Annotated in this window: 96 protein-coding genes and 1 pseudogene (2 of these 97 running past the window's edge); 35 read left to right on the forward strand and 62 right to left on the reverse strand. The window is 57.7% G+C overall.

All coding sequences use genetic code 11. From position 1 onward, the window contains the following. Positions 1–3,813 carry the 3' portion of a CheR family methyltransferase gene (locus tag AC4LF3_RS17205; protein ID WP_491835993.1) on the forward strand. 330 nt of this gene lie to the left of the window's left edge, so the window shows 3,813 of its 4,143 coding nt (coding positions 331–4,143); its start codon lies off the left edge, out of view; the stop codon is at positions 3,811–3,813. Between the two features lie 82 nt (positions 3,814–3,895). Here the strand turns inward: AC4LF3_RS17205 and AC4LF3_RS17210 are convergent, their stop codons facing one another. The 14 genes from AC4LF3_RS17210 to AC4LF3_RS17275 form a co-directional block, all read right to left on the reverse strand. After that, positions 3,896–4,111 carry a TOBE domain-containing protein gene (locus tag AC4LF3_RS17210; RefSeq protein ID WP_010795839.1) on the reverse strand — a complete coding sequence of 72 codons (216 nt, stop codon included), beginning with the start codon at positions 4,109–4,111 and terminating at the stop codon, positions 3,896–3,898. Positions 4,112–4,130: 19 nt separating this feature from the next. Beyond that, a complete protein-coding gene (ssuB, locus tag AC4LF3_RS17215; protein ID WP_491835996.1) occupies positions 4,131–4,934 on the reverse strand; it encodes an aliphatic sulfonates ABC transporter ATP-binding protein in 804 nt (267 codons plus the stop codon). After that, on the reverse strand, positions 4,931–5,722 hold the full coding sequence (ssuC, locus tag AC4LF3_RS17220; RefSeq protein WP_312510068.1) for an aliphatic sulfonate ABC transporter permease SsuC: 792 nt from the start codon (positions 5,720–5,722) through the stop codon (positions 4,931–4,933). The genes ssuB and ssuC overlap by 4 nt, the downstream gene beginning before the upstream one ends. A 9-nt stretch (positions 5,723–5,731) precedes the next feature. Further along, positions 5,732–6,874: an FMNH2-dependent alkanesulfonate monooxygenase gene (ssuD, locus tag AC4LF3_RS17225; protein ID WP_491835998.1), complete on the reverse strand. Its 1,143-nt coding sequence runs from the start codon at positions 6,872–6,874 to the stop codon at positions 5,732–5,734. Positions 6,875–6,942: 68 nt separating this feature from the next. After that, positions 6,943–7,083 carry a hypothetical protein gene (locus AC4LF3_RS17230; RefSeq protein ID WP_010795843.1) on the reverse strand — a complete coding sequence of 47 codons (141 nt, stop codon included), beginning with the start codon at positions 7,081–7,083 and terminating at the stop codon, positions 6,943–6,945. Next, a complete protein-coding gene (locus AC4LF3_RS17235; RefSeq protein ID WP_491836000.1) occupies positions 7,080–8,069 on the reverse strand; it encodes an aliphatic sulfonate ABC transporter substrate-binding protein in 990 nt (329 codons plus the stop codon). Before AC4LF3_RS17235 ends, AC4LF3_RS17230 begins: the two co-directional genes overlap by 4 nt. Further along, positions 8,066–9,040, reverse strand: a complete 975-nt coding sequence (locus AC4LF3_RS17240) for a sulfonate ABC transporter substrate-binding protein (protein WP_491836002.1) — start codon at positions 9,038–9,040, stop codon at positions 8,066–8,068. The genes AC4LF3_RS17235 and AC4LF3_RS17240 overlap by 4 nt, the downstream gene beginning before the upstream one ends. A gap of 95 nt (positions 9,041–9,135) precedes the next feature. Further along, positions 9,136–9,720: an NADPH-dependent FMN reductase gene (gene ssuE / locus AC4LF3_RS17245; protein ID WP_010795847.1), complete on the reverse strand. Its 585-nt coding sequence runs from the start codon at positions 9,718–9,720 to the stop codon at positions 9,136–9,138. A 229-nt stretch (positions 9,721–9,949) separates the two neighbouring features. Beyond that, the gene (locus AC4LF3_RS17250; protein WP_197872560.1) at positions 9,950–10,966 is read right to left on the reverse strand and encodes a TRAP transporter substrate-binding protein; all 1,017 of its coding nucleotides are present in this window, start codon (positions 10,964–10,966) and stop codon (positions 9,950–9,952) included. Positions 10,967–11,029: 63 nt separating this feature from the next. After that, positions 11,030–12,307: a TRAP transporter large permease gene (locus tag AC4LF3_RS17255; RefSeq protein ID WP_074821974.1), complete on the reverse strand. Its 1,278-nt coding sequence runs from the start codon at positions 12,305–12,307 to the stop codon at positions 11,030–11,032. A 65-nt stretch (positions 12,308–12,372) separates the two neighbouring features. Beyond that, entirely contained in the window at positions 12,373–13,509 is a 1,137-nt protein-coding gene (locus AC4LF3_RS17260; RefSeq protein WP_407362368.1) for a gluconokinase, GntK/IdnK-type, read from the reverse strand. Positions 13,510–13,681: 172 nt separating this feature from the next. Beyond that, positions 13,682–14,110: a VOC family protein gene (locus AC4LF3_RS17265; protein WP_010795851.1), complete on the reverse strand. Its 429-nt coding sequence runs from the start codon at positions 14,108–14,110 to the stop codon at positions 13,682–13,684. Beyond that, positions 14,110–14,493 (reverse strand): DUF3140 domain-containing protein, encoded by a 384-nt coding sequence (locus AC4LF3_RS17270; protein WP_010795852.1) that lies wholly within the window; start codon positions 14,491–14,493, stop codon positions 14,110–14,112. Before AC4LF3_RS17270 ends, AC4LF3_RS17265 begins: the two co-directional genes overlap by 1 nt. After that, on the reverse strand, positions 14,493–15,008 hold the full coding sequence (locus AC4LF3_RS17275) for a Rho termination factor N-terminal domain-containing protein (protein WP_491836006.1): 516 nt from the start codon (positions 15,006–15,008) through the stop codon (positions 14,493–14,495). The genes AC4LF3_RS17270 and AC4LF3_RS17275 overlap by 1 nt, the downstream gene beginning before the upstream one ends. A 118-nt stretch (positions 15,009–15,126) precedes the next feature. On the opposite strand from AC4LF3_RS17275, the gene AC4LF3_RS17280 reads away from it, so the two are divergent. From AC4LF3_RS17280 to AC4LF3_RS17290, 3 genes are all read left to right on the forward strand, one after another. Further along, positions 15,127–15,657, forward strand: coding sequence for a GNAT family N-acetyltransferase (locus AC4LF3_RS17280; RefSeq protein ID WP_491836325.1), 531 nt, complete (start codon positions 15,127–15,129; stop codon positions 15,655–15,657). 476 nt (positions 15,658–16,133) lie between these two features. Further along, entirely contained in the window at positions 16,134–17,033 is a 900-nt protein-coding gene (locus tag AC4LF3_RS17285) for an alpha/beta hydrolase (protein WP_491836008.1), read from the forward strand. A 154-nt stretch (positions 17,034–17,187) separates the two neighbouring features. Then, complete coding sequence (locus AC4LF3_RS17290) at positions 17,188–17,703, forward strand: hypothetical protein (protein ID WP_491836010.1); 516 nt, start codon at positions 17,188–17,190, stop codon at positions 17,701–17,703. Between the two features lie 85 nt (positions 17,704–17,788). Here AC4LF3_RS17290 and AC4LF3_RS17295 read toward each other — a convergent pair whose 3' ends face one another. Beyond that, positions 17,789–19,096 carry an MFS transporter gene (locus AC4LF3_RS17295; protein ID WP_010795859.1) on the reverse strand — a complete coding sequence of 436 codons (1,308 nt, stop codon included), beginning with the start codon at positions 19,094–19,096 and terminating at the stop codon, positions 17,789–17,791. A gap of 222 nt (positions 19,097–19,318) precedes the next feature. Here AC4LF3_RS17295 and AC4LF3_RS17300 point away from each other — a divergent pair, with 222 nt between their 5' ends. The 5 genes from AC4LF3_RS17300 (at position 19,319) to AC4LF3_RS17320 (ending at position 22,426) form a co-directional block, all read left to right on the forward strand. Further along, on the forward strand, positions 19,319–20,011 hold the full coding sequence (locus AC4LF3_RS17300; RefSeq protein WP_074821955.1) for a TetR family transcriptional regulator: 693 nt from the start codon (positions 19,319–19,321) through the stop codon (positions 20,009–20,011). 95 nt (positions 20,012–20,106) lie between these two features. Continuing rightward, a complete protein-coding gene (ureE, locus tag AC4LF3_RS17305; protein ID WP_219651013.1) occupies positions 20,107–20,607 on the forward strand; it encodes an urease accessory protein UreE in 501 nt (166 codons plus the stop codon). Further along, complete coding sequence (locus AC4LF3_RS17310; protein WP_491836012.1) at positions 20,604–21,275, forward strand: urease accessory protein UreF; 672 nt, start codon at positions 20,604–20,606, stop codon at positions 21,273–21,275. The genes ureE and AC4LF3_RS17310 overlap by 4 nt, the downstream gene beginning before the upstream one ends. A 13-nt stretch (positions 21,276–21,288) precedes the next feature. Further along, positions 21,289–21,903 carry an urease accessory protein UreG gene (ureG, locus tag AC4LF3_RS17315; RefSeq protein WP_491836014.1) on the forward strand — a complete coding sequence of 205 codons (615 nt, stop codon included), beginning with the start codon at positions 21,289–21,291 and terminating at the stop codon, positions 21,901–21,903. Positions 21,904–21,952: 49 nt separating this feature from the next. Further along, positions 21,953–22,426, forward strand: a complete 474-nt coding sequence (locus AC4LF3_RS17320) for a hypothetical protein (RefSeq protein WP_491836016.1) — start codon at positions 21,953–21,955, stop codon at positions 22,424–22,426. Here the strand turns inward: AC4LF3_RS17320 and AC4LF3_RS17325 are convergent. From AC4LF3_RS17325 to AC4LF3_RS17350, 6 genes are all read right to left on the reverse strand, one after another. Continuing rightward, positions 22,398–23,021: a phosphatase PAP2 family protein gene (locus AC4LF3_RS17325; RefSeq protein WP_491836018.1), complete on the reverse strand. Its 624-nt coding sequence runs from the start codon at positions 23,019–23,021 to the stop codon at positions 22,398–22,400. The two genes, AC4LF3_RS17320 and AC4LF3_RS17325, sit on opposite strands and share 29 nt — an antisense overlap. Positions 23,022–23,079: 58 nt before the next feature. Continuing rightward, a complete protein-coding gene (locus AC4LF3_RS17330) occupies positions 23,080–24,324 on the reverse strand; it encodes a phospholipase D-like domain-containing protein (protein ID WP_491836020.1) in 1,245 nt (414 codons plus the stop codon). 61 nt (positions 24,325–24,385) lie between these two features. Beyond that, positions 24,386–25,036 carry a MotA/TolQ/ExbB proton channel family protein gene (locus tag AC4LF3_RS17335; RefSeq protein WP_239383354.1) on the reverse strand — a complete coding sequence of 217 codons (651 nt, stop codon included), beginning with the start codon at positions 25,034–25,036 and terminating at the stop codon, positions 24,386–24,388. A gap of 33 nt (positions 25,037–25,069) precedes the next feature. Next, complete coding sequence (locus AC4LF3_RS17340; protein WP_491836022.1) at positions 25,070–27,352, reverse strand: TonB-dependent receptor; 2,283 nt, start codon at positions 27,350–27,352, stop codon at positions 25,070–25,072. Between the two features lie 22 nt (positions 27,353–27,374). After that, entirely contained in the window at positions 27,375–28,157 is a 783-nt protein-coding gene (locus tag AC4LF3_RS17345; protein WP_491836024.1) for an energy transducer TonB family protein, read from the reverse strand. 3 nt (positions 28,158–28,160) lie between these two features. After that, positions 28,161–28,568 carry an ExbD/TolR family protein gene (locus AC4LF3_RS17350; protein WP_491836026.1) on the reverse strand — a complete coding sequence of 136 codons (408 nt, stop codon included), beginning with the start codon at positions 28,566–28,568 and terminating at the stop codon, positions 28,161–28,163. A gap of 209 nt (positions 28,569–28,777) precedes the next feature. Between AC4LF3_RS17350 and AC4LF3_RS17355 the strand changes: the two genes are divergently transcribed. Beyond that, positions 28,778–29,482 (forward strand): aspartate/glutamate racemase family protein, encoded by a 705-nt coding sequence (locus AC4LF3_RS17355; protein ID WP_491836028.1) that lies wholly within the window; start codon positions 28,778–28,780, stop codon positions 29,480–29,482. A gap of 21 nt (positions 29,483–29,503) precedes the next feature. On the opposite strand, the gene AC4LF3_RS17360 is transcribed toward AC4LF3_RS17355, so the two are convergent. From AC4LF3_RS17360 to AC4LF3_RS17375, 4 genes are all read right to left on the reverse strand, one after another. Beyond that, on the reverse strand, positions 29,504–30,853 hold the full coding sequence (locus tag AC4LF3_RS17360; protein ID WP_491836030.1) for a hypothetical protein: 1,350 nt from the start codon (positions 30,851–30,853) through the stop codon (positions 29,504–29,506). Positions 30,854–31,010: 157 nt separating this feature from the next. Beyond that, the gene (locus tag AC4LF3_RS17365) at positions 31,011–32,384 is read right to left on the reverse strand and encodes a hypothetical protein (protein ID WP_491836032.1); all 1,374 of its coding nucleotides are present in this window, start codon (positions 32,382–32,384) and stop codon (positions 31,011–31,013) included. Between the two features lie 100 nt (positions 32,385–32,484). Further along, positions 32,485–33,540, reverse strand: a complete 1,056-nt coding sequence (locus AC4LF3_RS17370) for a hypothetical protein (RefSeq protein WP_434135012.1) — start codon at positions 33,538–33,540, stop codon at positions 32,485–32,487. A gap of 135 nt (positions 33,541–33,675) precedes the next feature. After that, the gene (locus tag AC4LF3_RS17375) at positions 33,676–34,740 is read right to left on the reverse strand and encodes a hypothetical protein (protein ID WP_491836034.1); all 1,065 of its coding nucleotides are present in this window, start codon (positions 34,738–34,740) and stop codon (positions 33,676–33,678) included. A 396-nt stretch (positions 34,741–35,136) separates the two neighbouring features. Between AC4LF3_RS17375 and AC4LF3_RS17380 the strand changes: the two genes are divergently transcribed. Then, positions 35,137–35,430, forward strand: coding sequence for a YciI family protein (locus tag AC4LF3_RS17380; RefSeq protein WP_010795876.1), 294 nt, complete (start codon positions 35,137–35,139; stop codon positions 35,428–35,430). 33 nt (positions 35,431–35,463) lie between these two features. Here the strand turns inward: AC4LF3_RS17380 and nhaA are convergent, their stop codons facing one another. Both nhaA and AC4LF3_RS17390 read right to left on the reverse strand, forming a co-directional pair. Then, positions 35,464–36,639, reverse strand: coding sequence for a Na+/H+ antiporter NhaA (nhaA, locus tag AC4LF3_RS17385; protein WP_010795877.1), 1,176 nt, complete (start codon positions 36,637–36,639; stop codon positions 35,464–35,466). Between the two features lie 36 nt (positions 36,640–36,675). After that, positions 36,676–37,763, reverse strand: a pseudogene (locus AC4LF3_RS17390) (AI-2E family transporter). 465 nt (positions 37,764–38,228) lie between these two features. Here AC4LF3_RS17390 and ahpC point away from each other — a divergent pair. After that, a complete protein-coding gene (ahpC, locus tag AC4LF3_RS17395; protein WP_122041560.1) occupies positions 38,229–38,792 on the forward strand; it encodes an alkyl hydroperoxide reductase subunit C in 564 nt (187 codons plus the stop codon). A 121-nt stretch (positions 38,793–38,913) separates the two neighbouring features. Beyond that, positions 38,914–40,470, forward strand: coding sequence for an alkyl hydroperoxide reductase subunit F (gene ahpF, locus AC4LF3_RS17400; RefSeq protein WP_491836037.1), 1,557 nt, complete (start codon positions 38,914–38,916; stop codon positions 40,468–40,470). An 86-nt stretch (positions 40,471–40,556) separates the two neighbouring features. Here the strand turns inward: ahpF and AC4LF3_RS17405 are convergent, their stop codons facing one another. The 4 genes from AC4LF3_RS17405 to AC4LF3_RS17420 all read right to left on the reverse strand — a co-directional run bounded on the left by AC4LF3_RS17405 (position 40,557) and on the right by AC4LF3_RS17420 (position 44,788). Continuing rightward, positions 40,557–40,910, reverse strand: a complete 354-nt coding sequence (locus tag AC4LF3_RS17405; RefSeq protein WP_239383362.1) for a rhodanese-like domain-containing protein — start codon at positions 40,908–40,910, stop codon at positions 40,557–40,559. 36 nt (positions 40,911–40,946) lie between these two features. Then, positions 40,947–42,296, reverse strand: a complete 1,350-nt coding sequence (chrA, locus tag AC4LF3_RS17410; protein ID WP_491836039.1) for a chromate efflux transporter — start codon at positions 42,294–42,296, stop codon at positions 40,947–40,949. Between the two features lie 59 nt (positions 42,297–42,355). Continuing rightward, a complete protein-coding gene (dmeF, locus tag AC4LF3_RS17415) occupies positions 42,356–43,312 on the reverse strand; it encodes a CDF family Co(II)/Ni(II) efflux transporter DmeF (RefSeq protein ID WP_491836041.1) in 957 nt (318 codons plus the stop codon). A 132-nt stretch (positions 43,313–43,444) separates the two neighbouring features. Next, positions 43,445–44,788 (reverse strand): alanine/glycine:cation symporter family protein, encoded by a 1,344-nt coding sequence (locus tag AC4LF3_RS17420; protein ID WP_491836043.1) that lies wholly within the window; start codon positions 44,786–44,788, stop codon positions 43,445–43,447. A gap of 277 nt (positions 44,789–45,065) precedes the next feature. Here AC4LF3_RS17420 and AC4LF3_RS17425 point away from each other — a divergent pair, with 277 nt between their 5' ends. Next, positions 45,066–45,689 (forward strand): hypothetical protein, encoded by a 624-nt coding sequence (locus AC4LF3_RS17425; RefSeq protein ID WP_491836045.1) that lies wholly within the window; start codon positions 45,066–45,068, stop codon positions 45,687–45,689. Between the two features lie 57 nt (positions 45,690–45,746). Here AC4LF3_RS17425 and AC4LF3_RS17430 read toward each other — a convergent pair whose 3' ends face one another. The 11 genes from AC4LF3_RS17430 to amaB form a co-directional block, all read right to left on the reverse strand. Then, positions 45,747–46,679, reverse strand: coding sequence for a glycoside hydrolase family 5 protein (locus AC4LF3_RS17430; protein WP_010795886.1), 933 nt, complete (start codon positions 46,677–46,679; stop codon positions 45,747–45,749). Between the two features lie 1,034 nt (positions 46,680–47,713). Beyond that, on the reverse strand, positions 47,714–49,459 hold the full coding sequence (locus AC4LF3_RS17435) for a glycoside hydrolase family 5 protein (protein WP_491836046.1): 1,746 nt from the start codon (positions 49,457–49,459) through the stop codon (positions 47,714–47,716). 811 nt (positions 49,460–50,270) lie between these two features. After that, positions 50,271–51,032 (reverse strand): SDR family oxidoreductase, encoded by a 762-nt coding sequence (locus tag AC4LF3_RS17440; protein WP_122041551.1) that lies wholly within the window; start codon positions 51,030–51,032, stop codon positions 50,271–50,273. Between the two features lie 734 nt (positions 51,033–51,766). Further along, positions 51,767–52,699, reverse strand: coding sequence for a bifunctional Delta(1)-pyrroline-2-carboxylate/Delta(1)-piperideine-2-carboxylate reductase (lhpI, locus tag AC4LF3_RS17445; RefSeq protein ID WP_181123619.1), 933 nt, complete (start codon positions 52,697–52,699; stop codon positions 51,767–51,769). 90 nt (positions 52,700–52,789) lie between these two features. Beyond that, on the reverse strand, positions 52,790–53,506 hold the full coding sequence (locus AC4LF3_RS17450) for an ABC transporter ATP-binding protein (protein ID WP_491836047.1): 717 nt from the start codon (positions 53,504–53,506) through the stop codon (positions 52,790–52,792). Next, a complete protein-coding gene (locus AC4LF3_RS17455) occupies positions 53,503–54,378 on the reverse strand; it encodes an ATP-binding cassette domain-containing protein (protein WP_150346541.1) in 876 nt (291 codons plus the stop codon). The genes AC4LF3_RS17450 and AC4LF3_RS17455 overlap by 4 nt, the downstream gene beginning before the upstream one ends. Beyond that, positions 54,375–55,652 carry a high-affinity branched-chain amino acid ABC transporter permease LivM gene (gene livM / locus AC4LF3_RS17460; RefSeq protein ID WP_491836048.1) on the reverse strand — a complete coding sequence of 426 codons (1,278 nt, stop codon included), beginning with the start codon at positions 55,650–55,652 and terminating at the stop codon, positions 54,375–54,377. The genes AC4LF3_RS17455 and livM overlap by 4 nt, the downstream gene beginning before the upstream one ends. 4 nt (positions 55,653–55,656) lie before the next feature. Next, positions 55,657–56,571: an ABC transporter permease subunit gene (locus AC4LF3_RS17465; RefSeq protein WP_010795894.1), complete on the reverse strand. Its 915-nt coding sequence runs from the start codon at positions 56,569–56,571 to the stop codon at positions 55,657–55,659. A 99-nt stretch (positions 56,572–56,670) separates the two neighbouring features. Beyond that, the gene (locus AC4LF3_RS17470; RefSeq protein ID WP_010795895.1) at positions 56,671–57,792 is read right to left on the reverse strand and encodes a branched-chain amino acid ABC transporter substrate-binding protein; all 1,122 of its coding nucleotides are present in this window, start codon (positions 57,790–57,792) and stop codon (positions 56,671–56,673) included. A gap of 279 nt (positions 57,793–58,071) precedes the next feature. Beyond that, positions 58,072–59,352 carry an L-pipecolate oxidase gene (amaA, locus tag AC4LF3_RS17475; protein WP_491836049.1) on the reverse strand — a complete coding sequence of 427 codons (1,281 nt, stop codon included), beginning with the start codon at positions 59,350–59,352 and terminating at the stop codon, positions 58,072–58,074. 179 nt (positions 59,353–59,531) lie between these two features. After that, positions 59,532–61,022 (reverse strand): L-piperidine-6-carboxylate dehydrogenase, encoded by a 1,491-nt coding sequence (amaB, locus tag AC4LF3_RS17480; RefSeq protein WP_491836050.1) that lies wholly within the window; start codon positions 61,020–61,022, stop codon positions 59,532–59,534. A 147-nt stretch (positions 61,023–61,169) separates the two neighbouring features. Here amaB and AC4LF3_RS17485 point away from each other — a divergent pair, with 147 nt between their 5' ends. After that, positions 61,170–62,069 (forward strand): LysR substrate-binding domain-containing protein, encoded by a 900-nt coding sequence (locus AC4LF3_RS17485; protein WP_491836051.1) that lies wholly within the window; start codon positions 61,170–61,172, stop codon positions 62,067–62,069. Between the two features lie 16 nt (positions 62,070–62,085). Here the strand turns inward: AC4LF3_RS17485 and AC4LF3_RS17490 are convergent, their stop codons facing one another. Beyond that, the gene (locus tag AC4LF3_RS17490) at positions 62,086–62,445 is read right to left on the reverse strand and encodes a DUF5064 family protein (protein WP_289927115.1); all 360 of its coding nucleotides are present in this window, start codon (positions 62,443–62,445) and stop codon (positions 62,086–62,088) included. Positions 62,446–62,704: 259 nt separating this feature from the next. Here AC4LF3_RS17490 and arcD point away from each other — a divergent pair, with 259 nt between their 5' ends. The 4 genes from arcD to arcC are packed head-to-tail and all read left to right on the forward strand — an operon-like array spanning position 62,705 to position 67,389. Beyond that, a complete protein-coding gene (gene arcD / locus AC4LF3_RS17495; protein WP_312271769.1) occupies positions 62,705–64,129 on the forward strand; it encodes an arginine-ornithine antiporter in 1,425 nt (474 codons plus the stop codon). A gap of 14 nt (positions 64,130–64,143) precedes the next feature. Continuing rightward, on the forward strand, positions 64,144–65,400 hold the full coding sequence (gene arcA / locus AC4LF3_RS17500; protein ID WP_312271768.1) for an arginine deiminase: 1,257 nt from the start codon (positions 64,144–64,146) through the stop codon (positions 65,398–65,400). A 37-nt stretch (positions 65,401–65,437) separates the two neighbouring features. Beyond that, positions 65,438–66,448: an ornithine carbamoyltransferase gene (locus tag AC4LF3_RS17505; protein WP_312271767.1), complete on the forward strand. Its 1,011-nt coding sequence runs from the start codon at positions 65,438–65,440 to the stop codon at positions 66,446–66,448. Between the two features lie 11 nt (positions 66,449–66,459). Beyond that, positions 66,460–67,389 carry a carbamate kinase gene (gene arcC, locus AC4LF3_RS17510; RefSeq protein ID WP_312271766.1) on the forward strand — a complete coding sequence of 310 codons (930 nt, stop codon included), beginning with the start codon at positions 66,460–66,462 and terminating at the stop codon, positions 67,387–67,389. A gap of 55 nt (positions 67,390–67,444) precedes the next feature. Here arcC and putA read toward each other — a convergent pair whose 3' ends face one another. Next, a complete protein-coding gene (gene putA, locus AC4LF3_RS17515) occupies positions 67,445–71,422 on the reverse strand; it encodes a trifunctional transcriptional regulator/proline dehydrogenase/L-glutamate gamma-semialdehyde dehydrogenase (RefSeq protein WP_491836052.1) in 3,978 nt (1,325 codons plus the stop codon). A 438-nt stretch (positions 71,423–71,860) separates the two neighbouring features. On the opposite strand from putA, the gene AC4LF3_RS17520 reads away from it, so the two are divergent. Next, a complete protein-coding gene (locus AC4LF3_RS17520; RefSeq protein ID WP_230382266.1) occupies positions 71,861–72,298 on the forward strand; it encodes a MarR family winged helix-turn-helix transcriptional regulator in 438 nt (145 codons plus the stop codon). A gap of 15 nt (positions 72,299–72,313) precedes the next feature. Here AC4LF3_RS17520 and AC4LF3_RS17525 read toward each other — a convergent pair whose 3' ends face one another. The 13 genes from AC4LF3_RS17525 to AC4LF3_RS17585 all read right to left on the reverse strand — a co-directional run bounded on the left by AC4LF3_RS17525 (position 72,314) and on the right by AC4LF3_RS17585 (position 89,736). Next, positions 72,314–73,732: a sugar porter family MFS transporter gene (locus AC4LF3_RS17525; RefSeq protein ID WP_010795907.1), complete on the reverse strand. Its 1,419-nt coding sequence runs from the start codon at positions 73,730–73,732 to the stop codon at positions 72,314–72,316. 266 nt (positions 73,733–73,998) lie between these two features. After that, positions 73,999–75,735 (reverse strand): acyl-CoA dehydrogenase family protein, encoded by a 1,737-nt coding sequence (locus AC4LF3_RS17530; protein ID WP_491836053.1) that lies wholly within the window; start codon positions 75,733–75,735, stop codon positions 73,999–74,001. 9 nt (positions 75,736–75,744) lie between these two features. Beyond that, complete coding sequence (locus AC4LF3_RS17535) at positions 75,745–76,992, reverse strand: thiolase family protein (RefSeq protein WP_010795909.1); 1,248 nt, start codon at positions 76,990–76,992, stop codon at positions 75,745–75,747. Positions 76,993–77,001: 9 nt separating this feature from the next. Beyond that, the gene (locus tag AC4LF3_RS17540) at positions 77,002–77,523 is read right to left on the reverse strand and encodes a DUF3237 domain-containing protein (protein ID WP_010795910.1); all 522 of its coding nucleotides are present in this window, start codon (positions 77,521–77,523) and stop codon (positions 77,002–77,004) included. Next, positions 77,520–79,418 carry a feruloyl-CoA synthase gene (locus tag AC4LF3_RS17545; protein ID WP_491836054.1) on the reverse strand — a complete coding sequence of 633 codons (1,899 nt, stop codon included), beginning with the start codon at positions 79,416–79,418 and terminating at the stop codon, positions 77,520–77,522. The genes AC4LF3_RS17540 and AC4LF3_RS17545 overlap by 4 nt, the downstream gene beginning before the upstream one ends. A gap of 123 nt (positions 79,419–79,541) precedes the next feature. After that, complete coding sequence (locus AC4LF3_RS17550) at positions 79,542–80,993, reverse strand: aldehyde dehydrogenase (RefSeq protein ID WP_491836055.1); 1,452 nt, start codon at positions 80,991–80,993, stop codon at positions 79,542–79,544. 107 nt (positions 80,994–81,100) lie between these two features. Continuing rightward, positions 81,101–81,931: a p-hydroxycinnamoyl CoA hydratase/lyase gene (locus tag AC4LF3_RS17555; RefSeq protein WP_122041531.1), complete on the reverse strand. Its 831-nt coding sequence runs from the start codon at positions 81,929–81,931 to the stop codon at positions 81,101–81,103. Between the two features lie 172 nt (positions 81,932–82,103). Next, positions 82,104–82,667, reverse strand: coding sequence for a DUF3237 domain-containing protein (locus tag AC4LF3_RS17560; RefSeq protein ID WP_491836056.1), 564 nt, complete (start codon positions 82,665–82,667; stop codon positions 82,104–82,106). Positions 82,668–82,676: 9 nt separating this feature from the next. Next, positions 82,677–83,924 (reverse strand): 3-(3-hydroxy-phenyl)propionate transporter MhpT, encoded by a 1,248-nt coding sequence (gene mhpT, locus AC4LF3_RS17565; RefSeq protein WP_416614914.1) that lies wholly within the window; start codon positions 83,922–83,924, stop codon positions 82,677–82,679. Between the two features lie 28 nt (positions 83,925–83,952). Next, entirely contained in the window at positions 83,953–85,410 is a 1,458-nt protein-coding gene (locus AC4LF3_RS17570) for an alginate export family protein (RefSeq protein WP_491836057.1), read from the reverse strand. Positions 85,411–85,862: 452 nt separating this feature from the next. After that, a complete protein-coding gene (locus AC4LF3_RS17575) occupies positions 85,863–87,005 on the reverse strand; it encodes a pectate lyase family protein (RefSeq protein ID WP_019366398.1) in 1,143 nt (380 codons plus the stop codon). 260 nt (positions 87,006–87,265) lie between these two features. Further along, positions 87,266–88,405 carry a pectate lyase family protein gene (locus tag AC4LF3_RS17580; RefSeq protein WP_491836058.1) on the reverse strand — a complete coding sequence of 380 codons (1,140 nt, stop codon included), beginning with the start codon at positions 88,403–88,405 and terminating at the stop codon, positions 87,266–87,268. A 185-nt stretch (positions 88,406–88,590) separates the two neighbouring features. Further along, on the reverse strand, positions 88,591–89,736 hold the full coding sequence (locus tag AC4LF3_RS17585; RefSeq protein WP_491836059.1) for a pectate lyase family protein: 1,146 nt from the start codon (positions 89,734–89,736) through the stop codon (positions 88,591–88,593). Positions 89,737–90,208: 472 nt separating this feature from the next. On the opposite strand from AC4LF3_RS17585, the gene AC4LF3_RS17590 reads away from it, so the two are divergent. Together AC4LF3_RS17590 and rtcA are read left to right on the forward strand one after the other, a co-directional pair. Then, positions 90,209–91,429, forward strand: coding sequence for an RtcB family protein (locus AC4LF3_RS17590; protein ID WP_491836060.1), 1,221 nt, complete (start codon positions 90,209–90,211; stop codon positions 91,427–91,429). A 58-nt stretch (positions 91,430–91,487) separates the two neighbouring features. Continuing rightward, the gene (gene rtcA / locus AC4LF3_RS17595) at positions 91,488–92,504 is read left to right on the forward strand and encodes an RNA 3'-terminal phosphate cyclase (RefSeq protein ID WP_491836061.1); all 1,017 of its coding nucleotides are present in this window, start codon (positions 91,488–91,490) and stop codon (positions 92,502–92,504) included. Positions 92,505–92,556: 52 nt separating this feature from the next. On the opposite strand, the gene AC4LF3_RS17600 is transcribed toward rtcA, so the two are convergent. Both AC4LF3_RS17600 and AC4LF3_RS17605 read right to left on the reverse strand, forming a co-directional pair. Then, positions 92,557–93,090, reverse strand: coding sequence for an ankyrin repeat domain-containing protein (locus AC4LF3_RS17600; RefSeq protein WP_010795922.1), 534 nt, complete (start codon positions 93,088–93,090; stop codon positions 92,557–92,559). A 197-nt stretch (positions 93,091–93,287) separates the two neighbouring features. After that, complete coding sequence (locus tag AC4LF3_RS17605) at positions 93,288–94,175, reverse strand: manganese catalase family protein (RefSeq protein WP_010795923.1); 888 nt, start codon at positions 94,173–94,175, stop codon at positions 93,288–93,290. A gap of 719 nt (positions 94,176–94,894) precedes the next feature. Here AC4LF3_RS17605 and AC4LF3_RS17610 point away from each other — a divergent pair. The 3 genes from AC4LF3_RS17610 (at position 94,895) to AC4LF3_RS17620 (ending at position 97,531) form a co-directional block, all read left to right on the forward strand. Continuing rightward, positions 94,895–95,260 (forward strand): HdeA/HdeB family chaperone, encoded by a 366-nt coding sequence (locus AC4LF3_RS17610; RefSeq protein ID WP_010795924.1) that lies wholly within the window; start codon positions 94,895–94,897, stop codon positions 95,258–95,260. A gap of 106 nt (positions 95,261–95,366) precedes the next feature. After that, the gene (locus AC4LF3_RS17615) at positions 95,367–96,842 is read left to right on the forward strand and encodes an aminoacyl-histidine dipeptidase (protein ID WP_010795925.1); all 1,476 of its coding nucleotides are present in this window, start codon (positions 95,367–95,369) and stop codon (positions 96,840–96,842) included. A 245-nt stretch (positions 96,843–97,087) separates the two neighbouring features. Further along, entirely contained in the window at positions 97,088–97,531 is a 444-nt protein-coding gene (locus AC4LF3_RS17620; RefSeq protein WP_010795926.1) for a globin domain-containing protein, read from the forward strand. A 44-nt stretch (positions 97,532–97,575) separates the two neighbouring features. Here AC4LF3_RS17620 and hhe read toward each other — a convergent pair whose 3' ends face one another. Further along, positions 97,576–102,894, reverse strand: coding sequence for a DUF4011 domain-containing anti-phage protein Hhe (hhe, locus tag AC4LF3_RS17625; protein WP_491836062.1), 5,319 nt, complete (start codon positions 102,892–102,894; stop codon positions 97,576–97,578). Positions 102,895–103,266: 372 nt separating this feature from the next. Between hhe and pqqF the strand changes: the two genes are divergently transcribed. The 9 genes from pqqF to AC4LF3_RS17670 all read left to right on the forward strand — a co-directional run bounded on the left by pqqF (position 103,267) and on the right by AC4LF3_RS17670 (position 111,963). Beyond that, complete coding sequence (pqqF, locus tag AC4LF3_RS17630) at positions 103,267–105,729, forward strand: pyrroloquinoline quinone biosynthesis protein PqqF (RefSeq protein ID WP_491836063.1); 2,463 nt, start codon at positions 103,267–103,269, stop codon at positions 105,727–105,729. Between the two features lie 130 nt (positions 105,730–105,859). Next, the gene (pqqA, locus tag AC4LF3_RS17635; protein WP_003243383.1) at positions 105,860–105,931 is read left to right on the forward strand and encodes a pyrroloquinoline quinone precursor peptide PqqA; all 72 of its coding nucleotides are present in this window, start codon (positions 105,860–105,862) and stop codon (positions 105,929–105,931) included. A 175-nt stretch (positions 105,932–106,106) separates the two neighbouring features. Continuing rightward, positions 106,107–107,018 carry a pyrroloquinoline quinone biosynthesis protein PqqB gene (gene pqqB / locus AC4LF3_RS17640; protein ID WP_491836064.1) on the forward strand — a complete coding sequence of 304 codons (912 nt, stop codon included), beginning with the start codon at positions 106,107–106,109 and terminating at the stop codon, positions 107,016–107,018. A 42-nt stretch (positions 107,019–107,060) separates the two neighbouring features. Continuing rightward, on the forward strand, positions 107,061–107,810 hold the full coding sequence (gene pqqC / locus AC4LF3_RS17645) for a pyrroloquinoline-quinone synthase PqqC (RefSeq protein WP_197872514.1): 750 nt from the start codon (positions 107,061–107,063) through the stop codon (positions 107,808–107,810). Then, the gene (gene pqqD, locus AC4LF3_RS17650) at positions 107,807–108,082 is read left to right on the forward strand and encodes a pyrroloquinoline quinone biosynthesis peptide chaperone PqqD (RefSeq protein ID WP_074821790.1); all 276 of its coding nucleotides are present in this window, start codon (positions 107,807–107,809) and stop codon (positions 108,080–108,082) included. The genes pqqC and pqqD overlap by 4 nt, the downstream gene beginning before the upstream one ends. Continuing rightward, positions 108,054–109,214 (forward strand): pyrroloquinoline quinone biosynthesis protein PqqE, encoded by a 1,161-nt coding sequence (pqqE, locus tag AC4LF3_RS17655; protein ID WP_491836065.1) that lies wholly within the window; start codon positions 108,054–108,056, stop codon positions 109,212–109,214. The genes pqqD and pqqE overlap by 29 nt, the downstream gene beginning before the upstream one ends. A 26-nt stretch (positions 109,215–109,240) precedes the next feature. Continuing rightward, positions 109,241–111,085 (forward strand): S9 family peptidase, encoded by a 1,845-nt coding sequence (locus AC4LF3_RS17660; RefSeq protein WP_491836066.1) that lies wholly within the window; start codon positions 109,241–109,243, stop codon positions 111,083–111,085. A 186-nt stretch (positions 111,086–111,271) separates the two neighbouring features. Continuing rightward, positions 111,272–111,574, forward strand: coding sequence for a hypothetical protein (locus AC4LF3_RS17665; RefSeq protein ID WP_010795934.1), 303 nt, complete (start codon positions 111,272–111,274; stop codon positions 111,572–111,574). A gap of 146 nt (positions 111,575–111,720) precedes the next feature. Then, the gene (locus tag AC4LF3_RS17670; protein WP_010795935.1) at positions 111,721–111,963 is read left to right on the forward strand and encodes a hypothetical protein; all 243 of its coding nucleotides are present in this window, start codon (positions 111,721–111,723) and stop codon (positions 111,961–111,963) included. 50 nt (positions 111,964–112,013) lie between these two features. Here the strand turns inward: AC4LF3_RS17670 and AC4LF3_RS17675 are convergent, their stop codons facing one another. Then, complete coding sequence (locus tag AC4LF3_RS17675) at positions 112,014–113,339, reverse strand: APC family permease (protein WP_491836067.1); 1,326 nt, start codon at positions 113,337–113,339, stop codon at positions 112,014–112,016. 291 nt (positions 113,340–113,630) lie between these two features. On the opposite strand from AC4LF3_RS17675, the gene AC4LF3_RS17680 reads away from it, so the two are divergent. Then, entirely contained in the window at positions 113,631–114,677 is a 1,047-nt protein-coding gene (locus AC4LF3_RS17680; protein ID WP_491836068.1) for an SDR family oxidoreductase, read from the forward strand. 46 nt (positions 114,678–114,723) lie between these two features. Here the strand turns inward: AC4LF3_RS17680 and AC4LF3_RS17685 are convergent, their stop codons facing one another. Next, on the reverse strand, positions 114,724–115,343 hold the 3' portion of the coding sequence (locus AC4LF3_RS17685; RefSeq protein ID WP_010795938.1) for an SGNH/GDSL hydrolase family protein. The gene runs 160 nt beyond the window's last position; only the last 620 of its 780 coding nucleotides appear in the window; its start codon lies off the right edge, out of view; the stop codon is at positions 114,724–114,726.

Consider the following 115,343-nt stretch of genomic DNA (forward strand, 5'->3'; position numbering starts at 1 on the left):
CTGGGAGAACCACAGCGTACCCGCGGGGATCACGTAGCAATCGATTTGTTCTTTCGGACACTGGCCGATGTTCATCGGAGCAGGGCCATTGGCATCGTGCTATCGGGTGCCGGAGCCGATGGCTCGGTGGGGCTTGCACGGGTAAAGGAGCAAGGCGGTATTACCCTTGCCCAGTCCCCGCAGGATGCTGAATATGACTCGATGCCCAACAGCGCCATTTCTACCGGTGTGGTGGATATCGTCCTGCCTGTGGTTGAGATGCCACAAAAGCTGCTGGAAGTCGCTGCCAATCTGGTAAATATCCAGATACCGATCAACGACCCCCGTGAAGAGAACGAGCCGCAGATCGATCCTCAGATCAGAAATCGAACGAATCAGCTGGCCCTTCGGGATATCCTGACGCTGCTGCTAACGCGCACCGGTCATAACTTCAAGCAATACAAGACCGCCACCATATTGCGCCGTATCGAACGGCGCATGCAGGTCAACTCCATTCCAGACATGAACAGTTATGCAACCTTTCTGCATGACCATGTCGAGGAAACGCCGGCGCTGCTTAAAGACATGCTGATAGGCGTGACCAATTTCTTTCGGGATCGCGAAGCCTTCGAGGCGCTTGAACGAGACATTATTCCCGACCTGTTCGAGCAGTTCGCTGCGGCAGAGAGCGAAGACGGTGAAATGCGGATATGGTCTGCTGCCTGTTCGACAGGTGAAGAAGCCTATTCCCTGGCCATGCTGTTCACCGAACAGGCTGAGCTAAGAGGCTCGCCTGCCAAAATCCAGGTGTTTGCAAGCGATATCGACAATCAGGCACTGGCCACAGGGCGTGCAGGCCTATACCCACAAGCCATTGTCACGGACGTTCCTCCGCCCCGTCTGCGCCAGCATTTTACGAAAGAGCAGATCCATTACCGGATCAAGAAAGAGCTTCGCGAGCGGGTGTTGTTTGCGGCGCATAACCTGCTGAGCGACCCCCCTTTTTCCCGGCTGGACCTGATCTGCTGCCGCAACCTGCTGATTTATCTGGACCGTGAAGTGCAGAGTGAAATCCTGCAAACGTTTCACTTTGCGTTGAAGCCAGGGGGCTATCTTTTTCTAGGCAGCTCCGAATCAGCCGACATGTGCAGCAACCTGTTTACGCCAGTCGATAAAAAGAACCGTATCTATCAGGCCAAAAACACGGCCGGGATCCTTCGGTCCCGCCCGGTACTGCAACTCAGCACAGGCTATCCAGCGGTACAATTGCCCCAACATCAGGGGAGCCGCAGCAAGAAGGTTTCTTTTGCCGAAGTGCATCGCCGGGTACTGGAGCAGTATGCGCCACCCAGCGTAATCGTCGATCACGAATCGAACATTGTGCACATGTCGGACCGTGCCGGGCGGTTCCTGCGCTATGTGGGCGGCGAGCCGTCTCACAACTTGCCAACCCTGGTACTACCCGAACTGCGCGTTGAATTGCGGACTGCGCTCTTCCAGGCGATACAGTCCAATAAGAGCGTCGAGGCACGGCGGGTGCGAATCACCCGTGACGATCGGACGTATTACATCAACATGGTCGTGCGCCCCTTCCGCGACGATGAGGCCAACAGCGATTTCATGCTGGTGATCTTCGATGAAGTCGAGGATGTGATGAGCATGGAGTCCAGCACACCGCATACCGAAGCCAAGGACAGCGTACTCACCCAGCTCGAAGCGGAGCTGCACCGCACCAAGGAGCAATTGCAGCTCACCATCGAACACTCCGAAACCTCCACTGAAGAACTCAAGGCATCCAACGAGGAGCTTCAGGCCATCAATGAAGAGTTGCGGTCGGCCACCGAGGAGCTGGAGACCAGCAAGGAAGAGTTGCAGTCAATCAACGAAGAGTTGATTACCGTCAACGCTGAGCTCAAGAGCAAGATTGAGGAAACCGGCAAGATCAATGACGATCTCCAGAACCTGATCACCTCGACGGATATCGCCACGGTATTCGTGGACCGTCGCATGCGTATCAAATGGTTTACGCCCCGGGCAACCGAGTTGTTCAACATCATTGCCAACGATGCCGGGCGTTCATTACTCGATATCACGCATCGGCTGGACTATGACGAACTGGCTGAGGACGCGACCCGGGTCTTCGAATCCCTGCATTTGATCGAGCGCGAAATCCGCGCCTCGAATGGGCATTGGTATCTGGCCAGAATGCTGCCCTACCGCACGGCGGATGATCGAATAGAAGGCGCGGTACTCACCTTTATCGATGTAACCGGGCGACGCGAAGCCGAAGAGCAGGTACGCGCCAGCGAAAACCACATGAAGTTGGTGGCACAAAGCGTCAGTGACTACGCCATCATCACCATGGATCAGAACGGACTCATCACCACCTGGAACCATGGCGCCGAACTCATGTTCGGGTATTCCGAGGCGGAGGTGGCCGGGCACTGCATCGAGACCATCTTCACGCCTGAAGAGCGAGCCAAGGGCATACACCTTGAGGAGCTTAGAATTGCCCGGGAGAAAGGCCATTCCCTTGATAAACGCTGGCATCAGCGCAAGGATGGCAGCCGCTTGTATTGCAGTGGTGTCACCTACCCTATGCGAGATACCGAGCTACGCGGCTATGCCAAGATCGCCCAGGACACCACAGAAGAGTATCAGCGTGCCTGCGAGAGGGACAATCAACTAGTCCGCTCGGAAACCAGCAGCCAGCTTAAGGACGAATTTTTTGCCGTCATGTCCCATGAGCTGAAGCATCCGTTGAATTTGATTCAGCTGAACGTTGAGTTGATTGCTCGCGCGCCCTCGGTTCGTGCCTCTGCCGCCACGCTGCGCGCCGCCGAAACGATCCAGCGTTCGGTACGCAGTCAGGCCCAGATCATCGATGATCTGCTCGATTTCTCGCGTGTGCGAACCGGTAAGCTCAAGCTCGATCGTACTATAGTGGATGTTGTCAGCCTGCTGCAGGAAATTGCCAATGTCCTGCGGCCCACGGCAGTTGCCGAGTCTATCCGCCTGGAGGGTCCCAATGTGTCCGAGCAGCCCTTGCTGATCGAGGCGGACCGCACCCGGATGGAACAGATCGTATGGAATCTGCTTAACAACGCAGTGAAGTTCACGCCTGCTGGCGGCACCGTTACGCTCCGCCTGAGCGAAGACGGCGACAGCGTCCGGCTGGATGTCATCGATACCGGACAAGGCATCGCGCCTGAGTTTCTACCCAAGGTATTCGACATGTTTGGCCAGGCCGAAATGCACAATACGGCGCGCGCTCGGCATGGCTTGGGCATTGGTCTGGCCCTGGTAAAGCAGTTGGTCGAGGCCCATAACGGCCGGATAGAAGCCGAATCGGCCGGCTTGGGCCAAGGCTCACGCTTTACGGTCTGGATACCGAAATGCAGCCACAACGAGGCAACTGGCGAGTGTATCGACACCTGCTCGGAGGCGGGACAACTGCAGGGGCTCAAGCTGCTGCTGGTGGATGATTCCGAAGATATTGTCGAAACCATGCAAATGCTGCTGGAAAGCGAAGGGGCCGAGGTTACACCGGCCTGTAGCGGTGAGCAGGGACTGGCACTTGCCAAAGAGCAGATCTTTAATCTGATCCTGTCCGATATTGGCATGCCGGGCATGGATGGACACGAGCTGATGATTGCGTTGCGTCAGGACAGTCTCAATCAGCAGACGCCAGCGATAGCCTTGACGGGTTATGGCAGCAAGACAGACATCGACAAGGCCATGCAGGCGGGCTTCGACGCTCATTTAAGCAAGCCCATCCAGTTCGATACGCTTATCCAGCACACGCTTGAAACGGTCAATCGGCGTCGGTCTTAAAAAGAGCCCGCCTCGCGGCGGGCTAAAGGTGCCTTATAGGGGAATAACTACAGGCAGCGTGACGTGGGTGACCGCGTGGCAATCAGAGTTTGGCGATCGAGACCTCCGTGGATTTCACGAAGGCGATCACCTCGCTGCCGACCACCAGTTCCAGCTCCTTGACCGAGCGCGTGGTGATAACGGAGGTAACGATCCCGGCAGCGGTTTGTACGTCGATTTCGGAAAGCACCGACCCTTCGATGATTTCCTTGATGGTGCCTTTGAACTGGTTACGAACGTTGATGGCTTTAATGGTCATGGTTGTGCTCCTCAAGTGATCAAAGTGCCCAGCGCAGTTGCGTGGGGCGGTAGTCGGTGTCGTGATGGTCGGGCAGTGAAGGTTGGGCCAGTACGCGGGCCAGCACCTCGGCCTCCAGAGCGGCAAGCCCGGCCGAGCCGCGGTTGCGCGGACGCGGCAGATTGATGTCGAGGTCCAGGCCGACCCGGCCCTCCTCTATCAGCAGCACGCGATCCGCCATGGCTACGGCCTCGCCCACGTCGTGCGTGACCAGCAGGACGGTGAATCCATGCTGCTGCCAGAGACGCTCGATCAACTGCTGCATCTCGATACGGGTCAGGGCGTCCAGCGCACCCAAGGGCTCATCCAACAGTAACAGGCGCGGCTCGTGGATCAGAGCCCGCGCCAGGGCCACACGCTGCTTCTGTCCACCCGACAACGCAGCCGGCCACTCGTGGGCCCGCTCAGCCAGCCCCACGGCGTCCAGCGCCTCTAGCGCCTTCTGCCGCCAGTTGCCTTTGAGGCCCAGGCCGACGTTATCGATGATGCGTTTCCAGGGCAGCAGACGGGCATCCTGAAACATAAGACGGGTCGCGTCCTGATGCCGGGCAAGCGGCTCCTTTCCCGTCAGCAGCTGCCCGCTAGTCGGCTTATCCAGCCCGGCCACCAGCCGCAGCAAGGTGCTCTTGCCGCAACCGCTGCGCCCCACCACGGCCACGAACTGACCGGAGGGAATCGTCAGGTCGATGCCCTGAAGAACGTCGCGCTCACCGAACCGCTTGCCGACTCCTTCCAGGGTCAGGGCTGTTCCCCGCTTGTAAGGGAGACTGTGCAAGGCCGTCATGCTGCACCTCCTGTTTTCTGATAGGCCGGATGCCAGCGCAGCCATGCGTGCTCAAGGCCGCGGGCCGCAAGATCCGCCAGCTTGCCGAGGACGGCATACAGCACGATCGCCAGAACCACGATGTCGGTTTGCAGGAATTCACGGGCGTTCATGGCGAGATAACCGATGCCGGAACTGGCCGAGATGGTCTCCGCCACGATCAGGGTCAGCCACATCAACCCAAGCGCAAAGCGCACGCCCACCAGGATCGACGGCAGCGCCCCAGGCAGCACGACCTGCGTGAACAGTCGATAGCCAGAGAGCCCGTAACTGCGCGCCATTTCCACGAGGGCCGGATCGACGTTGCGAATGCCGTGATAGGTATTGAGGTAGATCGGGAAAAACGTACCCAGGGCGACCAGGAAGATCTTGGCCGACTCGTCGATCCCGAACCACAGGATGACCAGCGGGATCAGCGCCAGGTGCGGTACGTTGCGGACCATCTGCACGGAGCTGTCGAGCAAACGCTCGCCCCAGGTCGAAAGCCCTGTGATAAAGCCCAGAAGCAGGCCGATACCACCTCCGATAGCAAAGCCGATACTGGCGCGCCAGCTGCTGATGGCGAGGTGTTGCCAGAGCTCGCCACTGCGCACCAGGCTCCAGCCTGCCTCCAACACTGCACTGGGTGCCGGCAGGATACGGCTGGACAAGAGGCCGGTTTCCACAGCCACCTGCCACCCGGTCAGGAGCAGCACGGGGAGCACCCAGGGCGCTACGCGTTGCAGGGAGGTGTTGATCGTATGATTCATACCGCCTCCTCAGCTCTGCGCGGCATACTTCGTGGTTGAGGATGGCACGATGTCGTTGGCCACGATCTCGCCGAAGGGGCTGATGTTATTGGCACCCGCCGGCTGCTCGGGTCGGCTAAGCGGCAGGTGCGGGAACAGGAGTTCGGCCACACGGTAGGACTCTTCCAGGTGCGGATAGCCGGACAGGATGAAGGTATCGATGCCCAGTTCGGCATATTCCTTCATGCGCTGGGCCACGGTGGGGCCGTCACCGACCAGAGCAGTCCCCGCCCCGCCGCGCACAATACCCACGCCTGCCCAAAGGTTGGGCGCGATTTCTAGCTTGTCGCGTCGTCCGCCGTGCAGCGCAGCCATGCGCTGCTGACCAACCGAATCGAACCGCGCAAACGAAGCCTGGGCTTTGGCGATGGTGGCATCATCCAGATTGGCGATGAGCCGGTCGGCCGCCTTCCAGGCCTCTTCGTTCGTCTCACGGACAATGACGTGCAGGCGAATCCCAAAGCGAACGGTACGGCCATAGCGAGCGGCCTTTTCACGTACGGACTCGATCTTCTCACGTACCGCCTCAAGCGGTTCACCCCAGGTCAGGTACAGCTCGACCTGCTCGGCAGCCAGCTCCTGGGCAGGCTCGGAGGAGCCTCCAAAGTACAGCGGCGGATAGAGCAGCTTGGCGCCCTTGACCTTGATGTGCTTGCCATCGAAGTCCACCGTCTCGCCTTCCAGCACACGGCGCCAGATATGAGTGAATTCTTCCGAGGCCTCGTAACGCTCCTCATGGCTCAGGAACAATCCGTCCCCGGCCAGCTCTTCCGGGTCGCCGCCGGTCACGAGGTTGAACAGCGCCCGCCCGCCGGATAGGCGATCGAGCGTAGCGGCCTGACGGGCGGCCACGGTGGGTGAAATGATGCCAGGGCGCAGCGCTACCAGAAATTTGAGTCGCTGGGTCACAGGGATCAGCGAGGCCGCTACCAGCCAGGAGTCCTCGCAGCTGCGGCCGGTAGGAATCAGTACGCCGCCAAACCCGAGCCGATCCGCCGCCTGGGCGATCTGTTGCAGGTAGCCGTGGTCAACGGCGCGGGCGCCCTCTGCCGTGCCGAGGTAATGGCCGTCGCCGTGGGTTGGTAGAAACCAGAAAACGTTGAGATTGCTCATGAACAGGGCTCCGTCAGATGGAAATCTGGGTCAATTCGAATGTGGGCTTCAGGGTGCTTTCAGCGGCATCAGCCGTGGGCACCAGGGGCAAGGGCTGCACATGGGCGTCGACAAAGGCACACCATGACGCGTGCCATCGCCTGATCCATCCCATTCAGGTAGCGCTCGACCAGACGGCTGGCGATCGTAGGCAGGGGCTTGGTATTCATGGCGTCACCTCGGTGTTGGTTTGGCGTTGCGCAGTAACCGGTACGGCGGGCGTCGCAACGTCGGCCACGCGTATCGGCTTGGGAATCAGGCGGTTCTGGTAGAACAGGTCAGCGGTTTGCTGCTGGTTTTCGATGTCCCTGGCGGTAATCGAGCTGATGGGCGAATCCGGACGGTGGCTGAAATAGGAGGCCACCACAGCCCGCGGCAGTCCCAGCTGGCGCGTCATGATCTCGATGCTGCCTTCGGGATTGGCCCGCGTGAGCGCCTCGGCCTGGTTCAGCGCATTGAAGATCTGCGGGATAAGGTCCGGATTGCGCTCGGCAAACGGACGGGCTGCCAAGTAGAAGGAGCCTGAGTTGGAAAGCCCGTTACGACCATCGGTCAGCACACGCACCTGACCGGTTAATAGCGCCGCCGAATAGAAGGGATCCCAGATGGCCCAGGCGTCCACGTTGCCCTGATCGAAGGCTGCACGGGCATCGGCAGGCGGCAGGTAGACCGGCTGGATATCGGTGTAGTTGAGGCCTGCCTGATTAAGCGCTCGAAGCAGCAGCGCATGGGAGCTGGAGCCTTTCTGGAAGGCTACCTTTTTCCCCTTGAGATCCGCCAGGGTGTGGATCGGGCTGTCCTTGCTCACCAGAATGACTTCGGCCAACGGCTTGGCGGGCTCGGTGCCAACATAGAGCAGATCGGCTCCGGCAGCCTGGGCAAAGATCGGCGGGATATCACCTGTCGCACCCAAATCGATGCTGCCTGCGTTCAGGGCTTCGAGCAGCTGCGGCCCGGCCGGAAACTCCACATAACGAACCTGCGTGTTCGGGAAGCGCGTCTCCAGGAAGCGCTTCTCCCGCGCCACCACCAGATTCACGGCACTCTTCTGATAACCGATGCGCAACTCGGCGGGATCGGCCGAGGCGGTCTGGAACGCGAACGCTGCCAGCGTGCCGAGCAGGATCAGGCTGCGGGTTAGGAAAGCAGGCTTCATGGTTTTACCTCCGCGCGCTGGGCAAGGTTGGCAGGCGGTGTCCAGATCACGTCACGAACCGCCAGCGTTTTAGGAATCAGACGAATCTGCGTAAAGGCATCGGCAATCTTCTGCTGCGCAGTTACCACCTCGGGAGTGATGAACTGGGCCCCGTAGCCCTGCCGCGCTACGACCGTACGGGCAATGTCTTCCGGCAAGCCGAGCAGCGGCGCGACCTGCTTGGCGACCTCATCAGGATTGGCCTCTGCCCACTCCCCTACCGAACGAACCTCGTCGACCAGCGTGGCAATGACTTGCGGGTGCTGTTGGGCGTAAGGGCGGGTCGAGAGGTAGAACTGGTGGTTGTCGACCAGCCCGGTACCGTCGGTAAGCGTGCGCGCCTGAAGCTGCTTTTCCGCAGCCGCCTGATACGGGTCCCAAATAACCCAGGCATCGGCGCTGCCGCGCTCAAAAGCGGCGCGGGCATCTGCCGAAGGCAGGTAGATCGGTTGGATGTCGCTGTATTTCAGGCCTGCCTTTTCCAGCGCGCGAACCAGCAGGTAATGAACATTGGAGCCCTTGTTCAGGACGATCCTCTTGCCCTTGAGATCGGCCAGCGTCTGGATGGAAGAATCCTTAGGCACCAGGATCGCTTCGCTGGTCGGCGCTGGCGGCTCATGGGCGACATATACGAGGTCAGCACCCGCCGCCTGAGCGAAAACGGGTGGGGTTTCACCAGTAACCCCAAAGTCGATACTGCCAACATTCAGCCCTTCCAGTAATTGGGGGCCGCCGGGAAATTCAGTCCATTGCACGGTAACGCCCTGCTCGGCCAGGCGCTTTTCCAGCGTGCTACGGGCCTTGAGCAGCACCAGCGTGCCGTATTTCTGATAGCCGACCCGTAAGGTTTCGGCGGCTTGAACGGTGGCATCGAGCGACAGGGCCAGCAGCAGCGCGGCAACCCATCCTCGATGCAAGGGTTTGACGCGCATCGCGTGCTCCTTGGCTTCGAGTGGTGTCCTGCCTGCTGCCCCGTTGTCGGGTCAGTAAGGTCAGTAATCTATTCTCCCGTGTGGGAGTGGTTACATCAGATGCTCCAGCGTGCCTGTGTCAGCTGCGCTGTCAAAACATGTGGCTCGACCGGCTTCGGTCGGCGGGCCAGTGCGGCCAGAAAAAGCTCCAGTGACTCGTCCAAACGCTCCGCCAGTGCAGATGAGAGCGGTGTTTCGCTTTCATAGCTGACCTGGCTGTCATCGGCGAACACGCCGGGCAGGATCTCCTGCGCCTTGAGCGCAGCCAGCACCGGCTTGAGTGCGTAGTCCACCGCCAACATATGTGCAATCGAGCCGCCGGTTGCCAACGGCAGCACCACCTTATGGTTGAGTGCCCGCTCCGGTAACAGGTCAAGTACCGTCTTGAGCACCCCGGAAAATGAGGCCTTGTAGATCGGTGTGGACACCACAAGGCCGTCCGCATTGTGCACGTGCTCGACAAAGGCCTTGACCTGAGGGCTCTCGAACCGCGCCTGGATCAAATCTTCGGGCGGGAAATCCTGGATGCGCCAGGAGGCTACCTCGACCCCATGTGCGTTCAGCCATTGCCGGGCCTCGCCGAGCAGTACGCTCGATCGGGATCTGGCCCCCGGGCTGCCCGCCAGCGAAACCACTAGCATGCCGTTCCCCTTCAACTGTCCTGTCAGGGTCGGTATGCCCTTCAGGTATGTAGCGAACCATAGCAAGCCTTAGCTTATACCTAAAAATCATTTTTATTAATTTGCTTATAACTTTTTGTATAAATGAAAAACCCCAGCGCGCAGGCTGGGGTTTTCTGGTGTTGCAAGGCTTGCAAGCAGAATGCGGAAGATTGGTACTGCACCCTCGATTTACAGGGTGAAGTGCCCCTTACTGCGGCGCTTTCTGGATTTCAGCCTGCACCTGATCGAACAGTGGCTTGCCCACGGTATCGATAACCGACTGGATGGCCGGCTGCGCCTTTTCACGCATGCGCTGGGTTTCCTCTGCGCTTACCTGGTTAATCTGCATTCCGTGGGCCTTCAGCTCTTCCAGGGCTTTTTCGCCTTCGGCGCGTGTGTCCAGCCGCTCAGCATCACGTGCCTTCCTGGCTGCCTCCATCAGGATGTCCTGTTCGGTCTTGGACAGCCCATCCCACCAGCGCTTGGAGGCCATCATGATCCAGGGGCTATAGACGTGGTTGGTCACGGTCAGGTACTTCTGCACCTCATAAAACTTGGACGACAGAATCGTGTTGAACGGGTTTTCCTGCCCATCCACGGCCTTGGTCTCCAGACCGGTAAAGAGTTCGGAGAACGGCAGCGGCACGGCATTGGCACCCAGTTGCTTGAAGGTATCCATGAAGACCGGGCTCTGCATCACCCGCACCTTGATGCCGGAGAAGTCTTCCAGCTTGTTGATCGGGCGAACGTTGTTGGTCATGTTGCGAAAGCCGTTCTCCCAGTAGACAAGGCCGACGAGGCCCTTTTCCTGGAGCTTGTCCATAACCTGCTGGCCTACTGGTCCGTCGAGTACATAATCCGCCTGTTTTGCATTGGAAAACAAAAAGGGCGTATCCCAGATCGCCATCTCCTTGGTGATGCCGACCAGTGTCGCGGTAGAACCCACCATCATTTCCTGCGCCCCGCCAATCAACGCATTCTGCATCTGGGCATCCGGGCCCAGGCTACCGGCGCCAAAGGTGCGCACCTTGAGCTTGCCACCTGAGGCCTTGGCCACCTCCTCTGCAAATACCTTGGCGCCGCGTCCCTGGTTGCTGTCTTCGTTGAGGCCATAGCCGAAGCGGATCATGCGGGGGCGAATGTCATCGGCGGCCTGGGTTGTGAGGGTGGCTAGCGGGCCGCAGAGCACAGCCGTGGCCAGGGTTGCGAAGAGAAAGCGTTTCATGGGCGTTCCTTTTATTGTTGTTGATAAAGCCTGATGCCTGGGCGCTACAAGGGCCCAGGCCGTTCAATGCAACCACTTCAGAGGTACGGTAATGATCTCGGGAAAGATCACCAGCAGGACAACAATGGCGATATAGGTAAAGAAGAAGGGCAAAACCCCTTGCACCAGCTTTTCCATGCGGATACGCCCGATCCCTCCGACCACGTTCAATACGGTGCCCACCGGCGGCGTAATCAGGCCGATCGAGCCGATCAGCACAAACATCACGCCAAAATAAACCGGGTTGACGCCCGCCTTGGCTGCAATGGGTGCCAGGACAGGTCCCAGGATCAGGATGGTGGGCGTAAGGTCCAGCACCATGCCGATGGCCACCATCAAGAGCATGATGGCGGCTACCAGCAGCTTGGGATTGTCGGCAATCGGACCCAGCATGGCAGCGATTTCATCGGGGAGCTGGGCCAGTGTGACCATGTAGGCCGAAACGGTCGCGGCCGCACACAGGAACATCACCGAGGCCGTGGTGCGGCTGGCCCGGGTCAGCACCTCAACCAGTGCGTTCCAGCTCAGTTCCCGGTACAGCAGCGTGGACACCAGTAGCGCATATACCGCCGCGACCACGGCTGCCTCGGTGGGCGTGAAGATACCGCCCCGCAGACCGCCCACAATAATCACCGGTAGCATCAGGGCGGCAATGCCATCCACGATGGCATGACGGCGTTCCGCCCAGGAAGCCTTGGGTTGCGGCGGCTCGTGAATGCTTCGGGCGATCAATGTCCAGGCGATGATCAGCCCGGCCCCCATGATGAGCCCAGGAACCAGACCCGCCAGGAATAACTGGCTGATCGAGGTATTGGTTACAACGCCGTAAATCACAAAGGGCATCGACGGCGGAATGATCGGCGCAATAATGCCGCCCGCCGACACCAGTCCACAGGAAGAGCTGAGCGGATAGCCGCGCTGACGCATCATGGGCAGTAGCAGGGTCGCCAACGCCGCGGTATCGGCCAGGGCCGAACCCGACATGCTGGCCAGCAGCACCGAGGCGGCAATGGCAACGTAACCCAACCCGCCCTTCTTGTGGCCGACAAAGGCTTGGGCCATGGTGATGATGCGTCGGGAAATGCCGCCTGCGTTCATCAGCTCGCCAGCCAGAATAAAGAATGGCACAGCCAGGAGCGGAAAGCTGTCGGCACCGGCCTGTAGATTCTGGGCCAGCAGTTGCACATCCCAGAAGTCCAGGTACCACATCAGCACCGCGCCGGTCAGCAGGAGTGCAAACGCAATCGGCATCCCGAACGCCATGAAGCCCAACAGGGAGGAAAGAAAGACAGCAACGGTCATGATCAGCCCTTAAGGGAGGCAGCGCCTCGTAGTCTTGTTATTGGAATCGACTGATTACACCGGGCTCAGTCTGCCGTGACATTTGCCAGGGCTGGCGGTACCTCCCGCTCGGTACGCCAGGCATTGAGCAGTTGCACCAGTGCCAGCACCGCGAGTGCGATCATGCTTACCAACACCGGTAACATGGCGATAGCCAACGGGTAGCCCACCACGGGGCTCGCGTTCTGCCAGCCAAACTGCATCTGATACCACGCGCCCCAGGCAGACAGGCCGCTGCCTGTGGCAATCAGCAAGGCGCTGACCGAATCGACAAGCCGCCGGGCAATGCGCGGAAACTTGTCACGGATCAGGGTAAAACTCATCAGCTCGCCGCGACGCATACTGGACGCAACGCCAACAAAGATCAGCCAGACGAAGGCCAGCCGGGACAGCTCCTCGGCCCCGGCCCATCCGGAGCCGAACGCATAACGCAGCACCACATTGACAAAGACAGCGCCCACCATGAAGGCCATCAGAATGGCCATCAAGCTGTCGGTGAGCTTATCGAAGCGCTGGGCCGTGCGGTTGTTATAGATCGGCTCGCTGGTCAGGGGCGGCTCGTTCCGCGGAGAAGGTGCATCGGGCATCTTTGAGGCCAGGCTGATCAAGGCAGCCATTTCGCTACTTGGAATTGGCGCATGCATCCAGGCGCTTACCTCCTGAACAACCGCATCGCTGGCCTTGGATGCATCGACATACAGCACCCCTGGCTCTCCTCTGGGAGATTCGAGGGTGTCGAACTGGCTCTTGACGAGTGACGTAGGCATGTAATGGCCAGAACGCTCTCCGACGCGCTGGAGCGCCGTTTCGTAATCGACCGACAGATACGCGAAACGCAGGCCGGGTACAGCATCACGCAGACGGTCCCGGTAGCTGCGACGCAGTGCCGAGCAGGACAGGACGAATCCCGTGCCATCCTGAACGGCCTTTTGCATCTCAAGCCGCAGGCGATCGAGCCACTCGATACGGTCGGCATCGGTCAATGGCGTACCGGCCTGCATGCGGGCCACGTTTTCAGCGGAATGGAAATGGTCGGCTTCGATATGACGAAAACCAAGACAGCGGGCAACGCCCAGGCTCGTCTCGGTCTTCCCTGAACCGCTAACGCCCATGATGACAAGGGCCTGAGCGGGTGTAGCGGAGGTACTGACGGGTGAAGTCATGGCGCTCTCCAGAGCGCCTTTCGGTGCGCTCATTCTTATTTTTGTTTGATGTTAGCGCTAACATTACAATTGGGCAATGAGACTGAAAGGCCACCAGTCGAACGTGTCCCGCATAGACGTAACAAGATATTTCATGAACCGAGTAGGATGCCCTGCTAGAGCAATGGGCAGATCAGTAGTTTTCCCACAGCCCCGGCGTTGCCAGCTCAACCAAATGCCCGTCAGGATCACGAAAGTACAGGCTTACTCCGCCCTTCGGCCATCGCACTTCACCTTCGATCACAATCCCGTGAGTCGCCAGATGATCACGCCACGGCTGTAGATATTCAGGAGCAATGGAAAAGGCGTAATGAAGTCTGCCTGAACCGTCATGGGGTGGAATGGTGCCGCCGGGAAGCTGAGCAGGCGTATCGGTCGTGCCCTGCTGGAAAAGCAGTAAAACGCTACCCGGTGCGGCGTCATAGGCCGCGACACGCTCATCATGAAACATGACGCTCAGGCCCAGCAGTTCCTCATAGAAACGGCGAGCCTTTTCCAGGTCAGCTACATAAAGACCGGTTTCCAGTACTGGACCAAGGGGCGGAGCGATTGGGGATGTCATCAGCCGGCCTTTTGCTTCATGGGATCATGCCCCCAGTTCATCAGGGACTTGCGCCAGCGCGTATCACCTACCTCACCATCCGGGCGCTGCTTGATGTGCCGATGCACATAGCCGATGACCTTACGCATGGCCAGGTAGTCATCTTCGCTCAGCTCACCCTGCCGCTTGCGTTTAATCTCGAGGATACGCTCGCCCATCTCATGGCCAACCGCCTCGCCGTCAGCCTTTGCCTTGACCTTTTGGCCTTTGGCCGTCATGCCTACAGACTGGCTCTCCTCGCCCTGCAACCACTTGCGCAGCCGGGCAGGCGGCATGTTGACCACCTGTTTGAATTCACTGCGCAGTTCTTTCTTGTCCGCATCGGTAAGCGCTTTTGCTGTCATTATTCACCTGCCTGCTTGAGTGCATGAATCAGCTCGTCCTTTTTCATCCGCGAGCGCCCACGGACCTGATGGTGTGCTGCACGCGCCATCAGCTCGGTCTTGGTCATATCGGATAGAGCGGTCTTACGGGCAGACGCCGTCTTGCGGGCAACATCCTCCGGCTGTTTGGAGTGCTGCTTGCCTCGACGGGTATCCCGCCGCTTATTGGCAGTGCTGCGGGCATATTCGCTGTCGCTGATCTGCTCTCGTGCCTTCTTAGGCAGATAGCGCTCACCCGTCTCGGTAGACTTCTCGCCGGACTTTGTCCCCCAGTCCTGCTCGGTCCATTGCTGGAGATGGTTATCGGGACCCTTGCCGCCCTCATAACCTCCACCCCGCTTCTGGTATTCCTGGCTCGCCAATTGCGCTTTTCGTGCCGACCACTGGCCGGCACGACCACCCTTCGAGCCACGCGTCACATCCTCTTTAACACTGTTCCACAATTCCGGATCGGTCTTCCTGGCGGTAGCAGACATCTGTCTTTCTCCTCAGTAGAGTTTCGGACCCCTCGGAAATGGGGACCACCTATCGAGACGCTTGTTCTAGCCAGGCGACGGGGTGTATCAAGAAGGACGCTTCAAGAAGGACATGGTCATGCCGCTACCCTCGCTTCAAATCCGTGATGCCACCGAGTCGGATATTCCTGCTATCCAGGCCATTTATGCTCATCATGTTTTGCATGGAACGGCCACCTTCGAAGAAATCCCACCCGATGAAGCCGGCATGAAACGACGCCTGCGGACCCTTCAGGAAGCTTCCTTGCCGTTTCTGGTCGCCGAGCTGGATGGCATGGTACGAGGCTACTGCTATGCCAACTTCTATCACACGCGATCGGCCTATCGTTACACCCTGGAAGACACGGTTTATCTGGAGGAAGGCTGGCGTGGCCGCGGCCTGGGTAAAGCCCTGTTGAGTGCATTGCTTGAGCGCTGCAAAGCGGGAGGTTGGCGGCAGATGGTGGCGCTTATCGGCGACAGCAGCAATGCAGGCTCCATCGGGCTCCATCGCAGCCTGGGCTTTCGTCAGATAGGTATTCTGGAAAAGGTCGGCCTCAAGTTCGGCCAGTGGCATGACGTGGTGGTGATGCAGAAAAATCTGGGTAAAGGCAGCAGCGATACACCGTAAGTCGGCTGTACAGAACTTCGGCTATTTCGGCTCCTCACAACAGGTACACCCACTCAGAGGAGACCTAGCATGGCCGATAAATCGCCAGTAGCACCAGAGCGCCAGGAAGCGGAACTGTCCCCGGATGACTTTGAAGAAATGCCTGAGGACGAAGAAGAGTAACGCATGCGCCCATAAAAAAGCCCACCGCATGCTCAGGTGGGCTTTTCATGAGCCTCGCATCAGAAGATCAACTTGATGATGCCGATAACCACGATCAGGCCGATGATGAAAATAACGCCGGCGGTGCCCCCAATAAACTTCAACATACCCATGCTCCTTGATTAAGTGCGTTCACTTATTAAGACGCCAGTTGTTCGCAGACGTTCGCTGAAATATTCATTAAAGGCTTCTGCCGAACGGCCAGGCAGGTTTTCCAGTCTCTTTTAGGTAACGCGCCTCCAACGGTCTATCTGCATTTCGCAAGAGCCCTGTTCATGTCTACCACATTGATTCGCCGCCGCTGGCGCCCCTTGGCCTTTCTTGCCTTGTTGCTGGGTGTGGGTCTGCCGTTTGGCTGTTCTGAACTCGCCCACAAAGAGCGTGAGTTGGTGTTCAACATCGAACCCGGCACTGCCAGTTGGTTCTCGGGCGTGCCCACCGGTGTCCAGCAGTTCAACATCCCGGTCACGACTGGGCTCAGCAAGACGCAATATGTCCATGCCTGGTGGTGGCCTGCCGCAAAGAAAGATGCCCCTGCCGCCCTGTACCTGCATGGAACACGCTGGAATCTGACCGCCCAGGTGCGTCGCATCACTGCCCTGCGCAGCCTGGGCTATTCCGTCCTGGCCATCGACTACCGGGGCTTTGGTGAAAGCCCTGGCGATCTGCCCTCGGAAAGCACAGTGTATGAGGATGCTCGGGTGGCCTGGAAGCGCCTCGTTGAGCTGCAGCCCGACCCTGAAAAACGCTACATCTACGGACACTCGCTGGGCGGTGCAATAGCCGTCAACCTGGCTCAGCAGATTTCAAAACAGAAAGACCCGGAGGGCGACCCCGCCGCCGCAGCCGGCCTGATCATCGAGTCGACCTTTACCAGCCTGGCGGATGCAGCAGCTGCCGTGGTCGACACCTCGTTGCCGATCCGCTGGATCATGTCGGAGAAATTCAATTCCATCGACAAGATCGACCAGGTTGATATGCCGGTACTGATCGTCCATGGAACAGGTGACCAGTACGTACCCTCCCGCTTCAGCGAGGAGTTATTTAGAAAAGCTCAGGATCCGAAGCGGTTATTGCTCATTGAGGGAGGCAACCACACCAACAGCATGTCCATCGGAAGCCAGGAATACGCTCGGGCAGTACGGGATCTCTTCGGGCTGAAAGGCGCGTACTAGAGATCAGCGCGCCCTGCACTATCAACGAGAACATATGCCACCTCGATTGGGCATCATTTCCGGTGATGTTTGGTATGCCTACGATCCATTTTTTAATGGATCAACTCGAGCCGATACTGAATCTGTCGAAACGATCCCATCGAGGAAACAGATCATGAAACGCACTATCGCATTCGGTATCGGCCTCACCGCCCTGGCATTCAACACTCTGGTTGCTGCTCAATCCCTGCCCCAAGCCGCTCAGCTGTACGCTGAAGATGGCAGCCAGCACACCGTGGACAAGATGATCAACCGTCAGACCAAGAGCATTGAAGAACGTCTGCTGACCGAGAACGGCTCCGACCAGACCTTGGGCCGCCTGATCGAGCGCCAGCAAAACCGCCTGAATACTCCTGCCCAACTGGCCGAAGACGGTACTGAGCAGACCATCGACAAGATGATTCATCGTCAGCAACATCAGATCCAGTTAGCTGAAGATGGTACCGAGCAGACCATCGATAAGATGATCCATCGCCAGCAGCACCAGCTTCAGGTAGCCGAAGACGGTACCGAGCAGACCATTGACCGGATGATCCAGCGTCAGCAGGAGCACATTCAGCCGCAGCTGGCTGCCGATGATTCACAGCAAACCATCGACCGCTCGCATCACCGCATGCACCGGATTGTCTGATGCTGGCCCCATAAAAAAGCCCGACCAGTTGATCGGGCTTTTTTATTTATAGCGACTGCTTCACGCGACTATTTCATGCGACCTGTCAGGCGACCGGCTTTTCATCCGGGAGGCCATCGGAGCGGCCAATGTTAGGCGGCGTATCCACCATCAGCTCCTCGGGCACTTCCTCCACGCGGGGGTCGAGCGTAGCGGCCATCGGGCTAACTGTATCCGGCATCGCCACGTGATGCAGTGGTGCTTCATCCACGAGATGCTCATTTGTTACGAAGCGAGGCTGAACCCAGATGATCAAAATGACGGCATAGATCGACACCAGAATGTAGAACATGCCGGGACCAAACTGATTCATCAGCGCACCGGCCAATAGCGGTCCGATACAAGCGCCTACACCATAGGTGGTCAGCAGCATGGCAGAGAGCTCCACGCGGCGCGAAGGCTCCACATGGTCGTTGGCATAGGCCACTGACAACGGATACAACGTGAACAACAGCATGCCGGTCAAAAAGCCGGTGCCGAGCAGTCCGGCATAGGGCAAGGTGATATATCCCCACATAGGAATTGCCGCCAGGCAGAGCAGCACGGCGTTGGCGCGGATCAACTTGCAGCGGTCGACCCGATCGGACAACCAGCCTAGCGGCCACTGTGCACAAAAACCTGCCACGATGCATATACCCACAAACATACTCGACTGCGCCGTATCGAGCCCATTGCGGTTGGCATATACCGGCGCCAGACCATAGAAGGCACCGACCATCAGGCCAGCGGCAAAGATCGTGACCAGTGACTGCGGTACGCGCTGCCAGAAGAACTTGATCTCAAGGGGCGCGGCGACCAGCTTGGCCGGGTGTACGCGACGCGTCATGGCGATGGGAATCAGGCAGGACGCAAAGCAGATTGCCACCAGCAGCAGCGGCTTGTAATCCAGTGCCGGGTGTACGGCCAGCAAGGCCTGTCCGACCACCAGTCCCAGATCCACCGCCACCATGTAGCCGGCAAACACCTTGCCCCGCTGGTGGTTTTCGGCCTGCTCGTTGAGCCAGCTCTCAATCACCATGTACTGGTTCATCATCAGGACACCCATGATGAAGCGCAGCACCAGCCAGACGCCCAGATGATCGGTCAGGGCGTGAATGAGTACCGTCACCGTCGCGCCGCCGGCGCAGGCGACGTATGAGCGGATATGCCCTACGTTGGCGATCAGCCGGTGGCCGAGTTTGCCACCGCAGACCAGCCCGAAATAATACGCCGCCATCAGACAGCCGACCCACAGATCGCCCGCCCCCTGTTCCGTCAGGCGAAGGCCGATGTAAGTGGTGAAGAGGCCGGAACCGGCCAGCATCAGGAGCGTAGCAATATAGAGCGCGGGAAATGTGACAAGCGGGCTGAACATGAGTCGTCTGATTTGAGCTGAGCCAATCCTGGCGGGAAGAGAGCGATCGAAGGCACGGCTATCGGCCGTGGGTGCTTCATCTTTAAGCGCATCGATTATCACCTGGATGATGCGCCATATGCAGACAGACTACCGGCGCCCGGATTTTGTCACACGACAAGTGTCTCAACCGGACGTGCGGGTATTTGATAGAGTACCCCCTTGCCTGATTGGAAAACCGCCATGTCCTCCCGCGCCGAGCAAAAACTGCAAACCCGCCATGCCCTGCTGGATGCTGCACGTATGCTCATGAGCAGTGGCCGCGGCTTCGGCAGTTTGAGTCTCAGGGAAGTGACCCGCAGCGCCGGTATCGTTCCGGCGGGGTTCTACCGGCACTTTCCCGATATGGATGCCTTTGGACTTGCGCTGGTTGCCGAAGTGGGCGAGACCTTTCGCGAAACCCTGCGCCGGGTACGTCATAACGAAATCGAGCTGCGTGGTGTGATTGATGCCTCGGTCGGCATCTTTATCGAAGCCGTCGCCGAACACCGTAGCCAATTCATCTTTCTTGCCCGGGAGCAGTACGGCGGTTCGCTGTCGATTCGTCAGGCCATCAGTGAACTGCGCCAGCACATCACTGATGACCTTGCATTAGACCTGTCCCAACTCAACCGGCTGCCCCACCTTACGTGTCAGGACATCGATGTTCTGGCGGATCTGGTGGTCAAGACCGTATTCGCCACTCTGCCCGAGCTGATTGATGTGCCTGATGAGGGACTGGAGCCGCACAAGACGCCCCAGGCCAAGATCATTCATCAGCTACGCTTCATCATGATCGGTGCCAAGCACTGGCGCGGCCTTAACATGCTGTTCGCACCAAATCAGGGCGAACCCCTGCCCTCCGACCCGCTGTTGCACCGAAATCAGGCAAACTGAGCGCACGATTCCCTGTGCAACGCCGGTGAAACGAGCCGTTGCGTTCTGGCAGGCCGCTTGCTGTAGTCTTCATAAAGCACAGCGGATACTGCCTTATGTTGGTCATTCACACCCGTCTGCCCTCCCCCGATACCTGGCACGAAGAAATTCACCTTGGCTTCGAGGCGCGCAGCAAGAGCCGGCTGCGAACCGTGACGGTCAGTGGCGAAGATGTCGGGCTGTTTCTCGAACGCGGCCAGCCGCCCCTGTTTGACGGTGAAGGGCTGCGTGCCCAGGACGGCCGTATCGTACGCGTCTGCGCCCGCCCCGAGGCTCTTTTGCACATCACCTGCGCCAATGCCCATGAGCTGACCCGCGCTGCCTACCACCTGGGCAACCGTCATGTGGCGCTGCAAGTAGGCGACGGCTGGCTACGCATTCTGGATGATCATGTACTCAAGGCCATGCTGGATCAACTGGGCGCTACGTGTGAATCGATCCAGGCGCCTTTCCAACCTGAGCATGGCGCTTATGGTGGTGGGCATCACCACTCGCACCACGGTGAGGCTGATTTCAATTACGGCCCTCGGCTGCACCATTTCGGGGTGCGGATATGAGCCCGGCCTGGGCATTGATGCGTCTGGCCAGCCCGCAATTACCCATCGGCGGTTATAGCTACTCCCAAGGGTTAGAGGCGGCCATCGAGACCGGCCTCGTAACCGACTCAAGCTCGGCTCGCGTCTGGCTCGAAGATCAGCTGGAGCTTAACCTTGCCCGTTTCGAAGCACCGCTGCTGCTGGCTCACTGCCAAGCGGCTGCCTCAGGCGACTGGCTTCGGCTAACTGAATTAGCAGGCCGCCACTCAGCCAGCCGAGAAACCCGAGAGCTGCGCCTGGAGAGCCGCCAGACCGGTTTTTCCCTGACGCAACTGCTCAAGGACTTGCCCGAACTGGACCCCGAAGCACGCGAGCACCTTTTGGCCAGCGAGCCAACGTTTGCCCTGGGTTGGGCGGTTGCCGCGCGTGCCTGGGCCATTGCCCCAGCAGAGGCCGCCTCGGCCTGGCTTTGGGGGTGGCTGGAAAACCAGCTGGCCGTTCTGATGAAAACCCTGCCACTCGGCCAGCAGGCAGCACAGCGACTGACCTCTGAACTCCTGCCAGCCCTGGACGCAGCCCTCGCAACTGCCCGCGCGTTGCCGGAAACCCTCTGGGGCAGCGCACCGTTTGGCCTGGCGCTCGCCAGCATGGCCCACGAACAACAATACAGCCGTCTTTTCAGATCCTAGGAGAACAAGCGTGATGAACACTCACCCCCTGCGCATCGGTATTGGCGGCCCGGTCGGTTCCGGCAAGACGGCCCTCACCCTCGCCCTCTGCCGCGCCCTGCGTGATCGTTACAACCTGGCGGTTGTCACCAACGATATCTATACCCGTGAAGATGCCGATTTTCTCGTGCGCAACGAGGCGTTGGCCCCTGAGCGTATCATCGGCGTGGAAACCGGTGGCTGCCCGCACACAGCCATCCGTGAGGATGCTTCCATCAACCTGGAAGCGGTAGACCAGCTCAACCGCCGCTTTCCTGGTCTTGATCTGATCTTGGTCGAATCCGGCGGCGATAATCTTTCCGCCACGTTCAGCCCGGAGCTGTCCGACCTGACTATCTACGTGATTGACGTGTCTGCGGGCGACAAACTCCCCCGCAAGGGCGGCCCAGGCATTTGCAAGTCTGACCTGCTGGTTATCAACAAGGTGGATCTTGCCCCAATGGTCGGTGCCTCACTTGAAGTGATGGACCGTGACGCCCGCAAGATGCGGGGCGAGAAGCCGTTCGTGTTCAGCAACCAGAAAGTGGGCCAGGGCCTGGAGGATATCATCGCCTTTATCGAAAAGCAGGGCATGCTGACGGCTGCGTAGCGCCTCTATATTGCAAGGCAGATACGCAGTAGAGCCAAAAGGGGTTCCCATGAGTCACGCTGCTGCCTTGCACTGGATCATCGATCTGCTGAACGAGCGACACATCCCCTTTCTTTTATGTGGCGGTCTGGCGGCCCATGTTTATGGCGCCAGACGCCCGCTGAACGATATTGATCTCCTGGTTCCAGCAGACCGTTTGCAAGAAATAGCCGCTGCCGGCGCTGCTGTCACGACCAAGCCCCTCGAACGCCGCTGCGAGGAAGGCTGGGATGTGGAGTACGTGCAGTTCAAAGTTGAAGGCGTGAAGATCGAGATAGGCGGCACGCCCGGTGCCCGGATTTTCGATAAGGGCCACTCAACCTGGAGAGACCTTGAGGCAAACCTGGCCAAAGCCCGCCCCGCCACGCTGCTGGGCGTAGCCCTTCAGGTAATGGACCGTGATGAGCTGGCCGCCTACAAAGCTATGCTCGGACGCGAAGTGGATACAGAAGACCTTATCGCCCTTTCGACGCCACACCCATGACCTTGGTGACGAGTACCGCTACGCTGGCGCCAAGCAAGCCACCGGCGACCACATCGGAAAAGAAGTGGTAGTTACACAGCAAAAGCCCCACCGGTACCACCGCGGCTATTACTACCGCAAGTCCTCTCAGGCGGGGCCAGCACAGGGCAATCGCCACGGCGGCAGCGTAGGCAACTGTGGTATGTCCAGAAGGAAAGGACGCGTACCAGTCTCCGCCGTGAAACCAGTTGAAGCCATAAGCCTGATTATGGATCAGCGAGGGATTGCCATGGGTCCAGGTCTCCGGCCAATAACGACCGAAGACAGGCTTGAGCGAATCCTTCACGCCCTTGGCGACCAGGACGCTGAAGGCCAGCACGAAGCAGCGGTGACGATGCACAGGCAACAATCGCTGACCGATGCCCAGGACAATGATCAGCAGTACCGCCAGCACCGTCAGCCAGTCCGCCACATGGGTCATCAGGTTGGGCCACGCCAGACGGCGCAGGTCGCCTGCATGGGCCCAATAGGCAATGGGCCGGTCGATCACGCCATATCCCAGCAGGATCAGCACAAGGCCACCTGCCCAAGCGATCAGCAGCGGTTTACGTGTCACGGTACAGACTCCTTTCCAGGGTGAGCGGCATTCAGCCCGATACCCGTCCCGTTGGCAATCACGGCGTACCGGGGTGTGGCTCCGGGTAAGTACGCGTCACGCTGATCATGTCGGCATAGGGGCTGTTCCACAACTGCTCATGGAGCTGGCGAATGCGCTCGGCCATGGCGTGATCCTGCATCACCACCTCTAGGTTGCGGGAGTTATCCAGATAACCGCCGAGCCAATTGCTGGTGCCTACCCAGGCCAGGCGTCCATCGATTTCCATCGTCTTGCTGTGAATCACCCGCGCAAAAGGAATGAAACCGCCCGGATCGGCCGGCAGCGTGACGATCTTGACTTGTACATTTGGCAGCACGGCCAGGCTTTTCAGGTAGTCGATCTCCGGTGCGCCCGTGCTCCAGTGGGACACCATCAGCTTGATGGATACCCCTCGGGCGGCCGCCGCGCGCAAGGCATTGTCGATTACCGGGTAATACGGGCGGGTATTGTCCGGCCCATAGGAAAGCGGCGCATAGTCAAGCAACTGCACCCGCACCTCATGTCGGGCCTGAGCAAGCAAACGCGGTAACTCTATCTGGGAGTCACGCACGCCGGGCGGGTTGTAGCGCGCAGGGCTGGCGACCAAGTAATTGCCGGTGGGCGCTGGCTCCCTGCTGGAGTCCTGTCGCGGCTGCGGAATCGGTTTGCCCTCCGCCAAAGCCTGCTGTGCCTGCCAGTCCTGGTTGAAAATAGCCTGTATTTGACCCGCTACCGTGCGGTCGCTGACCCGCACACCTGTTTCATGGATATGCGTCAGAGAGCGCCAATCAAAATTCTGGCTACCCACAAATGCCTCGCGGCCATCTACGACCAGATATTTGGCGTGAATGATCCCCCCGGTCAGCTGGCCATACGGCAATACATGCAAGGTCAGATTAGGAATGCTGCGTAAGCGGTCCAGCGTGGCAGGGTCCGACATCCGCAGCCCCTTCTCTTCCAGCAGGAAGCGAATCGTCACGCCGCGCTGCCCGGCCGCCTGCAAATGCTCGATCACAGTATCCAATTGTGAACCCGGCTGACCGGACGCATAGAATTGGCCAATGTCGATACGGTGCTGGGCCCGGTCGAACATTTCGCTCCAGACCTCGACCGGGTTACGCAGGTCATTCGTTGCCAGATCGGTCGCCACCGGCACGGTATGCACCAGCTCGAACCCTGGAATCTTGAAATCGGCCCAACTGAGCGTACTGGCGCTGAGTAAGAAAAACCCAAAACACAGGCGTCGAGCGCCACGGATCGGCAAACAGGACAATACAGGCATGGAGGTCTCAAACAAGAAGGAAAAGACTGGGCGAGGACCGACTGGCCCTCGCCGCAACCGATCAGGCGGTACGGTACTGCGCCATCGGCTCTGCAGATTGAACGTGGGCTTCATCCACAGGCTGAGCACCCATGCTGGCGCGAATCAGCAGGATCTTGAGCTGATCGTTGATGCGCTCCAGGCGATCCTGGAAGAAGTTATGAAAGACCACGCAGCCCAGCGCGATGGCAATACCCAAACCGGTCGCAAACAGCGCCGTTCCGATGCCTGCCGAAATTTGGCCTGGATCAGAGACACCTGCTGAGGCCAGCGCCTTGAAGGTATCAATAATGCCCAGAATGGTACCCAACAGACCCAGCAGCGGCGCCGCGGTCGTAATGGTTTCGATGATCCATAGACTACGGGCCAGCGGTGCGCGGGTTGCGAGGTACTGCGCCTCGATCGTCTCGTCCAGTTCCTTGCGAGTGCCGCGCTGCGCCTTTTGCGCCAGTACCGGCCGCACCATGGTAAGCGGCAAGCTTTCGCGGCGGGTAAAGGACTCCGGCAGATCACGGTCGCTACGCACCTTAGCCGTCAGTAATGACTCCAGTTGACGCGCCTGCCTGCGGGTATAGGCAAAGTACAGGCTCCGCTCGATGATGACGAACAGGGCAATGGCAATAGCGCCGTACATGACATAAAACGTGATGTCATGGAGCAGGTCGGTATTCATATTCAGCACACCTCGTTAAAGAAGGTTCGAAGGTCAGAAGCTGGCTTCCAGGGACACCGTTACGGTCCGCTCGACGCCGACGATGTAAGCCGGGTCGCCGTCGCGGTAGCCGCTGTAGCTCGCTGCGTTGGTCTTGTAGGTGTACACACCGTCCAGATACTTCTTGTCGAACAGGTTGTCGACGTTCAGACGCAGGGTGGCGTCCTTGACGATGTGCTTGTCTACCGGCAGGTATATGCCAGCCCCAAGGTTGAAGATCGTCCGGCCCGGAATGCTCTCGTCATTGGTCAGGTCACCGTAGAGCTTGCTCGTGTACTTGGCACCGAAAGTGCCGTAATAACGGCCGTCGTCATAACCGATATTGGCTGCCAGCATGTTCTTGGGCACGTTGGCAAACTGCTTGCCGCTGGTAGGCAGCTCCACCGCAACGCCATTGTTGTAGGCAGTGACGTCGTCCTTCTGCTTGGCACGGGTGTACGTGTAGGAGGTGTAGTAATTGAAGTTGTGCGGCAGCAGGCCGCTCCACTCCAGCTCAAGCCCCATGTTGTCTACGTCACCCGCATTGATATCGGCGTAGTCACCGTTCTCGTCACGCGAGGAAACCTGGCGATCCTTGAACTTCAGGTAGAACAGGGTAGCCGACAGGGCCATGTCTTCCTGGGTGTAGCGCCAGCCCAGTTCGTTGCTCCAGCTGGTTTCAGGATTGAGATTGATCGAGCCCTCACCCTGATCGTACAGCACGTAGTTATACGGTATGCGCATGTTACGGGTCAGGTTATAGAAGAACTGGTTCTGCTCGTCGAAGCGGTAGCCGATACCAAAGGTCGGCAGCACCTTGCTGTAGTTCTGGTGACGCTTCTCCGGCAGCTCGGTCAGGCTGCCATGGTTGGTCCCCTTGCGATCGACATCCATGTAGGCCACGCCGGCGTTGAGCGTCCAGTCCGGGTTCATGTACCAGGTATCCTGTACCCAGACCTTATGGGCTGGCGTAACGGTGTAACGGTCGCGTCCCTGGATGATGTTGCCGTTAGCGTCGCGGGTCTCGTCCGAGTCCGACCAGACACTCTCAGGCTTGCCACTGGACTTGAGTGCAATGAACGGCTGGGTCTGCCGCTGACGGGCGCGTTCGTACCAATAACCGAACTGCAGGCTGTGATCGCCCAGGTCCCAATTCAGCTTGGTCGTGATGCCGGGGCGCCAGGTCTGGGTACGAGACGGCCGATAATAAACACCGGTATAGGAAAGCCCATCATTGGCGTAGCTGCTGGCCGTAGGCAGATTGCCCAGGTCGTAAACACCATTGCTGCTGGTTCCGCGGTTGAGCGAATACGCGGTGCTGCCTACGCCGCTGCCGTCCCCCCAGTAGTAATAAGGGATGACCGACAGGGACATGTCATCGCGCAGGCGGAATTGGGTGTTGAGCACGCCGGTAAAGGTCTTGAAAGGATTCTGTGCCAGCTCGTAGTACTTGGAAATCTTGCCGTTGGAGCCCAGCGCAGGCGGATTGGGGTTAGGATCGTATTTGCGCCCGTACTGGGTGAATTCACTCTTGGTGAGCTGGCTATAGCTGTTGTTGTCCTGCTCATGGTACTTGAGGATCAGGTTGGCCGTATTGCCATCCCCGGCGTCGAAAAAGCTGTTCCATTCCACCTTGTCGGCCCGAACGGCACCGTGGCCGCGCCACATCTGACCTTCGGTATGCGAGGCAGACAGCCAGTTGGACAGGCCATTCCACTCGCCTGTATTCAGACGGGCAAAGGTCTTGTAAGTACCGTTGCTGCCTGCAGTCTGTTTAACAAATGCGCCGGTCTCTTTGGTTGGCCGGATAGTTGTCAGGGTAATGTTGCCGCCACTGGAGCCGATGTGCGGACCGTCGGCATCCGAGGCGCCCTGTACTACGGAGATCTGGTCGATGTTTTCCGGATCGCCCAGTAGGTTGGAATACAGCGCATAGTTGCCCGAGTCGTTGATAGGCATCCCGTCGACGGACATGCCGACCTGATCGGAGTTAAGCCCCCGCAGGGTGAAGCGAAAGCCCGACAGGCCCGTGGCGTCTTCGCTGGAGATGTTCAGTCCCGGTGTGTACTTGAGACGGTCGACGGCATTGGCGGTTGCCGTCTGCTTGTTCATGGCTTCGCGAGTAAGGGTGGAGCGCGACTTGGGGCTCTCCTCAGGCGTCATGTACCCGCTGCCCAGCGTGGTCTTTCCTTCGACACCGATGGTGCCGACATCACGCTCACCGGTTTCCTGTGCCATGGCCACGCCATGACACAACCCGGAAGCAACCAGGGCCAGGTAAATCCTTGTGTACTTCATTGAAGTTCCTCGAGTCGGGTAATCACTGCATGCTGTAACTGAAGGTGGCGGTAAAGCGGAGCTGGTCCTTGCCGGCAAAGGCCTCGGACGGGAACGGCTTGACGCTCTTGATACGGTTCAGGCTGTTGGCGGCCGCACGATTGAGCAGCATGCTGCCAGCCTTGTCCTGTATGCCGGAGTCCAGTACGCGCCCGGCGCGGTCGACCAGCAGCCAGATCACGACATCACCGTGTGGCCGCTCAAGCGATGCCTGGCGTCCGGTGGGGTACTGCTTGTAACGATCCAGCTCGGCACGCAACCCCTGTACGTAGCCGCCTTCCAGTGCCTGGGCATTGACGGTCGGTTTGGGGGGTGTGGCTGGCGCAACCGGGGCGGGTTTGGCCGCGGCCGGCGCAGGTGCCGAAGCAGGCGTCGGCTTGGCTACCGGTTGCTCGACCTTGGCCACTGGCTTTGGCTGTGGTTTCGGCTGAGGCTTGGGTTGCGGCTTCGGCACTGGCTTGGGCTCAGGTTTGGGTTCCGGCTTGGGCTGCGGCTTGGGAAGTGGTGGCAAGGCTGCCTCCTCTTCCTCAACAACAGGCTCCGGCGGAGGCGCATCAACCGGTTCGGCTACAGGCTCCGGCGGTGTAACGACCGGTTCGGGTTCCTGAACAGGGTCCGGTTCAACCAAAGCCAATTCCACGGCCGACTCGTCGTATACCGGCTGAACTTTCAGCGGCGTACGCTGGGCATACAGGGCAATCAGTACCAGCGCAGCAAGCGCAGGTAGCCAGCCCAACACATGGCGGGAGCGATAGAACGTATACATGGATCAGGACTTGCGCGTAGCGACGGAGACGGAGGTAAAGCCGCCCAGACGAAGGGTGTCCATCACCTCGACCAACCGGGCCACTTCCACGCCCTTGTCGCTGTTGACGATGATGGTGGTCTTGCTGTCTGGTTTCTCCTGCGCCTTGAGCGCCACGACCAGGGCATCGACCTGAATGTCCTGACCATCCAGCTGCAGCTCACCGTTAGCGCCCAGCGTCAGGATGGCCTTGTTCTGCGGTTTGAGCTGTTGCGCGCTGCTGGCGCTAGGGAGCTGGGTTTTCATTCCCAATGCCGGGATTACGTTCAGACTGACCAGTACAAAGAAGACCAACAGGAACATCATCACGTCGATCATCGGGATAAGCTCGATATGAGCCTTGCGCTTCTTGGGTTCTTCCCAGGTTCTCATGATGACTGCCCTCCAAAATGATGGGGGCACGCTAACAATCGAAAATGACAGCGGGGTTAAGTATTTTTGACTATTTAAAGCTCTAGATCGGGCTTTTTATTGAACAATCGATACAGCTGTTAACTATTGGATCGGTACAGTGGCCTCTTGCCTTGCTGCATTGGACTGGCCTATGAGACGGTTCCACTCCCTCATCAAGGAGCAGAATCATGCGAACGCTAGGACTTCTTGCCGGCATGAGCTGGGAAAGCTCGGTCACGTACTATCGCCTTCTCAATCAAATCGCCCGACAGCGCCTTGGTGGTCTGCACTCGGCACCACTGCTTATGTGGTCGGTCGATTTTGCAAAGGTTGCCGAGCTGCAACATCACGGCGATTGGGATGGTTGCGCCAGACTGCTGATAGATGCAGCACGCCGCCTGGAAACGGCAGGCGCCGAAGGTCTGCTCATCTGCACCAACACCATGCACAAGCTGGCCGAACCTATCCAGGCGGCAATTAATATTCCGTTGATCCACATCGCTGACGCGACCGCAAAAGCGTTAACGAAAGCTGGTATGCAACGCCCCGCCCTGCTCGCCACACGCTTTACCATGGAGCAGGATTTCTATGTCGGCCAATTGCGCGCCCACGGTCTGGACCCACGTATCCCGGACGCCCCAGGTCGCGAGCGGGTTCACCAGATCATTTATGAAGAGCTGTGCCAGGGCGTGGTTCGGGACGAATCCAGACAGACCTATGTGGCAGAAATCGGAAAGCTGGCCGACCAGGGTGCCGACAGCGTGATCCTAGGCTGTACGGAAATCGGATTACTGCTCAGCCAGAAGGATCTCGCCCTTCCTGTCTTCGATACGACCGAAATTCACGCCGAAGCCGCAATGGATTTTGCTCTAGGTAACGAGACGCTGCCGTAACGCACGGCAGCGTCTGCTCCCTCATTGCTGAAGCACAGAAGCCACGTTGTTCAAGCCATTCTGAACGATGGTCGCCGAGTCATTTCCGCTGTTGAAGTCACCATTGACCAGACCGCCCTGCACCACCGTTGCCACGTTGCCGCTCAGGCTCTGGCTAATACTGGCCTCGTTACCGCCGTTGCTCCAGCTTTGCGTCAGGCTGGCGCTGTTGAAGTCACCGCTTTGGGTGATTTCAGCCATGGCCGTCCCAGTGGGGTTGGCCTGGGTGATGTCGGCCTCGTTGTCATTGCCAGTCTGGGTAATCTCGGCCTGCCGGCTGCCCCAGAACTGGTCAATCGAAGCAGTGTTGCGATCACCCTCCTGGGCAATCCGCGCCACACTGTCATACACCATAGGCCCACCACCACCTTGGGCGGCCGCGGCCTGGTTGGCATTACCGGTTTGACTGACATCAATCACGCTACGGTCCGCCTGTTGGCTTAGTGTTGCGCTATTGGTGGAACCTAGTTGATCGAGATTAATGGTGTTGGTAATCCCATCCTGATTAATCGAAACGGTATTCTCATCACCAATGGAACTGCCACGCACCGTGGCGCCGAGCCCACTCTGCGCGCTGGTCAGCTGGTTGGCGTTACCTTCCTGGCGGAAAATGAACGACGCATTCGAGCCTTGATCAACCGTCGCGGAATTGCCATTACCTACTTGATCCAATGTCATCTCGGAAAGATAACGTGAGGTACTCTGAGTGACAGACGCCAGATTTTCGTTACCGTTTTGGGTAACCGTAGCAACAGCTCCCGAATCGCTACTGCCCTGCTCCAGGATAATCGTATTGTTATCGCCTAATTGGGTAGTCTGTCCAACACCATAGCCGGTCTGAGTCACCTGAGTGGCGTTGCCGTTACCCACGCTGGAAGTATTAACGGTATTGGCGTACCACTGTTGCTGGATGGTATGTGTATTGTTGTTGCCTTCCTGATAGACCGTGGCCTCGGAGCCCTGCCCATCCTGCTGATACAGCAACACGCTGTTGTCATCGCCTGCCTGGGTTACAGTAGCCGATTGTGAGCCGCTGTCCTGATAAAGATAGGCCGTGTTCCGGTTACCGGTCTGGCCCAGATCGATAGTGTTGGAAGAAAACGCAGTGTCCTGAACAGTCTCCGCGACGTTGTCATCGCCGTTTTGGACAATGGCAGATCGGCCGAAACTTCCCGTCTGTGTTTGCGTCGCCTGATTTCTTGCGCCCTGCTGCTCTAGCGTAGCCTCGTTGTTGTCTCCTGCCTGACTCTGGGTAGCGGTGTTGCTTTCAGCATAGGCATGGCTGCCAATAACCAACATCAAGGCAACAGCCAAGGGTTTTAACCTGAACATATGCACGTCCCTCAATAGCGTTATTGTTGTTGTCCGGGCCTGTATCTCACAGGATCGGACAGGCGGTAACGCACGCCTGGACTACGGCAGTAATTTTCAGGCCCAGACGCTAGAACAACAGGTGCTGCCTCATTCAGAACAACACCTGCACCGTCGGTTATTGCTGAATAACCGAAGCCACATTGTTCATACCGGTTTGAGAGATAGTGGCTACACGCTCACCGACCACTACTTCGCCATTGAGCAGGCCGCCTTGAGTGATACTCGCTACATTACCTGCCACCTGCTGGGTAATTGTGGCCTCGTCGAACCCTACCGTGTCATGTTGAGTAATCGAGGCCTTATGGTTATCCCCAGTCTGCTGAATGCCGGCTGTTGTCCAACCCTCAATATTGCTGTGATCTATAGTCGCCTGGTTGGCTGCTCCGGCTTGCTCGATAAAACCTCTCGCCAAAGGCCCAAAGCTTTGGTTCAACACAGCGCTGTTTGCCTCTCCTTCCTGAAGGACATAGGCACTGCTGTTAGGCTCGTAATCACTAACGTAATCATCTTGCGTAATGGCAGTCTCGTTTCCTGTTCCGGTCTGACGAACAGACGCGGTATGACCAAGCCCTCTTTGAGAGACAGCTATACGGTTGTTATCACCGTTCTGCTCCAGCCATGCATTCAAGTATGTCCCCACTTGACTGGCTTCTATGACGTTGCCATTTCCAACCATGGCGCCGCCCAAAGAGCCTCGCCAGATGCCTTGGTCTGCAACCAGATCATTGCCAGTGCCATCCTGAACGAACTCAAGCGTTGCCATATCGGAACGTTGAGCCAAGTTGGCTGTATTGCCATCACCTACCTGATTCAGGATCAAGTCGATTTGCCCATACCGCGACGAGGTTTGATAAAGCGTCGCCGCCTGGTTTGTACCCTCTTGGTAGACCTCGATATTGCCCCCGGCGTAGCCTACACTTTGGGTCAGCTCAACCGAATTACCCTCGCCTCGCTGCTCAGCATGCGCAGGTCCGCCTCCATACTGCGTAGTGGTTGCGCTATTTCCATTACCCACACTCGTTACGCTTAATTCATTGCCGTAGCGCAGCTGCTGGATGTTATGGATGTTCCCATTCCCCTCCTGATACAAGCTGGCAACCGAGCCATTGCCGTCCTGTTGGTAAAGCGTTATGTCATTGCCATCTCCTCGCTGCAAAACAGTAGCCTGATGTCCGTATCCCAGGTTCTGTTGATTGAGCAGCGCGGTGTTCTGATTGCCAATCTGCTCAAGCCGCAGACTGTTTTCAGGAGTAGAAGCCTGGGATTCTTGCTCGATTTGAGCTGAGTTACCGTTACCGGTCTGCACAACTTCCGAGCGACTGAAGTCACCCCTTTGAATCTGGGCAGCGTTATTACCCTCACCGGCCTGCTCCAGAAGAGTATCGTTGTAGTTACCGTCTTGTGTTTGGATAGCAGCGTTATTTGCGGCAAGGGCATAACTGCCTGAGAGTATCAGCAGTGCCATAGCCAAGGGCTTGAGCGTAAACATATAGAAGTACCTCTATGAGGTCACACGAACGGACGAACTCTGTTCTTACCAGCCCAGTATTCAGGGCTGGCGCTAACCATGTCAGCGCCAGCTGCTTACATCACTGCTGGGTAATCCTGGCAATGTTTCCTGTACCGTTCTGCAGGACGGTAGCTGAGTTGCCGTTCACATCTACTGGCGTGGCCTGAGTAATGGCAACCTGATTGGAGAAGCCTATCTGGCTGACCGCAGCCAGGCTGTTGTTGCCAGACTGGTCGATTGTGGCGAGGTTACCGTCACCCTCCTGTACGAGATCTACACGAGCGAAATACAGGTCCTGGGTAATAGCAGCCACGTTGTCATTGCCCGTAGAGCGTCCTGTAATGGTGCCGCTGATACTAAGCTGATCAATTGTCAGGTCGTTATTATTGCCCTGCTGGGCAAAATCAACCGTACTAAATCCACCGTTTTGATTGATCGTGGCGGTATTGGTATCACCTTCCTGCGCTAATGCCACACTGGTCGCAGGGTAGCGACCTGAGCTCTGGGTAACGGAAGCCAGGTTTTCATTGCCGTTCTGCTGGATTGTGGCTGTACCACCTGAGGAGCCGCCGGTTTGATCCAGGTTGATAACATTGTTATCGCCTGTCTGTATCGCGTCTGCCTGCATTCCGTGCCGTTGTATAGCATTCAGAGCGTTGCCATTACCCACCGTACGTGCTGTCAGCTCGTTGCCGCCATAGCCGTTCTGCTCAACATTGTGCGTATTGTTGCTGCCTTCCTGATACAGCGTAGCGACAGCGCCATTACCGCCTTGCTGATACAACGCTACGGTGTTTGTATCGCCCAACTGGGTAACAGTGGCGCTATGCTCTAGATCGAAGCTCTGCTGGTAGACCTGGGCTACGTTGCTATTTCCTGTCTGATAAAGATCAACCGTACTCCCAAGCCCCAGCTGCGTTGTTTCAGCCGCATTGGTGGCCCCATTCTGAGTAATAGCCGAGCGATGTCCGTTGCCCTCTTGAGTTTGGGTAGCGGTATTGCCTTCGCCCGTCTGCTCCAGTGTCGTTTCGTTGTAATTACCGTCCTGCGTTTGGGTAGCGGTGTTGTTTGCAGCCAGGGCATAGCTGCCGGAGAGCATCAGCAATGCTACAACCAGGGGTTTGAGTTTGAACATGAGAGATCCCTCTAGACGTATAAGTTAACCACTAAGGCCCATACCGAGCGCAGGGAATGATCCCTACGCCTGGTTAGGTAAATGGGACCGCTACGCTTGGGCAGGCAGTAACAGCCCCAAATGCTCTACTGACTGCTACTGTTGGGTAATCCTGGCCACGTTGCCGGTACCGCTCTGCATGACGGTCGCTGCGCTCCCTTCACCGAATACACCAGCTATACCGGTTTGCATCAGCGCAACCTGATTGGCGGAGCCCATTTGATTGACGGTTGCGATACTTCCACTGCCGCCCTGGTTGATCGTGGCCAGGTTGGCATCACCCTCCTGCACCAGATCTACCTTCGTGTAGTAGTCACCTTGCATGATGCTGGCAACGTTGTTGTCACCGACTGAACGCCCGGAAATGGCTCCGTTAGTGCTGAACTGATCGACATTCAACTCGTTGTTGCTACCCTCCTGGGTAAACTCAACTACGTCAAAGCCGCCACGCTGACTGATGGTCGACGTATTGGCATCGCCGTCCTGCGTCAGCGTCACTCGCCCGGCAGGGTAGCGGCCCGAGGTCTGCGTTACCGACGCCAGGTTGCTGTTGCCGTCTTGGGTAATCGTGGTCCAGCTTCCGCCCATACTGCCCGTCTGATCCAGACTGATGAGGTTGTTGTCTCCGGTCTGGATAGTCTGTGCAAATACACCCTCATTGCGTTGAATGGCATCAAGCCTATTGCCGGTACCTACCGTACGCGCTACCAGCTCCTTGAAACCTTCACCGTTCTGTTCAACTTCATGGATATTGTTGTTGCCCTCTTGGTACAGAGTCGCCACGGAGCCATTACCGTTCTGCTGGTACAGCGTCACGTGGTTCGTATCGCCCAACTGGGTAACGGTAGCGCTATGCCCATAGATAAAGCTCTCCTGGTAGACCAGAGCTATGTTGCTATCACCCGTCTGGTAGAGAGCGACCGCATTTTCAAGTCCTAGCTGCGTCGTTTCAGCCGAGTTAATGGACCCATTCTGGGTAATGGCGGAGCGATGCGCTGAGCCAGTCTGGGTCTGCGTCGCAGTATTGCCCTGCCCGCTCTGTTCAAGAATAACTTCGTTGTTATCGCCATCCTGCGCCTGGGTGGCACTATGGCTAGCAGCAAAGGCGGTAGTACCAAGGGAGACGAGAAGAATTAATGCCAAAGGCTTGAGCGTAGACATGAGTACTTTCCTTGATTAGTCATAAGGCCAATAAGCTGAGCAAAAGGCAAAGCTGTAAAACCATTAACTACTCATGAAGGCACACGTGAAGGCGTGCCCGGTGACTCCTGTAGCAGTTGATCGGCAGGTTCGATGTCCAGCATCCCCAGCAACGGATCATCCTACTCACCCGTGCGAGCACGTACGGCAACGCCCCACGGTAACAACCTGATCTCCAGCCTGGAGATACGGAGGCGAAGATTCGTGCAAATCCGTCTTTACGAATATCCATCGAACGGTGTAATACGATGAATGGTATTCATCCTAGACACTTGCGCTGGTTTATAAGACAGAACTGTCAGGCACTCGAATCGCCTGGACTGATCTCCACCAACATAATTAAAAACAGGAGCCACCATGCAATTTGTAGTAACCGCCTACGACCATACCGATCCAGAGGCCTTCAATCGTCGACTGGAAAATCGCCAGGCTCATCTGGAAGGAATTCGAGCCATGGCCAAGGAAGGAACATTTATCAGCGGCGGGGCCATTCTGAACGATGAAGGTCGAATGGTAGGCTCGACCGTACATGTCGAATTCGAGAACCGCGAGGCATTGGACCTCTGGTTGAAGAGCGACCCCTATGTCACCGGTCGCGTCTGGAATGAGATAGATGTACGAGAAATCAAGCTCGTTAACATCACCACATGATGCAAAAAGGGCACCTTCCGGTGCCCTTTGCTCTTAGGCGTTTTTCTTTTTGCCGACCGCAATCAGCATAAGCGCACCCAGACAGCCGGACGTAATCGACCCCAGCAGTACACCGATCTTGACCGCATCCACCAGTTCTGGCGAATTGGGGAATGCCAGCAGGCCGATGAAGAGGCTCATCGTGAAGCCGATTCCACACAGCAGGCCGATCCCGTACAGCTGCTTCCAGGTGGCATGTTCCGGCAGTTCGGCCAGTCCCAGGCGAATACTCAACCAGGCAAACGAGAATACGCCCACCTGCTTGCCAACCAAGAGGCCCAGCGCGATCCCCAGCGGAACCGAGCCCATCACGGAGGCAAGGCTCACGCCATTGAACGAGACACCAGCGTTGGCGAATCCAAAGATCGGAATGACCAGAAACGCGGTGTAAGGGTGCAATGTATGCTCAAGACGCTCCAGCGGCGGATGCTTCGAGCCGGTACGCAGCGGGATGGTCAGGGCCAGCGCTACCCCGGCCAGTGTCGCGTGTACGCCCGATTTGAACACGAAGAACCACAACACGATACCGACCAGCAGATATGGCAGGATTCGCGTTACGCCCAGCTTGTTCATGGCAATCAGCACCAGCAGGGTGAGACCCGCCAGTCCCAACATCGGCAGGGACAGATCTGCCGTGTAGAACACCGCAATGATGCACACGGCGAACAGGTCGTCGAGAATCGCAAGCGCGGTCAGAAAGATCTTGAGCGATACCGGAATACGCGAGCCCAGCAGGGAGAGTACCCCGAGTGCAAAGGCGATATCGGTCGCCGTGGGAATCGCCCAGCCTTGAAGTAAATGCGCATCGTCATGGTTGAGTGCCGCATAAATCACCGCTGGCACGACCGCCCCGCCTAATGCCGCCAGCCCTGGCAGTGCACGCCGTCCCCAAGTGGACAACTGCCCGACCAGCATTTCACGTTTGATTTCGAGCCCGACCAGCAGGAAGAAGACGGCCATGAGCGCATCGTTGATCCAGTGCAGGACACTCATGCCCAGCACGTAGCGCTCCAGGGTGCTGAAGTACACACTGGCCAGCGGCGAATTCGCCACAATCAAAGCAATGGCTGCCACTGCCATCAGAAGCAATCCGCCTGAGGCCTCGCTTGTCAGAAAGGCCCTGTAAAAGGCCTGAAGGCCATTCGAGCCCCGGATCTTGTTGTCTTGCATCTTTTCAACCTCACTCCTGAAAATGTAATCGAAGCCTTAAGGGCTTTTCTCTGATGTGTTGTTATCGGATACGACCACGGCATCCCGCGGCCAGGCGCTCCAAAGCGCCTTGAACAGGGTCGCCAGCGGGATCGCAAAGAAGATTCCCCAAAAGCCCAGGGTGCCGCCAAAAAAGAGAATGGCCAGGATAATGGCTACCGGATGCAGATTGACGGCACCTGAAAACAGCAGCGGTGACAATACATTTCCATCCAGTATCTGAATGATGGTGTAAGCCAGAATCGCATACAGGAACTGATCGCCCAGACCAAAGCTAAAGCCTGCCACAGCCGCAACGGGCAAGGTCGCGACGGCAGCACCGATGAAGGGAATCAGCACGGACAGACCGACCACCAGCCCGAGCAACATGGCATAGGGCAACCCCAGGATATAAAACGTGGCGTAGCTAACCGCCGCCACGATCACAATCTCGATGACCTTGCCGCGCACATAGTTGGCGATCTGCTCGTCGACCTCCTTCCATACTCGGGTCATCAGGGTCCGCTTACGGGGAAGTACGGACAGGAAGAAGCCCACCAGCAGGTCCTTGTCCTTGAGCATGAAAAAACCAGGATCGGCACCAGTACCAGAAACGTACCAAAGGCGATGATATTGCCCAGCGAGGTCAACGACAGCCGGACCGCTCGTTGCGCAAGGGCAGTCAGCTCACTGCCTGCCGTCCCGATCCAGCCCTGAATCTGCTCATGAGTAACGACACTGGGATAGCGCTGCTGAAGCTCATCCAAGAGGACCTGAGCCTGAGCAAACATCCGGGGCGACTCTTGCAACAGCGTCACCAGCTGATCCCATACCAGCGGGAGCACAAACAACAAGAGGCCCAGGAATATGCCTAAAAAAGACAGGAACATGAGCGATATTGCCCAAATCCGGGGTACTCTCCAGTGCTCCAGACGGCTGACGCCACCCTGTAGGAGAAAGGCGACGACCAGCGCCGTCAGGAACGGCGCCAGGGGCTTGCCCAACAACATGACCAGAGCAAAGCCCAGGATAAGCAAGACGCTGAGAACCACCGCTTCATCTTGGGAGAAATAGCGGGCAAACCACTGGGTAATGACGCGCCTGATCGCCATGACTAATGCCCTCCACGCTGGGCAGGTTCAGGTCGGCAACCTGAAAAGACAGCGATCAACAGTGAAGTGAATCTGCTTGGGAAGTCGAAGCCCTCAGGAAACAACTGGACGAATGCGGCTCCTGACATGTTTCTCCTTCGTCATCCTGTTTAACGAACACGATCGGCAAGGAAACCATATTTTTCAGCCCAATGCTCAACAGCTGTTTTTCACAAAATGTCCGAGCTAGTGCGTCTAGGCGCTTGAATTCTGATAATTCAGCCATACCACTAGCGCTTGCGGCAGTGTTTGTTGACCTCAGATACCTCCAAGCGCTCCGCCTGAAAGAAAGACTTAATGATCCTGAATGCGTGGATAGGTCAAACTTATGAGATTGATGCCCACATTCAATTAAGTCTAATGTGCATAAGCGAGTATCTTATCCCTCGCCAATTCTTAACCCCTGATGGAGATTCAGTGATGTCTTTGATCAATTCCGAGATCAAACCGTTTAAAGCTACAGCGTACAAGGATGGCAAGTTCATCGATCTGACTGAAGCTGACTTCAAAGGCAAGTGGTCCCTGGTTGTTTTCTACCCGGCTGACTTCACCTTCGTTTGCCCGACTGAGCTGGAAGACCTGGCTGACCTGTACCCTGAATTCCAAAAGCTGGGCGTAGAGATCTACGGCGTATCGTGCGATACCCACTTCGCTCACAAAGCGTGGCACGACACTTCCGACGCTATCAAGAAGGTTCAGTACGCCCTGGTTGGCGACCCGACTGCAACTCTGGCTCGCAACTTCGACGTTCTGATCGAAGAAGAAGGCCTGGCGCTGCGTGGTTCCTTCCTGATCAACCCGGAAGGCCAGATCAAGCTGTGTGAAGTACACGACAACGGCATCGGCCGCGACGCGTCCGAAATGCTGCGTAAGGTCAAGGCTGCTCAGTACGTTGCCTCCCACCCGGGCGAAGTTTGCCCTGCCAAGTGGAAAGAAGGCGAAGCTACTCTGAGCCCGTCTCTGGACCTGGTTGGCAAGATCTAAACGCCAACACACGGTTATCTGCGCTTAGGAGCCGGCTTCCGGCTCCCTCTAGTGCCCGAACGCCCGGGCGGAACACGTCCGGGCGTTTTTATTCCCGGAATTTGTCGAGAGGTAATGCCTCATGTTGGACGCCAGTCTTAAAACTCAGCTTAAAGCCTATCTGGAAAAGGTTACCAAACCCTTCGAGATCGTCGCGTCCCTTGATGACGGCGCTAAATCTCAAGAAATGTTGGGTCTGCTCCAGGACATCGTCAGCCTGACTGACAAGATCACCCTGCGCACCGATGGCAATGATGCTCGCACGCCTTCGTTTGCCCTGAACCGTCCGGGTGAAAACATCAGCCTGCGCTTTGCCGGTCTGCCCATGGGTCACGAGTTCACCTCGCTGGTTCTGGCGCTGCTGCAAGTGGGCGGTCACCCGTCCAAGGCCAGTGCAGATACTCTGGAAGCGATCCGCTCGCTCAAGGGCGAATTCAATTTCGAAACCTACTTCTCGCTGTCCTGCCAGAACTGCCCGGACGTTGTTCAGGCGCTGAACCTGATGGCCGTACTGAACCCGAACATCCGCCACGTTGCGGTCGACGGTGCGCTGTTCCAGGACGAAGTTACCGAGCGCCAGATCATGGCCGTGCCCAGCATCTATCTGAACGGCGAACCGTTCGGTCAGGGCCGCATGGGTCTGGAAGAAATCCTGGCCAAGCTCGATACCGGCGCCAGTGCCCGTGACGCTGAAAAGCTCAGCGCCAAGGACACCTTTGACGTACTGGTTATCGGTGGTGGTCCTGCCGGTGCTTCCGCTGCGGTGTATGCTGCCCGTAAAGGTATTCGTACCGGTGTTGCAGCCGAGCGTTTTGGCGGTCAGGTACTCGATACTCTGGCGATTGAAAACTTCATTTCCATCAAGGAAACCGAAGGCCCGAAACTGGCCGTAGCCCTTGAAGAGCACGTGAAGCAGTACGACGTCGACATCATGAACCTGCAGCGTGCCGAGCAACTGATCCCTGCCACCGAGGCGGGTCAGCTGCACGAAGTCAAGTTTGCCAATGGTGCTTCGCTCAAGTCCAAGACGCTGATCATCTCCACCGGTGCTCGTTGGCGTGAAATGAATGTCCCGGGTGAGAAGGAATACCGTAACCGTGGTGTAGCCTACTGCCCGCATTGCGACGGCCCGCTGTTCAAGGGCAAGCGCGTTGCAGTTATCGGTGGCGGCAACTCCGGTGTGGAAGCGGCAATCGACCTGGCCGGTATCGTGGCACACGTGACCCTGATCGAGTTTGACAGCCAGCTGCGTGCGGATGCGGTACTACAGCGCAAACTGCACAGCCTGCCGAATGTGACCGTGATCACCAGCGCCCTGACCAGTGAAGTGAAAGGTGACGGCCAGAAAGTGGTTGGCTTGACCTACAAGGACCGCAACTCCAGCGAGTTCAAGTCCATCGACCTGGAAGGTATCTTCGTCCAGATCGGTCTGGTCCCCAACACCGAATGGCTCAAGGGCACCGTCGAGCTGTCACCCCGTGGCGAGATCGTTGTAGATAGCCGTGGCGAAACCTCGCTGCCGGGTATCTTTGCGGCCGGCGACGTAACAACCGTACCGTACAAGCAGATCGTGATCGCGGTCGGCGAAGGTGCGAAGGCTTCCCTGGCTGCATTCGATTATCTGATCCGCCAGGTGTAAGTTTGACTGTGTACCGCTCTGCCGGTACACAGGACTCTCAAAACGCAGGGTATCTAAGATGCCCTGCGTTTTTTATTGCTCGTTGATCAGTCTTTCTGGGTATTGCAGGCCGCAAGGCCTCCCTCGATGGAGACGACTTGGGTGTATCCCATGCGCTGCAGGCTTTCGGCGGCCAACGCTCCCCGGTTACCGCCACCGCAATAGCAGACGATCGGTGTGGCCTTGCTGGCTGCCAGTTCGCCGATGTGCATTTCAAGAATTCCCCGACTCATGTGGGTCGCGCCGTCCAGGTGCCCCCGTTCGAACTCGTCCCGCTCCCGAACGTCCAGAAGCAGCGCGCCCTGATCGACCAATTGCTCGGCCTCAACGGGCGAAACCTGCCGAATACGAGACTTGGCGTCGGCTGCAAGTTTGAGAAAATCGTCTGAATGGTTAGCCATAGTGCATCCTCTCTTCTGCAGCCAAGCTGCTCCTTGTCACATGAATACGACGTGCATTAACAACCCTACTGTTGCACAGGCTAGCAGCACTTCCATAACTGTGCGCTTGAACCGGAAGAGCGCTATCGCTGCCAGGAGTGTGATCAGAGCGGAGAGTAGGTCGAACGATCCGCTCAAGCCCTGCGGCCAGAATACGTGGTAGCCGAAGAACAAGGCCAGATTCAGGATTACGCCGACGACCGCCGCGGTAATGGCGGTGAGCGGAGCTGTGAAGCCCACCACATTATGGGTGGACTCCACCAGAGGCCCGCCGGCCAGAATGAAAAGAAACGAAGGCAGAAAGGTAAACCAGGTCACCAGCACGGCAGCCAATGCCCCAGCGGCAAACATGTGCTCGCTCCCTAACGCCGCCTGCCCATATCCGCCTAAAAACGCGACAAACGCCACCACCATGATCAATGGTCCGGGTGTGGTTTCACCCAGGGCAAGACCATCGATCATCTGGCTTGGGCTCAGCCAGCCGTAGTGTGTGACGGCACCCTGATATACATAGGGCAATACCGCATAGGCACCGCCAAAGGTCAGCAGTGCAGCCTTGGTAAAAAACCAGCCCATCTGGGTGAAGGTATGAGTCCAGCCAAACAGATAGACCAAGGTCAGCATCGGCACGATCCAGAGAAATATACCCATGATTAACAGTTGCGCCAGCCGCGACCAGCGAAAACGGGCATGCGCTGGCGGTGGCGTGTCATCATCGATCAGCGCGGGTCCGAACGAAGCCGCCTGATTGGCATGCCCTCCCCCTACCCTGAACCGCTCCGGAGCGTACCGGCCTCCAAGAAAGCCAATAACCGCCGCAGACAGTACGATCAGGGGAAACGGCACGTTGAAGGCAAACAAGGCGATGAACGAAGCCGCCGCAATGGACCAGAGCCAATGGTTTTTCAAGGTACGTGTTCCGATGCGATGGGCCGCCTGTACGACAATGGCGGTCACCGCTGGCTTGATGCCGTAAAAGATACCTGCCACAACCGGAGCGTTGCCCCAGGCCAGATAGATCCATGATAGGGCGATCAGGATAAGCAGCGAAGGCAATATAAAGAGCGCTCCGGCGATCACCCCACCCCAGGTCCGGTGCATCAACCAGCCGATATAGGTCGCCAATTGTTGGGCTTCAGGTCCGGGCAGTACCATGCAGTAGTTGAGCGCATGGAGAAAGCGCCGCTCGGAAATCCAGCGTCGGCGCTCCACCAACTCCTGATGCATGATTGCGATCTGCCCAGCCGGTCCGCCAAAGCTGATAAAGCCCAGCTTGAGCCAGAATAGAAACGCCTGAAACAGGCCTACCGGGGCAGGAAGCGACAAGCGAGGCTCGGAAGAAGGCATGTTGAATCCTGTCGTTGACCAAGACCCGGTTATATCACTTGCCGCTGTCGCCTACCTCCTCAGCGTACCGGACAGATCCCGTCTCTGTTGATCTCAACCGTGATGTGGACAAGCTCTTCATGGACGGAAAGCTGCTGTTTGAAGTCTTCAGGCGAGGCATCACTGGTCGTGGCGATACTGACGATGCAGGCGTACTTGCCCTTACCTACCTTCCAGACATGCAGATCACAGATCTTGGCCTCGATAGGGCTCTCTGCGATCACATCCCTGACCTCCTGTACCACCGGATCGTCCATCTGCGCATCCAGCAGCACACGCCCGGTTTGCTTGATGAGCCCAACGGCCCAGATGGCGACCAGTATGCCGCCTACGATTCCCATGACCGGGTCGAGCCAGCTGGCCCCCCAGAGCATGCCGCCAATCAGCGCGACGATAGCCAGGACGGAGGTTGCCGCATCAGTAATGACATGGATGTAGGCCGAACGCAGATTCAGGTCCTGATGCTCACCGTGGACATGATGATGATCGTGACCATGATCATCATCATGCCCGTGAGAATCCTTGAGCAGCCACGCACACACCAGATTGACCAGCAATCCCAGAATGGCGATGGCGATGGCGATGGCCTGCGTATAGTGAATCGGAGCAGGTGTCACGAGCCTGATCACGGATTCATACAGCATCAACAGAGCGATGCCAATCAGCGCTAGCGCACTGGTATAGCCAGCCAGCACCTCCATTTTCCATGTTCCAAACGCAAAGCGTGCGTCGGTCGCATACCGTCTGGCCGCCGCATAGGCGAACAGCGAAAGCCCCAGCGCCAGCACGTGGGAACTCATGTGCCAGCCATCCGCCAGCAGTGCCATGGAGTTGAAGGCCCAGCCGCCCGCAATCTCGATCACCATCATGATGGCGGTGAAAATCACGGCGCGGCGGGTATTCTTTTCCGCCAGCGGGTTTCCCTCGTTGAAGACGTGCGGGTGAGAACAGGAATGCTCAAGCGAAGATCGGGACATCGGAATGCTCTATCCAGAAAGGCCAGGAAAACAGCGTTAGCGTTTGGACCACAGCATCGCGATTTTCACCCATTTTCCAGGTCCGGGCCTCGCGAGCCCCAATGAAAAAGGCTCGCCGTAGCGAGCCTTTGTTTATTTGCTGGCGAAGTATTCTCGCGTCAGCCGGAGCACCACCGGACTGAGCAACAGCAGCGAGATCAGGTTAGGAATGGCCATCAGACCATTGAGCGTATCGGCCAGCAGCCAGGCGAAGTCCAACTGTGCAATCGCCCCAAAGGGAACGGCCAGCACGAAGATGATGCGGAACGGCAGAATGGTCTTGGTACCGGCAAGAAACTCCCAGCAGCGCTCGCAGTAATAGCTCCACCCCAGGATGGTGGTAAAGGCGAATACCACCAGGGCGATGGTCAGGATGATGCCGCCAAAACCGGGCAGCGCCGTCTCGAAGGCCGCCGCTGACAAGGCCGCCCCACTCTGCCCGCTCGTCCAGACGCCGGAGCAGATAATGGCAAGACCCGTCATGGTGCAGATGATTAGGGTATCGATAAACGTTCCGAGCATACCGATCATGCCTGAGCGTACGGCGCTGTTGGTCGTACCGGCTGCCTGGGCGATACCGGCGGTGCCCAACCCGGCTTCGTTGGAGAAGACGCCACGCGCCACCCCGAAGCGAATGGCAGCCATGACCGCCGCCCCTGCGAAGCCACCCGTCGCCGCCGCCGGAGTGAAGGCATGGGTGAAGACCAGGCTGAGCGCATGGGGAATTTCGGACGCATGGGTCACCAGCACGGCAATGGCCGCGATGATATAGCCTATGCACATGGCAGGGACCAAGGACGAGGCGACCGCCCCGATCCGCTTAATACCGCCCAGGATCACGAGCCCCACAACCACCATCGTCACGACACCGGTCAACCACAGGGGCACGGAAAAGGTTGTCTCCAGGGCCTGCGCCATACTGTTGACCTGCACCATGTTGCCGATACCGAACCCGGCCAACCCACCGAACAGGGCAAAGGCGCCGCCTAGCCAGGCCCAGCGCTTGCCCAGGCCGTTGCGGATGGCATACATCGGGCCGCCGACATGCTCGCCGCGCTCGTCCTTTTCACGAAAATGCACAGCCAATACTACTTCGGCATATTTGGTAGCCATACCAACCAATGCCGTACACCACATCCAGAACAGCGCGCCGGGGCCACCCAGGAAGATCGCGGTAGCAACACCCGCGATGTTGCCGGTTCCCACGGTGGCAGCCAGGCAGGTCATCAAGGCCTGGAAAGGGCTGATCTCACCGCTTTCGTCGTCATCCTTGTTCCGGCCCTGCCACAACAGGCGAAAGCCGGTGCCCAGTCTTACGATCGGCATCAGTTTGAGGCGTAGCATCAGATAAAGACCCGTGCACAGGATCAGTACCAGCATGGGCACGCCCCAGACAAGGCCATTGAGGTCGTTGACCAGGGTATGGAGAAATTGCACGTAGAACTCCTTACATTCATTCAACGCCAGGAAACGGGCGCTGAGCCATGAGGTCTAGCCAATGAGCGTCGCGCGCTGGAAACCACGCCAGGAAAGCCGAGTACAACTCAGCGGGAAGAAACGTCTGTGCGGTGCTCAATGAGGCTAGTAATAATGCGGCACCCCGGATCAATGGGTAAAACGTCATCCGGAGCGTGGACGGATGCTAGCACGTGTCTTTCGGAACGGGTCGGAAATTAGCACGTCCGCCGTCCTCTCTTCATACCAGGAGCACGCCATGCCGCTTTCCGCCGAAGTCCGCTGGTTTTGGCCCGCACTGCCGGGTACTGATCTGATCGACTGGTTTCACCGGTCCGATCTGTGGGATCAGCCACCGGGAGGTGGAATACGCAAGATGCACCACTACCTCAAGGACGCCAGTCAATCCAACCTCGGTATCAAAACCCGTGGAGACTCAACCGTTGAGGTAAAGGGGCTGGTCATACCTGACTGGCATACTCTGGACGTCTCGCCGTTCAAGGGGCCTGTCGAGTTATGGCATAAATGGCATTCCGAGGCCTTGACGCTGACACCGCATCCTACGGTTGCCGTTCAGAAGCAGCGCTGGCTTCGCCTGTTTACGGTCGAGCAGGCCGCTCTGCGTGAAATTGCATTGGATGAAAACGAATCCCCTTACGAAGCCATGCCGTCCGCAGGCTGTACCGTAGAACTGACTCAACTCTGGGTTGATGGCCATACGGCCGGCTGGACGCTGGGGCTTGAGGCCTTTGGTGATCGGCACGTTCTAGCAGCACATTTGAACGCGGTGGCAGCCTACCTGGGTACTCGCTGCCCACCGAGATGGCCCGAGGCTACACGCAACCATTATCCCGGCTGGCTGAAGCAGCAGGTGGAGCCTTGACGTTATCAACAGCCGGGCCCTCCCAATGCCCGGCTGTATAGTCTCGTTGAAACAGTTTTACCGACCCGGACCGATTGCGGTACAGCTGGTGTCGTTCAGATGCTTTCTCAACGTGGGCCACTGCGGGCGGCTTTGTCCGTTGATAGGCTCGACGGACAGACTGTAATTACCCCAACCCGGACCGGCGGCCCAGTAGGTAGCCGGTACGCAATGCTGCTTGAGGTAGGTCAGCATGTTGTCCATGACCACATTCCAGCGGGAATCGTTATCCGGGACGCCAAACTCTCCAATAAAGCCCTTCTTGTTGTTCTGCTTGAGCCACTCCACAAAGGGCTTCACCCGATTGACGCCAGCCTGGGCAGACAAACTGTCAGCGCTCAGCTGGGTGTAGGAACCACCGCCATCGGCGTCGAAATAGACGTGCGCCTCATAGATCAACTTGTTGACAGGATCCTTCAAGTCCTTGAGAGAGTCGCTCCACACCGGCCACCGTTCGGCGCTGGCCCAGGCATTGCCTTCCACAAAGATCAGGTGAGCTTTGTCAGCCTGCCGGATCCCGTTGATGGCGTACTGCGCCGCTGTAGGCCAGTACGCTACGGCGCCGTTAGGCTCATTCATGATGTCGTAGCCATAAATGGCCGGGTGGCTACCCCACTTCTGAGCGATCCGGTTCCAGACATTCTCGAAGCGATAATACGGTACGCTGCTCGTACCGATGATATGGCCGCGATAGCGCGCATAATTATGCAGATCCAGAATGACCCGGATGTTGTATTTGTGGGCATAGTCCAGTGAACGGGAAATCAGTGAGGCGTAGGTCTGATCGAGGGAATATCCCAGCCCCGGCTGAAGCCGCTCCCACAGAATGGGAAAGCGGACCAGCCTGATTCCTCTTGCACTCCAGTTCTTGAAGGTCTCTTCCTTGGCAAAGATATAGTTCTTCTCATTAATACCCGGCAACACCGTACCTGCAAACTCGGCACCTGCCATATTAAGTCCGACGAGATTAACCTGCTCAGCCTGTACCGCTGTACTTCCCAAAGCCAGTAACGCAGTTAATGAAAGTGCCTTCGATATGCCTCGCGTTATACCAAAGTGTTGGGTTACAGATAAAAAACTCATATTCACCAAATTGCCAGTAACTTTTTTACTCGCGAGCAATGCCCTGACTCAAAAGAGCCATATAAAAAAGTCCCAATTGACCGGCTATATTGTTTTAGCCGACGGTTATTTCATCCTTACGATGAGCTTCCCGACCTCAACCCTGAGTGATGGAAGTATTTGCCAGCTAATCATCGAGCTGGCGACAACAATGAACGGCCTAAAAAGCCGCCATTGAGGGCATGCGTATCGGTGAACAGGCATTGCCCGCACAGTCGAAACGCAACTATTTGCCAATACCAGGAATGGCGAATAATGAGCGGGGGTATGAAAACGCCCGCCGAGAGGTATCGCATGGCATCGAAAACGCAGGATCGTTCAGTGCCTGCCAAGCCTTTTACAGCACGTTAGCTGACCCGATAAATACCTTGCGCAGGCCAATATCGATACAGGGACCGGTCCTGGGAAAACCCAGCCAGCATGCGGCCTTTAGCCATCATCCGGGTCGTGTTAACCGGGGGGACGCAACCATAAGCGTTTGCGCTGTGATCAGGGCGACCGCTCGTCGAGAGAAGGGAAATTTATCTACTGGATCAAGGATTTAGATCTGAACCCAAAAGGGCCCGACAGCAAAAAGCCCGGACCAGTAGGCCGGGCTTATGCACTTGTAACCGTATCGACTGTTAAAACGGACCGTACGATGTACAGCTAGCGGTGTTAGTGTACTTTTCAGCGTCCCCAACCGGGCTGGCTGCCCAATAAGTGGCTGGAACGCAATTCTGCTTCAAATAGGCCAGCATGTTATCCAAGAACAATTTGCCCTAAGGCATCGCCTTACCAACGTAAGGAAAACGCCTGGGATGAAGAGTCGGACTTAATAAAAACGGGGACTTAAACGTCCCCGTTCTGTGTTCCCGGATCGGTTACTGGCTAACTACCGTCAGCGCGTTTGGATAACCAACGGCGGAACCGTTGAGAAGCGTCGTGGTGTCCAGGAAGACGCTCATGTTGCTACCCACCATCTGTACTGATTTGATCTTGTAGACCTGACCATTGGCCAAGCGTACCGAGGCACCGGTCTTGAAGGCCGACGTGTTGGCTGCCGTTGCCGGAAGCGAAATCGCAGCCGCCTTGCGCATGACACCGTTCAGCCAATCAGTATTGGTGAAATTGTTCATCGTACTGGTCGCAACAACGGCCGGAGCGGTTGGCGCAGGCGTCGGTGCGGGTGCAGTCGGGGCTGGCGTCGGCGCAGGGGTAGTCGCCCCCGTACCTGCCGCGTCCGCCACGGTCAGCTTGTTCGGGTAACCCACAACGGCGCCATCCAATGCCGAGCTGTTTACCCAGACGCTCATGTTGCTACCCACTACCTGAACGGACGAGATTTTGGTTACGAGGCCATTCGCCAGACGTACCGAAGTACCTACCTTGAATGCTGCCGTGTTGCCTGATGTCGCCGCTACGGAGAAGCCTGCTGCCTTTCTGTATACACCGTTGAGCCAGTCTGCATTGGTAAAGTTGTTGATAGCGCTCGAATAGCCTGTGCTGGTTGAAGGCACGGTGGGTGTCGGAGCCGGAGTAGGCGTCGTCGCAACCGGTGCCGTGAACGGGCCAATCGCTGTACAGGTAGTGTTATCGATGTACTTCTTCAGGGTCGGCCACTGAGGACGATCCTGCCCATTGATCGGCTCGACCGACAGGAAGTAGCTGCCCCAGCCTGGACCTGCAGCCCAGTACGTAGCAGGAATACAGTTCTGCTTCAAATAAGCCAGCATGTTGTCCATGAGCAGATTCCAGCGCGGATTGTTATCCGGTACACCGAACTCGCCGATCATGCCCCTCTTGCCATTTTTCTTCAGCCACTCCACAAACGGCTTCACACGCTCGACGCCGTAGTTGGCGTCCAGCTTGTTCACGTCGATGGCGGTGTAGTTACCACCGGCATCCTCGTCAAAATACGAATGCGCCTGGAAGATCAGGTTGTTGGACGGATCCTTCAGGTTCAGCAGGGAATCGTTCCACCATGGCCAACGGGTCGCTTCGGACCAGCCGTTACCTTCGATCATGATCGGCTTGACCTTGTCCACCGAACGAACGCCATTGATGCCGTACTGAGCCATGATGGGCCACTGGGTCATCGAATCATGCGGCTCGTTCATGATGTCATAGGCATACAGGGACGACTGGCCGCTCCAGCGCTGGGCGATCAGGGTCATGATCTGCTGGTAGTGGTTGTAGCTCACGTTACCCGTACCAATGATGGTGCCGCGATACATGGTGTAGTTATGCAGGTCCAGGATGATCTTCATACCGTATTTGTTGGCATAGCCGAACGTACGGTCGATCAGCGCGGTATAGGTAGGGTCCAGTGCGCCACCCAGGGTCGGCTGCAGGCGCTCCCAGATGATGGGAAAGCGGATCAGCTTGATACCCTTGGCGTTCCACTGCTGGAAATAGGATTCAACCGGGAAAATGTAGTTGGTACCGTCGATACCTGGCAATACCTGGGCAGCAAAGCCTGCACCTGACAGGTTTAAACCTACCAGATCAACCTGTTCTGCATGTACAGCAGGGCTGGTCAAGGCTACGGCAGCAGCCAACGGAAGAACTTTCTTAAAAAAACGGGTGGAACTGATTTTATTTAAAACAAAAGAAGCAGAAGTTTTCATCTATTCACCAAACTGCTAGTGTTTTTTAGCACGAGCGTTCCATAGCCCATTATTGAAGGGCTGGCGCAACAGTCGCGTTTCACGTTGAGTTGTATCTAGGCCGAGCCAATAAGTGGCACGGGATTAACTTCATCCTTACGAATGAACTTCCCTGCACTCAACCCTGAGCTATGGAAAGTATTTGCCGGTCAAAACCAGCAGCAACAATAAACAGCGTATTAACCGTTATTGTCGGGCATTGCACTCTTATGAACTTTCTAAAAGATGCAAAAAGTTCAGTCGGCAATGAAATGCCAATACCAGGAATGGCGATGAAAACATTCTTCTTTAAGCTAATTAACTGTGCCTTACTAATAACTCTTAAACTTAATAAGACTTCAAAAGTTGAATGTTCCCGGTGACCCTAACGCGGCGTCACGTCAGTGCTTATTCAAGGGGCGTGCCAATTACCAAGAAACAGGCCAGCCAAAGCGATGACCGTTCGTCGCCCGTTTAATTGAGCGCCTCAAGGAAGGGGTTTAGCGAGGAGATGGGAGAAAAGAAGATAACCGGTTACTAAGGCCATTGAGCCGCAACCCATGATGGCATTATGGTTATTCCTGACGCCATTACTGCGTCATCATTCTGGCATTCTGCTCCTATGTGTCAGAATGCTGACTCCTTGCCAGCATGAGACGAAAAGCTCTTCCAAGAAGACCTTGAGCGTATAAGCTCTCAAGCATGGGACACGCCAATAAGCGGCGCTATATCGTTTCAGCTGTATCGACAGCTACCGTAGACGGCAGAGACATACTCTGCCGTCATTATGCTGTCACTCGCTTCGATGAATATTGAACCCGTTCCAGGCTTGGCAGGTCGCCATAAGCTCGATCCGATTGATATTGACATGCTTGGGCTGGTTCAAAGCCCAATGGATCGACTCGGCGATATCATCCGGTGTCAGCGGGTCAGTTCCGGCATATACGGCGTCGGCCTTGCTCTTGTCGCCACCAAAGCGCACCACGGAGAACTCAGTCTCGGAAAGCCCCGGCTCGATGTTGGTCACACGGACGCCTGTGCCCTGCAGATCGCAGCGCAGGTTCAAGGTAAACTGTTTGACGAACGCCTTGGTAGCGCCATAGACATGGCTACCCGGGTACGGCCAGTTACCGGCAACCGAGCCCAGATTGACGATGCCAGCGCCCGCACCGTAAGCGATCAGTCTGGGTAATAACAAGCGCGTGCAATACAGGACACCCTTGATATTGGTATCGACCATGGTGTCCCAATCATCCAGATCGCACTGCTGAGCAGGTGTAGTACCTAAGGCCAGCCCCGCATTGTTGACCAGACCACGCAGGGTCGAAAACTCTTCAGGCAACCCGTTGACTGCCGCCTCGACAGCTGCACGATCCCGAACGTCCAGCACAATCGGATGCACCTTGGTGTGCGCGGAAAGCTCTTCTGCTAACGCGCTCAGGCGATCCTCGCGACGGCCAGTAATGATCAGGGACCACCCATCCTTGGCAAAGCGGCGCGCAGTAGCCGCGCCAAAGCCGGATGTTGCGCCGGTAATGAACAAAGTCGAAGTCATCGATGCAGCTCCTTGAGGTCGAAAGGAAATACCCGGAGAGTAACGCACTCTTTGTCGCTTGAGGCGGTACAGTTATAGCGAAACAGCTCTAAAAACAGCTATTGGCATCCTGGTTGTTTTTTGATCGACCTTTCAAGAGCCAGACAGTATAAGGGCTGTGTACAACCATTCAGATGTTATTCACAGGCTTACTCGCGTTAACCGTGCATAACGTTGAACCCAGCGATTTCTGCATGAAAAACCTGGCGTAGCGACCCTAGGAGCGTGGATAAACGGACGTACTCTAGCGTTGATCATTTTTTGAGCATGCCTCTAGAGAGACGGTGGTACATGGCGTCTGGCCATGTACCCCAAGGTTATACACAACCTTGCTCGCCGAAAACGTGTATAAAACCAGCATCCTGCATTTGAAAATAACCGCTCATTTTTTAACCAATTCTCGCTAGGCCTTGCCACATGCGGCTTGCGTGGAGTCTTCCAAGTGTTATCAACAGGCTTGCTCATATTATTAGTGGGTATGTTGATAACTATCTGAGGTTGGTTACTACTACCCTCTGTACGATTGATCAAAAAGTAACCATCTATCTGTAAGCCTTATATTTTAAGGGCAGCAGACAGGTATCCTAGGGTTATCCACAAGGTGCTCCACGTGTAACGTGGGTAAGTCAGGACCTTGGCCCAATAGAGCAGACTTTAACTGCTAAAACATGGCGCTAAAGGGTGTTGTTCACAGGTCACATGTTATGCAGTAGGTACTGCGCAGCTAGCAGATCTTCTACCGCATAGCCTACGGATTTGAACAAGGTAATTTCCTGGTCATCGCTGCGTACGCCATCCCCTTGCAGAACGTGCCTCAATTCTGTGTTGAGATCGCTTTCCTGGATCACGCCATCACCAAGCGCGAACAGTAAATCGCCTGCCTCCTCCAAAGCACCCTCGCGGGTATCCACTACGATGCGTGCCCGCGCAACGGCTGCTGAATCGGTCTCACGCATAGAGGGAAGAAAGGCACCGACCAGGTCCAGGTGGCAACCGGGGGTGAGCCACTCGCCCAACACCAGCGGCTCTCGAGAGGTGGTAACACACGTAACCACATCGGCATGCCCTACGCTCTGCGCCAGGTTATCGCTTGCTGAAACCGGATAGCCCTCCCCCTGCAGGCGCTCAGCAAGGGCTTTGGCCTTGCTGTAATCACGCCCCCAGATTTCGATCCGGCTGTAATCACGCACAGCCGTATGGGCACGCACCATGTGGGCAGCTAGCGTTCCCGTACCTACGATGGTCAGGCTCAACGCATCCCGCCGGGCCAGATAGTCAGCCGCCAACGCTGACGTGCAGGCGGTACGCCGAGCTGTCAGTTCCGAGGCTTCCATCAAGGCAAGGGGCTGGCCTGTCACATCATCAAACAAGGCAAACACTGCCGCAACCGAAGGCAGATCGCGTTGGCTATTTTCCGGAAACACAGTCACCAGCTTGACGCCAATGCCCTGCCCTTTCTGCCAGACCGGCATGTTCAACAGCGATGCCTGTCCCTCGGGTAGCGCGTAAGCCTGCCGGTTGGGTGCAGTGCCAGGGTGAGCCAAGCCACTGCGAAGCGCATCGATCAGCCCGGCATAATCCAGAACAGCGGCCACCTCAGCATTGGTGAAAAAGCGGATGGATGACATGGGAACTCCCCTGTTGGAAAGACATACTCGACGGCACGCGGCAACGGCCTGCGTCAGTACCATGGAGCCTAACGCAGGCTGAACGGCGGCTTAATGGCCGCCCAGGTAGGCTTCGCGCACCTGAGGATCAGCCAGCAGTTCCTGGCCGCTGCCCGTCATGCGGATCTCTCCCGTCACCATGACATAAGCCCGGTTCGATAACCGGAGCGCATGGTTGGCATTCTGCTCGACCAGAAAGATCGTCATGCCGGCCTGCGCAAGCTCACGTAGGATCTGGAAGATCTGCTTCACCACGATAGGCGCAAGCCCCAGGCTCGGCTCATCGAGCAGCAGCAGCTTGGGTCGGCTCATGAGCGCCCGGGCGATAGCCAGCATCTGCTGTTCGCCTCCAGACATGGTCATGGCTCGCTGGTTACGCCGCTCCTTAAGGCGCGGAAACAGCTCGAGCATACGTTGCATGTCCTCGTCCACGTGCTTGGTGCCGATGGGGATAGTACCCATCAGCAGGTTCTCTTCCACACTCATATCAGGAAAGACATGTCGCCCTTCCGGTGATTGCGCGATACCGTTGGAAGCAACGAAATGGGCGCTTTTCTGGGTAATTTCCTCGCCTCGGTAGATGATCTGTCCGTTACGCGCCCGCGGCTGTCCAAATATGGACATGAGCAAGGTGGATTTGCCCGCCCCATTGGCACCAATCAGGCTGACCGTCTCACCTTCGTTGATATGCAGCGAAACGCCCTTGAGCGCCTGGATCGGCCCGTAGAACACGTCGACGTTTCTGAATTCCAGCAAGGGCGTAGTCATGCCACCTCCTCCTCATCCGCGCCCAGGTAGGCGGCAATGACCTTCGGATTATTCTTGATCTCGTCCGGCAGGCCCTGGGCAATCACATTGCCGTGGTCCAACACGACGATATGATCGGAAATGCTCATGACCATGCCCATGTCGTGCTCGATCAGCAGTACGGTGATGTTGTGCTCGTCACGCAGGTGCCTGATGATGGCTGACAGTGACTCGGTTTCTGCGGGGTTGAGGCCGGCAGCGGGCTCGTCCAGGCAGATCAGCTCCGGCCGGGTGCACATGGCACGCGCAATCTCCAGACGGCGCTGCTGACCGTAGGACATTTCCCCGGCAAGGCGGTTGGCGCACTCGGTCAGCCCCACCACCTCCAGCCAGTAAAAGGCTACATCGAGTGCCTTTTCCTCTGCCCGACGAAAACCCGGCGTATTGAAGACGCCCGCCAGCAGGTTGCGGTTGATCCACATGTGCTGGGCTACCAGCAGATTCTCGACCACGGACATTTCCTTGAACAGGCGAATATTCTGGAACGTCCGCGCAAGGCCGGCACGGTTCACCAGGTGCGTCCCGCCAAACATCTTGTACCAGAGGCGACTGCCGAACTGGGCAGGGTTGACGAAATCGGTGGGCTGAAACGGCTCCCCCATGATCCTGCCCACGTCCGTTTCGCGCCCGTCAGCATTGCTCAAGACGATGCGACCATCGGTGGCCTTGTAGAATCCGGTCAGGCAGTTGAAGACTGTAGTTTTGCCCGCCCCGTTGGGGCCGATCAGAGCAGTGATGGAATGGCGGCGAATGCTGAAGGCCACATCGGAAAGCGCCTTGATCCCGCCGAAACGCATGCCCAATCCGTCAACGGTAAGAATGTTGTCGCTCATGGCGCTACTCCCTTGCGAATCGCGAATCCACTGCGGCTGATGCGGATCAACCCGCGAGGACGCCACATCATCATCACGACCATCAACACACCAAACACGAGCATGCGGATGTCGCCGAACTCACGCAGCACCTCGAACAGCAGCGTCATGACAAAGGCCGAAATGACCACCCCGACGGTCGAGCCCAGGCCGCCGAGCACCACGATGGCCAGCACCAGAACGGACTCGAAAAAGTTGAACGAGGCCGGGTTGATAAAGCCTTGGTAGGTAGCGAAAAACACCCCGGCAATCCCGGCGGTGGACGCACCGATCATGAAGGCGGAAAGCTTGACCAGAACATGGTTAAGGCCCATGGCGCGGCAGGCGATCTCATCCTCGCGCAGCGCTTCCCAGGCGCGGCCAATAGGCATGCGGGTAAGGCGATGCTTGATATAGAGCACCAGTAGCACGATGAGGAATAGCACGCTGTAGATGAAGATCATCGTGGCGTTGGGGTTGTAGGAGATTCCCAGCAGCTCATGGAGAGGCACGCCGCCCTCCTTGGCCCGCCGACCGAACTCAATACCAAAGAATGTCGGCGACGGTGCTGAAATTCCATTAGGGCCGTTGGTGAACTCCAGCCAGTTGTTGAGCACCAGACGAATGATTTCACCAAAGCCCAGGGTCACGATGGCGAGGTAGTCGCCGTGCATCCTGAGCACCGGAAAGCCAAGAATCGCCCCGGCCACCGCAGCCATGACTGCAGCAAGGGGAATCATCGTCCAGAAGCCCAACCCCAGGTATTGGTAACCCAGCGCCAGCCCATAGGCACCGATGGCATAAAAGCCGACATAGCCCAGGTCCAGAAGACCGGCGAGCCCGACCACGATGTTCAGCCCCAGGCCAAGCAGCACGTAGATCATGCACAGGATGACTACGGTCAGCCAGTACTTGGTGGCCAGGAAGGGAAAGAGCAGCGCGACCAGAATCACGACAGGCAGGATGTACCGCAGATTCGACTTGTGTCCGGGCGGCAGCACATGCACGCCCCCATCGTTGCGCTTGAACGACTCGATCCAGGTACGTCCCCTGGACGTCTGGCCGAACAGGCTGAGCAGAAAACGCCCCGCCATCACCACTGCCACCATGATGCCGACGCGCTGAGGCTCCAGGTTGAAGCCATAACCGTCGAGCACAATACCTACGATGGGCCCGAACAGGATGAGCGAGACCAGCCCGACCATGAAGGTATCACGCAGGATGACCTTGAAATCGAAGGAAGAAGTCTGGGTCATAGCATCACACCTTCGCCACGTGCGGCTTTCCAAGCAGCCCCTGGGGCCGGAAGATCAGAATCAGCACCAGTAGCGAGAAGCTGAAGACATCCTTGTAGTCGCTGTTCACAAGACCCGCGAATTGCGCCTCCGACACGCCCAGAATGATGCCGCCCAGCATGGCGCCCGGCAGCGAGCCGATGCCGCCTAACACCGCCGCAGTAAACGCCTTGATACCAATGATGAAGCCGGCATAGAAGTCGAACGTGCCGTAGTTCATGGTAATCAGTACACCGGCCAACGCCGCCATCGCAGCACCGATGATGAACACGTACGAGATCACCCGGTCGGTGTTGATGCCCAGAATCTGCGCCATCTTGCGATCCTGCTGGGTCGCGCGACACATGCGGCCCAATGTGGTCTTCTGGATCACATAGGTCAAAAGGCCCATGCCCACAATGGACGCAACGATGATGAAGATCTTGGTATAAGTGATAATGACGAAGCCTTCACCGATATGCAGGCGCAGCGCCCCATCGAGCAGCGTTGGTACCCCTTGTTGGCGAGCCCCTTGGGCCAGCTGCACATAGTTCTGCAGGATCAGCGACATCCCGATGGCCGAGATCAGCGGCGCAAGGCGGGTAGAGTTACGCAGCGGTTTGTAGGCGATTCGTTCGATTGCCCAACCATAAAGGCTGGTCACCACTACACAGAAGATAAGCGTGCCCAGGATCAGCACAGGAAAGGAATGCAGGCCGAAAAAGCTCAACAGGGCAATACCGATGGCTGCCAGATAGGCAGACACCATGTACACATCGCCGTGAGCGAAGTTGATCATGCCAATGATGCCGTACACCATCGTGTAACCGATGGCGATCAGCCCGTATACCGAGCCCAGGGTCAGGCCGTTGATGAGTTGTTGCAGGAAGATACCGTCCACGATGTCATTCTCGCGCAAGCGGTTGAGTAAAGACGCGCCAGGACATCACCTCCGGCTTGGACAGCCGGAGGTGAAAGACGCATGAACGCAGAAAGGGAATCAGGGCAACTGGTTGTATTTGCCTTTATCGTCCCACTCGTACATTACGTAGTCGGAGACTTTGAGGTCGCCCTTGCCATCCCAGGACTTTTCACCCAGAACGGTAGGAACGGTGTGGCTCTTGAGCCATTCGGAGGCGGCTTCGCCATCCGTGCTGCCGGCGCCCTTGAAGGCAGCCGCCACGGCTTGCAAAGAGGCATAGGAATACAGCGTGTAGCCTTCCGGCTCATAACCCGAGGCGCGCAACTTATCGACTACGCTTTTACCGGCCGGGCTTTTCAGCGGATCGGCACCAAAGGTCATCAACACCCCCTTGGTATATTGCGGGCCACCGGCGGTCGTTACCATGTCAGCCGAGACGATGCCATCACCTGAAACAAACTTGGCGTTTACGCCCTGCTCTCGCATCTGGCGGACCAGCGGGCCAGCTTCGGGGTGCAGACCGCCAAAGTAGACGACCTCGGCCCCAGAGGAGCGAATCTTGGTTACCAAGGAGTTGAAGTCCTTCTCACCGCGCGTCAGGCCTTCATAAAGCACTTCCTTCACGCCGCGCTTGGCCAGCTGAGCTTTCATGGCATCTGCCAGGCCCTGGCCATAAGCATCCTTGTCATGGATAACGGCCACTTTTTTTGCCTTTAGCGTATCCACAATGTAGTTGGCTGCCACGACTCCCTGCTGGTCATCACGGCCACACATACGGAATACGCCTGCCAGACCGCGCTCGGTGATCTGTGGATTGGTTGATCCAGGCGTGATGGAGATTATTCCTGCCTCATCGTAAATCTCTGACGCTGGCAGCGTATTGGAGGAGCAGAAGTGGCCGATCACCGCCTTGACTCCCTCGGAATCGACCAAACGGTTAGCCACCGCTACCGCTTGTTTGGGCTCACAGGCATCGTCGCCCTGTACCAGTTTGATCTTTTCACCATTGATACCACCCGTGGCGTTAATGTCCTCAGCCGCCAGTGTTGCACCTTTCCAGAACTGCTCTCCGTAAGCGGCGTTAGCGCCAGTAAAGGGACCTGCAACACCGATGATGATATCGGCCTGAGCCAAAGCGGAAAACGAAAGAGCTGAGCCAATTGCGAGAGCCAGAATGCCTTTTCTGTAAATCGTCGACATGGGAGATTTGCTCCAGAGGGTTAGGTTGGCCCTCTCCAGACAGCAATCCACATGCCAGCGCTCTGATATCGTTAAAAATCTTCAAAATCATAGGTTTTTGTGAAAAATCAAAGGATTTTGCAAGAAATCGGCGAAATGCTCCGCCAGCCTGCGACTAAAGCAGCGCTTGCCTATATGTAAGGTCACTCACGAAACATCGTTCAGAACAGCGAAACGGCCTAGATGCACTGTCCTGATCTTGTCATCCTCACCCCTTGCACCAATAAGTAACACTACGAGTTACACCACAATTCGCAAACACTGCCCCGCGTGATAAAGACTAAAACCGGCTTCGTAGAGCGGACTTCGCCATTGCCCTACCGGATTGTGATCCCAGGGGACAAAGGGCATCGGTAGCACTTCGCTGTCACCGCTGCACAAGTAATGGGCAAAGGCCTTGCCTACAACGGTACCGGTCGTTACACCGCGCCCGTTATAACCGGTCATGGCGAGCAAACCGGGTGCCGGTTCGAACAGGCGCATCAGATGATCAGGCGTAAACGCGATGCATCCTGTCCAGGTGCATTCCCACTCGACCTTGCCAAGCGCAGGGAAATAATGCTGCTGAATGCGATCAGCCCAGGCCTCGATGAACCAGCCCGGACGGCTCGCCATATTGCCCAGGCTGCCTAGCAGCAAGCGTCCCGCTGTATCGCGCCGGATACTGCTGAGCACCGTGCGGGTATCCCAAGAGCCCTGCGCGCCGGGCAGGATAAAATCGGCTTCAGGCCCCAGCGGCCTGGAGGCGACCTGATAGTAATACCCCGGAAAGAATTGATTGCGCAGGGTAGTCCACTCGCCTTCGGTATAGGCGTTGGAAGCGATAAGCACCTGCTCGGCCAGCACGGCCCCCTGCCTCGTCACGACGCACCACTGTGAGCCCTGACGCTCAAGGTGAGTAACCGGTGACTGCTGATGGAGCTGAACGCCCTGCGCGAATGCCGCGCGGGCCAGCCCAAGGCTGTAGCCCATCGGGTTGATCGTGCCGGCACGGCGATCCAGCAGCGCGCCGGAGACATGGGCGGTGCCACAGGCCTCGATGCAGGCAGTACCGGTCAGCAATTCAACCGGTGCGCCTCGCCGTTGCCACTGCTCGGCGCGGCGTTGCAGGTCAGCAAGGCCCTTGCCGTTATGCGCCATGTGCAGTGTGCCCTGGTGCTGCGCCTGGCAATCGATGCCGTGGCGCTCGATCAGGGAGAAGACCTCATAGGGTGCGCTCCCCATGACCTTGAGCAGCTTTTCCCCTACCGCGGGCCCAAGCGTAGCGACCGCCTCGTCCGGCGGAATCCACATACCGGCATTGACCAGCCCGACGTTACGGCCGGAACCGCCATGCCCCACTTCATAGGCTTCCACCACCACCACACGCCTGCCCTGCTCCGCCAGATGCAGGGCCGCCGAAAGCCCCGTAATGCCTGCACCGATGATGCAGACATCAGCCCTGGATTCGCCTTTCAAGGGTGGTGCATTGAGGGTATTAGGTGACAGGGTTTCCCACAGACATTGCTGGCGGAGCGGCATAGGTATTCCTTCACACAATGACGATATGAACCGTTAACCTTGAGGGTGAGGGTTTCGATAGATATCGTCAGGGCCCAACCCATCCTACGAGACCGTACCGGCAGTCCCGCATCAACACCCTACAAAACTACCCGGTAGGGTAGATTGAGCGCAGCGATACCCATCACTTAAATCCCACCTCAATCAAACACGATCCCTTGCGCCAATGGCAGCTCGCGGGAGTAGTTCACCGTGTTGGTCTGGCGACGCATGTAGCTCTTCCAGGCATCGGAGCCGGACTCGCGGCCGCCGCCGGTTTCCTTCTCTCCGCCAAAGGCCCCTCCAATCTCGGCGCCGCTCGGGCCGATATTCACGTTGGCGATGCCGCAATCACTGCCCACCGCAGACAGGAAAGACTCGGCCTCGCGAATGTCCGTCGTGAAGATGCAGGACGACAAGCCTTGTGGCACCGCATTATTCATGGCGATGGCCTCGTTGAATTCACGGTAAGTCATCACGTACAGGATCGGTGCAAAGGTTTCAGTCTGAACCGACTCACTCTGCTCGGGCATCTCGACGATAGCCGGAGAGACGTAATAACCGTTCGGGTACTGATCCGCCAACTGACGCTCGCCACCAAAGACCACACCGCCCTCACCCTTGGCCTGCTCCAGGATGCCCTGCATGGCCTGAAAGCTCTGTGCATCGATCAGCGGGCCGACCAAGTTACCCTCTAGCGGATGGCCAATGCGTACCTTGGCATAAGCAGATTTCAAGCGAGTCACCAGCTCATTTTTGATCGACTCATGGGCAATCAGGCGGCGCAGTGTGGTGCACCGTTGACCGGCCGTACCCACAGCGCTGAACAGGATGGCGCGAACTGCCATGTCCAGATCGGCACTGGGCCCAACGATCATGGCATTGTTGCCGCCCAGCTCCAGCAGCGAACGGCCAAAGCGAGCCGCTACACGTGGCCCCACTTCACGGCCCATACGGGTGCTGCCGGTGGCGCTGACCAAGGCCACGCGTGGATCATCCACCAGCGCTTCACCGCTGGTTCGATCCCCTACGATGACCTGGCTCAGGTAGTCCGGTGCATCGCCAAAGGCTTTGACGGCGCGCTCAAACAGCGCCTGACAGGCCAATGCCGTCAGCGGCGTTTTTTCCGAAGGCTTCCATACCACGGAGTTACCGCAGACGAGGGCCAGGGCGGTGTTCCATGACCAGACCGCCACCGGAAAATTGAACGCACTGATCACGCCCACGACGCCCAGCGGGTGCCAAGTTTCACGCATGTGGTGACCGGGACGCTCGGAGGCGATCGTCAGGCCATACAGCTGGCGGGACAGGCCGACGGCGAAGTCGCAGATATCGATCATTTCCTGCACTTCACCCAGCCCCTCCTGCGTGATCTTGCCCGCTTCCCAGGACACCAGCTCGCCCAGGTCGGCCTTGTGCTTGCGCAGCTCTTCGCCCAGCAGGCGGACCAGCTCACCGCGACGTGGCGCCGGTACGGCGCGCCAGGCCTGGAAAGCCTTGTCGGCCCGGGTGATCTTTTGCTCCACCTCGGCGGCGCTTTCCAGCGTGACAGCGCCAAGCTGGCTGCCGTCGATAGGCGTGAACACGGCATGGTTGCCGTTCTGGTAAAGGCTTGGGTCAACGCCGAGACGGCTGAGCAGTGCATCAATCATGGCTGGCTCCTTAGGTCATTATGGGTTCAGTATTGGCCGAGAAGCGGCTGCTCAACAAACGACCTTTGCTCGGTTTATCATTCCTTTTTTTCATGAACGTTCTGCACGCAGCCTTAAACCTGCGCGCTGACTCAGGTTGGAGCTGTCATGTCCCGTCGCCACATGCCCTCGATTACCGCCATGCAATGCTTCGAGGCCGTGGCACGGCACCTGAGCTTTACCCGTGCCGCCGAGGAGTTGAACCTGACTCAGAGCGCGGTGAGCAAGCAGGTGGCTCAGCTCGAAGAACAGCTGGGCCATCCGCTTTTTCGACGCGTACGCCAGCGGTTGCAGATGACTCCAGCCGGCTCGCTGTACCTGTCTGAAGTCAGCAAGATTCTCACGCAGATCGAGATGTCGACCCATTACATGCGCTCCTATGGAGGTGAAACCGAGGTGCTGCGTGTAGCAACCCCTCCGACCTTTGGCGAGCGCTGGCTAATCCCACGCCTCAAGGGCTGGCGGCTACAGCAGCCGATGATCCACCTGGACGTGCGTCATGAAGTCAAGAATATGGATGTCAACGAGCCGGCCTGTGACGTGGCACTGTTCGCCGGCCAGGGACGCTGGCCCGGTGCTGAATGTATTCCGTTGATGACTGAGGATATGGTGCCGGTCTGCGCACCCGGTCTCTGGCCCGAAGGGCACCTGAGCGATCCGACGCAGCTGGCCGATTACATTTTGCTCCAGAATGCAGCTCGCCCCGAGGCGTGGCACGAATGGTTCCAGAGCCAGGGCCTTCACACTGAACACAGCTACCACGGGCCGCGCTTCGATACCTTTACCATGTGCATCCGCGCGGCGCAGGTGGGCTGCGGTGTCGCCCTGGTGCCACGCTTTCTCATCGACGAGGAGCTGGCCGAGGGTAAGCTGGTCATTGCCTGGCCGCACAGCATGACCAGTCCACATACGTATTATCTCGGCTATCCCGAGCATGCAGCGGAAGTCCCCAAGATCCGAAAGTTCGTCGCCTGGATACGCGAGCGGATCGATACGCCTATCGTATGAATGATAGCGCCACCCATCATCCCCGGCTCAAAAACCACTCCAGGTCCACCGGGTCGCCCGGCTTGAGCTGCAGGCGCTGACGCAGATCGTCGAACAACGGATCGTAGTCGTGATGCCAGGAAAAGACGCAGGCCGTACGCGGCGCCAGTCCATAGCCCCGCAGGCGGCGGCTGATCACTGACAGAAAATTGCAGGCCACATCGCGGCGCAACTCGAACGTTTCGCGGACGGTCTGCTCACCTACTGTACCGTTGAGGTCGAACCTTACGACCTGTTCGCGCGACGGAGGCGTCACCTCATAGGTCAGGCTCAGGCGAAAGGCTGGCTGTTGCGGGTTACCCAGCCGCTGCACGTCAAGACGACCCGGCTCGTACATGATTTTCACTCCTCCCGCCGCTTGGCAGATTGCGTTCACATCAGACCGTTTGGCGGTCTTCTGGCTAGCGTAATGGATCTGCACGGCCAAAATATGCGCCGCAGAGCACTTCATTGCTTCAGGTCAATCCACAACGATCTATTGAGGCATTGATCTCCAATAGCGCGTGTTCAAACAATCGTTCGTCTCCTTGATCCAGGTCATTGGCCATTTTTCCTGCAGGTTCCTAATAGGCTCAAACCCGTAAGGAAATGCCGTCATGACCACAGCACAAACACAAAAGTTAAGGCTGGGCGCGCTGACTGCCCTCGTCGTGGGATCGATGATCGGGGGCGGCATTTTTTCACTGCCGCAAAACATGGCCCAAAGTACCGGCGCGGGCGCCGTACTGATCGGCTGGGCCATTACCGCTGTCGGCATGCTGACCCTGGCCTTCGTTTTCCAGACCCTCGCCAACCATAAGCCCGAACTAGATGCCGGTGTCTACGCCTACGCCAAGGCAGGGTTCGGTGACTACATGGGCTTCTCCTCCGCCTGGGGTTACTGGATCAGCGCCTGGCTCGGCAATGTCAGTTACTTCGTGCTCCTGTTCAGTACGCTGGGCCTTTTCGTTCCGGCGTTTGGCGAGGGCAACACGCCGCTGGCCATCCTGTGTGCCTCGGCCGTCCTGTGGGGCGTACATTTCCTGGTCTTGCGCGGTGTACATGAAGCCGCCTTCATCAACCTCGTTACCACAATCGCCAAGATCGTTCCGCTGGTGATGTTCATCGTGCTCGCGGGCGTAGCGTTCCGTCTGGATATCTTCACAGCGGACTTCTGGGGCACACCGGATTTAGGCAGCGTCATGAACCAGGTGCGAAACATGATGCTGGTGACTGTGTGGGTCTTCATCGGGATCGAAGGCGCCAGCGTGTATTCCGCACGTGCCGAGAAACGCCGTGATGTGGGCAAGGCAACCGTGATCGGCTTTCTTGGCACGCTGCTGCTGCTCGTGCTGGTCAACGTCCTGTCGCTGGGCGTCATGAGCCAACCGGAACTGGCCGGACTCAAGAACCCTTCCATGGCGGGCGTACTGGAGCATATCGTCGGTCATTGGGGTGCAGTATTGATCAGCGTAGGGCTGGTGATCTCGCTGGCCGGGGCCTTGCTCTCCTGGACATTGCTCTGCGCCGAGATTCTCTATGCCGCCGCCCGCGACAACACCATGCCGCGCTTTCTGCGCAAGGAGAACGCCAACCATGCGCCCAGCAATGCGCTGTGGCTGTCTAATGGGCTGATCCAGCTGTTCCTGGTGATTACCCTGTTTGCCGCCAGCACTTACACCAGCCTGCTGTACCTAGCCACCTCCATGATTCTGGTGCCGTACTTCTGGTCGGCGGCCTATGCCCTGTTGATCGGCGTACGAGGCGAGTCCTACGAGGCCGCCTCCCGTGAACGCAGCAAGGACCTGATCATTGCCGTCATTGCCACCCTCTACAGCGCCTGGCTGCTCTATGCCGGCGGCATGAAATACCTGCTGCTTTCCGCCCTGCTCTATGCCCCTGGCGCAATCCTGTTCGCCAAGGCCAAACACGAGCTGGGCCAGCCCGTTTTCACCGCTGTTGAAAAACTGATCTTCGCCGCCGTCGTGCTGGGCGCTGCCATAGCAGCCTACGGTCTGTACGCCGGCTTCCTGACCCTGTGACAAGGAGAACAGACATGACCGTTAACTCAACCCCGCTCGGCGTGCATTCGGAAGTCGGCAAACTGCGCAAAGTACTGGTCTGCTCGCCCGGACTGGCCCATCAGCGCTTGACCCCCAGCAATTGTGACGACCTGCTGTTCGACGATGTGATCTGGGTGAATCAGGCCAAGCGCGATCACTTCGACTTTGTCACCAAAATGCGTGAGCGTGGGGTGGAAGTGCTGGAGATGCACAATCTGCTCACCGAGACGGTGAAGAATCCCGAAGCGCTGAAATGGATTCTGGACCGCAAGATCGTACCTAATCAGGTCGGCATAGGCTTGGTCAACGAAACCCGCGCCTGGCTCGAAAGCCAGGAGCCCCGCCATTTGGTTGAGTTCCTGATTGGTGGCGTGTCCGGCTCGGACCTTCCCGACACCAGCGGCAGTGAGATGGTCAAGATGTTCCGGGATTACCTGGGCCACTCCAGCTTTGTGTTACCGCCCTTGCCCAACACTCAGTTCACCCGTGATACCACCTGTTGGATCTATGGCGGCGTCACGCTGAATCCGATGTTCTGGCCAGCCCGTCGCCAAGAAACACTGCTGACAGCGGCCATCTACAAGTTCGCGCCGGAATTCGCCGATCAGCACTTCAACATCTGGTATGGAGACCCGGATGTGGACCACGGCCTTGCCACCCTGGAGGGCGGCGACGTTATGCCTATTGGCAAAGGCATATTGCTGATTGGCATGGGCGAGCGCACCTCGCGGCAAGCCATTGGCCAACTGGCGCAAAACCTGTTCAAGGCAGGCGCAGTGGAGCGGATCATCGTGGCCGGCCTCCCCAAATCACGTGCGGCCATGCACCTGGATACCGTGTTCAGCTTTTGCGACCGCGATCTGGTCACTGTCTACCCGGAAGTCGCTAATGCCATTGTGCCGTTCAGCCTGAGGCCGGATGAAAGCAAGCCGGGCGGTATCGACATCCGCCGCGAACCCAAACCCTTCCTCGACACTGTGGCTGAAGCGCTGGGCCTCAAGGCGTTGCGCGTCGTGCTGACCGGTGGTGACAGCTACGAAGCTGAACGCGAGCAATGGGATGACGGCAACAACGTGGTCGCCCTGGAACCCGGCGTTGTGGTCGGCTATGACCGCAATACTTACACCAACACCCAGCTACGCAAGGCGGGGGTTGAAGTCATCACCATCAGCGCCAGTGAGCTTGGCCGGGGCCGGGGCGGCGGCCACTGCATGACCTGTCCGATCGTACGTGACCCTGTCGATTACTAATCCCACCCGCCCCTACCGGAACCTCAGGAGAAATCACATGGCTTTCAACATTCGCAACCGCAACCTGCTCAGCCTGGCCCACCATACTCCGCGGGAGATCCGCTACCTGCTGGACCTCGCCCGCGACCTCAAGCGCGCCAAGTACACCGGCAACGAGCAGCAGCACCTCAAGGGCAACAACATTGCCCTTATCTTCGAAAAGACCTCGACCCGCACCCGCTGCGCCTTCGAAGTAGCCGCCCATGACCAGGGCGCGCACGTCACTTACATCGACCCGACCTCCTCCCAGATCGGCCACAAGGAGACCATGAAGGACACCGCCCGTGTGCTTGGCCGCATGTATGACGCCATTGAGTATCGCGGCTTCAGCCAGGAGACGGTGGAAGAGCTGGCCAAATATGCAGGCGTGCCGGTGTACAACGGCCTGACCGATGAATACCACCCCACCCAGATGCTGGCCGACGTGCTGACTATGCAGGAAAACAGCGACAAACCGCTGCATGACATCAGCTACGCCTACCTGGGCGATGCACGCAACAACATGGGCAACTCACTGCTACTGATTGGCTGCAAGCTGGGCATGGACGTACGCATCGGCGCGCCAAAGGCGTTGTGGCCACACGAAGACTGGATCAAGGAGTGCAAGGCCATCGCCGAGGAGACTGGCGCACGCGTTACATTGACTGAAGACCCCAGGGAAGCGGTTCAGGGCGTCGACTTTGTGCATACCGATGTCTGGGTGTCCATGGGCGAACCCGTGGAAGCCTGGGGTGAGCGCATTCAGTTGCTCCTGCCTTACCAGGTCAACAGCGAGCTGATGAAGGCGACCGGCAGTCCACGGACCAAGTTCATGCATTGCCTGCCTGCCTTCCATAACGCTGAAACCAAGGTCGGCAAGCAGATTGCCGAAAAATACCCGCACCTTGCTGATGGTATCGAAGTGACTGATGACGTATTCGAGTCGCCCGCCTCCATTGTGTTCGAACAGGCGGAAAACCGGATGCATACCATCAAGGCCGTTCTGGTCGCTACTCTCGCTGACCTGTAAGGAGTCGCACCATGCGTATCGTCGTCGCTCTGGGGGGTAATGCCCTGCTTCGCCGAGGCGAACCCCTTACCGCTGAGAACCAGCGGGAGAACGTCAGGATCGCCACCGGGCAACTGGCCAAGATCGTGGACGGCAACGAGCTGGTCATTGCCCATGGCAATGGCCCCCAGGTCGGGCTGTTGGCCCTGCAGGGTGCAGCCTATACGGATGTAAGCCCCTACCCCCTGGATGTGCTGGGCGCCCAGACCGAAGGCTCCATTGGCTACATGATCGAGCAGGAGCTGGGCAACCTGCTTCCGTATGAGGTGCCGTTCGCCACGCTGTTGACCCAGGTGGAGGTAGATGCTGCCGACCCAGCGTTCCAACATCCTACCAAACCCATCGGCCCGGTCTATAGTCGGGAGCAGGCCGAACAGCTCAAGGCGGAAAAGGGTTGGACCATTGCCGCAGATGGCGACAAATTCCGCCGCGTGGTAGCCAGCCCCCAACCCAAACGCATCTTCGAGATTCGCCCGATTAAGTGGCTCCTGGAAAAAGGCACCATTGTCATCTGCGCAGGCGGCGGCGGGATTCCCACCTGCTATGACCACCACGGCCGCCTGAAAGGTATTGAGGCGGTCATCGACAAGGATCTCTGCTCATCCCTACTGGCGCAGGAGCTGGACGCGGACCTGCTAGTGATTGCCACTGACGTGGACGCAGCCTATATCAAGTGGGGCAAGCCCGACCAGAAAGCGATTGCCCAAGCCCACCCCGAGGCCTTGGAAGCGCTCGGGTTCGCGGCAGGCTCCATGGGACCCAAGGTCCAGGCGGCCTGCGAGTTTGCCCGTAAGACTGGGAAGGCGGCTGTCATCGGCTCGCTGTCGGATATCGAAGCCATCACACAGGGTCGCGCCGGAACACGGGTCACAGTGGAGGCGGAGGGCATCCTGTATCGATAAACCCTGCAGAAACGAAAAGGCCCGGATCAACCGGGCCTTTTCATGAGCGGAGCACTCAGCTGATGGTCATCAGGCTGGCGTTGCCGCCGGCTGCTGCGGTGTTGACGCTTACCGCGCGCTCGATGAGCAGACGCTCCAGCGGAATCGCGGTTTCGCCCTGGGACAATCCCTGAACGCCCACGATCGGACCGCTACGCTGGGCTGTCTGCTGGCAGACCTGACGCAGCTGATCGGAGTCACCGTGATGCAGAATGGCATCGAAGTGTTCCTCGTCCTTGGTCCAGTCGGACGTCGTCTGGATACGAGCCTGAACAGCCTTGGGCAAACGACCACGCAACGCACGGGACAGATCGTTCTGCACCCACAGCGCGGTGCTGCCGACTGCCAGTACCGCTGCCAGCTGGGCCATTAGATCCGTCTCGTCATCCGCCAGACAGAGCACACGCTCACGTGGCAGCAGGCTGTAGGTGTTGCGCTCACCCGTCGGACCGGCCAGCAAGCGAGTCACACCGCTGACGGTCTGCCTGGCGAATGCCTGGCACAGCTCGGCCAAATCGGTGTTGTTCTGCTCGCTTGCCCACTTCTGCAATGCTTCGAGCGGCTTGCCCTGACGCTGCTCCATTTGAGTACGCAGGGTCAGATCAGACGGACTTTCCTGATCGTCACGGGCAAATGCCTGGGCCACTCCGTCTACCGGACGGGTAGACAGGAGGCGGTACAGGTACACCGGACCACCGGCCTTCGGACCTGTACCGGACAAGCCTTCGCCACCGAAAGGCTGCACGCCGACCACTGCGCCTACCATGTTGCGGTTGACGTAGAGGTTGCCCGCCTGGGCCTTTTCCACAACCTGGGCAATGGTTTCGTCGATGCGGGTATGCACACCCAGCGTCAGACCATAACCCGTAGCGTTGATCTGATCCATCAGGCGGTTCAGGTCCTGACGGGCATAACGCACCACGTGCAGCACCGGACCGAAGATTTCACGCTCCAGCTCATCCAGACTTTCCAGCTCGATCAGCGTTGGCATCACAAAGGTGCCGCGATGGGTCGCGCCATCGTTGTTGCGTGCAATCTGATAAACCGTACGGCCTTTGGCGCGCATGCCCTGGATGTGCTTGTCGATGTTGGCCTTGGCTTCGGCATCGATCACCGGGCCGATGTCTACCGGCAGGTTATCCGGATTGCCGATGCGGCATTCAGCCATCGCGCCCTTCAGCATCTCAAGAATGCGATCCGCCACGTCTTCCTGCACACACAGGACGCGCAAGGCGGAGCAGCGCTGACCGGCGCTGTCGAACGCTGATGCCACGACGTCGGTTACCACCTGCTCGGCCAGTGCCGAGGAATCCACGATCATTGCGTTCTGGCCACCGGTTTCGGCGATCAGCGGAATCGGACGGCCATGGGCATCCAGGCGACCGGCAATGTTACGGGAAATAATGTTGGCGACTTCGGTCGAACCGGTGAACATCACGCCTTTCACACGCTCATCGCTGACCAGTGCCGAACCTACGGTATGGCCCTGGCCTGGCAGCAATTGCACCACGCCTTCCGGCACACCGGCTTCCAGCAGCAGGCGAACGGCCTGAGCCGCGATCAGTGGCGTCTGCTCGGCAGGCTTGGCCAGAACGGTGTTACCCGCTGCCAATGCAGCCGCGACCTGACCGGTAAAGATCGCCAGCGGGAAGTTCCACGGGCTAATGCAGACCACCGGCCCTAACGGGCGGTGAGTATCGTTAGCGAAATCACGGCGCACCTGGGCAGCGTAATACCGCAGGAAGTCGACCGCCTCACGCACTTCGGCAATGGCGTTGGCAAAGGTCTTGCCGGCTTCACGAACCAGCAGGCCCATGAGTGGCTGAATTTGCGCTTCCATCAGGTTGGCCGCGGTTTCAAGCACGGCGGCACGCTGGTCCGGCGGTGTGGACTGCCAGATCGGTGCAGCGGTCAATGCACTGTTCAACGCATTGTCTACGTCCTGGACGCTGGCGTTCTGCACATAACCCACCACATCACGGTGATCGGCCGGATTCTGGATGGCCTGGGGAATGCCTACTTCAGCCGGGCAGCCCAGCATGGGCGCTGCACGCCATTCGGTATTGTTACTGTGTAACAACGCACCCGACAACGAGCCCAGTCGATGCTCATTGGCCAAGTCAATACCGCTGGAATTCAAGCGGCCTTCGCCATACAGCTGGCTGGGCAGCGGAATGCGTGGATGTGGCAGGCCTAATTTGCCCTCTTGTGCTGCGATCTGCTCGATCGTCACGACCGGATCGGCTACCAACTCTTTCAAGGAGATAGAGTGGTCGGCAATACGGTTGACGAACGAGGTGTTCGCGCCATTTTCCAGCAGGCGACGCACGAGGTAGGCCAGCAGGGTTTCATGCGTACCCACCGGCGCGTAGATGCGGCACGGGCGGTTCAGCTTGCCATCGGCCACCTTGCCGACGACCTGCTCGTACAGCGGCTCGCCCATGCCATGCAGGCACTGGAACTCGTACTGACCAGGATAGTAGTTCTGACCTGCTATCTGGTAGATCGCCGCCAGGGTGTGGGCATTGTGGGTAGCAAACTGCGGATAGATCGCTTCCGGCACGGCCAGCAGCTTGCGCGCACACGCCATGTAGGACACATCGGTGTACACCTTGCGGGTGTAAACCGGATAACCTTCCAGACCTTCAACCTGGGCACGCTTGATCTCGCTGTCCCAGTACGCGCCCTTCACCAGACGGATCATCAGACGGTGACGGCTGCGGCGCGCCAGATCGATCACATAATCGATCACGAACGGACAACGCTTCTGGTAGGCCTGGATGACAAAACCAATCCCGTTCCAGCCAGCCAGGCTGGACTCGAAACACAGGCGCTCCAGCAGATCGAGGGAAATTTCCAGGCGATCGGCTTCTTCGGCATCGATGTTGATACCGATGTCGTACTGCTTAGCCAGCAAGGTCAGATTCAGCAGGCGCGGGTACAGCTCGTCCATGACGCGCTCGTACTGCGCACGGCTGTAGCGCGGATGCAGGGCGGACAGCTTGATGGAGATGCCCGGGCCTTCATAGATGCCACGGCCATGAGAGGCTTTGCCGATGGAGTGAATGGCCTGCTCGTAGGACGCCAGATAACGCTGGGCATCCTCCTCGGTCAGGGCCGCTTCACCCAGCATGTCGTAGGAGTAGCGGAAGCCCTTGGCTTCAAGCGCGCTGGCATTGGCCAGGGCTTCGGCAATGGTTTCGCCGGTGACGAACTGCTCGCCCATCAGGCGCATCGCCATGTCCACACCCTTGCGGATGACCGGCTCGCCGCTCTTGCCGATGAGGCGATTGAGCGAGCTGGAAAGACCCGCCTCGTTGTGGGTGGAGACCAACTTGCCCGTCAGCAGCAGCCCCCAAGTCGCTGCGTTGACGAATAGCGACGGGCTGTTGCCCAGGTGTGGCTGCCAGTTGCCCTTGCTGATCTTGTCGCGGATCAGGGCATCACGGGTGCCCTTGTCCGGGATACGCAGCAGCGCTTCGGCCAGACACATCAGCGCCACGCCTTCCTGAGAGGACAGAGAGAATTCGCGCAGCAGGCTCTGGACCATGCCGGAGCGGCCGCCAGCGCCCTTCTGGTTGCGCAGCTTTTCAGCGATGCTGTAGGCCAGCTTGTACGCGGCATCGGCAGTAGCTGCGGGAAGACGCGCCTGCTCAAGCAGCATGGGCACCATCTCTTCTTCCGGACGGCGATAGGCGGCCGTCACGGCAGAGCGCAGCGCAGACTGCGGCAGGATGCTTTCGGCAAATTCAAGGAATGGCTGATAGACCGGATCAGCCAGGGCTTCTACTACTTCGTTGTCACCTTCGCCCAGTCGTGCAGCAATATTCTGCAACTCGTCGACACTTACACCTTTTTCCAATGTCTCCAGGTACGTGTAGATTGCCTGTTTGATCAACCAATGGGGTGTACGGTCGATAAGGCGAGCGGCCTCTTTCAAACGTTCACGGGTGGCTTCGTCGAGTTTCACGCCTAGCGTAGTAGTAGTTGCCATTGAACAGCCTTTTTTAATTGGAAGTGCTACACGGTGGCGGCAAGCATAGAGGCTACCTCTGCATGGTGCAACCAGGTGCAACCCAGGAAACCGACAAAGGCGCAACCGTCTGTCTCTTGACCGCCGGAAGACGCCGCCCCATCTCGTTAGAACCTGTCTACATCAAGGCTTCAAGCCTGCCAGTACAAAATAGCCTGCTCACTCTTGCGTTGTGTTGATTTGCCGCTTTTATGCTGATTCGGACGAGCCGCAAAGGCCGGGTTGCACCTAAGCCTGCTTTGACCTTCTGAAAAGCACTGGTGGTAGCGACAATACCCCTACGATGTATAAGAAAATACGTGACTTGTATATTGTCTGCCCGCATTATTCGATGATCATGACGAAACCGTTTCTCATTCAATGAATAAAAAACAGCAGGTTGCAGTCGATACGACCGATATGGAAGAAAGCAGCGAAATCAACTCGCCATTTCTGGACGAGGTGATCGGCTATGCCCTGCGTCGGGCTCAGCTGAAAGTCTTCCAGCATCTGATCAATGAGCTGGAAGCCTATGATCTTCGCCCCGCCCAGTTCACCGCCCTTACGCTGATCGAGCAGAACCCGGGCCTCATGCAGGCCGAGCTGGCGCGCGCATTGGCCATCGAGCCACCGCAGATGGTTATCATGCTGAACAAGCTGGAAGCGCTGGGCCTTGCGCTACGTATACGCTGCAAGGCCGACAAGCGCTCCTATGGCATCTTTCTGAGCAAAACCGGCGAGACCCTGCTCAAGCAGCTTAAAGAAGTGGCTATCCGCAGTGACAATGAGGCCACCGCCGCCCTGAGTACCGAGGAGCGACAGCAACTGCTGCACTTGCTGCACAAGGTCTACCGGTAGCCCGGCGCATTACATTTACGCGGGCTGCTTGTGGGTGCGATGGGGCAGGAAGGAACCGGCCTTCAGTGACCGCTCGATGTCTTCCAGGCTTCGTCCACCTGTTTCCGGGACCAGGAAGAAGATAAAGACCCAGCCCAGGACATTGAGTCCGGCGTAAACCCACATCGCACCGCCTACACCCAGCCATTGCGTCATAGTCAAGGCAGTCCCGGTCAGCAATAGATTGGACCCCCAGAGCATGGCGGCATGAGCACCGGTCGCCTGATCCCGAATAGCCAACGGATAGATTTCCGATCCGGTCAGCCAGCCTACCACCTGGATGCCGCCTGCATTGAAGATCATGAAGACGACCAGGCACCCCACTACCCACCAGCCTTGCGAATCGCCCGCCAAATTGAAGTGCAGCACGGCGCCTAATACCAGAAGCGCCACCACGGCCCCCGGAATCATCGCCAGGCTCAGCGTTCGACGTCCGACCTTGTCGACAATCAGCTTACCGATTACCGTCATGACCAGATAAGTGATTGCCACGCCAAGGGCTGACCACAGCGCAGCGGACGTGCCAAAACCGGCATCCTTCAGAAATGTCGGCGTGTAATAGATCATCATCTCGATACCGCTGAGCTGGGTAAACGCCGCTACGCCCAGGCCGGCCACAAGCGCCGGTCGCAACCACGGTTGGCGCATGGCCCGCCAGCCTGTTACCGAATGCTCCTCCTTCTTGTCCACAACCTCCTGAATATCCGCAATCTCTTCGCGCACCTCCCCCGTGGTATCCCGCACCTTAGACAGCTCATGCCTGGCCTCTTTCGGGCGGTCCTGCTCGACCAGCCACCGCGGACTTCTCGGCATTCGGGTCATGCCAAACAACAGCACCAGCGAAGGTACAAGCGCAACCCCAATCATCCAGCGCCAGGTAAAGAGGTTCTGGCCGGCCACCCCCACAATTGCAGCCAGGAGAATCCCTACACCAATGGAAACGTTGAAATAGGTCACCAGGCGACCCCGCTTTTCGGGAGGTGCCAGCTCAGCGATGTAGGTGGGGACAATTTGCGTCGAGCCGCCGACTGCAAAGCCCAGCACCAGGCGAGACAGCCCTAGGCACCAGACATTGGGAGAGATGGCAGCAGCAACCACCCCCACACAATAGATACCCGCCACGATCACGATGGTCAGCCGACGCCCAAGCCTTGCCGACATACGTGTCGAACTCAGGGCACCGATTACCGCACCCAGCAAGATGGCCGCCGTGACAAGCTCCTGGGCGCGATGGTTAAGCTCGAAGTCCTGGGCAATTTGTGGAAGGGCACCGGAGATGATGCCCGTATCATAGCCGTACAACCCTCCGGCGATGGCTGCAACGGTAGCCACCATTGCCATATAGGCCTTGGGCTTGATATGGCTCTCGGTTGCGGAGCTAACAGCGTCTGCCATGAAGTTACCTGTCATATGGGAGGGATATGAAGGTATGGAGAGAGCCGTCATCCGTGTGGTTCCGCCTGCCGCGTGACGCTTGCGGTCACTCTTGACTCGATCAAGGTCTTACAACCGCTCAGACATGGCGCTTTCAGCGCTCAAGGGCCATAAAACGATAAACAACCCCTACAAAGAAAAGCTGACGAAATGCCTGCCATCGTCCCATTATGCCTGCCGTTTTCACACCAATTACTGCCAGATCCCGACCGTTTCGCCACTATCTCCTATAAAGCAGGTAAAGGTGCCCGGCTCACCTTGATAGCGTCCGCGGTCTGCGCAACATTGAGCAGCAGATAGTCAAACGCGAAGCGGGCCGTTTCGCTTTTGGTTCTATAAAATGCATCTTCCTGACGGGACTCGGCCAGCCGAGCCGTACGTGCCCAGAGAAATGCCAATCCTAACCAGCCCTGCAAGCGCATATAATCCAACGCAGCGCGGTAGGGCCATTCCGAATCGCTAGAACTCATCAAGTCCGCTGTCACCTGCCAAGTCTGGTCGCAGGCCTGTCTTAACGCCGCACCATAAGACTTGCACGAAGGCGTTGCCAAACACCGCTCGGCTTCTGCCTGATAGTGCTCCAGAAGCCTGCCCAGTGCTGCTCCCCTGTCGCCGATGACCTTGCGCACGAGCAGGTCATTGGCCTGAATTTCGTTGGTGCCCTCATAGATCATGGCGATCCGGCTGTCGCGCAGGGTCTGCTCAATGCCAAAGTCTGTCACGTAGCCATAACCACCCAGCACCTGCAGCGCCGCACTGGCCTGCTGAAACCCCTGCTCGGTAAAGAATGCCTTGATGACCGGTGTTAGCAGCGATGCCAGTTGATGGGCGCGGGCGCGCTCATCGGCCTCTGTCGCATGCTCGGCCAGATCCAGCAGATGCGCTCCCCAATACCCCAGCGCCCGCATTCCTTCACTACAAGCCCGTAGTTCCAGCAAAACGCGTCGCATGGCCGGATGATGGACAAGCAGATCGGCTGCTTCAGCCGTCTCTTCAGAGCGCTTCGGCGCGCGCATTTGCCTTCTTTCCGAGGCATAGGCAAGTGCCTGTTGATAGGCCGACTCGACATGTCCCAACCCTTGCAACCCTACATGCAGGCGTGCCGAATTCATCATGACAAACATTGCCGCCAATCCCCGATGGGGCTCGCCAATCAACCAGCCGCAGGCCCCCTCGAAACGCAAGGCACAGGTTGCACTGCCCTTGATACCCATCTTGTGCTCCAGGCTCTCGCAGTACACGCCATTAGCCGTGCCCTCAAGCACCTTGGGCACCAGGAACAGGGACAACCCGCGGCTACCGACAGGCGCATCAGGAAGGCGAGCCAGTACGAGATGCACGATGTTGGATGTCAGATCATGTTCGCCACCCGAGATGAACAGCTTGCTGCCGTCGAGCAGATAGCGTCCTTCCTCTATCGGCTCTGCCCGGGTACGAATCAGGCCAACGTCACTGCCAGCCTGGGGCTCGGTGATGCACATGGTGGCAAGCCACTCGCCACTTACAAGCTTGCCAAGGTAGGCATCCTTGAGCGCTTCTGAGGCATGGGCGCGTAGGCATTCGTATGCACCATGGGCAATACCAGGATACATGGCCCAGGCATGGTTGGCGGAAACCAGCATTTCCTGAAGCGCCGCGTCCAGTAACTGTGGCAGGCCCTGCCCTCCCCAGGCCGGGTCACAAGCCAAGGCGGGCCAGCCACCCTCGACATAGGCCTGATAGGCCTCGGCAAACCCGGACGGCGTCGTCACCTGTCCATCCTGCAGCTGGCAGCCCTGGCGATCGCCCGAGGCGTTAAGCGGCGCCAACTTGTCGGCACTAAAACGCCCCGCTTCCTCCAGGATTTGCATGGATAGATCAGCGTCCACTTCGCTAAAGGCTGGTATTACAGACCAAGTCGAAGGAGCATCGAGCCATTCATTAATAACGAACCGCATATCGCGCAGCGGAGGGTGATAGGTCATGGCATTCTCTTAACGATAGTTCGGGTTTTCAATCAGCACCGCCATGCCTTGCCCGCCGCCCACACACGCGGCGGCGATGCCATAGCGTTCGTGGTTGGCCTGTAGCTGTCGCGCAAGGGTAAGCGTCAGGCGCAGGCCGGTTGCGGCCAGGGGATGTCCCAGCGCAATCGCACCGCCACAGGTATTCAGTCTTTCCGGATCGATATCCAGTTCACGCTGAACAGCCAACACCTGAGCGCCCTGCGCCTCGTTGATCTCGAAGCGAGCGATCTCCGCCAGCGTCAGCCCACTGCGCTCGAGCAGCAGGCGGATGGCCGGCGCCGGGCCGATGCCCATTACTTCTGGAGCAACCCCGACCGCGGTAGCGGCTAACAGGTTGGCTAGCGGTGGCTTGTCTGTCCGGTTTGATCTTCTGGCCACGACCATCGCCGCAGCACCGTCAACCACTGCACAGCTGTTGCCTGCCGTCTGCACACCGCCCCCATGAATCGCGGCGAGCCGGGCCAGGGCCTCGAGTGACGTAGGCCGCGGATGACTATCGACAGCGACAGAAGCGATACGACGTGGCAGTTGAATACCCCGCGCGCGATACCCTTCCAGCCGAAATTCTTCGGTTTGCACAGGGACAATTTCATCCGCAAACCAACCGGCCTCCTGTGCTGCCAGCGCCCGGTTGAAGCTTGCCAATGCATAGGTATCAACCTCGGCACGCGTAAGGCTGTAGCGACGGGCCAGATTTTCAGCGGTACCAATCATGTCGATACCCGGTGCCGGGTCCATCAGGGCCTCCCAGAGAAAGTCCTTGAACTCCACCGAGGCTCCCAGGCGAAAACCGCTCCGGTGCGTATAGGCCGCAATGGGATTGCGAGACATGGACTCGCTGGCGACGCACAAGGCGGTCTCGGCCTGACCCAAGCCAATCTGTTCACCTGCCTGACGCAGCAACTCGAAACCGGTGCCACAGATACGCTGGACCTGCAGGGCCGGCACCTCTAAGGGAACGCCCGCATAAAGGCCGATGTGTCGGGGTAACAGGTAAGCATCGAAACTGGCCTGAGCGACAGACCCTGCCAGAACGCTATCGACCTGATCCGGCGCCACGCCACTGCGCGCTAGCACCTCGCGCGCGACCTTGATGCCCAGGTCAATCGGTGAAATCTGCCCCAGCGCGCCGCAGTAATCTACCCAGGGTGTACGGACACCCCCAAGCAGCACCACGTCGTCGAATGCAGAATACAAGCCCTGTTGTCGCGCCATGGCAGTTTCCTATTTGAGGCGGTACACGCGAATCAGTACGGCATTGCGCTGCAAGGGTGCCCTTTCGACGGTTCCGGCATAAACGTAGCGATTCAACCAGCCGTAAGGGCCGTCCGGAGCGGTAATGATTAGTGTGGAGAAGGCGTAGGGCTTGGTATCCAGCTCGTGGATCAGGGCCTGATTGTGGATCGTCAGGATCGCGCCATCATGGGTGCGCATCTCATACAAGGCATCGAGCTGCTGGACGCCATCGGCACGGACCAGCTGCCGATCCGCCCCGCCCGGCAAGACCTTGCCACGCAGCCTGGGACCAACGAAACGTCCGCCGGTAATCGGTACGATACGACGCTCCCCCAGGGGGCCTTTGCCCAGGGACACGGTATCGGCAATCTCCACGGTCGCCTCGTAAACCAGCTCCGTCTGGGGAGCCACACCGGTGGCCGCTTGGGCAGTGGTCATCATCGATAAAAGCATCCATCCAGTGACGAGTCCCATCACAGTACGCGCCTTGATCCCCACAGAATTGTTCATCGCGCTGCCTCCATCGCCTCGAAACGGACAACCGAGGCGTCATTGCCCTGGCAGATTGTCTTGATCCGATCCGCTCGCCACTGCAACACGGCGCGCTGGTTGATCGAACCCTTGTCCGTAATTTCACCTCGATCGATAGAGGGCGGCTCATCGAGCAGGCAGGCCCACTCCACCCGGCTGGCACTGCCGGTTGCCTCCCGATTGAGCCGCCTGAGCAGCCCGGCAAGCCAGGCGCGTACTGAAGGTGAGGCCAGCACATCGGCGGACGAGGCATCATCACCCAGGCCGGACAAGGCTCGGCACTCAGGCAGACGGGGAAAGATCAGCAGGCCAAGACAGTCGTGGTCCGGGCCGACAATGACCGCATCTTGCACATAGGGCGCGCCTTCCAGCACCACGCGTGTGCGTAACGGCCCCACGCTGACAAACACACCGGACGATAGCTTGAAGTCTTCGGCGATCCGCCCGTCGAACATCAGCCCCAGGTGCGGCTGCTGCGGGTCCGCGAACTTGAGCGCATCGCCGGTACAGTAGAAGCCTTCTTCGTCAAAGGCCTGGGCGTTGTGCTCTGGTGAGCGCCAATAGCCCGGCATCACGTGCGGTCCGCGAAAGCGTGCCTCGAGCTTGCCATCCACCGGCACCAGCTTGACCTCACAGCCCGGCGCCGGTAGCCCGACATAGCCCGCCATGGACAGTGGCCCAGTGGTAAAGGTGCAGGACGGCGCCGTTTCGGTCATGCCAAGCCCGGCCATCATGCGGATACGCTCGCCGCAATGCCGCTCCGCTACACGATCCAGACGGTCCCAGACACTTTGAGAAAGCCCTGCGGCGGCAAAGAAGAACAACTTTATCTTGGCGAAAAATCGCTCACGCAACTCAGGATCATTTTCCAGCGCAGTAACCAACTCCTCCCAGCCCTTGGGTACGGTCAGGTACGCGGTAGGTGAAATCTCCCGCAGATTGCGCAAGGTTTCAGCCATGCCCTGCGGCGTAGGCTTGCCCTCATCCAAATAGAAGCTGCCACCGTTATAAAGCACGATGCCGATGTTGTGGCTGCCGCCAAAGGTGTGATTCCACGGGAGCCAGTCCACCAGCACAGGCGGCTCCTCACCAAAGGTGGGAAAGGTTTGCAGCAGCATCTGCTGATTGGCGCAGAGCATTTGCTGGGTAGTGACTACCGCCTTTGGCAGCTTGGTAGAGCCGGAGGTGAAGAGAAACTTGGCAATGCTGTCCGGCCCTGTGGCCTCAAAAGCCGCATCCGCCTCGGCGCCGCCGGGCTGGGCGAGCAACTCCTCGAACGCAATACAGAGCCGCCCGTCAAGATCACCCCGCGTCAGGATTACGGGCACCTCCGCTGGCACACGCGCCTCGATGGCGCGGCGGTACAGCTCACCGTCACAGGCGAACACCATGCCAGGATCAAGCAGATCGATTACATGCTTGAGCTTGCCCAGATCCTGGGAAAGCAGCGAATACCCTGGTGAGACCGGGCAATAGGGAATACCTGCATAGAGCGCGCCCATGCACAGCTGAAAATGTTCAAGATCGTTCCCGGACAGGATGACCAATGGGCGCTCGGCAGAAAGCCCAAACCCCAGCAGGGTTTGTGCGATGGCACGTGCGCGCTGGAGCATGTCGGCGTAGGTGATGCGCCGCCACTCCCCGCCCTGTTCACGTGCCGCTACAAAGGTTTGATCTGGCCGTACCCTGGCCCAATGGACCAGGCGATCAAGCAAGCGCTGCGGTAACGGCGCCAGGGGTTCCAGAGCCTGCATGCGGATATTGCCATTCTGCTCATGGCGGATGTCTACGGCCGGATGGCCGATCGACACCGAACGGTATCGGGGCTTGGCCGCACCGACCTTTTCAATGCACAGCTCGGACTCGCAGTTCACGTCGCATACCTCCTGTTGGCACGCAGGGGGCCGAGCACGACTGAATTCGCGCATCAGGCCCCATGCATGGCCAGCCTGTTTCAGGCCGGTGTTGTCATTGTTGTTGCCAGGAATAGCGTGGGTTCAGATGGGGTAATGTCGGGGAGTTGTCTGGAGCGTAATCCAGCGCAGCTGGGTAAAATGCTCGACCGAAGCCGCCGAGCCAAAACTGCCATAGCCGCTGCCTTTCACACCGCCGAACGGCATCTGGGCTTCGTCATGCACTGTCGGCCCATTGATATGGCAGATGCCGGACTCGATCCGCTGAGCCAGCCCCAGAGCGCGGTTCACGTCGCGGCTGAACACGGCGGCAGACAGGCCGTACTCGGAGTCGTTGGCCACGTGCAGCGCCTCTTCGTCGTCCTTTACCCGAATGACTGACACCATCGGGCCAAAGGACTCTTCGCGGTAGAGCTTCATGTCGGGCGTTACGCCATCGATCACAGTGGCCTGCATCAGGCAGCCATTGATCTCTCCGCCTGCCGCCAGACGTGCGCCCTTGGTCAGGGCGTCATCCATCAGGGTTTGCAGGCGCTCGGCCGGGGCCCGGTCGATCAACGCCCCCAGGACCGAGGTACTAGCCTGCGGGTCGCCTGCAAGCAGCGTTCTGGCCTTGTCGGCCAGCTTGCTCACGAACGTATCGGCAATGGACTCGTGCACGATTAGCCGCTCGGTCGACATACAGATTTGACCCTGGTTGAAGAAAGCGCCGAAGGCTGCAGCCTCTACCGCAGCATCCAGGTCCGCATCGTCCAGCACCAGAAGCGGCGCCTTGCCGCCCAGCTCCAGCACCGCCGGGGTGAGATGGCGCGCAGCCAGCTCCCCGATGATCTTGCCTACTCTTGTGGAGCCCGTGAAATTGACACGGCGTACCGCCGGGTTTGCAATCAGCCGCTCGACGATAGCCGGCGCATCCTCTGGTGCGTTGTGGATAACGTTAATCACTCCGTCACCCAGCCCGGCTTCATGAAGCACATCACCGATCAGGGCATGCACAGCCGGGCACAGTTCGGAGGCTTTTAGCACTACGGTATTGCCGCAGGCCAGCGGCATGGCAATCGCACGGGTCGCCAGGATGACCGGCGCATTCCACGGTGCGATACCGACGACCACCCCACAGGGCTGACGCACCGCCATGGCCATCGAGCCCGGCAGATCGGAAGGGATGATCTGTCCGGTAATCTGGGTCGTCATGCACGCCGCTTCCCGCAGGATGCCAGCGGCCAGATGCACATTGAAACCGTACCAGTTGGGCATGGCGCCCGTCTCGCCCTGCCCAGCCGCCACGAACTGCTCTGCGCGACTGGCCATGAGCTCAGCGGCCTTGAGCAGTCGTGTCCGACGCTCGTTGGGGCCCAGCGCCGCCCAGGCCGGAAACGCTGCCTGCGCCGCCGCAACAGCAGCATCAGCGTCTTCAAGGCTGGCTGCGGCTGCGCGGGTGACGGCTTGTTCAGTCAGCGGATTGCGACGCTCGAACTGACGCCTATTGGAGGCCTGCACGTGACGGCCACCAATCAGCAGGGAAACCTCGTACATGATGCGATCCTCGTTTTTGTAATTGTCAGGAACTGCACACAACAGCATACGTCCGAACGCCCGCCTGGGCAGCTCACTACCTGCACAGGCGTAAGGGTATCCGGCGTTTAACGACGGTAGGTTTGCAGACCCGGCTTGATGCTTTTCTCATCGAGGAACTGCTTCATGCCTTCTTCACGGCCATGCTCGGGATCGCGCAGGCGAGCCTGGTCAAGCTTGGCGTACAGGTAGTCTTCGTTCTGCTCCCAGTTGAGTTCACGGCAGCGCTTGAAGCCGATCTTGGCCGCCCGCAGCACCACCGGATTCTTTTCAAGCAGCTCACGCGCCAGGGTGACGGTTTCCTCGCGCAACTGCGCCAGCGGGACACTCTTGTTGACTAGCCCCATCTGGGCAGCCTTGACCCCATCGAAGGTACGCCCTGTCATGATGTAATAGAGCGACTCACGGTGGCCGACTGTATCCGCCATCGCCTTGCTCACCAGATTGCCAGGCGGAATACCCCAGTTGACTTCGGAGAGACCAAACGTGGCCTCATCGGCGGCAATGGCCAGATCACAGGCCACCAGTGGACTGAAGCCACCGCCAAAACACCAGCCGTTGACCATGGCAATGGTCGGCTTGCTGTACATTCGCAGCAGCTTCCACTGCCATTCGGAGGCCTCACGGCGGATTTTTTCCTGAAGAATCTCAGGGCCTGCATCCACCTCGCGGAAGTATTCCTTGAGGTCCATGCCTGCGGTCCAGGCGTCACCTGCGCCGGTTAATACCAATACACCCGCATCGGCATCCTGCTCCAGTGTCTCTAGAATCTCGCGCATTTCCCGGTTCAGCGTCGGGCTCATGGCGTTGCGCTTTTCGGGACGATTAAGGGTCACCCAGGCAATGCCCTCTTCGACCTTCACCTCTACCGTTTTCCAGCGACCTTCGTAATTGCTCATGGCGGAACCCTTGTTGTTGTGCTTCTTGTGAGTCCAAGCTAAGGCAGAAAAATAGTTATGTCAATTAACTATCTTTAGCTTTTTACAATTATTTATGCCCCTCCTATACCGCCAAGACCCGGCCTCCTTTTGACATGTTTCGAGGCGTCACCCAAATAGTTAATCCGATCAATCACTTGAGAAGATAGGCGTCATACACCACAGCCTTGCCCAGGCGCATGGCACTGCCAACGCCGATGGCCCGATTGAGCCAGTCATACTTCTCGGCGCTGGTTTCAAATGTCATCGTGACCTTGAAAAAGTATTTGCTCGGATCGACAGGCTTTCCGGCGGCCACATCCTTCATCACCTCTGGCGGACCGTAGCGGTACCCCTTGGTTTGCAGGTAAACAAGCGCGCCGTCATCGGTCTTGAGCAGATAGCGTGTATCGATGATGGCCAGCCCATCGTCGGTCACGACCTGCCAATCTGCGCCGTTGTTAAGAATTTCTCCTTTGAACGATGGCCCCTCAAAGCGGCCACCGGTAATCGGGATGATTCGGCGCTTGCCCAGCTCGCTCGTCTTGCCAAGCTCCCAGACAGGCGCCGTCAGATCGACCTCAAACCGGGCCAATCTTTCCAACCCAAGCGGCGGCGGATCAAAGGCAGGTTTTTCCCGCGCTTCCTCTGCCTGCGAGACGCCTGACAGTAACGTGCTAGCCGTCAACAAGGCGGCTATCCATAGGGATGTGAACATGGTTTCTCCTTAATGAGCCGGTTCACCTGCCAGCACACCTGTGCTGACCGGCTTGGCGGCCTGTCGGTTGAGTAGGCAGAGCACAGACGCCGCAGCGATCAGCACGCCGGGGGCTGTTGCGATGACCAGGGTCGATGCCGCGCCGCCCATGGCCAGTACCTGACCGGCCAGGAGCGGACCGGCCATGGCGCCTAATCGTCCGATCGCCACGGCTGAGCCCACCCCGGTCGCTCGTACGGCCGCCGGATACACCAGAGGCGCCAGCGCATACAGCACCAACTGGCCGCCCACTACAAAGAGGCCCGCCAGGAATCCCGCCATGATGACTCCGGCAAAGCTGCTCGAAAGCCCAAGCCCCGCGAGTCCGGCCAAGATACCGGCGTAGATGGCGACCACGACGATTCGGGGTTTCCAGCGGTCCATCAGCAGACCGAACAGGACCGAGCCGATACCGCCACCGATATTGAACAGGATCTGAACCGTCACGGCCTGGCTGCGGCTGAACCCTTGCCCAACCAGCAGCGATGGCAGCCAGTTGAGCAGCATGTACATCACCGTCAGGGTAAAAAAGTAGCTGACCCACAGCATCAGCGTGGTGGATGCCCTTACCTGATAAAAGAGGCCATCCCAAGTGCGAATGGACTGCTCGGTTGCCCGGGCCGCCTGCCGGCTTTTGACGAACGCCGATGACTCCATCAGATACACGCCCAGCAGGGGCGCCACCAGAAGCGGCGCAAAGCCTCCTACATAAAATACCGTCCGCCAGCCCAGCCCGGTCTCCAGCAGACCAACAATGGCCGCCAGCGCACCACCCAGCGGCACACCGCAATACATCAGGCTTACCGCTGTATTGCGGGCACGCTCGCCGGCCGACTCGGAGGATAGGGCAATCAGGTTGGGTAACGCCCCACCCAGCCCGATGCCGGTCATGAAGCGTGCGATCAACAGGCTCTGCATATCCCAGACATGAGCGCTGGCCAGCGAAAAGAGACCAAACAGCACAACCGAGGCAATCAGCACCTTTTTGCGCCCGATCCGATCGGCGCACCAACCTCCTAAAAAGGCCCCCGGCAGCAAGCCTAGAATGCTGGCACTAAAGACCAGCCCCATCTGCGCCGGCTTGAAGCCAAACGCGGCAGCCATACTGGGCGCTGCGATGCCCATGGCCTGCAGATCCATTCCCTCCAGCAGAGCCACCACAAAGCACAATCCTATGGTCAGGCGTGTACGGGCATCAGCCATCCCGAGCGTAGTCATAGCGAAACCTCCTCATGGGTCAGGCGCATCAGAAACGGAACGTTGTTGAAACCATGCCGAAGTGGGTATCCGAGCCATCGGCCTGCCGCACGGCCTTACCCGCCTGGAAATAGCTGTATTCCAGGTCCACGGTCAGGTTGGCGGTTGGTAGCCAGCGCAGATTGTTGCGAAACAGGTTGCCTGTCTTGGGCGATGAGCTGTTGGGGGTTCCCGGCACATAGGACATGCCCGGCAGATAGACGCCATCGCGGGTGCTTTCACGCCAGACGGCAAAGGCACCGGCTTCCAGCTGCAGATACTCGCGTGGGGCGAATGTCAGCAGCGGGCCGATCAGATACATGTTCGAAAGGGTGGTCAGCCCCGAATCTCCATAGAAACCATTCTTGGGAAACAATGGGTCGAATGTGCCAATCTTGTCATCACCAAAGCGGTCATCACCGCTGGCTGCATCGAAACGCACCGCCAATCGTGGCTTCCAGGGCTGCCTGAAGGTATATCCCGTCTCGCTGCTGATACCCCAGGCACGAATACGCGCCCCTTCCAGATGACCACCCTGGTAGGCCAGATCCCATGTCCAGTCCCAACCGGCCTGCTTACCAAACAGCCGCACGCCTCCGGTGTAGCGCTTTTCGCTTCCGGTCAGCCCATCCAGGGTGCGCTCGTTGGTTTCCAGGCCAAATCCGTATACATCCATTTTCAGGATGGCTGTCAGCGGTAGCGTGCCGTACAACCCATAAAACTTGACGTTATTGTTGGAGCCATCATCAAAGCTGTCTTCGCCTGTCTCGACGGGACGCAAGCCAAAGGCATCGAGCTTGTAGCCGCCGGGACGGGAATAGCTCAGGCGTACCCCATCGAAATTGAGCCGGATATTGCGTGCATCACGGTAGGTAACAAACGCCTGGTTGCCGTAACCCAGCTCCTGGCGCCCTACCCGCGTCATCAGCCGCCCGCCCAGGGTATTGGTATTGATGTCGATAAAGGCCTGATGCAGCTCCGTCCTGCTCTGGTCATACGGCCCGTAAAGCGCTTTGTTCCAGGCACGGGTGTTTTCCAGCTGGACGAACGCACGGACCTGGTCATCCAAGAGGTGCAGATCACTATGGACCTGAAGCCGCTGCTGAGTGTAGGAATCCTTGTTCACACCACGCAGCCCAAAGACGGGGTTATTGATGGTATCCGCCCGGTAGCGTGCTTCCGCACCAAACTGGACCCAGGCTGAATCGGACAGCCGCTGATAACGGAGCGGATCAAAAAAGTCGCTCCGCTTGGACGCATCGTCCAGAAACCGATAGTCCTCCGCCCAGCGAGGCGGCCCGGGTGGTAGAGGACGTGCTTTTTCCAGAGCATTATCGAGCGGCGCAGGACGCGACTGCTCCAGTACCACCGAAGGGGCAGCCTGAGCCGCCAGGGAAACTCCAGATAACGCAACAGCAAGGCATGAGGGCGCCAGCGCGCCGGCACGCCAGGAAAGCGATAAGGACATGACCGATACCTGTTTATTGTTGTTGTGGATCAGTGCTGGAAAACGAAAGGTCTTGGTCAGCCGGAGAGCAGCGACACGTCGTTAACGTGCCGAGGTAGCTGAAAAACGGTATGAATACGGAAGGTGAATAACGCAGGGTAAGCGGGTGAATCGTTACGAATGAACATAGACTAGCCCCATATTGTTTTTATTATTAACTTTTGGATGAATGCCGTTGGCTTCATCTCTATGTGCTTGCCTTTTGGATACTTGACGTCAGCCTGCCTACCGTCAAGACATTAACGGTCTTAACGATCGATTATCGAACGTTATAATTATTAACTATTTAGATGGCTAAGCATGCAAATGGATGTATCGCGCGCAAAGCAGCATGCCAGACAGGAAGAGTAGAAAAGGCGAGAAGATAGGCAGAAAACCGCCACCCCCTTAAAGGCAGATGGCAGTCAGACGGGTCAGAAACTGATCTTGCCTGCACCCGCCTCGGAAGGCACCTTGGAGGCCACGAGGGAAGCCGCCATCTTGGTGTATTTGTAAGGAGGCGTCCAACCGATATTGGAATCCCATGAGCATTTCATGGAAACGCCATTGATCAGCGAGCCGGCGTCCTTGTAGACAGAGCCGCCATTCTTGGCGGTGATTTTGTCACAACTGCTAATGCCGCTGATGTTGAAGGCATTGGCCTCGGACAGAATAGCCGATGACTTGCCTACTCCATGGGCGGAGTAGAACGGATAGACCGCGTCCTTTGTGTTACCTGTGTGCAGGTTGTTGTACAGGTGTACCTGACCAAACCGTACACGCGGCGCACGCTGCGTAACGTTCTCGAAGACCGAGTTATGGATAGTGACCTTCAACTTGCCCTTGTCGGTCGAGCTGGCACTGTCGCTGGAGCCGATCAGGATGTTCTTGTCGTGCAGCTTGAACACGGTGTTGGAGATGGTGACGTAGTTGGCGCCCTTCTTCACGTCCAGCGCCCCGTCATGATGCTGCACATGGCGACCCTTCTTGATCTCGCTCGGATCATCAGGGCGGCTACCGTCGGTAAACGTCATATGGTCGATCCAGACGTTACTCGCGCCCTGCACCGTGACGCCGTCGTACTCGGAGTTCCAGTTACCGGCATCGCCATCATCCGGATCGAAAACCGGTGTGGGGTCCCACGGATTTTCGATGGTCAGGTTACGCATGATCACGTTGTTTTCCTTGATCATGAAAAACCCGTTGACGATCTGCGCAGTAGAGCCCAGACCCACAATCGTGGTGTTACCAGGCACAACCAGCTCGGCGCGCTTTTTCATCTCGCTGGTACTGGTATAAGCCTTGCCTTCACTGATATCGATCTTGCCGGATACCTTGATAATGCGGCTGCTGGCCGAGGCCTTCAACGCGTTCTTCAGGTCATTGGCGGTGCGTACGGTATAGATATTGGCGGAGGCTGCAGCTGCGCCACCCTTGGTTCCCCCGTTTTGCGTAGCCCAGCCTGTACTGGCCGCCTCACGCATATCCGCTGCAAAGGTGCTGGCGGCCGCGGTCAACAGCACCACGCCTGCGCCCAGTAAAGCCGGCTTCTTGAGCGAGCCTGATTTCATGGTCATGTACACATCCTTACTGTTTAGTGTCTGTAACGCGCACGCAGGCTCAACGCAAATGAGTTTCACTGCAATAATGTCATATTGGAATTTTTAGATTTCTAAAGATAGCTCTCAACCAAAATGAGTAGCGTCTCTGCTTTCGTCTGTCGACGCGTCGAGGTTCCATGACATGCAGGCCGATAAACGACGCACAACGGCTTGTGTGGTAGACAAGAAACCCCTCTAGCAAAAGCACCAGAGGGGCCAGAATCGTCAGCAGTCAATCAGAAACTGATTTTGCCTGCGCCAGCAGAAGACTGAACGCTGGAAGCTACCAGCGAAGCGGCCATCTTGGTGTACTTGTAAGGGGGCGTCCAACCAATATTGGCGTCCCAGGAACAGCTCATCGTGGCGCCGTTGATCAATGAACCAACGTCCTTGTAGACAGAGCCGCCGTTCTGCGCAGTGACCTTGTCGCAGCTGCTGATACCACTGATGTTAAAGGCATTGGCCTCGGACAGAATCGCTGAAGATTTGCCGACACCATGGGCGGAGTAGAACGGGTAGACGGGATCCTTCGTATTGCCGGCATGCAGGTTGTTGTACAGGTGTACCTGCCCGAAACGCACACGTGGGGCACGCTGAGAAACGTTTTCGAAGATCGAGTTATGAATGGTGACTTTGAGCTTTCCGCTGTCCGTCGAGCTGGCGCTATCACTGGAGCCGATCAGGATATTCTTGTCGTGCAGCTTGAAGATGGTATGGGAGATGGTCACGTAGTTCGCGCCCTTCTTCACATCCAGCGCACCGTCGTGATGCTGTACATGCCGCCCGTTCTTGATCTCGTTTGGATCATCCGGACGGCTGCCATCGGTAAAGGTCAGATGATCAATCCAGACATTATTGGCCCCTTCGATGGTGACGCCATCGAACTCCGAGTTCCAGTTACCCAGACTACCATCATCCGGATCCCAGACCGGCACTGGGTCCCATGGGTTCTCGATAGTCAGGTTGCGCATGATCACGTTATTTTCCTTGATCATGAAAAACCCGTTAACGATCTGCGCAGTAGAGCCCAGGCCCACAATGGTCGTGTTAGCCGGTACGTTCAGTTGTGCGCGGCTTTTCATGTCGCTGGTCGTGGTGTAGGCCTTGCCGTCACTGATATCAATCTTGCCGGAGACCTTGATGATACGGCTGCTGGCGGAGGCTTTCAGCGCATTCTTGAGTTCTGTTGCATTGCGTATGGTGTAGACATTGACCGACGACGCCGCCGCGCCGCCTTTCGTACCGCCATTCTGCGTAGCCCAGCCGGTACTGGCGGCTTCTAGTACGTCGGCGGCAAAGCAGCTTGACGCCATGACTGACATCAGCAGTCCCGTACCCAGCACTGATGCCTTGAGTTGCCCACACTTTATTTTCATCTTATTTTCCTACGTTGGGTTTACGCCACTCACACATCTCTAAATCCAGTGTTTTAAATACCGGTATATCGCTTCCGATCTGCACAAAAGCGCGCTCAACAGAGATCGACGGCATTAGCCATAGGCTCAGCCGCTCAGCTATGCAAAGCAGAGCGCTTTAAAGTCGATCGATACAATGTGTAGTTTTAAAAATTGATCCTGCCTGCACCTGCTCGTACAGGTACGGCAAGAGGCACGAGCGAAGCGGGTAATTTGGTGTATCGATACGGCGGAGCCCAACCGATATTCGGATCCCACGAGCAGGTCATTTTCCGACCATTGATGAGCGAACCGACATCCTTGTAAACCGTGCCACCCCAATTGGCCGTTACCTGTTCACACCCGCTGATACCGGAAATCGCGAAGACATTAGCTTCCGAGAGAATGGCGGAGGACTTACCTACTCCGTGGGCGTAAACAAAGGGATAAACAGCGTCCTTGGTGCTACCAAGATGAAGGTTGTTGTACAGATGCACCTGCCCGAACCGTACCCGTGGCGCGCGCTGGCCTACATTCTGAAAAACCGAATTGTGGATAGTGACTTTCAGCTTGCCGCTATCAGTAGTGCCGCGGCTATCGCTGTTACCGATCAGGATGTTCTTGTCGTGCAGTTTGAATACGGTATTGGATACAGTGACGTAGTTCGCACCCAACACTACATCAAGAGCGCCGTCATGATGCTGGATATGAACACCATTGCCGATCTCATTCGGATCGTCCAGGCGCCCGCCGTCCGTAAAGGTCAGATGATCGAGCCAGACGTTACTGGCACCGCTGATCGTGACGCCATCGAATTCCGAATTCCAGTTACCCAGATCACCGTCATCCGGATCCCAGGTAGGCGAAGGGTCCCAGGCATTTTCGATCGTGAGATTACGCATGATCACGTTGTTCTGCTTGATCATGAAGAACCCATCCACAATACCGGCCTGCTTGCCCAAACCAATAATGGTCGTATTGCCCGGAACATTCAGCAGGCCACGTTCGGCCATGTCGCTCGTACTGGTAAAGGGTTTCCCGTCGCTGATATCGATCGTTCCGACAATCTTGATAATGCGCCCACTGCTTGCAGCGTTTGCACTTAGCGCCTGTTTGAGCTCGGTGGCAGAACGTACAGTATAGATATCGGTTCCCATGGCGGCAGAGCCTCCACGTGTACCACCGTTCTGGGTTGCCCAGCCGGACGTCGCCACTTCGCGCATATGGGCTGCCAGACTGCTCGTGCTGACTGCCAGCAACAACGCGCCTGTTACCCATGTAGACCTAGCCTGCAGAATAGACTTAGTTGTCATACCAGCTTCCTGTTTTTATTAGTATGGAATTGCCGCTTACAACAAAATTACGCAATAAAACTTTAGATGTGACTCTAGACGATAGCTATATGCTGTATGTCGTCATACCACAATAGTCCATCTTAATCTCTTGTAAAGCAACTGCCCAAGATAAGTTTTACCGACAGCTGGTCGGCTGATGAACGAACAGAGGCGTCATCTCAAGATGCCGGATGACTAAATCATGAGACGTAAGATAGAGGGAAGCCATGGCTATATAAATTTATAAGGTGATAGATAAAAATATCGTAAATCAGAAGAGACCAAGCAATCCCCTCTCAAAAAAATTTCACTAAAAATCTTAAATTTCAATAACTTAAAGTTAAAGATAAGCGTTTTTAAAACAATGGCACGCCCTCTGCTATATCCAGGGATATGAAGGTTGCAGCGTGTTTGCCTGCATCTCACAGACAACCCATGGAGTAGCGTAGAAATGGATAAGCAGAATTATCAGCTTCTTGAAGTAGCCAACGGCAAGCCTATCAAGATGTGGACCGAAGGCGTCCCGGTCGAAGGCGATGCCAAACAGCAACTGATGAATACAGCCAAGATGCCGTTCATCTTCAAACATCTGGCAGTAATGCCGGATGTCCACTTGGGTAAAGGCTCCACTATCGGTAGCGTTATCCCAACTGTGGGCGCCATCATCCCTGCGGCGGTGGGCGTCGACATCGGCTGCGGCATGATTGCGGCGCGCACGTCCCTGATGGCTTCAGACCTGCCCGACAACCTGCAACCGCTACGCAGCGCCATCGAAAAGGCCGTCCCCCATGGCAAGACCTTTGGCCGCCGCGACCAGGGTGCCTGGCAGAACGTACCTGATATGGCCGATCATGCCTGGTCCAGCCTGGCCAAGCGTTTCAAGGCTATTACCGATAAATACCCGAAACTGGAAAAGACCAACAACCGCAACCACCTGGGTACTTTGGGTACCGGGAACCATTTTATCGAGGTCTGTCTGGACGAAGCCCAGCGGGTCTGGTTCATGCTGCACAGCGGCTCGCGTGGGGTAGGTAATGCCATCGGGAACCTGTTCATTGAGCTGGCAAAAAAAGACATGCAACAGCACATTGCCAATCTTCCCGATAAAGACTTGGCGTACTTCGAGGAGGGCAGCAAGCACTACAACGATTATGTCGAGGCTGTCGCCTGGGCGCAGGATTTTGCCAAACAGAACCGCGCCCTGATGATGCACGCAGTGATCGATGCGGCCCGAAAGGTCATCACCAAGCCGTTTGAGGCAAACCTGGAAGCGGTCAACTGCCACCATAACTACGTGCAGAAAGAACAGCATTTCGGTCAGGAGGTACTGATTACCCGCAAAGGGGCGGTATCAGCCAAGAAGGGCGAATTGGGCATCATTCCCGGCTCCATGGGTGCCAAGAGCTTTATCGTTCGCGGCCTGGGCAATGAGGAGTCATTCTGTTCCTGCAGCCATGGCGCCGGACGAACCATGAGCCGGACCAAGGCCAAGAACCTGTTTACGGTCGAGGACCAAGTACGCGCTACCGCACATGTGGAATGCCGAAAGGATGCCAACGTCATCGATGAGATCCCGATGGCCTATAAAGACATCGACAGTGTAATGGAAGCCCAGCGCAGCCTGGTGGAAGTGGTGCACACCCTGCGTCAGGTGGTATGCGTCAAAGGCTGATCAGCTTCACTGGACGAATGAAAGCAGATTGAACTGCACGACAAAAAAGGTTTTCACCATGGAAGAACTACAATTGGACGGGTCGATCGGCGGTGGTCAGATCCTGCGTAGCGCCTTGAGCCTGTCCATGATCACTGGACAGCCGTTCAGTATCACCAATATTCGTGCGAAGCGGAGCCGTCCTGGCCTGCTTCGCCAGCACCTGACGGCCGTGCAAGCGGCCGCCGCGATATGCGATGCGACGCTTGAGGGTGCGGAGCTGGGCTCGCTGAGCCTGCGTTTTCAGCCTGGCGCAATCAAGGGTGGTAATTATGAATTTGCCATCAGCACGGCAGGCAGCTGTGTACTTGTCCTGCAGACCGTGTTGCCCGCCCTGCTCAAGGCACCTGCTCCCAGTCGCCTGAGACTGAAAGGCGGAACGCACAATCCTGCTGCACCACCAGTCGACTTCCTGCAAAAAGCATGGCTACCGTTACTGAAACGGATGGGCGCCCATATAGAGCTGGACCTCATCCGTCATGGCTTTGCTCCTGCGGGTGGAGGTGAGATGACGGTAGTGATCCAACCCAGCAGGTTGAGTCCGTTGATATTGGAAGACCGTGGTCAATTGGTCAGCCAGCAGGCGCAAGCGCTTCTGGCGGGCCTGCCCGAGTCGATAGGCACGCGCGAGCTGAACCAAGTGGCACAACGTCTGGGCTGGTCTCAGGACAACCTGCATACCGTTCAGTTACACAGAGCGCAGGGGCCTGGAAATGTAGTGCTAATCGAGCAACAGTACGAGGCGGTTACCGAGGTGTTCGCTGCGTTCGGGCAAAGCCGCGTAAGGGCAGAACAAGTCGCCAATCACGCCATTGATGAACTGCTCGCCTTCGAGCGCAGCGGCGCTGCCGTAGGCGAACATCTGGCGGACCAGCTCTTGCTCCCCCTGTTGTTGGCAGGCAGTGGTCGTTTTACGTGTCTATATGCGTCTGAGCATTTGCGTAGTAATGCCGAGGTCATCCAGCGGTTCTGCCCGGTCCGCATCGTGATCGAACCCTTGAGCGATGAGTGCTATCAGGTACGGTTAGAATCATAGGCCAGAAACCAAAAAAGGCGCCTGACAGGCGCCTTTTTCATAAACAGGCTGCCTACTTTTGCAGCTCTTGAATTCGTTCCAGCAACGCAACCGTTTCAGGCGCGCCCATACGTTGTGCAGCTGCAAGAGGCGTTACACCGTTAGCATCCTGGGCGTTAATATTGGCGCCTTTTTCGATCAGGTATTCGGCGATTTCGGCCCGATTGAACATCGCAGCCATCATCAATGCGGTCTTGCCATCCGGGGACACGCCTTCCACATCGGCACCCTGCTCAACCAATAGCTTTACCATTGGCAGATTGCCCTTGAAGGCTGCACCCGCAATAGGACTCTGGCCGTTATCGTTGCAGATATTCGGGTCAGCGCCATGATCGAGCAATGTACGTACCGCATCAAGCTGTCCATGGTAGCTGGCCAGCATTAGCAGTGTGTCACCTTTGCTGGTGCGTAAGTTGGGGGGCAGCCCCTTATCCAGCAGCTTGCCCAATGTGACTGCATCGCCACTGCGCGCTAAATCGAGTACTTGATGGGCGAACTCAATCGCCTGGTCTTCGGAAAGTTGTGCGTCGCGGTTTTCTTCAGTCATCTCGCTTCCCTGATATGCGGTAATAACAGTGCCGTTTATTGCGACTGCGTTCCGCCATTTTAATTCGTCCTGATGAGTGCCGGGGTGAAGAACGTATCTATCGGCTCACGCAAGGTTTACATAAGAACCCTGCATGGCAGGGTGTGGTGTCAGACCACAGCCAAGCCATGCACGGGTAATCATCTAGCAGAAAAGCGTCAGACTTCTTTCTTCTGCGTAGCCATGCCAGAGCCCAGATCAGCCCCCGTCAGAGGGTTGCTGGCCGGATCGGACGCTGTGCGCTTGACCATCTGCTCGACCACTTTCATGTCTTTGGCAGGCAGATTGACAGTAGCCAGGCCATCACCACCGTCAACAGCAGGTTGCGGGCTTTCTACGTATTCCCACTCGCCACCCTGGTTCCAGGGACCACGCATATCGCCTTCGCCCTGGGACATACTGAAGTACACGTTGGCGAACTCCGGCTTGCCTGGCAGCTTGCCCTGCGGGAAGTTGGGCTGCATGGAGTGTAGAGCTTTCTCAAAGGACTTCTGGTGAGCGATTTCGCGCGTCATCAGGAACTGTAAGGCATCTTTCACGCCTACGTCGTCAGTGAGGTTGATCAGGCGCTCATACACAATCTTCGCACGCGCTTCGGCGGCGATATTGGAGCGCAGGTCAGCAGTCGGCTCAGTGATGGTATCGATATAAGCTGCTGTCCACGGTACACCTGCAGAGTTAGTGAGCGGTGCGCCGCCACCGTAAAGAACCGATGTAATGTGAGAATCATTACCCGCTCCGGTGATGCTGCGGTACAACTCGGCTTCTTCTTCAATGCCTTCGGCCAGTTGGCCTTTGTTGCCCTTGTTCAACATACCGACAATGGAGCCAATGATTTCCAGGTGGCTAAGCTCTTCGGTCGCGATATCCATCAGCATATCTTTACGACCTGCATCGTCTTCGGCCAGACCCTGGGTGAAATAGCGCATCGCAGCCGCGAGTTCGCCTTGAGGACCGCCAAACTGCTCAAGCATTAGATTGGCCAGGCCCGGGTTGGGACCAGCTACACGAACGGTATACTGAAGTCGTTTGTTATGAACGAACATACAGCTCTCCTATCCAGATTTAATCACGCTGTCCTTATCCCACTACTTCCTTTTTGATTTTGATGACACCAATGGTGTAGGAGCCTGCTTAACGACGTCATGTACAGGCTCTGTAGAAGTGGAGGCAGTTTGGCTCCAGATAGTTCAGAGCAGGCGACCATTAGCCTGAATGCTTTTATCTATCAAGCTAATTAGAAAGTCTTATTGAGTAAACGCAGCGAAGCGGCTTTAGGTCAGTGTTTTCGGAGCCTGCAAGGCGTTTCCATGTCGTTACAAGCAGGCTTTAAATGGCGCTTTTCATCCTTTAACTCTCTCTGCCGCTGGTCGGCTGAAAATCTTTTCCTGCCTCGTGGCTTACTCGTTCGAAAACAGACCTATCAGTCACTGATTGAGACAAATCTTTCACGGCTTCTTCTATTGCTGCTCCGTCTATGACTTCATCTGCCTCACCGCTCACCTTGAGAAATACGTGTCCGCTTCACCTCTCTTTTTTCACTTGCCCTACTCTAAGCCAAACCTCTCCAGATACTAATGCGACGCGCCAGAAAGCCCAGATGGCTACCTCTAAAACATTGTGCCGTGAAAACACAAACTAACGTTTCATATGAAGGAACGAAGCTGCAAACCTGAAGGCAGATTTTAGACGTTACGATTGCCAGCGAATCCTTCACTCTTTATAAGGTCCAAGCGCTTTTTGCTTCCAACCCATGAGGACGACCATGAAACGAATGACAGGGATAGCCATGACGCTGGCACTGATAAGCAGCCTGGCGCAAGGGGCGTTTGCTGCTGATGGAGATGAGCCCATCAAGGCGTTGGGTATTGGATCCAAGACCTGCCGTGACCTGCTCAGTACCTGGAGCGCTGACAAGCCGTATGCCAGTGAGTGGGTGTCGGGTTATTTCACCTTCTTCAATGAGTCCACCCGCAGTGGAATCAAGAATATTTCAGAAGGCATGGATGACGGCCTGCGCATGCAGTGGATCAGTGACTATTGCCGCAAGCGTCCGATCGATACGCTTCAGGATGCCACCGAGGCGCTGGGCAAGGAGCTGGTGGATTATCGCCAGCGCATGAACCAGTAAGCCGCCCTTCTCATGAAGCGCTCTGGCGGGTGCTTCATGGGTAAAACTGCTTGACTCGCCAGCAGCATCAGCCGACGCTCAACGTTTTCCTTTTTCTGGAGCCATCATGTCGGCCTCTGTTGAGCATCTTGCCCCGGCTGCAGTTTTTCGTCATTTCGCAGCACTTTCCGCTATTCCCCGCCCCTCTTTCCACGAGCAGGCTGTTGCCGATCACCTGATGGCATTTGCCGATCGCCATGGCCTGCAGGCCGAACGTGATGCCTTGGATAACGTCATTATCCGCAAGCCAGGTAGCGCTGGTTATGAAGATGCGCCTGTAACCATCCTGCAGGGGCATACCGATATGGTGTGCGAGAAGAACGAAGGCAACCCCATCGACTTCAACCGCGACCCTATCTCGCTGCGTATCGAAGGCGACTTGCTCAAGGCTGATGGCACTACCCTGGGCGCCGATAACGGCATTGCCGTGGCGTTCATGCTGGCATTGCTGGAAAGCCGCGACATTCCGCACCCTCCACTAGAGGCTATTTTCACGTCCCAGGAAGAGGTAGGCCTCAGAGGAGCCTCAAAACTTGATACATCCAGCCTGAAGGGTCGCTTGTTTCTTAATATCGATAGCGAAGAAGAGGGGCTGCTATTTACCAGCTGCTCGGGTGGCAATCGCAGCGATATGCGTCTTCCGATCCAGTGGAGCGACGTTCCTGCCGGCTCAAGAGCCATGAAGCTGCACGTACGCGGCCTTAAAGGGGGACATTCAGGCCTGGATATTCATACGCCACGTGGTAATGCGATTCTGTTATTGGGGCGCATCCTGAGTGATCTGCTGGCAAGACACGATGTCCGCGTTGCGCATGTACAGGGAGGCTCGGGCAAAAGTAATGCGATACCCCGCCGCGCTGAAGTCACGCTGCTTATCTCTCCAGACAACATCGACGCTTTCGACGCCACCTTGAAGACATGGTACGAACGGCTTTCACAGGAATACGTGACGGCCGACCCCGGCCTTGAACTCGCACTAGAAGCCGCGTCCATGCCGGAGCGCTGCTTTGCCAAAACCACGACCACGGCCCTTAGTGAGGCCTTGATCCTGATGCCCCAAGGTGTTCAACGCATGAGCCCGGACATAGCCGGCCTTGTAGAAACTTCCACCAATCTGGGCACGCTGGATATCGTAGGCGACGAGATAAGCCTTGGCAGTGCCAGCCGCAGTTCGCAGCCCTCACAAATGGAGGCGACCGTTGCCAAGCTCGAAGCTCTGGCACGTGTGATCGGTGCACGCTTCGAACTGCATGATGGTTATCCTGCCTGGCCCTTCCGGCCGGAATCTCCGTTACGCGATCTGTTTGTTGAACGTTTCACCACTCAATATGGCCGTGCTCCTGAAGTGGCAGGAATCCATGCGGGACTGGAGTGCGGTGTGTTCAGCGCCAAGCTGCAGGATGTTGATATGATCTCGTTCGGCCCGGACATCCGTAACGCACACTCGCCCGATGAATGCTTGAGCATTTCGTCTACCGAGCGTACATGGACGCTTTTCCTTGATCTAGTAGCGCATATCAAGCCGGGCTTCAAGGTTTCCTGACGCCCGTTGAGCCTGACCACGTATCATGGTGCCTGGCTTATTGCAGGCACCATGACATATATCAATACCTCTGCCTCACAACCTCATTAGGCTACAGCCATCGATTCGTGCCTTTGCGGCGATATCAGCGCGGTAGTCTATGCTTCTAGCAAGCCCTCCGCCGAAGGGCGCTGCTATCGTTAACACTAGCCTGATGACAACAGGGCCGCCTTTTGCAGCGGCCTGAGAATACGGTAGGAAGCCTTATGAGCCAGCCTTTATCACCTGAAACCATTGCCATTATCAAATCGACGGCGCCTGTCATCCAGGAGCATGGCGTTGCTATTACGACCCGCATGTACGAGCGCCTGTTTGTCGATCCAGAGATAAAGGCACTGTTCGACGAAGCCGCCCACAAGTCGGGCGAACAACCCAGACGCCTGGCTGCCGCCATCCTGGCCTTTGCCAAGAACGTGGACCATCTGGAAGCGATTCAGGGTGCAGTGGACAAGATCTGCGCCCGGCACGTAGCCACACACGTCAAGGCCGAACACTACCCTGCAGTTGCCAATGCCCTGCTACCAGCCATCAAGGATGTGCTGGGTGATGCGGCCACTGACGAGATCCTGAATGCCTGGGGCGAAGCCTATTGGTTCCTGGCAGATATCATGATCAACCGTGAGAAAACGCTGTACGGCGAAGCCTGCTAACAGGCAGGCTCCAGCAAAAGGCCCGCGCTTGGCGGGCCTTTATTTTAGTGGACGTGCGGGCTCATATCGTCCGGGCCGTGATTTGCTCTCTCTGTAACAGGAGGCTCAGCCAGCAGGTGGGTCCCTACGCTTGCATCTAAAACCTCATGCTCCATGGTCTTTTCCTCTTCGCTCAACTGCTTGGCAGAGACAGGACTTTCCCTTCGTAGTTGATCAAGCTCATGAATAATGGGATCGAGCTGTGTACGAGGGTTACGGAACCAGTCCACTGACCAGATTCGGCGGATCCGCCAGCCCAATTGCTCCAGGACGCTTTGACGCAACCGGTCCCGGTCCCGCGCGGACTTGGCTGAGTGGTAAGCAGCCCCATCACATTCGATCCCCATCAGGTAACGCCCTGGCTGTTCAGGATCACGCACGGCCAGATCGATGAAAAAGCCTGCCACACCAACCTGCGGCTCACAGGTGTAGCCGTGGCGAGACAAGGCGTCCATGACGGCAATCTCGAAGTCGCTGTCCGGGGCGCGTGCGGTTTCTTCCACGCGCGGCAGATACCCCGTCTCGGCATAGTGCAGGAAGTTACGCAGCGCGTGTACGCCACGACTCGACGTACCGGTAACGAGTACATCCGATGCCGTGAACGACGTGAAAATGTGCATACGCTTCTTGGAGCGAGTGAACAAGACGTTCAGCCGTCGCCAACCCGAGTCGCTGTTGATCGGGCCAAAGCGCTGGGGCACCTTGCCACCGGCCTCCATGGGGCCGTAGGTGAACGAGATGAAAATGACGTCTCGCTCATCCCCCTGCACGTTTTCCAGGTTCTTGATGAACAGCGGCTCGGCCAGTCCCGCATTACGCTCCCAGGCAAGCTGAAGCTCCGGGTTCTGCTTGGCGCGCAGCTCCAGCAGACGTTCGATTTGGTCAGACTGCTTGACGTTCATCGCAACCACGCCCAGGGACTCCTGTGGGCGATTGAGCAGGTGATGCTCAATCGCTGCCACAACTGCCTCGGCTTCCTCTACGTTGCGCTGCTCGACGAAACGGCCGTTGCCGATACGCTCAAACTTGACGCCAAACTCAGCCGACTCGCGATGCGGTGAGGGATAGACCACCAGGTTACCGTCATAGAAGGCCGCGTTGGAAAACGCAATCAGGCTTTCATGCCGCGAGCGGTAGTGCCAGCGCAGGCGGCGCAGCCGGAACAAGGGCATGGCCGCATCCAGGATACTTTCGGAATCCTGAGCGAGGGACAGGTCTTCATCTTCTGCGTCGTCTCCCGTTCCCTGGCGTGCAAAGAAGTTGGTGGGCGGCAGCTGTTTCGGATCACCGACGACCACGAGCTGACGACCGCGGGCAATGCTGCCCAAGGACTCTTCGGGACGCATCTGCGAGGCTTCGTCCATTACCACCAGATCAAACTCCACTTCGCCCGCGGGCAGGTATTGCGCTACCGCCATCGGACTCATCATGAAGCAGGGCTTGAGTGCCTGCAGTGCTTTGACGGCACGCTGCATGAGACTGCGAATCGGCTGATGGCTGCGCTGTTTGCTGGCTTCGTGCTCCAGCAGGGCCAGCTCGGTGCGCTCCTTCACCTTGCCGGAGTTGTTGCCGGCAGGCACTTCTACCTGATCGATGTCGTACGCCACCTCCTCGCGCTGAATCTGTTTGAGCGCCTGGTCGATTTCGGCAAAGCGCGCTCGAATAGCCTCCTGTTCCTTACCGGAAAACTGCCCCAGCGCTGGGTTATCCTCCAGAATCTGGCAGGCCCAGCGGTCCAGCAAGCCCAGCAGGCAGCCGTCGGCGCATTGATCTGCAGTCAGTCGCTGCCGCTCAATGGCCACAACGGTAGACTCGAAACCAAGATCAGCCAGCCGGCTACGCAGTCGACGGTATTCGAACCAGTGATCGAGCAGGTCTTCACGTTCGGACGCCCGGCGCAAACGTGCTTCCAGCGCCTCGAATGTCGGCTCCGTAACGACCTGCCACCACTCGTCAGGCTCGATTTCTCCTCGCACCAGAAAGGCGTCCAGACGGTCCTCCCAGGCTGCCATGGCCTGCTGAATGACCGCAGCCTGCTCTTGCCACTCCTGGATCAGGCGTTCGGCGCCGTCCGCGTCCTCCTCGGCCAGACGTGCCATCAGGTCACGCCCAACAGACAACGCCAGCAATGGTCGGGCAAGCTCGACGGTATGACGCCAGGTGTTGAGGGTGGCGCGGGCGCTTGAGGCCTGCTCCAGGGTCGGTAGCTCGCGGCCTTCCAGCACAGCCGCAAGCTGCTGGTCCTGACGCAGCTGGGTAGCGCTTTGCTGCCATGCCTCCAGGGTTTTGATCTGTGCCTGCAACCCATTGAGCGTTGGATTCTGCTCCCGAACATGGGGCAGCATCGCCTTGAGTGCCCCACCCACGCTCTTGAGCAGGCGGACCAGCACACCGTCAGCGGCCAGCAGCGGCTGTGTGCGCAGATCATGAGCATCAAAGGTAAACAGGGTTTCGAGGTCCTGCCTTAAATCCTCTACTTCTCCCAGATAGGCCAGCAGTGTATCGGCCTCACCCTGTAACGCGGCGATGTCCGCAGCGTCTGCCTTGGTCAGGTAATCCGCAATCCATACCTTGGCACCAAAGCCGCGCCCGCAGGTTTCACGGACCTGACGATACCAGGCGCGCAGACGCAAGAGCTCATCGACTTCTGTTTCTAGCCCTTTGAACAGTGGCCCCAGCTTTTGGGCATAGCCGGTATTCTGCGCCAGCGCCGTGCTTTCACGCTGAAACGCGACGGCCTCCACCAGCGCGTCGATGCCTTCGCCCAGCTTCACACCGGGCCGTACCAGCGTCAGCAGTTCTGCCTTGGCCGCTCGCCACTCGCCCTTGAACCAGCGCAGCAGAGACGCATCGGACAGCACGCGATGCAGATCCTCCAGACGCTGGCTATCGGGCAGGCGGCTGAACGAAAACACCTTGGACAGATGCTCACGCTGACGGCGCAGTTCGGGCAGCTGATCCGCCAGCTTGGAGAGCAGTATATCGAGCGCCTCGTCTTCATAGCTTCGCTGACGCGCCTCGACCAATTCGGCTGGCAGTGCCTGCGCCAGGATAAGCAACGTACCCAGCTGCTCCAGTCCCTCCCGGTCGCTTATCCACTCGCCTGCCGCGCCCTGCTCTTGCAGGTGTTGCACGGCCGTATTGACCTGAGCAGCTGCCTGCATCAAATCGCGGGTTCGCTTCATGAGGTCCAGCGCCTGTGACAGGTCCAGCTCTCCTTCCACATGCAACCGTAGCGCAGCGCAAGCCCGGTTAAGCAGCTGGCAGATATCGGCGGAACGAATGGCGTCAGGCTTGAAACGGCGCGACAGGGCTTCCTGCCCCTTGAGCAAGGCATCGAACCGGTCCAGCCAGTCACCCAATGCTGTACAGGATGATTCATCCAGCAAGGGCAGCAATGTCCAATCCTCGTCGCCTTGCGGGAGGATCAATGCGGGAAGGCGCTCCGCCAGATCAGCCAGTGCCTGGGGCGTGAACTGCGCGAGCGCCGGTGCCCCCATCCGTTCGGCCAGTGGAGCCCTGAGCGCAGCAAAGCGGGTCAGCGCTTGCCGGGCATGCTCAAGCGACGCCACAAGGCCTTCCCGCTCGGTGCCGGTTAAGCGGGTGAGGCGGCAGCCAAACCAGGGATGGGTTTCCAGCCGTCCCGGCTCGCCAGCTTCCTGCGCAGTCTTGCGGTAGTAGGTGGCGTAAAAGTTGGCTTGCTCTTCCAGCTGCACACGCGAAACAGGCAAGTCATACACAGGATGCAGTTCGGAAGGCGCCACAGGCAGGCTCTCACGCAAACGGGTCGCCTGCATAAGAATCTGATGCGCCGTCATGCCAACCTGCTCGTAGGGAGCGTGCAATTGCTCGACATAGCGGTTGAGCTGTCGCTTCAGACGTTCATAGTGCTCGATCTGAGCCTGTCGCTCCTTGGGCGAACGAAAGGTACCCCGTTTCTGGATTCGCTGGCGGATACTGGAGATCACCGCCTGCTTCTGGCTTTTATGGCTGTGCAGCTCCAGGCAGAAATCACCCAGCCCTGCCCGCTCTAGACGATTCTTGACCACCTCCAGCGCTGCGCGCTTTTCTGCCACGAACAGCACCTTCTTACCCTGAGCCATGGCCGCCGCGATCATATTGGTAATGGTCTGGGACTTGCCGGTACCAGGGGGCCCTTCGATGACCAGGTTTTCACCCCGGATGACATCCACCAGCGCACTATGCTGGGAGCTGTCCGCATCGTCGATCAGCGGATAATGCTCGTGCACCTCGGGCAGTTCATCAATTGCGTATTCAGCACTGAATCCAGCCTCGGCCAGAGGCTCCTTTTCATCCACCGAGGCGCCTGTCAGGCGCTGTACCAGCGGATGCGTCCCCAGCTGCCCTTCGCTCCAGCGCTCCGAATCAAGATCCAGATACATCATCAGCTTGCCGAATTCGAACAGGCCGAGCGAGGCAAACCGGCGCACCTGCCAGGTAGGCTTGGCCCTGAGGATCGTATCCTGCACCAGTCGGAAGTACGCCTCGGGCGTCAGCTCTTCGGTGATGGAGGGCAACGCAATTCCAAAGTCCAGTTGCAACTTTTCCCTGAGCGATAGATTGGTCAGGATATCTTCGCCGGTGTACTGGATACGGTATTCGAAGGTCGCGGTTTCCGCGTTGAGCCTGCCTTTTTCCAGCTGCACGGGCACAAGCATGAGCGGCGCCAGACGCGTACTGTTGCTACCGGCTACAGATTCGTCCCACTCCAGAAAGCCAATGGCCAGATACAGGATATTCGCACCGCTTTCTTCCAGCGCGACCCGTGACTGGGCATGCAGAATCTGCAGGCGTGCCTCGAGCTCGGGCGGAAAATAAAGGCTCTGAATGGACTCATCCGAGTGCTTACGCTCCCGGATCTCCTCCAGCACCGGAGGCTCTTCGATCAGGCCCCCTTCGTTTTCAAGCCGCAGAAGGCTGTCATCCACGACAGGCGCCTCGGCCAGTATCGGCAGGGGAAGTTCATAGCTGGAAGCCATGCCCAATACCGCAGCCCACTCTTCTGCAGTTGGTAGTTTTTTGACTTCGCGCATTTGCCCCGTACAGGGGGCTTTTTCCAGAAAGCCATGCTGGAGCAGCAACGCTTGCGTAGGCTCAGGCACGGCCGCAAAGCGCATCGAGCGCTCGGAAAGCAGCATCTCGAACAACTGGTCCGGAAGCTCGTCGATCACGCGAACGAAACGCTTGCTCCGCGCATGGGAAAAATTGAGCAGCCGGTTACGGGCGCTGAGATCGAGCAGACGGCTTCGCAGCCGCTCGAGATTGGAGAGATGGCTGACGGATGAGCCTGTAGTGTCGTCCACGAACAACGTCCTCAAAACAGCAGACCGACAGCCAGGCTGTCGGTATTCAAATCAACGGTCATCAATAGATAAGTCAGTCTGTCGGTGAAAAGATGAAGAACAGAAAACACTGACCGTAATGGCGAGCGCCATACACTGTGCGCTTTAAAGCGCCTTGATCCGCAATGTATCGATACACATCAGATACTGTACATAAATACACCTGAAAAGCACGCGATATCCGGAAAAGTTCTGCTTAAAGCATGGCAATTTCTTGGGACATGGCCGGACATGGCCTTATCCGTGTAGCCTAACGATGCATTTCTGCCTGCAACAAAGCCGTAGAGCGGCTCCAACAAGCCCTGTGCATATCACCGGTGCATAACGACTGCCATGAATAACTTGTCTGCCACCCGATTCGAATCCCTTCGCCTTGCCAACGGCCTGACCGTCATTCTGGGACAGGTGCCTCGACTCAAACGGGCCTCGGCCGCCATTCGGGTCGCCGCAGGAAGTCATGATGTGGATGGCGCATGGCCCGGGCTTGCACATTTCCTTGAGCACCTTCTTTTCCTGGGCACGCATGCCTATCCCGCTGATGAAGGCCTGATGGCTTACGTGCAACGCCATGCTGGGCAGGTCAATGCCAGTACACGGGATCGCACCACGGACTTTTTTTTCGAGGTGCCACCTGCCGCGCTGGAAGGCGGAGTTGCCCGTCTGTGTGACATGCTCGTCCACCCGCGTCTTGCCCACGGAGATCAACGCCGCGAGCGCGAGGTTATCCATGCCGAGTTTATTGCCTGGTCAAGGGATACCCGCACGCACCGCCTGACGTGGCAGATGCACCCGTTGTCGCGCCGCCACCCTGTCACAGCATTCCATGCGGGCAACCGCTACAGCCTGCTCGTGCCCAACCTGCGTTTTCAAGCAGCACTGAAAGGCTTCCACGAGCGCTTCTATCAAGCCGGACAGATGACGCTGGTCTTGGTCGGACCACAGCCCCAAGATGAACTACGCCAGCTGGCAGACCGTTACGGCGCTAGCTTCAATGCGGGGGAGCGTATCGAGCCGTTATCGCCCCCTGCGCTTCTTCCTCCAGAACGCATCGCACCGGTAGAGCCTCCGGATACAGAGACGCTCAGTTTGCTGTTCGCCTTGGAAGACCTGCCCGCTGATAGTCGTGAGGCCATTGATTGCCTGTCCCTCTGGACGCACGCCGAACATACCGGCGGCCTGATAAGCACCTTGCGAAAGAAAGGATGGGTCAAGACGCTGACGCTGGAGCCGCTCTATCACTTCAGGCAGCAGGCGGTACTCGCTGTTGAAATAGCCTTGACCGAGGCAGGCATTAAAGCGTCATCACAGATAGCTCATGCCTTTTTCGACTGGCTGACGTTCCTGGAACGCCAGCCTGATCTGACTGAGCTACAGGCGGAGTACACGCGCCTCGCGCAGCGAACACGTGCTACCAGCGCCGCATTGCCACTGGCCCGGTCACTTCTCGACGACGGGTTGAAAGCACCGGGCCTATCAAGCGCTGGCGTGACTGCCTTGCGACACCTGCTCGGGCATTTGAAACCTGAACACAATTTGCTTCCTGCTCCAGGCGCATGCGAGCGTCAGCAAGCGCCAGCCCTGAACTGGACGCTTCCACCGCTCAACCCATTCCTCGTGCCTGCGCAGATCGAGACGGGAGCAGATTCCGTTTCGCTACCCGCCCTTCAGAGTATTCAGGAAGCGGCTGCCGGCCTGGGTGAAGGTGCACTGTATATCCGCTGGCACTTTCTGGAACCGGCCGCGTATCAACCGGCTCTCGTCCGCACACTCAACCACGCACTAAAAGCTATCAGCCATCAGGCACGCCAGGCAGGTGTTGAGGCTTCCCTCAGCACGCTTGGCCAGCAATGGCAGCTTAGGCTGACCGGCTTGAGTGAGGCGATTCCGGCTGTACTCAATGCGCTCATCCCTATTCTCCATAGGCCCAGCCACGAAGCTTGGCAAGCCTTCAGCCAGCCGCCCGCTGAGCCGAACAGCATGCCTATCAGGCAGCTCATAAGCCGGCTCACCGATCTGATGGCGGAGCCTCCTCAGACCCAGACGGATCAGGCAGGTCAGGAAATGGAAGGCCCCACCCAGCTTGCTGGACAATGGTCTGTTGCACAGTGGGATAGCTTGTCTATCGGCTTTTCGGAGATGGAGCTGAACTCGCTTCGCCATTGCTTGCTGGACTTGCCCGGAGTACCTGCACAGCGCCCCCCAGTCCCGCCGAGCCGTAGTGGTCGATGGTGGCACACCGTTCCCGGGCACTCGTCTGAATATGCCGTTCTGCTGGCCTGTCCGGCACCGCCCCATGACATCCGGCAGGAGGCCGCCTGGCGGTTCCTTGGCCATCTCGTGCAACCGCGCTTTTACCAGCGCATGCGTGTGGAGCTGCAGCTGGGGTATGCGGTATTTTCCAGTGTTCGTCAGATCGCGGGACGGTCAACGCTCGTGTTTGGCATCCAGTCTCCAACGGTGACGACCGCAGACATCTTTAATCATATCGAGGCGTTTCTTGCCCGGTTGCCGACCGAAATCGCTGCACTGACCCATGAGCCATTCGGGCAGCAGCAAAAGGCCCTTGCCGATCAGCTCCTACCTAGTGCACTCGACACCCGCCAGCTGGGTGAAGAGCTATGGAGCGCCCATCAGGGAGGTTATCCGCTGACCTATCTCGATGATCTTCGCAAAGCGATCCTGGCTTTGCACCCTGACGACCTTCAGCACGCCTTGCATGCCTTACACAGCGCCTACCACGGCTGGACCTGTTTAGCCAACCATGTCTCGACAGAAACACATTGGCGAACCCTGTAACTATACGTCGCACCATATCAGGGTAAACTAGCTTAAGTGCGTTTCAGGATGTGTTTATCCTGAACGTATGCAAGGTATTTTGTACTAAGTAAATCGGACCTTTCCGATATCACTTTGAGGGGTATTTATTATGTGGACTAAACCTGCTTATACCGATCTGCGCATTGGCTTCGAAGTCACCATGTACTTCGCTAACCGTTGATTGCGTGATCCAGCGCCCCGGTTATCCGGGGCGTTCCTTTTCTAGCCACCTTAGAAGTGGGTCATGCCTACCGCGAGGCCTGTTCGGCGCAGCCGGACCGCCAATAGGTGCTTCTCCTGAATGTCCCTCGCCGCTCGTGACAAGTTCTAAGTTGGCCGCATTTCATAGATAAATCATGTATATCCAGATTCTTGGCTCCGCTGCAGGCGGCGGCTTTCCCCAGTGGAACTGCAACTGTCCCAACTGCCGTGGTGTTCGTGACGGCAGTCTTCGTGCGCAACCTCGCACCCAGTCGTCCATAGCCCTGTCCGATGACGGCGTAAATTGGGTGCTGTGCAACGCCTCACCGGATATCCGCGCGCAGCTGCAGAGTTTCGCCCCCATGCAGCCGGGCCGTGCGCTACGGGATACCGGCATCGGCGCGATCATTCTGCTCGATAGCCAGATCGACCACACTACCGGCCTGCTCAGCCTGCGCGAGGGCTGCCCCCACGAGGTCTGGTGTACCGATATGGTTCATCAGGATCTCACGACTGGCTTCCCGTTGTTCAACATGCTGGAACACTGGAACGGTGGCCTACGCTGGAACCGTATCGAGCTGGAAGGCAGCTTCGTTATTCCGGCATGCCCGAGCCTGCGCTTCACGCCTCTACCGCTGCGTAGCGCTGCACCGCCCTATTCGCCGCACCGCTTCGATCCGCATCCCGGTGACAATATCGGGCTGATCGTTGAAGACCTGCTTACGGGCGGCAAGCTGTTCTATGCGCCAGGCCTGGGTCAGGTGGATAACGCCCTGCTGGCCAAAATGGCCGAAGCCGACTGTCTGCTGGTCGATGGAACCCTATGGGAAGATGATGAAATGCAACGCCGTGGCGTTGGCACCCGCACCGGCCGAGAGATGGGCCATCTGGCTCAGAACGGCCCCGGCGGCATGCTTGAGGTCCTCGACCAGCTAACCTCGCCACGCAAGGTGCTTATCCACATCAACAACACCAATCCGATTCTGGATGAGGACTCGCCCGAACGCGCAGAAGTCGAGCGACGCGGCGTCGAAGTCGCCTGGGATGGCATGAGCATCGAGCTGTGATCCGCGTGCATCCGGTCATTTTATCTACCGAGGAGGCCAGACATGCCACACGCCCTCACCCCTGAAGAGTTCGAACAGGCCCTGCGCGCCAAGGGCGCGTATTACCATATCCACCACCCGTACCATGTAGCCATGTACGAAGGCCGCGCGACCCGTGAGCAGATTCAGGGCTGGGTTGCCAATCGCTTCTACTATCAGGTGAACATTCCCTTGAAAGATGCAGCGATCATGGCGAATTGCCCGGACCGCGAGATCCGCCGCGAGTGGGTTCAGCGTATTCTTGACCATGACGGTGCTCCTGGAACGGAAGGTGGAATCGAGGCTTGGCTACGCCTGGCTGAAGCAACAGGACTCGACCGTGAGCAGGTTCTCTCGCAAGAACTGGTGCTCCCTGGCGTACGCTTCGCGGTAGACGCCTACGTCAACTTTGCGCGCCGCGCCTCCTGGCAGGAAGCAGCCAGCAGCTCATTGACCGAACTTTTTGCTCCGCAGATTCACCAATCGCGTCTGGATAGCTGGCCCCAGCATTACCCTTGGATCGACCCAGCCGGCTATGAATACTTTCGCACACGCCTTGGTCAGGCACGCCGCGATGTGGAGCATGGCCTGCACATCACCCTCCAGCACTACACCACTTATGATGCCCAGCAGCGCATGCTTGAAATCCTGCAATTCAAGCTCGATATCCTCTGGAGCATGCTGGATGCCATGAGCATGGCCTACGAGCTGAAACGGCCGCCCTACCACACCGTAACCGACCAGCGCGTCTGGCATAAAGGAATTCAACTATGAGCTTTGATCGTACCCAAGTGCCGCGCTGGCGCCCTGGCTATCGCTTCCAGTTCGAGCCCGCACAGAACGGCTTCGTACTGCTCTACCCGGAAGGCATGATCAAGCTGAACGAAAGTGCTGGCGCCATTGGCGAACTCATCGACGGCCAGCGTGATGTGGCCGCCATCATTGATGCGTTGAACGAACGCTTCCCAGGCGTCCCGGAACTCGGTGACGATGTGGAGCAGTTCATGGAGGTTGCTCGTGCAGAGCACTGGATCCAACTCGGCTAACCTGCCTGAGCAGCCTGCGGTAGGGCTGCCCTTGTGGCTCCTTGCAGAACTGACCTACCGCTGTCCCCTGCAGTGCCCCTACTGCTCCAATCCCCTGGACTTTGCGGCTCAAGGCAAGGAGCTGACCACCGAACAGTGGTTCACCGTCATGCAGCAGGCCCGGCAGATGGGCGCAGCACAGCTGGGCTTTTCCGGCGGCGAGCCTCTGGTACGCCAGGATCTGGCCGAACTGATCAGCGAGGCTCGCAGGCTGGGGTACTACACCAACCTGATCACCTCCGGCATCGGCCTTACCGAGCAGAAGATCGCTACCTTTCGCGACGCCGGGCTCGATCATATTCAGATCAGCTTTCAGGCCAGCGACGAAGAGGTAAACAACCTGCTCGCCGGTTCCAAAAAGGCCTTTGCCCAGAAGCTGGAGATGGCCCGCGCGGTAAAAGCCCATGGCTACCCCATGGTGCTCAACTTTGTCACGCATCGGCACAATATCGATAAGATCGACCGTATTATTGAGCTGTGTATCGCCCTGGAAGCGGATTTCGTCGAGCTTGCGACGTGCCAGTTCTATGGTTGGGCGCAGCTCAATCGGGTCGGCCTGTTACCCACTAAAGAGCAACTGGTACGCGCCGAACGCATCACCAACGAATACCGCGCCAAGCTCGAAGCCGAAGGCCATCCCTGCAAGCTGATCTTCGTGACGCCGGACTATTACGAAGAACGTCCCAAGGCCTGCATGAACGGTTGGGGCAGTATTTTCCTCACCGTCACGCCGGATGGCACCGCACTGCCCTGCCACGGCGCTCGCCAGCTGCCGATCCAGTTTCCGAATGTGAAGGATCATAGCCTTCAGCACATCTGGTATGACTCCTTTGGATTCAATCATTTCCGCGGTTATGACTGGATGCCAGAACCCTGCCGCAGCTGCGATGAAAAGGAAAAGGATTTTGGTGGCTGCCGCTGCCAGGCCTTCATGCTGACCGGCGATGCGGCCAACGCCGATCCGGTCTGCAGCAAGTCCCCACATCACGACGTGATCCTCAACGCCCGTACCGAGGCGGAGCATGCCACTCAAAGCATTGAGCAGCTAAGCTTTCGCAATGAGCGGAACTCCAGGCTTATCGCCAAAGCCTGAGTCTTACATAGCAACGGAGAAGCGCCATGGCTTACCAGCACCCTGCTTCTACAGACGCAGACGGCACCTTTACCGCTCAACAGGCCGTCGCGGCAGGCATCGATTTTGCCGAGCTACAGGCATCGGCACTGGGGCTTTTCTGGAATCAGTATGACCCTGCTGACGGCGCCTGCCGTCTATGGCGCTGGCATAATGGCAAACCGCACTGCCTGACGCCGGATGGCTACAGTGCACGCAGCCGCGTTTATGAGTACGGAGGCGGCGCGTTTTGCCTGACCGAGTCAGAGGCCGTCTTCGTCAACGATTCGGATCAACAGCTTTACCGTCAACCACTCGATGGCAGCCAACCTGTGGCATTGACCCAGGGTAAACGCCGCTATGGTGATCTGCACTATGCAGCCAACCTCATCATGGCGGTGGAAGAAGCCCATGAGGAAGAGGCCGTCATTCACCGGCTTGTCGCTATTTCCCTCGCAGACAGCCACCGTCAGGTCTTGGCCGAGGGTGCTGATTTCTACGCCTCGCCTACGCTGAGCCCCAGCGGCAAGCGCCTGGCCTGGATCGAGTGGAGTCGCCCACACCAACCATGGACCTCCACCCGCCTCATGTGCGCCGAACGCCTGGACAATGGGCAATGGGAGGCGCCGGTCTGCATTGCAGGCAGCGATCCGGAGTCGATTCAACAGCCCCGTTTTGATGAACAGGACCAGCTCTACTGCCTGTCCGACCGTGACGGCTGGTGGCAACCATGGGGTGAATGCACCTCAGGCGTCAGCAGACTGACTGCCATCAAGGCCGATCATGCGGCCGCCCCCTTCCAGCTGGGCGGCAGAAGCTGGTACAGCCTGGGCGGCGAGCGTTACATCGCCACCTGGTTCGAAGAAGGCTTCGGCCACCTGGGCAGACGCGAGGCCGATGGTCGAGTGCTGCGCTTCGCGGAAGACTTCACCCGCTTTCGCAGCCTGGCCCTGCATGATGGATACATCTATTGCATTGCCGCAGCGCCCAATCGTCCCTCGTGCATCCTTGAGATCAACGGGCAGAATGGCAACATCGAGATTCTGGCGGGCGGTATTGCGCCATTGCCTAACGAGCGCATCAGCCAACCCAAGGCCCTACGTTACCCCAGCGGCGATGGCGAAGCGCACGGCTTTTTCTACCCGGCCATGACAGGAGAGGCCAAGCCCCCCCTGGTAGTATTCATTCATGGCGGCCCTACTTCTGCCTGCTACCCCGTCTTCGATCCCCGTATCCAGTACTGGACACAACGCGGCTTTGCCGTTGCCGATCTCAATTACAGAGGCAGCACCGGCTACGGACGGGAGTACCGCAACGCGCTTCACCTGCGCTGGGGTGAGGCCGATGTCGAAGATGCCTGCGCTGTAGTGGATTATCTGGCCGAGCAAGAATTGATCGAACCGGCCCACGCCTTTATCCGAGGCGGCAGCGCCGGTGGCTATACGGCTTTATGCGCGCTGGCGTTCCATACTGTGTTTTGCGGCGGCGCCAGCCTGTACGGCGTAACGGATCCGGCCGCTCTGGCTCGCGTGACCCACAAATTCGAAGCCGACTATCTGGACTGGCTCATTGGCGACCCTAAGAAGGATTCGGAGCGTTACCGGGCGCGGACGCCTCTCCTGCATGCCGACACGATCGATGTCCCGGTCATCTTCTTCCAGGGTGAGCTGGACGCCGTCGTTGTCCCGGAGCAGACACGGGCCATGCTTCATGCACTCAAAGATCGCGGCATTCGTGCCGAAGGTTATTTCTACCCCAACGAACGCCATGGTTTCAGGCAGGCCAAGAACCAGGCCCATGCCCTTGAACATGAATGGCTGTTCTACCGCAGTGTGATCGATCAGAACGCCTGATACAGGCGGCTTTCGGCGCTTCGCTGCTGGAAGCCGCCTCCTTGACGCTTGCAGCACACCAACCGACGACGGTATAAACCACTCGTCTCTTGGACGAGGTCAGGCTCTTGCGCCTAAGTGCCAGTAGCGATACATCTTGCCTCGAGCGTGCCATATTCCTGCACAGGTCACATGAGGAACCCCGCGATGGAACCGCAAGTCCGCCCTGCTCCCACCCTCACCGATTACCTCTACGCCTCCCCTGTCAAAAACGAGCTTGATGAGAGCCTTGATGTTGTCGAACGCTTGTTGACCCGCTCTGAGAACCGAATTGCGGAGTTGATCGAACTGGGCAATATGAGCAGCGACCTCAAGCTGATTCATATCCAGAACATCGAATCGATGATTACGGCCGCCGTGCGGCAGACGGAAGACTCATCCAACCACATGCGAGCTCATGAGGTCATTGAATTCTGTCAGCACCTTCGAGGCACCTTGCGCCCGAGTTGAAGAGGTACGCCTCCCATGTGCCAACCATGCAACATACCGATGTGAGAGTTCGCCCGGTTTTGCAATAAAGTTGGCATCCAGGGCTTCACAGATGAACTTACCCGATATGATTTAGGCGGTTGATTATCCTCTGTGAGAGCCAAGGAATGGACTCCCTGCATAGCCGTACCGCATCTTGTCTTGCTGTTTCCCTGCTGGTGGTTGCCGCCTGGTTTCTAGGACACGAAACCCAGGCGCAACCTTCACCCACGCTTACCACTAACCTGTCTGCCTACCCCAACGCACCTGCTGCACTGCCCAGCTCCGCCACACAGGCCGAACTTTCCGTTCGCCCCTGGAGACCTGCCAGCGCCAATATGCATCAGCGCCCGCAACGCTGGATTTTTTAACGCATATCACACGTTCCTGCAGGTCGTGCCCGGCCTGCAAAGACCTTGTCTTACACAACATCCGCCGCTTCACGTGTCGAATGAGCACGCGTTACGAAATAAAGCACCACGCCGATCCCGAGCAGAATGCCGGCACGCAGCCAAGTCTCCGCGCTCTGCTGACTCAAAAGCACCAGACACGACACGATCGCCAGCAACGGCACCAGCGTAGGGGTCCGGAAATGCGGCTGATCGACCTTGTCGCGGCGCAGCACCAAAACGGCCACGTTCGTACTCATGAATACAAAAAGCAGTAGGAGCACAACCGTCTCGGCCAGAGCCGACAACGTCCCTGTAACAGTCAACGCCATGGCTACAAGCGTTGTGGCAATAATCGCTACCCAGGGCGTACGCCGACGCGGCAGTACACGCCCCAGCACTGGGGGCAGCAGCCCCTCCTCGGCCATGCCATAAGCTAGACGGCTTGCCATGATCATGGTCAACAATGCGCCATTGGAAACCGCCAGCAAGGCCGCCACGGCAAACAGCTGCGGGGGTATGCCGTAGCCGGTTGCCCGAACCACGTCCAGCAACGGCGCAGAAGATTCCACCAGTTGTGCAGGTGATAAAACGATGGAAGCCGCCAGCCCCACCAGAACATATATTACGCCCGCGATCAGCAGCGCACCGAACAAGGTCCTTGGGTAAATACGTCTTACATCTTTCACTTCTTCGGCAATGTTGGCCGACACTTCAAACCCTACAAACGAATAGAAGGCGAGCAGCGCAGCGCCCAATACCGCCAGCGGTGGAGAAGTATCCTCGGCAAATTGAAGAACCCGCGCCGGCTCTCCCTGCCCATGACTTACATACAACGCGGCCAGAATAACGACCAATAAAAGTCCCGACAGCTCGATCAGTGTCATGACCAGATTGGCATTAAGCGACTCCTTGATCCCACGCGCATTGAGCAGAGCCACCAGCGTTAGAAAGACCAGTGCTGTCAACGTGGGCGAAACGTGAATAAACGCCCCGAGATAATCACCCGCAAAGGCCAGGGAAAGGCCGGCAGCACTCGTGACACCGGCGGCCAACATCGAAAAACCCACTAGAAAGGACACAAGGGGATGCTTGAAGGCCCGTGCGGCAAACACCGCAGCGCCTCCAGCTTTTGGATATTTGGTGACGAGCTCTGCATACGAGGCCGCCGTCAACATGGCAAATCCCATTGCCACTACCAGAGGCACCCAGATGGCTCCGCCTACCTCACCTGCAATCTTCCCCGCCAGTGCATACACCCCGGCCCCAAGCACATCCCCGAGGATGAATAACAGCAGCAAAGGACCTGTAATCGCGCGGCGCAGTTTTGTATCGGGCTCGGGTGAAGACGTCGACATATGTAATCTTCCTATGAATGTCAGGCTCTGACAGGTGAATTGGCAAGTCCGGGTCAGAACAGGACATTCACTGCACGCCGCTGTAACCCTTCCGTCTAACCAAGCCTCTACTGGCAATACGTGTTGAAGCTTCATTCATCGACCGCATGACGTTGCTGTCGGTTCGATATCCTGTCGATATATCCATTAGGATGCTATTGGTTTTCGGAACCAAGTAGGGATGAGCGTTATCAGCTTAGTAACGTCAAACAGACCTCATCCAACTTGTTATCTATTTAGTGGAGAACGCACATGTCAGCTTCCAAGGTTGCCCTGGTCGTTGGGGCAAGCGGCATCATCGGTAATGCCGTTGTTGAAACTCTGGCCGAAAATCCTGAATGGCGGGTCCGCGCCGTCCGTCGTACCTTCGTACCGAACGTTGAAACCATTGATCTTGATCTGACTGACGCCAACGCTACGGCCCAGGCGCTGAGCCAGGCGGGGGATACAACTCATGTCTTTTATGCAGCGTTACGCCCTGATAGCAGCCTGGCCAAGGAAGCCGACATTAATGGCGCCATGCTGCGCAATGTACTGGACGGCCTGAAGTCTGCCGGCGCTAAGCTCCAACGTGTCGTTCACTACCAGGGGGCCAAGGTTTACGGCGTGCACCTGGGTCCAACAGCGGCGCCTTTTTATGAGGACGACCCGCGCCACCTCTCGCCTAATTTTTATTACACCCAGGAAGACCTGCTGCGCGAGCGCGCCGCCCAGGGAGAATTCGAGTGGTCTATCCTGCGCCCTGATGTGGTGGTGGGTGATATTGCAGGCAATCCCATGAGCATCGCTCTGGTCATCGGGGCCTTCGCAGCCCTGAGTAAACAAGCCGGTGTGCCCTTGCGCTTCCCGGGCTCGATGAAAGCCTATCGTGGGGTCTTGGCTCAGCTGACCGATGCACACTGGCTGGCACGAGCCAGTGTATGGGCGGCGCTGGATCCGGCCGCTCGCAACGAAGCGTTCAACCTGGTCGGCGAGCCGTTCCGCTGGGAGCGGCTCTGGTACAAGATTGGTGAAGCCCTGGATATGGACGTCGCCGATCCGCAGCCTTTCTCACTGGCAACACAGATGCCGAGCAAGGCTGACGACTGGCAAAAACTGGCTGAGCAGCACCAGCTGGAATCCGTACCGTATGAGAAGCTTGTAGGTTGGAAGTTTGGCGATTTTGTCTTCAACACCGAGTTCGACATGATCTCGGATATGGGCAAGATTCGTCGTGCAGGCTTTACAGAAGCGGTCAGCACCGAAGACTGCCTGATAGGCGCAATCAAGCGCCTACAGGAAAAGAAATATATACCTTGAGTCATAGGTCTCGCCCAGGGCTTTCCTTGGGCGAGCCTTCCCCCTGCTACTGAGCCGAGGCGTGCATTGCCTTGTCCGGTGAAGTCCGCAATGCCGGTGACAAGGACTGAACTGCTTTCCAGGCAGCCTGCTGCAACTCTCCTGCGTTCGCCTTTTCCAGCCGCTTGGACTCTGCTGCACTAGGCTGGGGCGGCATCTGACCGTAGATCAGCGAATAAAACACCGAAGCGCCTATGTACGAGCCGGTGAAAGAAGGATGGCTACCGTCAGGCAGGAACAGCGATGGTTGAGGCTTTTCCGCCAAAGCAGTCTGCCAAGCCTGACCCACCGGCGCCAACAGCGCACCCAGTTCATTGGCCAGTGTCGTGTACGCCTTATCCAGCTTGGCCTGCATCGCCGGGTCGTTCTGGCGAGCCCACGTCAGGTACAGGATTGTCTTGGCACCGTTCTTTTTGACCTCAGCATCGATCAGCCGGGCATACTTATACATGAAGTCTGGATTCTTGACCGGCAACATGCTGTGCTCCTGCAAGACGACGTAGTCCCACTTCTGCTCCTGCAACGCCTGCTGAACGTCCTTTTTCGTCCAATGCTGCTCAAGCGATGCGCCCGAGAAAGCCAGTGTCTTGGTCTCGATCGGGCGGGCCTGCTTGCCTTGCCTGGACA

The sequence above is a fragment of the Pseudomonas sp. C2.3V genome (genome assembly GCF_058536325.1).

What these genes read in the sequence shown, in the direction of transcription:
- AC4LF3_RS17285 (WP_491836008.1), top strand. Translation starts at nt 16,134, where the DNA reads ATGTCTACCACATTGATTCGCCGCCGCTGGCGCCCCTTGGCCTTTCTT.
- AC4LF3_RS17330 (WP_491836020.1), bottom strand. Translation starts at nt 24,324, where the DNA reads ATGCCTGTATTGTCCTGTTTGCCGATCCGTGGCGCTCGACGCCTGTGT.
- AC4LF3_RS17230 (WP_010795843.1), bottom strand. Translation starts at nt 7,083, where the DNA reads ATGAATACCAAGCCCCTGCCTACGATCGCCAGCCGTCTGGTCGAGCGC.
- ssuC (WP_312510068.1), bottom strand. Translation starts at nt 5,722, where the DNA reads ATGAATCATACGATCAACACCTCCCTGCAACGCGTAGCGCCCTGGGTG.
- AC4LF3_RS17560 (WP_491836056.1), bottom strand. Translation starts at nt 82,667, where the DNA reads ATGTTCACATCCCTATGGATAGCCGCCTTGTTGACGGCTAGCACGTTA.
- AC4LF3_RS17375 (WP_491836034.1), bottom strand. Translation starts at nt 34,740, where the DNA reads ATGTCTACGCTCAAGCCTTTGGCATTAATTCTTCTCGTCTCCCTTGGT.
- AC4LF3_RS17675 (WP_491836067.1), bottom strand. Translation starts at nt 113,339, where the DNA reads ATGTCGACGTCTTCACCCGAGCCCGATACAAAACTGCGCCGCGCGATT.
- rtcA (WP_491836061.1), top strand. Translation starts at nt 91,488, where the DNA reads ATGGAAGAACTACAATTGGACGGGTCGATCGGCGGTGGTCAGATCCTG.
- arcA (WP_312271768.1), top strand. Translation starts at nt 64,144, where the DNA reads ATGACCGTTAACTCAACCCCGCTCGGCGTGCATTCGGAAGTCGGCAAA.
- AC4LF3_RS17250 (WP_197872560.1), bottom strand. Translation starts at nt 10,966, where the DNA reads ATGAAACGCTTTCTCTTCGCAACCCTGGCCACGGCTGTGCTCTGCGGC.
- AC4LF3_RS17320 (WP_491836016.1), top strand. Translation starts at nt 21,953, where the DNA reads ATGAGTCACGCTGCTGCCTTGCACTGGATCATCGATCTGCTGAACGAG.
- AC4LF3_RS17440 (WP_122041551.1), bottom strand. Translation starts at nt 51,032, where the DNA reads ATGACTTCGACTTTGTTCATTACCGGCGCAACATCCGGCTTTGGCGCG.
- AC4LF3_RS17295 (WP_010795859.1), bottom strand. Translation starts at nt 19,096, where the DNA reads ATGTTCAGCCCGCTTGTCACATTTCCCGCGCTCTATATTGCTACGCTC.
- dmeF (WP_491836041.1), bottom strand. Translation starts at nt 43,312, where the DNA reads ATGTCCCGATCTTCGCTTGAGCATTCCTGTTCTCACCCGCACGTCTTC.
- AC4LF3_RS17300 (WP_074821955.1), top strand. Translation starts at nt 19,319, where the DNA reads ATGTCCTCCCGCGCCGAGCAAAAACTGCAAACCCGCCATGCCCTGCTG.
- pqqB (WP_491836064.1), top strand. Translation starts at nt 106,107, where the DNA reads ATGTATATCCAGATTCTTGGCTCCGCTGCAGGCGGCGGCTTTCCCCAG.
- arcC (WP_312271766.1), top strand. Translation starts at nt 66,460, where the DNA reads ATGCGTATCGTCGTCGCTCTGGGGGGTAATGCCCTGCTTCGCCGAGGC.
- AC4LF3_RS17505 (WP_312271767.1), top strand. Translation starts at nt 65,438, where the DNA reads ATGGCTTTCAACATTCGCAACCGCAACCTGCTCAGCCTGGCCCACCAT.
- AC4LF3_RS17435 (WP_491836046.1), bottom strand. Translation starts at nt 49,459, where the DNA reads ATGAAAACTTCTGCTTCTTTTGTTTTAAATAAAATCAGTTCCACCCGT.
- AC4LF3_RS17210 (WP_010795839.1), bottom strand. Translation starts at nt 4,111, where the DNA reads ATGACCATTAAAGCCATCAACGTTCGTAACCAGTTCAAAGGCACCATC.
- amaB (WP_491836050.1), bottom strand. Translation starts at nt 61,022, where the DNA reads ATGATTGATGCACTGCTCAGCCGTCTCGGCGTTGACCCAAGCCTTTAC.
- amaA (WP_491836049.1), bottom strand. Translation starts at nt 59,352, where the DNA reads ATGCCGCTCCGCCAGCAATGTCTGTGGGAAACCCTGTCACCTAATACC.
- AC4LF3_RS17255 (WP_074821974.1), bottom strand. Translation starts at nt 12,307, where the DNA reads ATGACCGTTGCTGTCTTTCTTTCCTCCCTGTTGGGCTTCATGGCGTTC.
- putA (WP_491836052.1), bottom strand. Translation starts at nt 71,422, where the DNA reads ATGGCAACTACTACTACGCTAGGCGTGAAACTCGACGAAGCCACCCGT.
- AC4LF3_RS17310 (WP_491836012.1), top strand. Translation starts at nt 20,604, where the DNA reads ATGAGCCCGGCCTGGGCATTGATGCGTCTGGCCAGCCCGCAATTACCC.
- AC4LF3_RS17530 (WP_491836053.1), bottom strand. Translation starts at nt 75,735, where the DNA reads ATGACCTATCACCCTCCGCTGCGCGATATGCGGTTCGTTATTAATGAA.
- AC4LF3_RS17240 (WP_491836002.1), bottom strand. Translation starts at nt 9,040, where the DNA reads ATGCGCGTCAAACCCTTGCATCGAGGATGGGTTGCCGCGCTGCTGCTG.
- ssuE (WP_010795847.1), bottom strand. Translation starts at nt 9,720, where the DNA reads ATGCTAGTGGTTTCGCTGGCGGGCAGCCCGGGGGCCAGATCCCGATCG.
- pqqC (WP_197872514.1), top strand. Translation starts at nt 107,061, where the DNA reads ATGCCACACGCCCTCACCCCTGAAGAGTTCGAACAGGCCCTGCGCGCC.
- AC4LF3_RS17620 (WP_010795926.1), top strand. Translation starts at nt 97,088, where the DNA reads ATGAGCCAGCCTTTATCACCTGAAACCATTGCCATTATCAAATCGACG.
- AC4LF3_RS17615 (WP_010795925.1), top strand. Translation starts at nt 95,367, where the DNA reads ATGTCGGCCTCTGTTGAGCATCTTGCCCCGGCTGCAGTTTTTCGTCAT.
- AC4LF3_RS17575 (WP_019366398.1), bottom strand. Translation starts at nt 87,005, where the DNA reads ATGACCATGAAATCAGGCTCGCTCAAGAAGCCGGCTTTACTGGGCGCA.
- AC4LF3_RS17665 (WP_010795934.1), top strand. Translation starts at nt 111,272, where the DNA reads ATGGAACCGCAAGTCCGCCCTGCTCCCACCCTCACCGATTACCTCTAC.
- AC4LF3_RS17425 (WP_491836045.1), top strand. Translation starts at nt 45,066, where the DNA reads ATGCCGCTTTCCGCCGAAGTCCGCTGGTTTTGGCCCGCACTGCCGGGT.
- ssuB (WP_491835996.1), bottom strand. Translation starts at nt 4,934, where the DNA reads ATGACGGCCTTGCACAGTCTCCCTTACAAGCGGGGAACAGCCCTGACC.
- nhaA (WP_010795877.1), bottom strand. Translation starts at nt 36,639, where the DNA reads ATGCAAGACAACAAGATCCGGGGCTCGAATGGCCTTCAGGCCTTTTAC.
- AC4LF3_RS17280 (WP_491836325.1), top strand. Translation starts at nt 15,127, where the DNA reads ATGCCGCTACCCTCGCTTCAAATCCGTGATGCCACCGAGTCGGATATT.
- ahpF (WP_491836037.1), top strand. Translation starts at nt 38,914, where the DNA reads ATGTTGGACGCCAGTCTTAAAACTCAGCTTAAAGCCTATCTGGAAAAG.
- livM (WP_491836048.1), bottom strand. Translation starts at nt 55,652, where the DNA reads ATGACCCAGACTTCTTCCTTCGATTTCAAGGTCATCCTGCGTGATACC.
- AC4LF3_RS17670 (WP_010795935.1), top strand. Translation starts at nt 111,721, where the DNA reads ATGGACTCCCTGCATAGCCGTACCGCATCTTGTCTTGCTGTTTCCCTG.
- AC4LF3_RS17550 (WP_491836055.1), bottom strand. Translation starts at nt 80,993, where the DNA reads ATGTACGAGGTTTCCCTGCTGATTGGTGGCCGTCACGTGCAGGCCTCC.
- AC4LF3_RS17380 (WP_010795876.1), top strand. Translation starts at nt 35,137, where the DNA reads ATGCAATTTGTAGTAACCGCCTACGACCATACCGATCCAGAGGCCTTC.
- AC4LF3_RS17455 (WP_150346541.1), bottom strand. Translation starts at nt 54,378, where the DNA reads ATGAGCGACAACATTCTTACCGTTGACGGATTGGGCATGCGTTTCGGC.
- AC4LF3_RS17335 (WP_239383354.1), bottom strand. Translation starts at nt 25,036, where the DNA reads ATGAATACCGACCTGCTCCATGACATCACGTTTTATGTCATGTACGGC.
- AC4LF3_RS17605 (WP_010795923.1), bottom strand. Translation starts at nt 94,175, where the DNA reads ATGTTCGTTCATAACAAACGACTTCAGTATACCGTTCGTGTAGCTGGT.
- AC4LF3_RS17520 (WP_230382266.1), top strand. Translation starts at nt 71,861, where the DNA reads ATGGAAGAAAGCAGCGAAATCAACTCGCCATTTCTGGACGAGGTGATC.
- AC4LF3_RS17580 (WP_491836058.1), bottom strand. Translation starts at nt 88,405, where the DNA reads ATGAAAATAAAGTGTGGGCAACTCAAGGCATCAGTGCTGGGTACGGGA.
- AC4LF3_RS17290 (WP_491836010.1), top strand. Translation starts at nt 17,188, where the DNA reads ATGAAACGCACTATCGCATTCGGTATCGGCCTCACCGCCCTGGCATTC.
- AC4LF3_RS17360 (WP_491836030.1), bottom strand. Translation starts at nt 30,853, where the DNA reads ATGTTCAGGTTAAAACCCTTGGCTGTTGCCTTGATGTTGGTTATTGGC.
- AC4LF3_RS17540 (WP_010795910.1), bottom strand. Translation starts at nt 77,523, where the DNA reads ATGAACAATTCTGTGGGGATCAAGGCGCGTACTGTGATGGGACTCGTC.
- AC4LF3_RS17660 (WP_491836066.1), top strand. Translation starts at nt 109,241, where the DNA reads ATGGCTTACCAGCACCCTGCTTCTACAGACGCAGACGGCACCTTTACC.
- AC4LF3_RS17585 (WP_491836059.1), bottom strand. Translation starts at nt 89,736, where the DNA reads ATGACAACTAAGTCTATTCTGCAGGCTAGGTCTACATGGGTAACAGGC.
- lhpI (WP_181123619.1), bottom strand. Translation starts at nt 52,699, where the DNA reads ATGTCATCCATCCGCTTTTTCACCAATGCTGAGGTGGCCGCTGTTCTG.
- AC4LF3_RS17600 (WP_010795922.1), bottom strand. Translation starts at nt 93,090, where the DNA reads ATGACTGAAGAAAACCGCGACGCACAACTTTCCGAAGACCAGGCGATT.
- AC4LF3_RS17590 (WP_491836060.1), top strand. Translation starts at nt 90,209, where the DNA reads ATGGATAAGCAGAATTATCAGCTTCTTGAAGTAGCCAACGGCAAGCCT.
- ssuD (WP_491835998.1), bottom strand. Translation starts at nt 6,874, where the DNA reads ATGAGCAATCTCAACGTTTTCTGGTTTCTACCAACCCACGGCGACGGC.
- AC4LF3_RS17535 (WP_010795909.1), bottom strand. Translation starts at nt 76,992, where the DNA reads ATGGCGCGACAACAGGGCTTGTATTCTGCATTCGACGACGTGGTGCTG.
- AC4LF3_RS17260 (WP_407362368.1), bottom strand. Translation starts at nt 13,509, where the DNA reads ATGACTTCACCCGTCAGTACCTCCGCTACACCCGCTCAGGCCCTTGTC.
- mhpT (WP_416614914.1), bottom strand. Translation starts at nt 83,924, where the DNA reads ATGACTACGCTCGGGATGGCTGATGCCCGTACACGCCTGACCATAGGA.
- AC4LF3_RS17525 (WP_010795907.1), bottom strand. Translation starts at nt 73,732, where the DNA reads ATGGCAGACGCTGTTAGCTCCGCAACCGAGAGCCATATCAAGCCCAAG.
- AC4LF3_RS17275 (WP_491836006.1), bottom strand. Translation starts at nt 15,008, where the DNA reads ATGTCTGCTACCGCCAGGAAGACCGATCCGGAATTGTGGAACAGTGTT.
- AC4LF3_RS17680 (WP_491836068.1), top strand. Translation starts at nt 113,631, where the DNA reads ATGTCAGCTTCCAAGGTTGCCCTGGTCGTTGGGGCAAGCGGCATCATC.
- AC4LF3_RS17355 (WP_491836028.1), top strand. Translation starts at nt 28,778, where the DNA reads ATGCGAACGCTAGGACTTCTTGCCGGCATGAGCTGGGAAAGCTCGGTC.
- AC4LF3_RS17365 (WP_491836032.1), bottom strand. Translation starts at nt 32,384, where the DNA reads ATGTTTACGCTCAAGCCCTTGGCTATGGCACTGCTGATACTCTCAGGC.
- AC4LF3_RS17340 (WP_491836022.1), bottom strand. Translation starts at nt 27,352, where the DNA reads ATGAAGTACACAAGGATTTACCTGGCCCTGGTTGCTTCCGGGTTGTGT.
- chrA (WP_491836039.1), bottom strand. Translation starts at nt 42,296, where the DNA reads ATGCCTTCTTCCGAGCCTCGCTTGTCGCTTCCTGCCCCGGTAGGCCTG.
- AC4LF3_RS17350 (WP_491836026.1), bottom strand. Translation starts at nt 28,568, where the DNA reads ATGAGAACCTGGGAAGAACCCAAGAAGCGCAAGGCTCATATCGAGCTT.
- pqqF (WP_491836063.1), top strand. Translation starts at nt 103,267, where the DNA reads ATGAATAACTTGTCTGCCACCCGATTCGAATCCCTTCGCCTTGCCAAC.
- AC4LF3_RS17450 (WP_491836047.1), bottom strand. Translation starts at nt 53,506, where the DNA reads ATGACTACGCCCTTGCTGGAATTCAGAAACGTCGACGTGTTCTACGGG.
- AC4LF3_RS17265 (WP_010795851.1), bottom strand. Translation starts at nt 14,110, where the DNA reads ATGACATCCCCAATCGCTCCGCCCCTTGGTCCAGTACTGGAAACCGGT.
- AC4LF3_RS17270 (WP_010795852.1), bottom strand. Translation starts at nt 14,493, where the DNA reads ATGACAGCAAAAGCGCTTACCGATGCGGACAAGAAAGAACTGCGCAGT.
- AC4LF3_RS17555 (WP_122041531.1), bottom strand. Translation starts at nt 81,931, where the DNA reads ATGAGCAATTACGAAGGTCGCTGGAAAACGGTAGAGGTGAAGGTCGAA.
- AC4LF3_RS17345 (WP_491836024.1), bottom strand. Translation starts at nt 28,157, where the DNA reads ATGTATACGTTCTATCGCTCCCGCCATGTGTTGGGCTGGCTACCTGCG.
- AC4LF3_RS17430 (WP_010795886.1), bottom strand. Translation starts at nt 46,679, where the DNA reads ATGGCAGGTGCCGAGTTTGCAGGTACGGTGTTGCCGGGTATTAATGAG.
- ahpC (WP_122041560.1), top strand. Translation starts at nt 38,229, where the DNA reads ATGTCTTTGATCAATTCCGAGATCAAACCGTTTAAAGCTACAGCGTAC.
- AC4LF3_RS17235 (WP_491836000.1), bottom strand. Translation starts at nt 8,069, where the DNA reads ATGAAGCCTGCTTTCCTAACCCGCAGCCTGATCCTGCTCGGCACGCTG.
- AC4LF3_RS17610 (WP_010795924.1), top strand. Translation starts at nt 94,895, where the DNA reads ATGAAACGAATGACAGGGATAGCCATGACGCTGGCACTGATAAGCAGC.
- AC4LF3_RS17470 (WP_010795895.1), bottom strand. Translation starts at nt 57,792, where the DNA reads ATGTCGACGATTTACAGAAAAGGCATTCTGGCTCTCGCAATTGGCTCA.
- pqqD (WP_074821790.1), top strand. Translation starts at nt 107,807, where the DNA reads ATGAGCTTTGATCGTACCCAAGTGCCGCGCTGGCGCCCTGGCTATCGC.
- AC4LF3_RS17490 (WP_289927115.1), bottom strand. Translation starts at nt 62,445, where the DNA reads ATGTACGAGCCGGGTCGTCTTGACGTGCAGCGGCTGGGTAACCCGCAA.
- ureG (WP_491836014.1), top strand. Translation starts at nt 21,289, where the DNA reads ATGAACACTCACCCCCTGCGCATCGGTATTGGCGGCCCGGTCGGTTCC.
- AC4LF3_RS17570 (WP_491836057.1), bottom strand. Translation starts at nt 85,410, where the DNA reads ATGTCCTTATCGCTTTCCTGGCGTGCCGGCGCGCTGGCGCCCTCATGC.
- AC4LF3_RS17370 (WP_434135012.1), bottom strand. Translation starts at nt 33,540, where the DNA reads ATGTTCAAACTCAAACCCCTGGTTGTAGCATTGCTGATGCTCTCCGGC.
- arcD (WP_312271769.1), top strand. Translation starts at nt 62,705, where the DNA reads ATGACCACAGCACAAACACAAAAGTTAAGGCTGGGCGCGCTGACTGCC.
- AC4LF3_RS17485 (WP_491836051.1), top strand. Translation starts at nt 61,170, where the DNA reads ATGTCCCGTCGCCACATGCCCTCGATTACCGCCATGCAATGCTTCGAG.
- ureE (WP_219651013.1), top strand. Translation starts at nt 20,107, where the DNA reads ATGTTGGTCATTCACACCCGTCTGCCCTCCCCCGATACCTGGCACGAA.
- AC4LF3_RS17405 (WP_239383362.1), bottom strand. Translation starts at nt 40,910, where the DNA reads ATGGCTAACCATTCAGACGATTTTCTCAAACTTGCAGCCGACGCCAAG.